91 protein-coding genes, 1 tRNA gene, 3 rRNA genes and 1 pseudogene (2 of these 96 only partly in view) are annotated in these 107,500 nt (G+C 62.4%); 36 read left to right on the forward strand and 60 right to left on the reverse strand.

Annotated elements, in window-relative coordinates; all coding sequences use genetic code 11:
* From ACZ1JV_RS00690 to ACZ1JV_RS00700, 3 genes are all read right to left on the reverse strand, one after another.
* Window positions 1–40: ribosomal RNA gene (locus ACZ1JV_RS00690) — 16S ribosomal RNA — on the reverse strand; it reaches 1,449 nt to the left of the window's first position.
* Window positions 41–603: 563 nt separating this feature from the next.
* Complete coding sequence (locus ACZ1JV_RS00695; protein ID WP_465149174.1) at window positions 604–1,968, reverse strand: sensor histidine kinase; 1,365 nt, start codon at window positions 1,966–1,968, stop codon at window positions 604–606.
* Window positions 1,969–1,978: 10 nt separating this feature from the next.
* Entirely contained in the window at window positions 1,979–2,644 is a 666-nt protein-coding gene (locus ACZ1JV_RS00700) for a response regulator transcription factor (RefSeq protein WP_465149175.1), read from the reverse strand.
* A 246-nt stretch (window positions 2,645–2,890) separates the two neighbouring features.
* On the opposite strand from ACZ1JV_RS00700, the gene ACZ1JV_RS00705 reads away from it, so the two are divergent.
* The 6 genes from ACZ1JV_RS00705 to ACZ1JV_RS00730 all read left to right on the forward strand — a co-directional run bounded on the left by ACZ1JV_RS00705 (window position 2,891) and on the right by ACZ1JV_RS00730 (window position 11,388).
* Complete coding sequence (locus ACZ1JV_RS00705) at window positions 2,891–5,293, forward strand: TonB-dependent receptor (RefSeq protein WP_465149176.1); 2,403 nt, start codon at window positions 2,891–2,893, stop codon at window positions 5,291–5,293.
* A gap of 74 nt (window positions 5,294–5,367) precedes the next feature.
* A complete protein-coding gene (locus ACZ1JV_RS00710; protein ID WP_465149177.1) occupies window positions 5,368–6,576 on the forward strand; it encodes a PepSY domain-containing protein in 1,209 nt (402 codons plus the stop codon).
* 5 nt (window positions 6,577–6,581) lie between these two features.
* Window positions 6,582–7,043 carry a nuclear transport factor 2 family protein gene (locus tag ACZ1JV_RS00715; RefSeq protein ID WP_465149178.1) on the forward strand — a complete coding sequence of 154 codons (462 nt, stop codon included), beginning with the start codon at window positions 6,582–6,584 and terminating at the stop codon, window positions 7,041–7,043.
* Window positions 7,044–7,066: 23 nt separating this feature from the next.
* Window positions 7,067–8,263, forward strand: coding sequence for a lactonase family protein (locus tag ACZ1JV_RS00720; RefSeq protein ID WP_465149179.1), 1,197 nt, complete (start codon window positions 7,067–7,069; stop codon window positions 8,261–8,263).
* The gene (locus ACZ1JV_RS00725; RefSeq protein ID WP_465149180.1) at window positions 8,260–9,840 is read left to right on the forward strand and encodes a tannase/feruloyl esterase family alpha/beta hydrolase; all 1,581 of its coding nucleotides are present in this window, start codon (window positions 8,260–8,262) and stop codon (window positions 9,838–9,840) included. Before ACZ1JV_RS00720 ends, ACZ1JV_RS00725 begins: the two co-directional genes overlap by 4 nt.
* 327 nt (window positions 9,841–10,167) lie before the next feature.
* Window positions 10,168–11,388, forward strand: coding sequence for a PepSY-associated TM helix domain-containing protein (locus ACZ1JV_RS00730; protein ID WP_465149181.1), 1,221 nt, complete (start codon window positions 10,168–10,170; stop codon window positions 11,386–11,388).
* A 440-nt stretch (window positions 11,389–11,828) separates the two neighbouring features.
* Here the strand turns inward: ACZ1JV_RS00730 and ACZ1JV_RS00735 are convergent, their stop codons facing one another.
* The 4 genes from ACZ1JV_RS00735 to ACZ1JV_RS00750 form a co-directional block, all read right to left on the reverse strand.
* Complete coding sequence (locus ACZ1JV_RS00735) at window positions 11,829–13,169, reverse strand: sensor histidine kinase (RefSeq protein ID WP_465149182.1); 1,341 nt, start codon at window positions 13,167–13,169, stop codon at window positions 11,829–11,831.
* Window positions 13,166–13,831 (reverse strand): response regulator transcription factor, encoded by a 666-nt coding sequence (locus tag ACZ1JV_RS00740; protein ID WP_465149183.1) that lies wholly within the window; start codon window positions 13,829–13,831, stop codon window positions 13,166–13,168. Before ACZ1JV_RS00740 ends, ACZ1JV_RS00735 begins: the two co-directional genes overlap by 4 nt.
* A gap of 86 nt (window positions 13,832–13,917) precedes the next feature.
* On the reverse strand, window positions 13,918–15,267 hold the full coding sequence (locus ACZ1JV_RS00745) for an alpha/beta hydrolase family protein (RefSeq protein WP_465149184.1): 1,350 nt from the start codon (window positions 15,265–15,267) through the stop codon (window positions 13,918–13,920).
* A gap of 189 nt (window positions 15,268–15,456) precedes the next feature.
* Complete coding sequence (locus ACZ1JV_RS00750; protein ID WP_465149185.1) at window positions 15,457–17,811, reverse strand: GH92 family glycosyl hydrolase; 2,355 nt, start codon at window positions 17,809–17,811, stop codon at window positions 15,457–15,459.
* Window positions 17,812–17,944: 133 nt separating this feature from the next.
* Here ACZ1JV_RS00750 and ACZ1JV_RS00755 point away from each other — a divergent pair, with 133 nt between their 5' ends.
* The 3 genes from ACZ1JV_RS00755 to ACZ1JV_RS00765 all read left to right on the forward strand — a co-directional run bounded on the left by ACZ1JV_RS00755 (window position 17,945) and on the right by ACZ1JV_RS00765 (window position 20,991).
* Window positions 17,945–18,832: a LysR family transcriptional regulator gene (locus tag ACZ1JV_RS00755; RefSeq protein WP_465149186.1), complete on the forward strand. Its 888-nt coding sequence runs from the start codon at window positions 17,945–17,947 to the stop codon at window positions 18,830–18,832.
* Between the two features lie 133 nt (window positions 18,833–18,965).
* Window positions 18,966–19,985 carry a DUF1611 domain-containing protein gene (locus ACZ1JV_RS00760; RefSeq protein WP_465149187.1) on the forward strand — a complete coding sequence of 340 codons (1,020 nt, stop codon included), beginning with the start codon at window positions 18,966–18,968 and terminating at the stop codon, window positions 19,983–19,985.
* Window position 19,986: 1 nt separating this feature from the next.
* The gene (locus ACZ1JV_RS00765; RefSeq protein WP_465149188.1) at window positions 19,987–20,991 is read left to right on the forward strand and encodes an enolase C-terminal domain-like protein; all 1,005 of its coding nucleotides are present in this window, start codon (window positions 19,987–19,989) and stop codon (window positions 20,989–20,991) included.
* 56 nt (window positions 20,992–21,047) lie between these two features.
* On the opposite strand, the gene ACZ1JV_RS00770 is transcribed toward ACZ1JV_RS00765, so the two are convergent.
* Window positions 21,048–21,323, reverse strand: a complete 276-nt coding sequence (locus ACZ1JV_RS00770; protein ID WP_465149189.1) for a hypothetical protein — start codon at window positions 21,321–21,323, stop codon at window positions 21,048–21,050.
* Window positions 21,320–21,625 (reverse strand): DUF3325 domain-containing protein, encoded by a 306-nt coding sequence (locus ACZ1JV_RS00775; RefSeq protein ID WP_465149190.1) that lies wholly within the window; start codon window positions 21,623–21,625, stop codon window positions 21,320–21,322. Before ACZ1JV_RS00775 ends, ACZ1JV_RS00770 begins: the two co-directional genes overlap by 4 nt.
* Window positions 21,626–21,675: 50 nt before the next feature.
* On the opposite strand from ACZ1JV_RS00775, the gene ACZ1JV_RS00780 reads away from it, so the two are divergent.
* Together ACZ1JV_RS00780 and ACZ1JV_RS00785 are read left to right on the forward strand one after the other, a co-directional pair.
* Complete coding sequence (locus tag ACZ1JV_RS00780; protein ID WP_465149191.1) at window positions 21,676–22,020, forward strand: hypothetical protein; 345 nt, start codon at window positions 21,676–21,678, stop codon at window positions 22,018–22,020.
* Between the two features lie 556 nt (window positions 22,021–22,576).
* Complete coding sequence (locus ACZ1JV_RS00785; protein WP_465149192.1) at window positions 22,577–23,011, forward strand: hypothetical protein; 435 nt, start codon at window positions 22,577–22,579, stop codon at window positions 23,009–23,011.
* Between the two features lie 12 nt (window positions 23,012–23,023).
* Here the strand turns inward: ACZ1JV_RS00785 and ACZ1JV_RS00790 are convergent, their stop codons facing one another.
* From ACZ1JV_RS00790 to ACZ1JV_RS00810, 5 genes are all read right to left on the reverse strand, one after another.
* The gene (locus ACZ1JV_RS00790; RefSeq protein ID WP_465149193.1) at window positions 23,024–23,983 is read right to left on the reverse strand and encodes a hypothetical protein; all 960 of its coding nucleotides are present in this window, start codon (window positions 23,981–23,983) and stop codon (window positions 23,024–23,026) included.
* Window positions 23,980–26,589 (reverse strand): fimbria/pilus outer membrane usher protein, encoded by a 2,610-nt coding sequence (locus tag ACZ1JV_RS00795; RefSeq protein ID WP_465149194.1) that lies wholly within the window; start codon window positions 26,587–26,589, stop codon window positions 23,980–23,982. The genes ACZ1JV_RS00790 and ACZ1JV_RS00795 overlap by 4 nt, the downstream gene beginning before the upstream one ends.
* 4 nt (window positions 26,590–26,593) lie before the next feature.
* On the reverse strand, window positions 26,594–27,382 hold the full coding sequence (locus ACZ1JV_RS00800) for a fimbrial biogenesis chaperone (protein WP_465149195.1): 789 nt from the start codon (window positions 27,380–27,382) through the stop codon (window positions 26,594–26,596).
* A gap of 58 nt (window positions 27,383–27,440) precedes the next feature.
* Window positions 27,441–28,055 (reverse strand): hypothetical protein, encoded by a 615-nt coding sequence (locus ACZ1JV_RS00805; RefSeq protein ID WP_465149196.1) that lies wholly within the window; start codon window positions 28,053–28,055, stop codon window positions 27,441–27,443.
* Window positions 28,056–28,206: 151 nt separating this feature from the next.
* Window positions 28,207–28,800, reverse strand: a complete 594-nt coding sequence (locus ACZ1JV_RS00810) for a hypothetical protein (protein WP_465149197.1) — start codon at window positions 28,798–28,800, stop codon at window positions 28,207–28,209.
* Window positions 28,801–29,328: 528 nt separating this feature from the next.
* Here ACZ1JV_RS00810 and ACZ1JV_RS00815 point away from each other — a divergent pair.
* Window positions 29,329–30,702 (forward strand): MFS transporter, encoded by a 1,374-nt coding sequence (locus tag ACZ1JV_RS00815; protein ID WP_465149198.1) that lies wholly within the window; start codon window positions 29,329–29,331, stop codon window positions 30,700–30,702.
* On the opposite strand, the gene ACZ1JV_RS00820 is transcribed toward ACZ1JV_RS00815, so the two are convergent.
* Genes ACZ1JV_RS00820 through ACZ1JV_RS00830 form a run of 3 tightly spaced genes read right to left on the reverse strand, consistent with a single transcriptional unit; the run spans window position 30,671 to window position 35,353 of the window.
* Window positions 30,671–31,654, reverse strand: a complete 984-nt coding sequence (locus ACZ1JV_RS00820) for a phospholipase C/P1 nuclease family protein (RefSeq protein ID WP_465149199.1) — start codon at window positions 31,652–31,654, stop codon at window positions 30,671–30,673. The two genes, ACZ1JV_RS00815 and ACZ1JV_RS00820, sit on opposite strands and share 32 nt — an antisense overlap.
* A gap of 19 nt (window positions 31,655–31,673) precedes the next feature.
* A complete protein-coding gene (locus ACZ1JV_RS00825; RefSeq protein ID WP_465149200.1) occupies window positions 31,674–32,855 on the reverse strand; it encodes an ElyC/SanA/YdcF family protein in 1,182 nt (393 codons plus the stop codon).
* Complete coding sequence (locus ACZ1JV_RS00830; RefSeq protein WP_465149201.1) at window positions 32,855–35,353, reverse strand: TonB-dependent receptor; 2,499 nt, start codon at window positions 35,351–35,353, stop codon at window positions 32,855–32,857. Before ACZ1JV_RS00830 ends, ACZ1JV_RS00825 begins: the two co-directional genes overlap by 1 nt.
* Before the next feature lie 146 nt (window positions 35,354–35,499).
* On the opposite strand from ACZ1JV_RS00830, the gene ACZ1JV_RS00835 reads away from it, so the two are divergent.
* Window positions 35,500–36,612 carry an ROK family protein gene (locus ACZ1JV_RS00835; RefSeq protein WP_465149202.1) on the forward strand — a complete coding sequence of 371 codons (1,113 nt, stop codon included), beginning with the start codon at window positions 35,500–35,502 and terminating at the stop codon, window positions 36,610–36,612.
* Window positions 36,613–36,628: 16 nt separating this feature from the next.
* On the opposite strand, the gene ACZ1JV_RS00840 is transcribed toward ACZ1JV_RS00835, so the two are convergent.
* A complete protein-coding gene (locus ACZ1JV_RS00840) occupies window positions 36,629–38,230 on the reverse strand; it encodes an inorganic phosphate transporter (RefSeq protein WP_465149748.1) in 1,602 nt (533 codons plus the stop codon).
* A gap of 255 nt (window positions 38,231–38,485) precedes the next feature.
* Here ACZ1JV_RS00840 and ACZ1JV_RS00845 point away from each other — a divergent pair, with 255 nt between their 5' ends.
* On the forward strand, window positions 38,486–39,178 hold the full coding sequence (locus tag ACZ1JV_RS00845) for a pentapeptide repeat-containing protein (RefSeq protein ID WP_465149203.1): 693 nt from the start codon (window positions 38,486–38,488) through the stop codon (window positions 39,176–39,178).
* A 22-nt stretch (window positions 39,179–39,200) separates the two neighbouring features.
* Here the strand turns inward: ACZ1JV_RS00845 and ACZ1JV_RS00850 are convergent, their stop codons facing one another.
* Together ACZ1JV_RS00850 and ACZ1JV_RS00855 are read right to left on the reverse strand one after the other, a co-directional pair.
* Window positions 39,201–39,851, reverse strand: a complete 651-nt coding sequence (locus tag ACZ1JV_RS00850) for a hypothetical protein (protein WP_465149204.1) — start codon at window positions 39,849–39,851, stop codon at window positions 39,201–39,203.
* Window positions 39,852–40,042: 191 nt separating this feature from the next.
* Window positions 40,043–40,912: a LytTR family DNA-binding domain-containing protein gene (locus tag ACZ1JV_RS00855; protein ID WP_465149205.1), complete on the reverse strand. Its 870-nt coding sequence runs from the start codon at window positions 40,910–40,912 to the stop codon at window positions 40,043–40,045.
* A gap of 254 nt (window positions 40,913–41,166) precedes the next feature.
* Between ACZ1JV_RS00855 and ACZ1JV_RS00860 the strand changes: the two genes are divergently transcribed.
* Entirely contained in the window at window positions 41,167–42,243 is a 1,077-nt protein-coding gene (locus ACZ1JV_RS00860; protein WP_465149206.1) for a DUF2252 family protein, read from the forward strand.
* A gap of 215 nt (window positions 42,244–42,458) precedes the next feature.
* Window positions 42,459–43,052 (forward strand): hypothetical protein, encoded by a 594-nt coding sequence (locus tag ACZ1JV_RS00865; protein ID WP_465149207.1) that lies wholly within the window; start codon window positions 42,459–42,461, stop codon window positions 43,050–43,052.
* A gap of 173 nt (window positions 43,053–43,225) precedes the next feature.
* Here ACZ1JV_RS00865 and ACZ1JV_RS00870 read toward each other — a convergent pair whose 3' ends face one another.
* Entirely contained in the window at window positions 43,226–44,818 is a 1,593-nt protein-coding gene (locus ACZ1JV_RS00870; RefSeq protein ID WP_465149208.1) for an EAL domain-containing protein, read from the reverse strand.
* Between the two features lie 65 nt (window positions 44,819–44,883).
* Window positions 44,884–46,719 carry a GGDEF domain-containing protein gene (locus tag ACZ1JV_RS00875; protein ID WP_465149209.1) on the reverse strand — a complete coding sequence of 612 codons (1,836 nt, stop codon included), beginning with the start codon at window positions 46,717–46,719 and terminating at the stop codon, window positions 44,884–44,886.
* Between the two features lie 232 nt (window positions 46,720–46,951).
* On the opposite strand from ACZ1JV_RS00875, the gene paoA reads away from it, so the two are divergent.
* Genes paoA through paoC form a run of 3 tightly spaced genes read left to right on the forward strand, consistent with a single transcriptional unit; the run spans window position 46,952 to window position 50,751 of the window.
* Complete coding sequence (gene paoA / locus ACZ1JV_RS00880) at window positions 46,952–47,608, forward strand: aldehyde dehydrogenase iron-sulfur subunit PaoA (RefSeq protein WP_465149210.1); 657 nt, start codon at window positions 46,952–46,954, stop codon at window positions 47,606–47,608.
* Complete coding sequence (locus ACZ1JV_RS00885; RefSeq protein ID WP_465149211.1) at window positions 47,605–48,555, forward strand: FAD binding domain-containing protein; 951 nt, start codon at window positions 47,605–47,607, stop codon at window positions 48,553–48,555. The genes paoA and ACZ1JV_RS00885 overlap by 4 nt, the downstream gene beginning before the upstream one ends.
* 6 nt (window positions 48,556–48,561) lie before the next feature.
* Complete coding sequence (paoC, locus tag ACZ1JV_RS00890) at window positions 48,562–50,751, forward strand: aldehyde oxidoreductase molybdenum-binding subunit PaoC (RefSeq protein ID WP_465149212.1); 2,190 nt, start codon at window positions 48,562–48,564, stop codon at window positions 50,749–50,751.
* 61 nt (window positions 50,752–50,812) lie between these two features.
* On the opposite strand, the gene ACZ1JV_RS00895 is transcribed toward paoC, so the two are convergent.
* Window positions 50,813–51,913 carry an NAD(P)/FAD-dependent oxidoreductase gene (locus tag ACZ1JV_RS00895; RefSeq protein WP_465149213.1) on the reverse strand — a complete coding sequence of 367 codons (1,101 nt, stop codon included), beginning with the start codon at window positions 51,911–51,913 and terminating at the stop codon, window positions 50,813–50,815.
* 256 nt (window positions 51,914–52,169) lie between these two features.
* Between ACZ1JV_RS00895 and ACZ1JV_RS00900 the strand changes: the two genes are divergently transcribed.
* Both ACZ1JV_RS00900 and ACZ1JV_RS00905 read left to right on the forward strand, forming a co-directional pair.
* Window positions 52,170–53,099 carry an alpha/beta fold hydrolase gene (locus tag ACZ1JV_RS00900; RefSeq protein WP_465149214.1) on the forward strand — a complete coding sequence of 310 codons (930 nt, stop codon included), beginning with the start codon at window positions 52,170–52,172 and terminating at the stop codon, window positions 53,097–53,099.
* 108 nt (window positions 53,100–53,207) lie between these two features.
* A complete protein-coding gene (locus tag ACZ1JV_RS00905; protein ID WP_465149215.1) occupies window positions 53,208–53,945 on the forward strand; it encodes a hypothetical protein in 738 nt (245 codons plus the stop codon).
* A gap of 175 nt (window positions 53,946–54,120) precedes the next feature.
* Here the strand turns inward: ACZ1JV_RS00905 and ACZ1JV_RS00910 are convergent, their stop codons facing one another.
* Both ACZ1JV_RS00910 and ACZ1JV_RS00915 read right to left on the reverse strand, forming a co-directional pair.
* Window positions 54,121–54,378: a hypothetical protein gene (locus ACZ1JV_RS00910; protein ID WP_465139214.1), complete on the reverse strand. Its 258-nt coding sequence runs from the start codon at window positions 54,376–54,378 to the stop codon at window positions 54,121–54,123.
* A gap of 53 nt (window positions 54,379–54,431) precedes the next feature.
* The gene (locus ACZ1JV_RS00915; protein WP_465149216.1) at window positions 54,432–56,132 is read right to left on the reverse strand and encodes a thiamine pyrophosphate-binding protein; all 1,701 of its coding nucleotides are present in this window, start codon (window positions 56,130–56,132) and stop codon (window positions 54,432–54,434) included.
* A gap of 320 nt (window positions 56,133–56,452) precedes the next feature.
* On the opposite strand from ACZ1JV_RS00915, the gene ACZ1JV_RS00920 reads away from it, so the two are divergent.
* Window positions 56,453–57,652 (forward strand): mechanosensitive ion channel family protein, encoded by a 1,200-nt coding sequence (locus ACZ1JV_RS00920; RefSeq protein WP_465149217.1) that lies wholly within the window; start codon window positions 56,453–56,455, stop codon window positions 57,650–57,652.
* 81 nt (window positions 57,653–57,733) lie between these two features.
* Here the strand turns inward: ACZ1JV_RS00920 and ACZ1JV_RS00925 are convergent, their stop codons facing one another.
* From ACZ1JV_RS00925 to ACZ1JV_RS00940, 4 genes are all read right to left on the reverse strand, one after another.
* On the reverse strand, window positions 57,734–58,693 hold the full coding sequence (locus ACZ1JV_RS00925) for a response regulator (protein WP_465149218.1): 960 nt from the start codon (window positions 58,691–58,693) through the stop codon (window positions 57,734–57,736).
* Entirely contained in the window at window positions 58,677–60,203 is a 1,527-nt protein-coding gene (locus ACZ1JV_RS00930; protein WP_465149219.1) for an ATP-binding response regulator, read from the reverse strand. Before ACZ1JV_RS00930 ends, ACZ1JV_RS00925 begins: the two co-directional genes overlap by 17 nt.
* Window positions 60,204–60,395: 192 nt before the next feature.
* Window positions 60,396–60,737: a 2Fe-2S iron-sulfur cluster-binding protein gene (locus tag ACZ1JV_RS00935; RefSeq protein ID WP_465149220.1), complete on the reverse strand. Its 342-nt coding sequence runs from the start codon at window positions 60,735–60,737 to the stop codon at window positions 60,396–60,398.
* Window positions 60,738–61,190: 453 nt separating this feature from the next.
* A complete protein-coding gene (locus ACZ1JV_RS00940; RefSeq protein ID WP_465149221.1) occupies window positions 61,191–63,665 on the reverse strand; it encodes a TonB-dependent receptor in 2,475 nt (824 codons plus the stop codon).
* 324 nt (window positions 63,666–63,989) lie between these two features.
* Here ACZ1JV_RS00940 and ACZ1JV_RS00945 point away from each other — a divergent pair, with 324 nt between their 5' ends.
* Window positions 63,990–64,982: a sterol desaturase family protein gene (locus tag ACZ1JV_RS00945; RefSeq protein WP_465149222.1), complete on the forward strand. Its 993-nt coding sequence runs from the start codon at window positions 63,990–63,992 to the stop codon at window positions 64,980–64,982.
* 99 nt (window positions 64,983–65,081) lie between these two features.
* Window positions 65,082–65,777 (forward strand): hypothetical protein, encoded by a 696-nt coding sequence (locus ACZ1JV_RS00950; RefSeq protein ID WP_465149223.1) that lies wholly within the window; start codon window positions 65,082–65,084, stop codon window positions 65,775–65,777.
* Between the two features lie 61 nt (window positions 65,778–65,838).
* Here the strand turns inward: ACZ1JV_RS00950 and ACZ1JV_RS00955 are convergent, their stop codons facing one another.
* Both ACZ1JV_RS00955 and ACZ1JV_RS00960 read right to left on the reverse strand, forming a co-directional pair.
* A complete protein-coding gene (locus ACZ1JV_RS00955) occupies window positions 65,839–66,792 on the reverse strand; it encodes an MBL fold metallo-hydrolase (protein WP_465149224.1) in 954 nt (317 codons plus the stop codon).
* Window positions 66,792–67,853: an NHL repeat-containing protein gene (locus tag ACZ1JV_RS00960; protein ID WP_465149225.1), complete on the reverse strand. Its 1,062-nt coding sequence runs from the start codon at window positions 67,851–67,853 to the stop codon at window positions 66,792–66,794. The genes ACZ1JV_RS00955 and ACZ1JV_RS00960 overlap by 1 nt, the downstream gene beginning before the upstream one ends.
* 295 nt (window positions 67,854–68,148) lie before the next feature.
* On the opposite strand from ACZ1JV_RS00960, the gene ACZ1JV_RS00965 reads away from it, so the two are divergent.
* Entirely contained in the window at window positions 68,149–68,475 is a 327-nt protein-coding gene (locus ACZ1JV_RS00965) for a UrcA family protein (protein WP_465149226.1), read from the forward strand.
* Window positions 68,476–68,794: 319 nt separating this feature from the next.
* Here ACZ1JV_RS00965 and ACZ1JV_RS00970 read toward each other — a convergent pair whose 3' ends face one another.
* From ACZ1JV_RS00970 to ACZ1JV_RS00985, 4 genes are read right to left on the reverse strand one after another with little or no spacing between them, the layout of a single operon-like run.
* Window positions 68,795–69,922: an ABC transporter permease gene (locus tag ACZ1JV_RS00970; RefSeq protein WP_465149749.1), complete on the reverse strand. Its 1,128-nt coding sequence runs from the start codon at window positions 69,920–69,922 to the stop codon at window positions 68,795–68,797.
* Window positions 69,923–69,935: 13 nt separating this feature from the next.
* Window positions 69,936–72,674, reverse strand: a complete 2,739-nt coding sequence (gene rbbA, locus ACZ1JV_RS00975) for a ribosome-associated ATPase/putative transporter RbbA (RefSeq protein WP_465149227.1) — start codon at window positions 72,672–72,674, stop codon at window positions 69,936–69,938.
* A gap of 16 nt (window positions 72,675–72,690) precedes the next feature.
* Complete coding sequence (locus ACZ1JV_RS00980; protein WP_465149228.1) at window positions 72,691–73,791, reverse strand: HlyD family secretion protein; 1,101 nt, start codon at window positions 73,789–73,791, stop codon at window positions 72,691–72,693.
* Window positions 73,788–75,173, reverse strand: a complete 1,386-nt coding sequence (locus tag ACZ1JV_RS00985; protein ID WP_465149229.1) for an efflux transporter outer membrane subunit — start codon at window positions 75,171–75,173, stop codon at window positions 73,788–73,790. Before ACZ1JV_RS00985 ends, ACZ1JV_RS00980 begins: the two co-directional genes overlap by 4 nt.
* Window positions 75,174–75,809: 636 nt before the next feature.
* On the opposite strand from ACZ1JV_RS00985, the gene ACZ1JV_RS00990 reads away from it, so the two are divergent.
* Both ACZ1JV_RS00990 and ACZ1JV_RS00995 read left to right on the forward strand, forming a co-directional pair.
* On the forward strand, window positions 75,810–77,045 hold the full coding sequence (locus tag ACZ1JV_RS00990) for a glycosyltransferase family 4 protein (protein WP_465149230.1): 1,236 nt from the start codon (window positions 75,810–75,812) through the stop codon (window positions 77,043–77,045).
* 168 nt (window positions 77,046–77,213) lie between these two features.
* The gene (locus tag ACZ1JV_RS00995; RefSeq protein ID WP_465149231.1) at window positions 77,214–78,020 is read left to right on the forward strand and encodes a glycine zipper 2TM domain-containing protein; all 807 of its coding nucleotides are present in this window, start codon (window positions 77,214–77,216) and stop codon (window positions 78,018–78,020) included.
* A gap of 61 nt (window positions 78,021–78,081) precedes the next feature.
* Here ACZ1JV_RS00995 and ACZ1JV_RS01000 read toward each other — a convergent pair whose 3' ends face one another.
* The 3 genes from ACZ1JV_RS01000 to ACZ1JV_RS01010 are packed head-to-tail and all read right to left on the reverse strand — an operon-like array spanning window position 78,082 to window position 79,365.
* Window positions 78,082–78,642, reverse strand: coding sequence for an RNA polymerase sigma factor (locus ACZ1JV_RS01000; RefSeq protein WP_465149232.1), 561 nt, complete (start codon window positions 78,640–78,642; stop codon window positions 78,082–78,084).
* A gap of 6 nt (window positions 78,643–78,648) precedes the next feature.
* Window positions 78,649–79,086 (reverse strand): Spy/CpxP family protein refolding chaperone, encoded by a 438-nt coding sequence (locus ACZ1JV_RS01005; RefSeq protein WP_465149233.1) that lies wholly within the window; start codon window positions 79,084–79,086, stop codon window positions 78,649–78,651.
* A 3-nt stretch (window positions 79,087–79,089) separates the two neighbouring features.
* Window positions 79,090–79,365 (reverse strand): hypothetical protein, encoded by a 276-nt coding sequence (locus ACZ1JV_RS01010; protein ID WP_465139195.1) that lies wholly within the window; start codon window positions 79,363–79,365, stop codon window positions 79,090–79,092.
* 192 nt (window positions 79,366–79,557) lie between these two features.
* On the opposite strand from ACZ1JV_RS01010, the gene copC reads away from it, so the two are divergent.
* Complete coding sequence (gene copC / locus ACZ1JV_RS01015) at window positions 79,558–79,941, forward strand: copper homeostasis periplasmic binding protein CopC (protein ID WP_465149234.1); 384 nt, start codon at window positions 79,558–79,560, stop codon at window positions 79,939–79,941.
* 1 nt (window position 79,942) lies between these two features.
* Here copC and speD read toward each other — a convergent pair whose 3' ends face one another.
* Genes speD through ACZ1JV_RS01030 form a run of 3 tightly spaced genes read right to left on the reverse strand, consistent with a single transcriptional unit; the run spans window position 79,943 to window position 83,478 of the window.
* Complete coding sequence (gene speD, locus ACZ1JV_RS01020) at window positions 79,943–80,338, reverse strand: adenosylmethionine decarboxylase (RefSeq protein WP_465149235.1); 396 nt, start codon at window positions 80,336–80,338, stop codon at window positions 79,943–79,945.
* Window position 80,339: 1 nt separating this feature from the next.
* The gene (locus tag ACZ1JV_RS01025) at window positions 80,340–81,953 is read right to left on the reverse strand and encodes an FAD-dependent oxidoreductase (RefSeq protein WP_465149236.1); all 1,614 of its coding nucleotides are present in this window, start codon (window positions 81,951–81,953) and stop codon (window positions 80,340–80,342) included.
* Window positions 81,943–83,478, reverse strand: a complete 1,536-nt coding sequence (locus ACZ1JV_RS01030) for a polyamine aminopropyltransferase (RefSeq protein ID WP_465149750.1) — start codon at window positions 83,476–83,478, stop codon at window positions 81,943–81,945. The genes ACZ1JV_RS01025 and ACZ1JV_RS01030 overlap by 11 nt, the downstream gene beginning before the upstream one ends.
* A 34-nt stretch (window positions 83,479–83,512) precedes the next feature.
* On the opposite strand from ACZ1JV_RS01030, the pseudogene ACZ1JV_RS01035 reads away from it, so the two are divergent.
* Window positions 83,513–83,841: pseudogene (locus tag ACZ1JV_RS01035) on the forward strand (transposase domain-containing protein); the annotation flags it as partial.
* A 383-nt stretch (window positions 83,842–84,224) separates the two neighbouring features.
* Here ACZ1JV_RS01035 and ACZ1JV_RS01040 read toward each other — a convergent pair.
* The 7 genes from ACZ1JV_RS01040 to ACZ1JV_RS01070 all read right to left on the reverse strand — a co-directional run bounded on the left by ACZ1JV_RS01040 (window position 84,225) and on the right by ACZ1JV_RS01070 (window position 92,004).
* Window positions 84,225–85,238: an acyltransferase family protein gene (locus ACZ1JV_RS01040; RefSeq protein WP_465149751.1), complete on the reverse strand. Its 1,014-nt coding sequence runs from the start codon at window positions 85,236–85,238 to the stop codon at window positions 84,225–84,227.
* Window positions 85,239–85,367: 129 nt separating this feature from the next.
* Window positions 85,368–86,633: a glycosyltransferase family 87 protein gene (locus ACZ1JV_RS01045; protein WP_465149237.1), complete on the reverse strand. Its 1,266-nt coding sequence runs from the start codon at window positions 86,631–86,633 to the stop codon at window positions 85,368–85,370.
* Window positions 86,634–86,884: 251 nt separating this feature from the next.
* Window positions 86,885–88,147: a glycosyltransferase family 87 protein gene (locus ACZ1JV_RS01050; RefSeq protein ID WP_465149238.1), complete on the reverse strand. Its 1,263-nt coding sequence runs from the start codon at window positions 88,145–88,147 to the stop codon at window positions 86,885–86,887.
* Complete coding sequence (locus ACZ1JV_RS01055; protein WP_465149752.1) at window positions 88,147–88,875, reverse strand: SDR family oxidoreductase; 729 nt, start codon at window positions 88,873–88,875, stop codon at window positions 88,147–88,149. Before ACZ1JV_RS01055 ends, ACZ1JV_RS01050 begins: the two co-directional genes overlap by 1 nt.
* Before the next feature lie 2 nt (window positions 88,876–88,877).
* Window positions 88,878–90,188, reverse strand: coding sequence for an FAD-binding oxidoreductase (locus tag ACZ1JV_RS01060; RefSeq protein ID WP_465149239.1), 1,311 nt, complete (start codon window positions 90,186–90,188; stop codon window positions 88,878–88,880).
* The gene (locus ACZ1JV_RS01065) at window positions 90,182–90,631 is read right to left on the reverse strand and encodes a GtrA family protein (RefSeq protein WP_465149240.1); all 450 of its coding nucleotides are present in this window, start codon (window positions 90,629–90,631) and stop codon (window positions 90,182–90,184) included. The genes ACZ1JV_RS01060 and ACZ1JV_RS01065 overlap by 7 nt, the downstream gene beginning before the upstream one ends.
* A complete protein-coding gene (locus tag ACZ1JV_RS01070; protein ID WP_465149241.1) occupies window positions 90,628–92,004 on the reverse strand; it encodes a UbiA family prenyltransferase in 1,377 nt (458 codons plus the stop codon). Before ACZ1JV_RS01070 ends, ACZ1JV_RS01065 begins: the two co-directional genes overlap by 4 nt.
* Window positions 92,005–92,522: 518 nt before the next feature.
* Between ACZ1JV_RS01070 and ACZ1JV_RS01075 the strand changes: the two genes are divergently transcribed.
* Genes ACZ1JV_RS01075 through ACZ1JV_RS01090 form a run of 4 tightly spaced genes read left to right on the forward strand, consistent with a single transcriptional unit; the run spans window position 92,523 to window position 94,705 of the window.
* Window positions 92,523–93,401 carry a 2-hydroxyacid dehydrogenase gene (locus ACZ1JV_RS01075; protein WP_465149242.1) on the forward strand — a complete coding sequence of 293 codons (879 nt, stop codon included), beginning with the start codon at window positions 92,523–92,525 and terminating at the stop codon, window positions 93,399–93,401.
* Window positions 93,402–93,405: 4 nt separating this feature from the next.
* Window positions 93,406–94,161 (forward strand): SDR family oxidoreductase, encoded by a 756-nt coding sequence (locus ACZ1JV_RS01080; protein WP_465149243.1) that lies wholly within the window; start codon window positions 93,406–93,408, stop codon window positions 94,159–94,161.
* Window positions 94,162–94,196: 35 nt separating this feature from the next.
* Window positions 94,197–94,355, forward strand: a complete 159-nt coding sequence (locus tag ACZ1JV_RS01085; protein ID WP_465149244.1) for a shikimate kinase — start codon at window positions 94,197–94,199, stop codon at window positions 94,353–94,355.
* Between the two features lie 41 nt (window positions 94,356–94,396).
* On the forward strand, window positions 94,397–94,705 hold the full coding sequence (locus ACZ1JV_RS01090; protein ID WP_465149245.1) for a hypothetical protein: 309 nt from the start codon (window positions 94,397–94,399) through the stop codon (window positions 94,703–94,705).
* Window positions 94,706–94,985: 280 nt separating this feature from the next.
* Here the strand turns inward: ACZ1JV_RS01090 and ACZ1JV_RS01095 are convergent, their stop codons facing one another.
* From ACZ1JV_RS01095 to ACZ1JV_RS01110, 4 genes are all read right to left on the reverse strand, one after another.
* Window positions 94,986–96,188, reverse strand: coding sequence for an IS256 family transposase (locus tag ACZ1JV_RS01095; protein ID WP_465149753.1), 1,203 nt, complete (start codon window positions 96,186–96,188; stop codon window positions 94,986–94,988).
* Window positions 96,189–96,390: 202 nt separating this feature from the next.
* Window positions 96,391–97,077, reverse strand: coding sequence for a polyamine aminopropyltransferase (locus tag ACZ1JV_RS01100; protein WP_465149754.1), 687 nt, complete (start codon window positions 97,075–97,077; stop codon window positions 96,391–96,393).
* A gap of 70 nt (window positions 97,078–97,147) precedes the next feature.
* Window positions 97,148–97,462, reverse strand: a complete 315-nt coding sequence (locus ACZ1JV_RS01105; protein WP_465149246.1) for a DUF6481 family protein — start codon at window positions 97,460–97,462, stop codon at window positions 97,148–97,150.
* Window positions 97,463–97,602: 140 nt separating this feature from the next.
* Window positions 97,603–97,890 carry a hypothetical protein gene (locus ACZ1JV_RS01110; RefSeq protein WP_465149247.1) on the reverse strand — a complete coding sequence of 96 codons (288 nt, stop codon included), beginning with the start codon at window positions 97,888–97,890 and terminating at the stop codon, window positions 97,603–97,605.
* 443 nt (window positions 97,891–98,333) lie between these two features.
* On the opposite strand from ACZ1JV_RS01110, the gene ACZ1JV_RS01115 reads away from it, so the two are divergent.
* Together ACZ1JV_RS01115 and ACZ1JV_RS01120 are read left to right on the forward strand one after the other, a co-directional pair.
* Entirely contained in the window at window positions 98,334–98,741 is a 408-nt protein-coding gene (locus ACZ1JV_RS01115) for a hypothetical protein (RefSeq protein WP_465149248.1), read from the forward strand.
* Window positions 98,742–98,994: 253 nt separating this feature from the next.
* Window positions 98,995–99,903 carry an alpha/beta hydrolase gene (locus tag ACZ1JV_RS01120; protein WP_465149755.1) on the forward strand — a complete coding sequence of 303 codons (909 nt, stop codon included), beginning with the start codon at window positions 98,995–98,997 and terminating at the stop codon, window positions 99,901–99,903.
* 121 nt (window positions 99,904–100,024) lie between these two features.
* On the opposite strand, the gene ACZ1JV_RS01125 is transcribed toward ACZ1JV_RS01120, so the two are convergent.
* The 5 genes from ACZ1JV_RS01125 to ACZ1JV_RS01145 form a co-directional block, all read right to left on the reverse strand.
* Window positions 100,025–100,759, reverse strand: a complete 735-nt coding sequence (locus ACZ1JV_RS01125; RefSeq protein WP_465149249.1) for an SDR family oxidoreductase — start codon at window positions 100,757–100,759, stop codon at window positions 100,025–100,027.
* Between the two features lie 33 nt (window positions 100,760–100,792).
* Entirely contained in the window at window positions 100,793–101,764 is a 972-nt protein-coding gene (locus tag ACZ1JV_RS01130; RefSeq protein ID WP_465149250.1) for a quinone oxidoreductase family protein, read from the reverse strand.
* Between the two features lie 61 nt (window positions 101,765–101,825).
* The gene (locus ACZ1JV_RS01135; RefSeq protein WP_465149251.1) at window positions 101,826–102,452 is read right to left on the reverse strand and encodes a TetR/AcrR family transcriptional regulator; all 627 of its coding nucleotides are present in this window, start codon (window positions 102,450–102,452) and stop codon (window positions 101,826–101,828) included.
* A 311-nt stretch (window positions 102,453–102,763) separates the two neighbouring features.
* Window positions 102,764–103,795: a methionine synthase gene (locus tag ACZ1JV_RS01140; protein WP_465149252.1), complete on the reverse strand. Its 1,032-nt coding sequence runs from the start codon at window positions 103,793–103,795 to the stop codon at window positions 102,764–102,766.
* A gap of 29 nt (window positions 103,796–103,824) precedes the next feature.
* The gene (locus ACZ1JV_RS01145) at window positions 103,825–104,811 is read right to left on the reverse strand and encodes a DUF1852 domain-containing protein (RefSeq protein ID WP_465149253.1); all 987 of its coding nucleotides are present in this window, start codon (window positions 104,809–104,811) and stop codon (window positions 103,825–103,827) included.
* A 120-nt stretch (window positions 104,812–104,931) separates the two neighbouring features.
* Here ACZ1JV_RS01145 and ACZ1JV_RS01150 point away from each other — a divergent pair, with 120 nt between their 5' ends.
* Window positions 104,932–106,134: an IS256 family transposase gene (locus ACZ1JV_RS01150; RefSeq protein WP_465149753.1), complete on the forward strand. Its 1,203-nt coding sequence runs from the start codon at window positions 104,932–104,934 to the stop codon at window positions 106,132–106,134.
* 149 nt (window positions 106,135–106,283) lie between these two features.
* Here the strand turns inward: ACZ1JV_RS01150 and ACZ1JV_RS01155 are convergent.
* From ACZ1JV_RS01155 to ACZ1JV_RS01165, 3 genes are all read right to left on the reverse strand, one after another.
* A tRNA-Met gene (locus ACZ1JV_RS01155) sits at window positions 106,284–106,360 on the reverse strand.
* Between the two features lie 205 nt (window positions 106,361–106,565).
* Window positions 106,566–106,680 (reverse strand): 5S ribosomal RNA (gene rrf / locus ACZ1JV_RS01160).
* A gap of 138 nt (window positions 106,681–106,818) precedes the next feature.
* Window positions 106,819–107,500 (reverse strand): 23S ribosomal RNA (locus ACZ1JV_RS01165); it runs 2,111 nt beyond the window's last position.

Genomic DNA, 107,500 nt, shown 5'->3' on the forward strand with positions numbered 1-107,500 from the left:
GCCAGCGTTCGTTCTGAGCCAGGATCAAACTCTCAAGTTTGTGTCACAACCATCAAGGCACACTCCTAAGAGCATCAACCTCAGATGATCGAACTTCGGGAGCCGATACCTGCACATGTAAAACGTATGGTTACGTAAGGACATGTAACAAGCGTCGGCTTGCTTTAAACTGGTACCCGCGGCCCGAAGATCCGCAGGACCAGGCGCCGTCGCCCACATGTCCCTTCATCAAAAACCTACAATGTCAAAGATCCGGAGCCTCTTGCAAAGCTCCCGCCGACGAAAAACCCGGACAAACAGCCTTCCTCGATTTCTATCTCGAGGAGCATGTTGCCCGTCTATGTTGGCGACCTTAGCAAACCGTCTGGTCCGCTGCGGTGAGAGGCCCTCTAAGCGCCCCGTTTGATTCGGTCAAACCCCTTTTTCAAAAAAACGACATGATCACAAAAATCGGCCGTTCTCCGTCGGTTTCAACCGCACCGGACCCGAAGATGGGAACTCGAATGCACTGAATCAAGGGAGAACACCGCCGCAAACCGTCACGGTCGGCCGCCCGTTCGCCGTCAAATCGGGAATCATCGCCCTTTGCTCAACTCGCCAAGCTCAAAAATGCCGGATGATTTGCGAGCCGGCCGATAACGCCAGGACGGGAAGCTCTATGTCGACCGCCAGCCCGCCCAACGCCGTCGAACGGCGCAAGCCGATCCTGCCACTGTACAGTTCGGTCAGTTCCTTGGCGATCGCCAGTCCGAAGCCATACCCGTGAATGGTTTCGTCAAGTCGGCGTCCGGGCAGCAACACGTCCTGCATGGCATGATCGGGAATGCCGGCACCGTCATCCTCAACGACGATGCGCAAATTGCGTCCCTCACCGTTTTCACATGAGACGCGCACGAATGCCTTGGCATGGCGAAAGGCGTTTTCCAGCAGATTCCCCAGAATCTCGCCGAAGTCTTCAGGATCCACCGCCAACTCACATTGCGGGGGAAGGTCATTTTGCGCGCTGACGGATTTTTCGAGATGCAGATTGCCCAAAACCTGCACGAGATCGGTCGCAATCTGCCAGGCATCGCATTTCAGTCGATTACCTCCGCCGATCGCGGCACTCCGCGCACGGCGGAGGTGATGGGCAACACGATTGTCTATCGAGGCCAACAGCTGGCGGGCTTCCACACTTGTGTCGCCATCGTTCGTCATCATGAAAGTCAGCGTGGCGAGTGGTGTCTTGATGCCGTGAGCAAGGTTCGCAAGATGTAGCCGCGCATGGTGCAGGCTGGTCGCGTTTTGCTGAATCAGCGCATTCATTTCCGACACGAGCGGGCGCAACTCACCGGGCTGGTTGTTCGACAGACGATCGAGCGTACCATCCCGGACCTGTGCAAGATCGTCGCGCAGGCGTCTGACCGGCTTGAGGCCGAAATGAAGCTGCAGAAGCGCCGTCAGCGCGAGTATCACCGCCAGCAGTACCAATGCCGAGATCGTGGGTATCAGGGCGTGGCGGATTGGGGCCTTGATTAGCGAATCCGGAGCAATGACGGTGACGATCACGGGTTTGTCAGGCGTCCCGCTTCGGCGCTGGCGCAGATGCACCCTTGTGCCGTCCGCTTTCCAGCCGCGCCCGCTGTAGGCTCCGTGCTCCACCTGAATGGTACCGTCCGCATAGGCAGATTGCGCCGACCGCGGGCCTTCGTGCCAGTGACCGGCAACCGTCCGGACATCCCAGCCCCAGCCGGCGTCCGGCCGATCGTAGTCGGGCAGAAACAGTATTCGGTCGCGATGCAATCGTCCCTCGGGATCGACGGCGCGCTCGATCCCGCCAAGCTGGGCATCCATCTTGTCGTTGAGGCTGGCGGTGATGACGATGTCGAGCACGCCCTTGTTCGCCTGCCACGACACCGTCAGCGCAACCATGCCCGCCACCACGGCAATAACGATCTGTCGGGCATGGATTGAGAGCGGCAGCTTCATGCCCAGAAGCTCATGACGGCGATCCCAGTAACCGATAGCCATAGCCGCGAATGGGCTCGATAACATGGGGCGCGATCTTGCGCCGCAAGCGGCTCATGATCACTTCCAGCGAGCCGGCCTCCGCATCTTCGTCATAACCGTAGACACTGGCCATCAAGTGATTGCGGCTTACGGCCACGCCCTTGCGGGTGATGAGCGCTGTCAACAGCCTGAGTTCGAATGCGGTGAGCTTCAGCGGCTGTCCTTCCATTTCGACACCGCCGGTCAGCCCGTCGTAGGCGAGCGTTCCGCACACGATTCTGGCGCTGTTATGCGAACCGGAGCGGCGGATGAGCGCGCGCAGCCGCAACAGTGCTTCCTCAGGATGGAACGGCTTCACCAGATAGTCGTCCGCCCCCGCCTTGAATCCGGCGATGCGGTCCAGCCAGGTGTCCCGCGCCGTCAGGATGAGGACCGGCAGGTCTCGCTGGTTCTGCCGCCATGCTTGAAGAATGCTCATCCCGTCGAGCGAGGGCAGCCCGAGATCAAGGACGGCAGCGGCGTATTCGTGTGTCAGGCCAAGGTGGAGCGCGTCCTCCCCATCGCTCACCAGATCGATGACGAAGCCCTCCCCCGTCAGGAAACGTTGCAGCTTGTCCGAAAGCTGCGCGTCGTCCTCCACCAGCAACAGGCGCAAAGTCGTCCTCTCCTTCGTCGTGTTCTTGAGCGCCCTGTGCCAAGCGCCGGTACCGGCCAGCTTAGAACTTATCGCTCACCCCGCGACATTCAAATCGTGTTCGGTGCGAGATAATGCCCCCACCCGTTCGTCTTCGGTTTAGGTTGCTGACCTAGGCCCCTCAACGACCGGCCGCGAAGCCGGAAAGAAACAGAAGAAACGCCGAGCCGGCTCGAAGCTGGCAGGTATTTGGAGGGGAAGCAGGGCATGAGTATTTCCAGATATATGCTGCCGGGCACAAGCGCACTGGCGATCGCCGTGGCAGCGTCGCCTGCCTTGGCGCAGGAGCAGGAGCAGGAACCGGCAGCGGCAGCCGAGGCATCCGGCCCGCAGGAAATCATCGTCACCGCCATGAAGCGTTCCTCTACCGCGCTGAAGACGCCGGCAGCGCTCTCCGTGTTGTCGGGCGACGCGTTGAAGGAACAGGGCGTCAACAGCGCCGCGGACCTTCAGAACGTGGTGCCCAACGTCGCCATCTCGACCGGGCGCGACGGGTTGCAAGTGGCGATCCGCGGCGTTTCCTCCACCGATACGTCGAGCAAGGGTTCGCAGGACATCGCCTTCAATATCGACGGCATGTACGTCGGCCGCGGCTATGCCCGCTCAGGCGCATTCTTCGATATCAGCCGCGTCGAAGTGCTGCGCGGACCGCAGGGCACGCTCTATGGCCGCAGTTCGACCGGCGGCGCGGTCAACGTGATCACCAACGCGCCGAAGCTGGGCGAGATGGAGGGCTACGCCCGCCTCGAATACGGCAACTTCGATGCCAAGCGCGGCGAAGCGGCGCTCAATATCCCGCTCAGCGACATTGCTGCCGTGCGCGTATCCGGCACGTTCAACGATCGTGACGGCTATTCGAAGCCGATGGACACCACCATCGACTACAACGGTCAGACGTATACGTTCGACAAGTCGCAGGCGCGTGCCCGCAACGACCAGAAGGATGCGGCGGGCCGCGTCTCGCTGCTGGTTTCGCCCAGCGATGCCCTCGAAGCGCGGCTGACGGCAACCTTCGGGCATCAGGGCGGCGCGGGCAGCACTTATGCGCTGGAAAGCCAGCTTCAGGCGCATAACGACAGGGGCGTCGACGCACTGCGCACTTTGACCAATCCGGTGCCGGCCTACCTCGATGCGAGTTTCCAGATGTACGATGCCAGCATCAGGGCCAAGGCTGGCGGCATCCAGTTCGATCTGCTGGGGTCGTATCAGAACTTCCGCTTCGAACAGCAGGGCACGCAGACCAACGATGTGGCGGCCAACGCCAACTCGAAAGTGGAGCCGACATTCTCCGACACGGCGTTCGGCCCCGCCTTCCAGTTCTATCTTCAGCGCAGCCGCTCGGTAACGAAGCAGTTGGAACTGCGCGCGTCCAACGCCGAACCCGGTTTCATCGATTACGTGGTGGGCGCCAATTACTATCAGGAAAAGAACGACGAAAGCGGCCTGACCTGGAACGCCCAGATCGACGCGCCGCTCGATCAGTCGCAATACTATTATTACGCCGGGCCGGTGAACACGACGACGCAGAAGTCCTATGGCGTATTCGGGCAGGCGACGGTGAACGTTACCGACCGGATCGGCCTGGTGGCCGGCGGCCGCTATACCGAGAACAAGCTGGACCGCGTCGGCACATTCACGCTGCCGTTCAATTTCGACGCCGGCTTCCCGCCGCCGCCCTATCCCGACGATCAGGGCAACGCGATCTGCACCTACCCAAACGACTGCGTGGGCGGGCCGAACAACGGGTCCGAGAAGGACCACAAGTTCACCTGGCGCCTTGGCGCGAACTTCCAGATGACGCCCAGCGATCTGATCTACGCTTCGGTGTCCACCGGGTTCAAGCCGGGCGGCTTCAACGATTACGACCAGAGCACGGGCGGGATCGGCATCTACAAGCCGGCTTATCTCACCGCTTACGAAATCGGCTACAAGGGCCGGCCGCTGGCGGGCCTGACGCTGTCTTCATCGGCGTTCTATTACGATTATTCGGATTATCAGGTGAACAGCATCGCGCTGTTCCCCAATGGCCAGCAGGCGCTGTTCACCGAGACGGTGCCTGTCGAAATCTATGGCTGGGAGAACGAGGCGAGCTATGCCATCGCCCCGCAGACGACGATTTCGGCCACATTCTCGCTGCTGCACAGCCAGTACAAGGACTATGTCGCCGGCGTGAACCGCTTTGTGGGCAACGGGATCGATTTCTCCGGCGATCCGGTGGACCTTGCCCCCAGCGTCTTCGCCACCGCCGCCATAGACCATGCCTTCGACGTGGGCAGCAACGCCAAGCTGAAGCTGCACGCGGCGATCAAGTACAGCGGATCCTACTACCTCAGCGATTTCGGGGACGGGGTGCGCTACAAGCAACCTGACTACACCCGAAGCGACGCGAACGTGACCTACGAGGTCGATGGCGGGCGCTATTCGGTCCAGGTCTTCGTCGAAAACATCGAGAACAAGGTGCAGCGCACCAGCTTCGTCACCGGATCCTACTTCGGCGGCCTTTACGGCGGTGTCGGCAATCATGCGCCGGGGCCGATGCCGGACAACTACCTGGCATTCTACACCACCACGCCGCGTTTCTACGGCGTGCGACTGGCCTACAAGTTCTGATCGCTCCCATGGCCCCGCCGCTCAACCTCCCGAGGGGCGGGGCCACCCCTTCGTGCTTTCGCAAGCAGGATAAGATGCTCAAGCTCAAGTCCATCCACCGGTTCGTGACCGTCTTCTTCGCGCTGCTGCTGCTGTTCCTGGGTGTGACCGGGACGCTGATGCAGGGGCTCGACCTGTACAAGCTGATCGGCAAGGCGCCCGCCAGCGATCTCGACGTGCAGGCGATCCGCGAAAGCTTCGACGGCCCCGGCGATTTCCAGGTCCGCCAAACGCGGGACTATCTGGCCAAGGCGCTGCCCGCGAACTTCGACTATGCCGCCAATCTCACCAAAGGTCTGGCGGACCTACGCACGGCGGCGGGCGATGTGCCGCTGGTCTATGCCGAATTCCGCATGATCGGCGACAGCCCGGTCGCGCGCTTTGGCGAGGGGCGCGGCCATATCACCATCGATCTTGCCAGCGGCCGCATCCTCGACCGCACTTCGGCGGACAAGATCGATCAGGCGCCCGAAGGATCGACGCGCAATTTCTTCAAGCACCTCCACCGCATGACGACCTTCGGCGACTGGGCGCTGGTGCTGAACCTGCTGGCCCCGATCGCGCTGGGCACGCTGATCGTCACCGGCCTGCTGATCTATTTCCGCCTGCTCGGCGCCCGCCGGCGCATGAAGCGGGATGGCCTGTTCTGGAAAGGCGGAGACCAGTGGCGGCAGATCCACCGCTGGACCTCGATCGTCATGGCCGTGCCGCTGATGGTCGTGACGTTCAGCGGCATGTGGCTGGCGATCGAGAGCGCCGGTCTTGCCATCAAGATCCGCGAACTTGGCCCGCAGATGGGCGATCCGCTGCGTCCCGGCGCGCTGACCCCGCTGGACGACAAGCGCCTGCCCGGCATGCTGGTGGTCACACTGGCCGCTGCAGAGCGTGAGATGGCCGGCCATCCGGTAAAGGTCGTGCGCCTGCGCGACTACGCCGGGTATCATCAGGGTGTGGTGGTGACCGGCGGCGAGAACTCGCGCCAGCTGGTCTACAACGCCCAGACCGGCAAGGCGATGGCGCTGACCGAGCCGGGCTACCCCCCGGTGCCCTTCCCGTTCGGATGGCAGGCGCATGAAACCGCCAAATTGCTCCATCGCGGCGACATCGCCGGCATGCCGGGCCGCTGGCTCGATCTGCTGGCGGGTTTCGCGCTCGTCTATTTCTCTCTCTCCGGCCTCGTCATGTACGTCGAACTCTGGCGCAAGCGCGCCAAGGGCGGACGGCGCGGCCTGTTCTGGAAGTGATGCCCATGACCCGACATGCCATTCGCACGCTGCTGCTGTCCGCTCTCATCAGCGGAGCCATCCCTTCGGTTCCAGCCCTCGCCGCACCCGCTCACGCGCAAGCCAGCCATGACGAAGCCTCGCTGATCGCGGCCGAGGACGCCTTCTTCGCGGCGCAGATCAAGCACGACTTCGCGGCGGTGGAGGCCAGTCTTGGCGAGGAACTGGTCTATTGCCACGCGAACGGCCGGCGCGAGACCCGCGCGGACCATATGGCTGCGCTGCGCAATGGCAATCTTGACTATCGCCGCATCGAACCCAGTGACCGGGTGGTCCACGTCTACGGCAATGTCGGCACCAGCCGCGCCAACCTGACCATTCAGGTGGGCGAGCGCGTCCTGCGTTCCAGCGTGCTGGGCGTCTACGTCTGGCGCGATGGCCGCTGGCAGCTCGTCTCGTGGCAGACGACGCCGGTTCCGGATGCCTGACCGCCAGCGGATGTGAATTGAGGATGATCCCCAAGACCATGCGAACGATCGATCTTGCCGCATCGCGGCGTAGCCTGCTGGGCGGACTGGTGGCAGGCGGACTGGCAATGACCGGCGCCGGCCGCGCGCTCGCCGCGGACAGCGCTTCGCCCAGGATGCTCGTCTATTTCGGCATGCACGGAAACCAGATCCACGCAGCCCGTTTCGATAGCCGCCTCGGCAAATTGACGATGATCGGCCCCGTTGCCGACCAGTCCGCACCGACATGGGCCGTGCGCCATCCGAGCGCCGACATGCTCTATTACGTCCGTGAAGACGGCAACGACGGCTCCGACAGCGGCGGCGTGGTCGCCTATAGCATCGACCGCGCAAGCGGCGGCCTGCGCCGCATGGGCGAAACCATCGCGCAAGGGGGCGGCACTACGCATCTCCATCTCGACGCCCCATCTATGACCATCGTCGCCGCCAATTTCGGCGGCAGCACGGTCTCGACGATTCCGATCCGCGCAGACGGCAGCCTCGCGCCCGTCTCGTCCGTACTGGTCGAACACGGGTCCGGGCCGATGAAGCGGCAGAGCTATTCGCATCCGCACGGCGTCGCGATCGACCCCACGGGCAATTTCGCGCTCGTGCCCGATCTGGGTGCGGATCGCATTTTCGTCCATGCGTTCGACCGGAATGCGCGGGCCTTGCGATACGACCGGCCGGACCGCGATCTCCACTATCGCGCCGCGCCGGGTAGCGGACCCCGGCATGTCCTGTTCCATCCGGGTGGTCGCCTGATGTTCGCGCTGACCGAACTGAGCGGCGAATTGCTGACCTTCCGCTGGAACGGCCAGAGCGGCGAACTTACGCTGATCGATGCGCGCTCCACCTCCACGCCCGGGTTTTCGGGAGAGAAGAGCGCCTCCGAACTGGCGATCAGTGCCGACGGCAGCAAACTCTACCTCACCGATCGCGGCGAGAACACGGTCGTCGTCCACGCCATCGATCCCCAGACCGGCAAGTTGACGCTGCTCCAGCGCACCTCCTGCCTCGGCGAATTTCCGTGGCATTTCGCGATCGATCCGTCAGGGTCGTGGATGCTGGTCGCCAACGAGCGCTCGAACCGGGTCGAAGTCTTCGCGATCGACCGTGCGACCGGCCGGGTGACGCCGACACGCGGCGGGATCGACATGACCAAACCCGTCCATGTGCTGTTTGCAGGAGAGATCGCATGAGCAGGTTCACCACGCTGACTCTCTCCGCCATTCCGGCACTGCTCGCTTTTGCGACGCCGGCATGGGCACAGGCCCCGTCGATGACGCCTTGTGCCGCACTGGCCAAAACGCTGACGGTTCCGGCAGCGGACGTTCGCGCCACTGTGGTGGAGCAAGGCAGGCTCGATCTGCCGACTTCCGACTGGGAACGCGCGCCCGGCATGAATATCGCCGGGCTGCCGACCTTGCCGGAAAACGCACAGTTCTGCCGGGTTTCCTTCGTGATGAAGCCCGCGGCAGGCTCTGCCATCCGTACTGAAGTCTGGCTGCCGGCCAAAGGATGGAACGGCAAGTTTCTGGGCCTTGGCAACTTCGGCTGGGGCGGATCGATCCCTTACGGCACGATGCGGACGGGACTTGCCCAGGGCTATGCCGTCGCCGCCAACGACACGGGCCATGACGAGAGCATGGGCCACGGCGGCCGCTTCGCACTTGGCCAACCGGACAAACTGGAAGACTATGCTGGCCGCGCCAACCATCTGATGACCGAACAGGCCAAGCTGCTGGTCCAGCGCTTTTTCGGCCGCGCGGCCAGCCACGCCTATTTCATCGGTTGCTCGCTCGGTGGATTGCAGGCGCTGATCGAGGCGCAGCGCTATCCCGAAGATTACGGCGGCATCATTGCCGGCGCGCCGCCAAACCCGCTGGCCAACTTCAACGCGGCGCAGATGTGGCCGCAATGGCTGCTTGCGCAGGATCCCAAACGCTATATCCCGGCCGAAGGCTATGCGATGGTGACACGCGCGGCGATCGCGGCTTGCGCGGGCCCGGTGGGCAAGGCGCAGGGCTATATCGAGAACCCGGCCGCCTGCGGCTTTCGCCCGCGCCAGCTGCTGTGCAAGCCGGGCGCCTCGGCCGATTGCCTGACCGCGCAGCAAGTCGAATTTCTCGACCTGATCTATCGCGGCCCGGTCGATCCGGCGAATGGGAAGCTGATCTTTCCCGGACCGGCACTGGGTTCCGAAAGCCAGCTGGCGATGTTTGCGGGCGGCAAGGAATTCACCAATGCCGCCGACTTCTTCCGCTATGCCGCGTTCCAGTCGGCCGAATGGTCGCCGCTCAAGATGGACTGGTCGAAAGACGTGGCGGCCGCCGGTGCGGCCACCGGCGGCAAGTTCGAAGTCACGCCCGACCTGAACCCGTTTCTGCGGCGCGGCGGCAAGCTGCTGCTCTACATCGGCTGGAACGACTATCACCACCCCGGCGAGCTGATGGGCTGGCATGATGCCGTATTGGCCAGTGCAAAAGCGGCGGGGATCGATGCACAAGGCGCGCTGCGCCTCTTCGCCCTGCCCGGCATGGACCATTGCCAGGGCGGACCCGGTTGCGACACGTTCGACAAGCTGGGCGTGATGGACGGCTGGGCCAGCGGCGGCGGCGCTCCTGCATCGTTCGTCGCCCGCAAGTTTGCCGATGGCAAACTGATGCGGAGCCAACTGGTTTGCGCCTATCCCCGCGTGGCGCGCTATTCCGGCAGCGGATCGATGGACAGCGAGGGAAACTTTGCCTGCCGCTACCCCGGCGATCCGCAGGACTGACGGAGCCTGTGCCGCTCGACTTTGCGCAAGGGACCACGCCATGTTGCGCGGACTTGGTCACCTATTTGACTGCCCCCACCTATTTGACTGCCCCGACAATGCCGTTCAGATTCGGTTGGGCTGTTTCCATCAGGTTCGGCTCAACAAACGATAGACCCGGCATTCACGGGGCATCAGGAGGGCCGATTGGAGAGGAACACCGGTTCCGGCGCAAGCGCCGAACCCATCGCGGCAAAAGCGTGGACGCCGTCCGCTCCCCCAACTGCCGCCCCCCCAACTGCCAAGACGAAACGCCCGCCGCAAAAGCGCAAGGCCGGGGGCGACGCCATGCGGATGATCCACCGTATCTCCGCCATCCTGTCGGTCGCGATCATGCTGTACATCGGCGTGACCGGCACGTGGATGCAGCTTCTCGACATGCGCGCGATCTATACGCAGGCTGGCCCGCTCGATCCCACCATGCGCTCGATCCGGGAGGGGCTTGGCGGTGAGCCCAATTACGCCGTCAAGCGGACCGAGGATTTCTTCTCAGGCCCCCTTCCCGCCGACCTCGATTACGACGCGGCCATGGGCACCGTGCTCTCCGGCTATCACCGGCAATATCCGACCGGCGAAGTGCGCTACGTCGAACTCGCCCGGCGAGACGGCACTCTGGTCGGCAAAGTCGGCGATGCCGGCGGCGCACTCCATTTCTATGCCCTGGACAGCGGCGATCCGCTGGGCTCGATCACCCGTCTGGAGCCCGATCATCCGCCGCTCAACTTGCGCGAAACGATCAAGCAGTGGCATCGGATGTGGGTGCTGGGGCCCAATGTGGGCACCTTCGTGGATCTTGCCTGCGGCCTGGTGCTCTGGCTGCTGATCGTAACCGGCCTCGTATTCTACTGGCGGCTCTACAAGCTGCGCCGCAAGATCGGGAAGACGCAGCCGTTCTGGAGCGCGGGCGGGCAGATGCGTACCTGGCACCGCGCCATCGCCGTTGCCGCGTCGATCTTCATCGTGATGATGGCCGGCAGCGGCACCCTGATCGCATTCGAAAGTGCCTTCGCCTCGTTCAACTTCCTGCGGCCCGGCCCGGTGCCCGGCATGTCGGTGGCGCAATGGGGCATGAATGGAGACATGTCGAAGCGGCTGGGCGATCGCGAAGTCGAACGGATGACCGAGGCCACGCTGGCTGCCTTTGCAAGCGATCAGCCCGGCGTTGCTCTGCGCCGGGTGCGGGTGCGCCAGTTCGCGAAGATGGCGCAAGGCGTGGTGATCACCGACGAAGCCGAACCGCGCCAACTGGTCTACAACGTCGCCACCGGCAAGCGCGCCAGTCTCTCGGAGCCCGAATACCCGTTCTCCGGCTTTCCCTTCGGCGTGCAAATGCACGAGGACATCAAACGCTTCCACCGCGGCGACCTGCTGGGCATGCCCGGCCGGTGGATGAACCTTCTCTCCGGCTTCGCCTTGCTGTTCCTTTCGGTTTCGGGAATCGTCATGTACCTCGACATGTGGCGCAAGCGCCGCGCCGGGGGCCGGACCGCATTCCTCTGGAAGCGGTAGGGCCGATGCGCGCTTCTGCTATCGGCCCGGCCCCTGGCCTCCTCACCGTGCTGGCGCTCGTACCTGTCGAGGCATTCGCACAGGCGCGCGTACCGGCAGCGGCCGATCCGGCGATGTTTATTCGAAATGCGTTCCGGGCGCAGACCGCCGCAACGCCCGGCAGCGCCCGACGCGGCAGATTTCCTGCATTGTCTTCACGTTGGCGGCTCGGGCGCCTGTCCGCTGAGCGAAAATGCTCTGACCTTTTGATCCCGCATTTTCCGAGCTGTTGACCGTGAACGGTCAACTCGAAAATGCTCTAGCGGGCCCTATCCCTTGTCATGTCAACCTCTCCCGTTATGTTCGCCGCATGGCCCCGGATCGATCGGTTTTCTCGCCGCCTCGATCCTTGTGGTCGTGATTATCGGGTCTACCCAAACCGAACCTGAATCATTGTCCCCTCACGATCGGCGCGGAAGCTGCAAAATCGCGCAAAGTCCGCCCAGTTGTGCGGAGCGCGCCAGTTCCAGACTGCCGCCGTAGAGTTCGGCCAGTTCGCGCACGATGGCGAGGCCGAAGCCAAAGCCCTGGCCCGTCTCGTCCAGCCGAATTCCGGGGGTGAGCGCCACGGGAACGTCGTGCGGGGCGATACCGGGTCCATCGTCCTCCACCGCAACGCGTGCCGTCGTGCCCTGTGCCTCGATCGAGAGCACGACGATCGATCCGGCAAGGCGGCAGGCATTGTCCAGCAGGTTGCCCAGCATTTCATCAAGGTCCTCCGGGTCGACCGGTACTTCGCAGCTTTCCGGTGCCTCCACGCGGACTTCCAGCCCCCGCGCACCGTGAAGGCGGCCCATCGTAAAAGCCAGGTCCCGCCCGACCGGGACGAGATCGGCACGGGCCCGATCGCCCACACCGGCGGCCGCCACCCGCGCGCGCCGCAAGTGATGGACGATGCGCTTGTCGAGCTGGGCGACGAGCGCGCGGCTGGTCATTCCGGCCCCTTCCGTTTCCAGTTCCAGCGCCAGGGTTGCCAGCGGCGCTTTCAATCCATGCGCCAGATTGGCGACATGCAGGCGCGTCTGGCGCAGTTGCTCCCCATTCTGGGCGACCAGCGCGTTGACTTCGCTCACCAGCGGCAGAAGCTCGCGCGGCTGCTCATCCTCGGGCAGCCGGTCGAGGTCGCCGTCCCGCACGCGCGCCACGTCGCGCTGCAAGGTACGCACCGGGCGCAGGCCGAAATGGACCAGAAGCAATGTCGAAGCCGCAAGAAACAGCGCCAGAATCGCAAGCGATCCGATGACGAGGCGCAGGCCTTCGGCTTCCGGCCCAAGGATCAGTTCGTCCGGCGCGGCAATCATGATCGTGGCACGCACTGTGCCGTTCGGCCCGGCTAGATCGACCGGCTTGAGACGAACGTGAAGCGGATGGCCTTCAGGGCTTTTCGCGTGCGCGCTGTAGATCCCGTCCTCGTACTGATTGAGCCCGGGAAACAGCGAAACCTCGCGGATCGGTGTGCCGCCGCCCTCGTCATGACCGGGGGCGGTGAAAGACCAGCCCCAGGCCGTGTGCGGCTTGTAGAGTTCGGGAACGAAGTGCAGTTTTCCGCTCTGCAACGTGCCATCCGGACCGATCGCCCGGCGCAGCATCATCACTTGCGCGTCCAGCATGTCGTTGACGTTCTCGCTGACGACGTGGCTAACCCAGAACTTGAACAGATAACCGCAGGCCGCCAGCGTCAGCAATGCCGACAGCACGGCGATCACGCCGATCCGCGCGTGGAGCGACTGGCGCCCCATCATGCGCCGATTTCTACCAGCCGATAGCCATGGCCGCGCACGGTTTCGATCATCTGCGCGCCGATCTTGCGCCGCAATCGGCCGATGATCACTTCCACCGAATTGGATTCGACATCGTTGTGATACTCGTAGACATGCTCGAACAGCGCCGCGCGAGAGACAACGACGCCTTTGCGCAGGATCAGCGCGCAGAGGATGCGCCATTCGAACGCCGTCAGCTTCAGCGGCTCACCGCCGAGCGTGAAACTGCCCAATTGCGTATCATGCGTCAGCGGTCCGCAGCGCACGACCGTTGACGCATGGCCCGCGGAACGGCGGATCAGCGCGCGAAGACGCAGGACGACTTCGTGCGCGATGAAGGGCTTGGTCAGATAATCGTCGGCACCCGCCTTGAAGCCGGCCACCTTGTCGGTCCAGGTGTCGCGCGCGGTCAGGATCAGCACCGGGAAACCGCGCCCCGCCGCCCGCCATTCCTCCAGCACGCGCAGGCCTTCCATGCCCGGCAGCCCAAGGTCGAGCACGGCGGCGTCATAGCTTTCGGTATCGCCCAGATGCGCGGCGTCTTCGCCGTTTTCGGCCATGTCGACCGCGAAGTTTTCCGCCCGCAACACATCGGCCAGCCGATTGGACAGGGCCAGGTCATCCTCAGCCAGCAGAACGCGCACTGGTCATTCTCCCGATCGTCTTGTTATGCGGCAAAGCCTGCCCGATCGGATCGGGCAGGCGCAAGTGCCTTGCACGTCGCGGGCGATCAGAAGCGCCCCGGTCTGGAAAGCCAGGCATCGACATAATCGAACGCCGTCTTCACCGTATCGCCATATTGGCCCGGCGTTTTCTCACACTCCTTGCAGACCGCGAAGTTGTGCGAGGCGCCTTCGATGAAGGCGATGGACTTGTCGGCACTGGCCGACCGGTCATAGATTTTCTCCGCGGCCATATATTCGTAACTGCCGGTCATCCCCATCGTCAGCAGCGGAACGTGGATGTTCGAGACGTTCGCGGGTGTGAAGGCGTAGCTGGAGCCCCAGTCGATGCCGGTGAGGTCATCGGCGCCGTAGCCGTATTCGGGGGTAGTGCGCACCGCATACGTCGAAAGGAAATTGCGCACCGTCGTCCGCAGCGCACCGCGATCGTAGGAACCGCGCGCCGGAGCGGCTCCGCGGGCGGGGCGCAGCGAATGGACGATCTGGTTCGTTACCGAACCGTCCTTGTGGACCAGCGGATGGGCCGCGCGGGTATGCGCCATCAGGCTTATGTCCTGCGGGAACAGCTTGTTGAAGAAGCCGAGGAAATTGCCGCCCGGCACGGTGAAGGGCTCGTCATCGGTATAGATGCCCTTCCCCGCGTCGATCAGGGCGACGCGTTCCTGCGCCGCCGCGATCAGGCGGTTCATCCGCGCGCCCTGCGCTTGCTGGAACCGGCGGACGAAATCCGCTCCATAGTGCGATCCCTTGGGATCGAAGCCGTTCGCCGGATTGAACAGGTCGAGCGTGGGATCGACCTTCTTCGGATCGTTTTCATCGACAATGGCCGGGTCAAGGCTCAGCAGCACCATGCCCGCCTGTCCCCAATTGGCATCCATCAGCAGCAGCCCGTCCGCGCGCGGCAGACCGGCAAGCGTATCCGGGCATTTCGACAGACGATCCGGCTGCTGGCAGATGGCCGGTCCGTTCTCGGCGATCATCTGGTAGGCGGTCATCACCGTGCCTCCGCCCGAATGGCCCAGCAGCACGACCTTGCGGACGCCCGGCAGAGCCTTCAGATAGGCAACGCCCTTGCCCGCTTCTCGCAGGATTTCATCCAGCATGCCTTCGTCATAGGCTTCCGCCTTGTTGGTCTTGTTGTTGGCGCAAAGCACGCGGTAGCCGCGCTTGGACAGCTCGGTGCAGGGCGTGAACTGCAGGTAATCGCCATTGGCATGCATCACGAACACGGCCGTTGCACTCTTGGGCCCCGGTTTGGCGGGTTCGTAGAGCATCGCAGGCACGCCGGGCTCCAGCGAAACGAAGGTGGTCTTGATCGCCTGCGCTTCGTCAGTACCCGCAAAGCCTGCCAACGCCGCGATCATGGCCGCGCAGGCCCCCAGTTTCTTCCAGTACATCGACTATCCCGTCCATTATCGCGCAATTCACGCCATGTGGCTGCGGACCTATCCCCGCTAGCCAAACCGAAAATGAACATGGGAAAGCAAGATGCGCGTGCCGGGCGTCGAAGCCTCTTCAAGGTAGCCGTTTACGGCCGGCACACGGGCAAATTGGGGGCCAGCATACGCCGTTCGGTTCTGCCGCGATCAGCGCGCCGACATCGAATAGGGCCTTTTTGCCGCGCCCGTACCCCATGCCTTGTCCGGCGCTGCCTGCATCGTGAAACGCAGCGTACCGCCAGCGCGGATTTCCGCATCGGAGATCCAGGCGCGTTCGAGCGGGCGACCGTTCAACTCCACTTTGCCGACATAGGGGTTCGCATCGGAGAGGTTCTCGGCATCCACGGTGAAGGTCTTCCCGTTCGGCAGTACGATCGCCGCGTGGCGCACGAAGGGGCGGCCGATCACATATTGGTTGGAGCCCGGCGTAACCGGGTAGAAACCAAGCCCGGTGAAGACCAGCCAGGCCGACATCTGTCCAAGATCGTCATTGCCCGAAAGTCCGTCCGGCGTCGGCTTGTACTGGCTCTCGACGATCTGCTTCAGCCGTTCCTGCGTGCGCCAGGGGGCGCCGGCGTGGACATAGAGATAGGCAACGTGGTGGCTGGGCTCGTTGCCATGGATATACTGGCCGATCAGCCCCGAAATATCCTCGGCATGGCTGTAGTCCAGCTTCGAATTGTCGAAGTCGAACATCGCATCCAGCCGCGCGACGACCTTGCGATCGCCGCCCAGCATCCGGAAAAGGCCGGCCTGATCCTGCGGCACGAACCAGCTGTATTGCCAGGCGTTGCCTTCGGTATAGTCGGAGCCGTAATTGATCGCCGTGGGATCGAACGGCGTGCGGAACGATCCGTCGCTCTTGCGCGCGCGCAGCCAGCCGCTCTTGGCGTCGAACGAGTTGCGCCAGTATCCGGCCCGCTTGTCGAAACGGGCAGCCAGATCGTTGCGGCCCATCGCCTGTGCCATGCGGGCGATCGTCCAGTCGTCATAGGCGTATTCTACCGTCTTCGAGGCCGCCTCCGGCTCCTTGTCGATCGGCACGTAGCCGCGCGCCATGTACTCGCCCAGACCGCCGTAGGGCGCGTAGTCCGCGCTGGCCACCATCGCGTCGAGCGCCTTGGCCGCGTCGAACCCCCTGAAACCCTTCAGATAGGCATCGGCGATCACCGGCACCGCATGATAGCCGATCATGGTCCAGGTCTCGCGCCCGGCGAACTGCCAGACCGGCAGGATGCCCCATGGGCTATGCTCGCGACTGGCGACCAGCGAGTTGACGATGTCCGACGTGGTGCTTTCGGGCTGGACCAGCGTGAGCAAGGGATGCTCCGCACGGAAGGTGTCCCAGAGCGAGAAGGTGGAGCGGAATGTGAAGCCCTGCGCCATGTGCACCTGATCGTCAGGGCCGCGATAGCGACCGTCCGCGTCGCTCCAGACGCTGGGCGCAAGCAGGCTGTGATAGAGCGCGGTGTAGAGGTTGGTGCGCATCTCCGGCGTGGCATCGATCTTCAGGCGATCCAGCGCTTGCCGCCATTGCCCTTCGGTGCGGCGGCGCACTGTGTCGAAATCGGCCCCTTCGGCATTCAGATTGGCAATCGCCCCCTGCTCGTCCACGCCGGAAAGCGCCACGCGGACCTCCAGCGGCCGATCGAGCGCGCCAAAGTCCAGCCGCGCCTCCAGCGCCTTACCCAGCTTTTCGGCCAGCGCATCGGCGCCACGCCCCGGCAGCGCCTGAGGGGCACGGAAGCCCTTGTAAGCCACATTCTGATCGCGATCGACGAACGCGTGGTCCCTCAGCGGCGCGGAAAAGCGCATGGCGAAGAACAGCTTGCGCCCCGGCGCCCAGCCCCGCGTCTCGCGAAAGCCGGTGATCGTGCCATCTTCATGCAGATGCAGGCCGGACCACAGCACTTTGCCCGGATAGTCGTAAAGGCTGCTGCGCAGGTCCAGCACCAGATGCGCCTCAGCCCCCTTGGGGAACGTGTAGCGGTGGATACCGACGCGGGTGCCGGCGGTCAGTTCGGCGCGCACGCCGCTGTCGGCCAGCGTCACCGCGTAGTATCCGGCGCTGGCGACTTCGCTGTCGTGGGAGAAGCGCTGGCGATAGCCGGAACCCGGCTGGCCGGCGCTGCCCGGATCCAACCGTACTTCATTCGCCGTGCCGATTGCAGGCATGACCAGAACGTCACCCAGGTCCGAGTGCCCGGCGCCCGAAAAGTGGGTATGGCTGAACCCCTGAATGGTGCTGTCGTGATAGCTGTATCCCGCCGCATGGGCATAGCAATCGCGCACCTGGCAGGTCGTGTCCGTATCGGGGGAGAGCTGCACCATGCCGAAGGGTGCGCTGGCACCGGGAAAGGTGTGGCCTTCCGGGCCGGTGCCGATCATCGGATCCACCCAGTGCAGTGGATCATCAGGCAGCGGAGCGCCTTCCGGCGCGGCGGCAAGCGGTTGAACGGCAAGGAAACAGGTTAAGGCGGCGACCGCAGATGACAGCTTCATGGCGGCAGAATAGACAGAGCGCCCCCAACTGTTCAACTGCTGCCCGCAAGCAGATTTCACGTTTGAACAATGCCGGGGGGGGCCGAACCATTTTGTTTCAAACCTCGATCGTGACGCTTAAACCGGCGTCACGATGAACCTGCGCCATATCGAAGTCTTCCACGCGGTCTACACCACCGGATCGGTCAGCGCGGCGGCGCGGCTGCTGCATGTTTCGCAGCCGGCGGTCACCAGTCTGCTGCGCCATGCCGAAAGCACGCTGGGCTTTCCGTTGTTCGAACGTTCGCGCGGCCGACTGGTCCCCACCGCCGATGCCCACGAGCTTTACGAGCAGGCCGACGCCATTCAGGACAAAGTCCGCCAGATACGCGATACCGCGCGCAACATGCGCCACGGGCGCGGCACGATCCTGCGGATTTCCACCCTGCCCGCGCTGGGCATGGAATTGCTTCCCCAGGCGCTGGCCACCTATCTTTCGAACCATCCCGGCGTCTCGATCGAACTGCACACGATCCACCATGACGACATGGCCGCCAAGCTGCGAGAGCGAGAGACGGACATGGTGATCTGCTACTCCCCCCCGCGCGACGCGCTGCTGGCAAGCACGCCCATCGGCGCCGGCGAGATGGTCGCCTATTTCCGGGAGGCCGACTTTCCCGGCGCCGCTGAGCGTCTGCCGCTCTCCGCCCTGGCCGACCGCCCGTTCATCGCCACGTCCGAAAGCGGCCCGCAGGGACGCGCCGTGGCAGCGGAGCTTGCCCGGCAGGGGATCGAACCCGATCCGGTGGGCGCCTCCCGAACGTTCTTCGTTGCCGCTGCGATGGCGCGGGCGGGGCTGGGGGCCACTATCGTCGACCTACATACGGCCCTGGCCATGCGCGCGCCGGGAATGGCGCTGCGCCCGCTCGATCCGCCGCAGCCCTACACAATTCACGCCGCCTATCTGGAAGCGCGGCCGCCCTCCCAACTGGCATTCGACTTTCTGGACCATCTGCGTGGCCGCCTTTCCGAGCCGGTCTGAAAATTCACGGCTCGCAAATTCCGGGGCGAACTCTCCCCATAAGCAAACCTTATGAAGAGCCCCCACATCGCGATGATTCAAAGCAGATCGATCATGCTACCGCACTGTCATTGGCAGACGGAAAGCGAGTTTCATGATCCCTGGTCCCTTCCTCCTCTACATCGGCGACAAGCGTAACCCTCTCGACATCAAGACCTCACGCGGGCTGGCCACTTTCCGGCGGGAAGATTGCATCGGCGAACTGCGCGATGCGGATAATCCGCTGACGCTGGGCCTTCCCCGCATGGACGTGGCGCAGGCCGCCGCGAAAGGTGCGCGGGCGCTGGTGCTGGGGATCGCCACAAGCGGCGGACGGCTGGAGGAGGCGATGATACCCCACGTCCTCGCCGCGCTGGATGCCGGGCTTCATGTCGTTTCGGGGCTGCACCAGCACCTTTCCAGCGATCCGCGCATTCGCGAAAGGGCTGACGCGCTGGGCCGCCAGTTGATCGACGTGCGCGCCGCCCCGGCGGACCTGAAAGTCGGCACCGGCGCCCCGCGCCCCGGTCGCCGGATCCTGACCGTCGGCACCGACTGTGCGGTCGGGAAGATGTACACCTCGCTCCACCTTGCCGACGCCTTGCGGGCCCGCCGCATCCCCGCCCGTTTCCGCGCCACCGGCCAGACCGGAGTGCTGATCGCGGGCGAAGGCTTGGTGATCGACAGCGTCATCGCGGACTTCATCTCGGGCGCGGCCGAAGCGCTCTCTCCCGCGCGCGAAGACGATCTGTGGGACGTGATCGAGGGTCAGGGGTCGCTGTTCAATCCCTCCTTCGCGGGTGTCTCGCTCGGCCTGCTGCATGGCGCGCAGCCGCAGGCCCTGGTTATGTGCCACGATCCGTCGCGCCCGCACATGCGCGGCCTGCCGCATATGCCGGTCCCCGATGTGGCCGCCTGTATCGAGGAAAACCTGCGCTGCGCGCGCCTCACCAGCCCGGATGCCGAATTTGTCGGCGTCTCGATCAACGGATCGGGTCTGGAACCCGCCGCAGCCGAGGACTTGCGCGGACGGATCGCCGAAGAGACCGGCCTGCCCTGTGTCGATCCGGTTGTGACCGGCATGGACGCGGTGGTCGACCGGCTGATCACGCGCTTCGTCGTCGCCGCCCACTGACGTGCGCCGCCTTTCCGCCCGGATCGCGCACCATCGCCTCGCGCAGCCTTTCGCCATCGCGCGGGGCACGCGCGAAGCGATCGATCTGGTCCGCGTTACCATCGCGCAGGACGGGCATGAGGGCCACGGCGAAGCCGCACCCAACGCCCGTTATCGGGAATTCGCCCCCGACGTCCTCGCCCGGATCGAGGCGATGGCCCCGCTGATCGCATCCGGCATCGGGCGCGAAGAATTGCTGGCCGCGATGCCGCCCGGCGCGGCGCGCAATGCCATCGATTGCGCGCTATGGGATCTGGAGGCCAAGCTGTCCGGCCTGTCGGTCGCCGAACGGCTGGGTGCCATGCCTGAAAAGCTGGTCACCGCCGTAACCGTGGGCATCGCCGCGCCCGCCGCCATGGCCGAACGCGCCCGCGCGCTGGTTCTGGCCCACGGCACCGATGGCCCGGCGCCCTTGCTCAAGATCAAGCTGGATGCGCACGATGTCGAGGAGCGCGTGGCCGCGGTGCGCGCCGCCGCACCGGGCGCCGTGCTGATTGCCGACGCGAACGAAAGTTGGGACAAGGCGCTGCTGGAACGCGTCCTGCCCGCGCTGGCGGCGGCGCGGGTCGAACTGCTCGAGCAGCCGCTGCCGGCGGGTGCCGACGATACGCTGGAGAACTTTCGCTCCCCCGTGCCACTATCCGCCGACGAATCCGCCCATGTTGCCGGCGATATACCGCGCCTTCGCCGCCGGTACGCCTATGTCACCGTGAAGCTGGACAAATCGGGCGGCCTGACCGGGGCGCTGGCTCTGGCCCAGGCTGCGCGGGACGCAGGCATGGGCGTGATGACCGGTTGCATGCTCTGCTCGTCGCTCTCTGTCGCTGCCGCCTGGCCGCTGGCAGCGCAGAGCCGCTTCGTCGATCTGGATGGCCCGTTGTGGCTGGAAAGCGACGTTCCGGGCGGATGCCGTGTCGCGGACGGCATGCTGCGAGCACCCTCGGCGCTGGGTTGGGGGCAACCCTGAATTCAGGATCGACACCGCGATCCCCGATGCGCCGGCGATACCGGTGCGGACACCCTTTAGGAAATCGCGGGCAGGAACGCTGCCGCGGCAATCGGGATCGCGCTCATGGCAAGCCAGAACCAGGCCCGCCCCGGCTTCGGGACGTGGAAGACGGCAATGCAAATGCCTACGAACAGTGCGAAGGAGGCCATAGTTGCACCCAAGGTGGCCTCCACCGGATCGATGCCCGCCGCTATCAGCAGGCGAGACAATGCGATCGTCGACAGCGCCGTAACGGCGTAAGCGCCAAGCGTGCCCGCAGCAACGCGGGAAAGCACGGAGAGTCGGGTCATCGCGGCGTCCTTCCAAATCGATTGAGAAGACGCGTGCGATTGCAATTGACCAAAACGATCAGTGCGGCCGCCATCGACCACGATCCGCAGGCCAGCACCAGCCCATAGCCGTATCCATGGTCCAGACATGCCACAAGGGCACTGACAGCGAGGAGAGCCAGACCCCCGGCCCGGCCGGACCTGGCCTTTTCCACCGGCAGCTTTCGGCCCAGCCAATCCTGATGATGGCGCGGCATTGCCAGCATCAGGGCTGCGAACCCGCCGCAAGACATTAGCAAGACAAGCGCATCGACCATGCTCATGGGAGAACCTCCGCTGCTTGCGCCGTGCGGCGCGGCGGGCGTTTGGGCTGATGGACCGCAATCTTGCGGGCTGCGAGAGCGAATGCGAAGGCGACGCTCAAGGCCATCAGATCGAACGCGACATAGACCCAGTCGCGCGACATGAGGCTCGCCAGCAATCCACGCTCCGTCGTCAATTGGCTTGCCAATGGCACCCCGATCCACAGCATGGCGCAGGCGCCCATCGCCTCGGCCCAACCGGCGCGCGTGGGGCGCGCGATGCCCCAGACGAAAACGCCGCCCCATACCGCGAACAGAGTATTGATTTCCCAATCCGCGCGGTGATCCAGCCCCTCCGGCAGCAGACGGTTGGCCAGGAAAAATGCGGCTGCGATTGCGTCGCATCACTCAAATGATCTGACGCGGTTGCCGCCCTTTCGCAACGCCGGCCGTGGGAGGCTGGCCATAAGATTAGGGCTCTATCACTTGTCACTGCAAAGTCGCGGCAATCACGCCCAAGAACTCGTGCGCCTGTATCCAAGATTGCCAGGCATTGTTTTCTATCACGGCCGGCGACCCGGTGCGGGAGGACGGCGGGACGGCGGCCCCCAAACGCCCGACCGCCGCTTGACGTGCGAGTACGGCTTCTGCCCGGTCAGCAACGCACATTCCGGCGTCGCCAGTTCGTAATCAAATAAGGCGGGAACCGGATCACATCTTTCGCGTTGCTGCCGCAAATCGATGCGTCGGCGGACATTGAAGATGGCCGTTGGACCAATGGGCCTCGGGCAATGGCCTGTCGATTGCCGCACCGCCTTGACGGGGGCCATCAGCGGCAATTCGAACAATCGGCGCGATCGTTCGTGAAGGATCATTCGTGGAAGCGAGCGAATAACTAACACGCTTTAACCATGCCGTTTAACCGCACTTTAGCCGGCATGCGCCATTGGGTACTTCGACAGGAGGATTGTTATGTCCAGGTCTGGAATGAAGTTCGGCACGGCGGCGGCGGTATTGCTGCTGGGATGCGCAACGTCTGCCAATGCCTATGATGGCGCGTCGATCTCGATTGTCGGACGGGTTCCAACCGTCTGCCAGGTCAGCCTTGCATCGTCACCCGTGCAAACCATCCAGCCGGGAACGAATGACCTCGGCGTCATGCGCGAACTCTGCAACGATCTTTCGGGCTACACCGTCACGCTTTACCATCCGGCCGGCCTGATCGACGCATGGGTGGATGTGGGCGGCGTGCGCGTTCCCATTTCACCGGGCGAAACGCACACGGTGATCGTCGACAAGCGCACCCCGGCCTTCCGCGAAACGCCCTTGCGCCTGGTGCTGAACCAGACGCCGGACACCGCGCTGAACCTCAGCCTTGAAGCGGAGCCGAAAGGCGCGGTCTACTAAGACCGCGCTTACTTACTGGCGGGTGGGCGCACAGCCATCCCCGCCCGAAAGCCCGAGGCGCGGCGAAAAGGTCAGCGTCACCACGTCCGCGTATTGACCGGCGGGCAGGCGCTGCAAGTCACGCGCTGCCAGTTCCACCTGCACACCATGGCTGCGCCCACCCGGCGCCGGGGTCTGGCTGCAGGCGATCGTCGATTGGCGGTTCACCGGAAAGCCCGAGACCTTCAGGGCATAGGGCAGCGCAGCGTCATCGTTGTCGAAACGCTTCATCGCGCCGCGTTCCTCATCCACGCGGATTTCGTAAGGCACCGTCGATTGTGCCGTGACCGTCAGCCCGCGCGTCACATTGCCGCTGGAACCGTCGATGTCGCCGAAATCGATCCGTCCGCGCTGATTGCCGGCCGATCCCACGAAAGTTGAAATCCGCTCCGGCACGGTCACATCCACCGCGACCTGACTGCCAAGCTGCATGCCCCGATCGATCTCGTCCCGCCCGGCCATGCAGGCGAAGCGGACTTCGAGCGGCTGGTAGTAACGCCCGGCGACGATGCCCTGCCCCGCCGGAATCTGGATCCGGAAGCTTTCGTTGACATTGTCCCCCGTCGCGCCCGCGCCGAATTCCACCAGCGCGCCGTTGGTCGCGTTCGGCTGCTCGGCACCGGAAACCAGAATGGTGCGGCCACCGTCGCGGACCCAGCGGATATCGTAGCGAACCGAATCGTTGCGGCCCAGCGCGGAGCCGCGATTGATCGTGCCGGGGTTGGCCAGGACGACGCGGACCGCGGTGATACGCGGATCAAGCCTGCGGACGTGGATGGTGAAGCTGCGTTCCACTTCCGATCGGTTGAACGGATCGTAGTCCATGCTCAGTTCGCTGCTGGATGCGCGGAAATCCGCGCAGGCTGCCTGGGCCGCCTGCGGCAGGGCCAGCGCAAGAATGCCGCAGGACAGAAGAGTGGCGGCGATCCTCATGGTGTTCCCTCCGGCTTCAGCGCGCCGCCGCGTTGCAGGGCGGCACTGGTTGTCGTCACGTCGATCATATAGACGAGCGTACCCTCGTCGGTTGGCATTTCGATGCGCCACTTGCCCGCGCGAAGTCCCTGAACGGCAAAGCGGCCGGACCGGTTGGTGAACATGTCCACGGCCTTGTTCTCGGCGGATTTGTGCTCGGCGGATTTGTGTTCAGGCGCGGCAACTTCGATCGCACGGCCGCCGACCAGCGCAAGCGGCGTTCCGTCCGGCTTCAGCAGTTGGCCGGTGTAAGTCACGAAATAGTCCGAACCGATCTCGATCAGCGAGCCGGACCGATACGGCGGCTTCAGCTGGATAATGCCGGAACCGATGTCATAGCCGGCCGGCGCCTTCGGTACGTCATACGTCATCAGGCGCGGCGAATAGGCGGTAAGCTGCGGCATCACTGCGCCGCCGAAGGTGCCGGATTTCGCGATATATTCGTCGTCACGCGGATCGAGATAGACCGCCTTGCCTTCCAGCGAGCTATGCGGCTTCACAATCGCGAAGCTGTCGTAGATCGGCCGCGACAGCGCAACGCTGCCCCCGGCATAGGCCAGCGACAATGCCGTTCGCACCGACGTGCGCTGATCGATGATCGACCCGCTGTTGGAGAACGACGTGTAATGGGCCGCACCCAGTTCGGCGCGATTGGTCAGCACGTTCACCGCCGCATTGAGGCCGACAGAATCGTCTACGCGATCGAGATTGGCCGATGCGTTGTACGATCCCACGCCCGTCCCGCTGGAACGCTGGTAGCTCAGCCGCGCACGGTCGTTCCGGGTGTCGAAATCGGCATTCGCGCTGGAATTCCGGTCGAAGCGATAGATCAGCGAGACGCGGGCGCCGGGGCCGGTGCCTCTGTCGTTACGCTCGTAATAGCCTTCCGCCGTCAGCAACAATCGCTGGTTCGGGCGCCAGCCATATGTGAGGCGGCCGGTGGACTGGTCCTTCTTGGCGCCGCGGCCGACCGAGTAGTAACCGTCCACGCTGAAATAGTGGTCCGCGCCCAGCGATTGCGAATAGGTTGCGCCGATTTCCACCGAGTAGGGATTGCTGGCGGTAAGATTGTCCGGCAGCGAGAAGTCCTTGCTCGTCGCCTGGAGCGATGCCGTCAGCGACCGGGCATTGCCGCCCTTCCCCACGCGCGAGAATTCGTAGCCGACATTGATCGCATAGCCGTTGCCGGCCGTGGTGTTATGCGATCCCGCCGCGTTCAGCGACCAGGTGCCGATCGGCGATGCCCAAACGACTTCGGCACCGCCAACGCCGCCGCGGCTCTGGGCCTGGAAGTTGCCGCCCAGCGTCAGTTCGTCGGTCAGGCCATGGCGATAGAAGCCGGAGGCGATCGGATCGTTGGAATAGTGCCGGCCGCTGGTGCGGAACGGCGCCTTCACGCCGGCATAGACGCCGAATTCGCTGAGCCCGGCAGCCAGCAGAGTCCGGTCGAAATTGATCGAGAACGAGATGACGTTTTCACGGCCGCTGTCGTCCCGCACGAGCAGCTGCACGTTGTTCGACCCTTGCGCGAAGGGGAAATCGCCAATGTCATAAGTGCCGGGGTTCAGCCGGGTGGTCTGCACCGTCTGGCCGTTGACGATGGTCTCTACCGTGGATGCCCGCGTCAGCGTGAACGACCGCTGGCCGCGCGGTTGGATGTTGCGCTGCGGATCGAGATCCGCATAGACGCGCGACATCGACAGGCCCGCCATCGGACTGGTGCCGGAAAAGCCGCGCGCCACCGGCTCCAGATCGCCGGCCGTGTAGCGCGCCGTATGACGCTCGTCGTCATAGACCAGGCGGGTGCCTTCGCGGCGGAAACTGTCCTGAATGCTGCCTTCGTTTTCGAGCACGAAGCCCTTCACCCGTACCGCGCTGTCATAGACGATGTTGGGTGTCTGAAAGCCCGTGTCGGCGCCTTTGTAGACGTAGTCGCTATTGATGAAGGCGGTGACGTAGGCGGAAACGTCCTCGGCCGGCTGGATCGGGCCGGAAACCTGCGAGTATCCCCCCATGACCTGGATCGACTGCCGCTGGCGCAGCGTCGGATCCACCGAGAGCAGCAGGCCCAGGGTGGAGGGATCATAGACCAGGTTGATCCCGAAGCGCGGCAAGTCGGCGGTCGAGACGACCGTCTTGTCCGCCAGTGCGTCGGAAACGCGGGCCAGATTGGCATCGGAAAGGACGCTGCGCAGCAATTCCAGCAGGTCCGGAACTTCGACCAGGATGCGGTCGTCGGCCGTCAGCGTGTAGGACACTTCGCCCAAGACGAAGCCGCCATCCGAAACCGGCCCGCCCATCGGGATGTCGCGCCCGGTGGTGTTGATGCGCTGGGCGCCGAAAGTCGGTGTGGGTGCCGTCTTGCGCGCGGCGTTGGCGTCTGGATCGGCATCCGGCGTGCCGGTGCCCGTGCCCATCGGCGTGACCGCAACGGTGCCGCTGCCCAGCGCCGTGCCGGCCATCAGCCCGGCGGGCGAAGCCGCATAGGCGGGCGGGCAAGGCGCCATCGAGCCGAGCGGGGCCAGCCCCGCCAGACCTAGCAGGAAAAGAGAAATCCGCTGCGGCACCGCGTCATTTTCCGGCCGGCGTGAGTTCGATGGACAGCGTGCCCGCGGCATCCGGCAGCTCGACATTCATCGGCAGCACCCGGCTCGCCTTGGCGGGCACCAGGCCGAGGCCCATGGTCTCGCGGATTTCCTCCGGCTCGAAGGTCTTGCGGAAGGCTTCCGAACCGTCACCGCGACGCTCGATCAGAGTCATGCGGTTATTGGCGACATAGCCGTAAGTCGTGCCTTCATTGGCGATGGTGACGATCGGCTGGGGCTTTCCGCTGGGATCGGTGCCGATCTTCGCTTCCACCAGTTTCAGCGAAGCCGCATCCTCGGCCGAGCCGACGCTGACCAGCACTTTGAAGCGATGGAGCACCTGAATGGTGTTCTGGCTGCCCGCCATGGCGACCGGCAACTGGGCGATAGTCACGTAAAAGTGCTGGCTTTCGCCGGCCTTGGGCTCGCCGATCCACTGGACGCGGAAGGCCTGCGATTGATTTCCGCCCAGCGTCGCCTGGCTGGGGAAAACAAGAATATCGTCGGTTTCCTGGTCCTCCGCCTCGCGCAGTTCACCGTCGACGACGCGAACGGGATGCACGGTGACTTCGACCGGAACCGGGTCCGGGAAGGTGTTCTGCAAGGTGACGATGGCCGAAGTCCTGCGCCCTGCGGTCTGCAGGTCCACCACGACCGGTTGCACGTTCAGTGCAAAGGAAGGTGCGGTGCTCGCCAGCAGTCCCCCGAACAGCGTCAGGGCAGTCAGCAGCGGGCGCGCGCCATGGCGCGTGTAGCGTGAAGTCATCTTGCTCATCTGAAAATGCCTGGACCGGAAAGGATGGAGGCGGGCCGAGGCCCGCCTCCGGATAAAATCAGGCAGCCGGGGTCAGTTCGATCGAAACGTAACCGCTGTAGTTGCCAGCAGCCATCCGACGATCGGTGAGCGAGCTCCAGTTGGTAGCCGTACGGTCCGAGCCGTTGGTCGAAGCGACGGCGGCACCTTCGCTGCTCGCCTTGGCGAACAGGACGTGGGTCGAAGCTTCGCTCAGGCTGTCGTGGCCGCCGAAACGCTGGGCGACGGTCGAACCGGTCGGGGTCGAGGTCGAGTCAAGGGCCAGGCCGTTGATCGAGGTGTCGAGGTTGTAACGGATGAACTGGGCGAAGTCGCCTTGGGCCAGGCTGTTGCCGGTCGCGCCGTCGAGGGCGAGAACAGCGCGCTGAACCTTAACGGTGCTGCCGCCGTTGTTGCAGAACGCGACGACGTTGGCGGCGTTCAGCTTCTGGGCGATCTCTTCGGTCACGGTCGAGCGGACCTTGGCGTTGGCGTCGGTCAGGTCTTCGAGCGAGATCGACGAGGTCTGCGACGAGATGCCGCACTTGCTGTTGACCTTGGCGTTGATGTTGATCTGGGCGGTGGTGGCAGCCTGGGCCGAACCGGCAACGGCGAAAAGAGCAACCGCGCTGGCGGCGAGGATCGAACGCTTCATAATTCAACTCCTTAGACAAGTTTGGCGCAGAACGACGCCGGAGAAATCAAGACCGCTTTCGCGGGCCATGCGTTTCATCGGATGCCGGACGGCTGCCGATGGCTGAACGGTGCGCCGACCCCGCGCCCCGCCCTTCAGATGGTGGGTGCGTTTATGCGCGTGGCCCAACCACCAGAATTAGAGTGTCTTTGTAGTGCCCTGCTGCCAGCCGCGGCTCGGCGGCGGCCTGCGAGGGCCAATCGATGGTGATCACGGCATTGCGGCCGACGCTGATGCCGGCGCCGGACTTCAGCCCGCGCCCGGGAACCAGGCTGGCGAAAGCGCAGCGGCCGCCCTCTTCCATTTCGTCGGACGTGCAACGCGCGCTGCGCACCACGCCCTTGTCCGTTTCAAGCGCCACCGAGACGCGGTAGCGCTTGCTGAAAGCGTACCCCGAACCGTCGTCCGCGTTATCGACGTTGAGCAGCGCCCCGCTTTGCGAGGTGACGCCCAGAGCATAAGGGGTGTTGCAGTCGAGACCGACCGCCAGAGAGAAATTCGCGGCGCTTTCCAGATCGCGCGGCGCGGCGACGGCATCGGGGCCGGCGGCAGCGAAGCCGCAACGTTCCTTGATGCGCGCGGTGACGTCGATCGCGACCGAGTCGGTGTGTGCCTGGGCCGAAACGACCGTCAGCATCACCCCCGTCAGGACACTACCGCTGCCAACGATAGCGCGCGAAATCCACCGGAATGGAACGGAAATCATTAAGCCCCCACTTAATGCCTACTGACGCAATCAGCCCCCTGCCGATCGAATCTGCGGCGTTTTTGCCGTGAACCGGGGCTTAGAAAGGGTTCACGGATCAGGCAAATGCAAATTGTTAGTTAACAACTAGATTGTCCATTTTGGGACATGTTGATTCCAAATGCTTACTTATCTTCTGCGCGTCACTTGCCGGTGATTGCCGAAACGACCTTCGTCGAATCCCCTGTTTTCCGGGCGCAAATCGCTCTCGCAGACGATTTCTTCCCACTGTCCTGAATGCGCTGGCGTGGCCTGCTTCGGCGCGCACCGGCGATGCCGTGATCTAGGTCACGCTCACGGCCATCCTTGTCGCGCGATGGGTGGTCGCAAGCAGGCCACGCTTGCGCGTTCGCCTTGGCTTTCCCGCAGTACGTTATGCGGCGATTCGGCTGTCCGCGAACTGAAACAGTCCTGCCCTACGGGCGTTGGATGATGTCGACTTCGCCTCCAACCGCCAGGCCGCACAATGCATTTCCCGGATGGCGCGGCGTGAAAACCCGTTTGGGCGCGGAAACCCGTTTGATTGCCTATTCCTCCGGGAATTTCGGCAAGAACATCGTCTTTGCCGGCGCGGACCTGACGTTCCTTTATCTCCTGACCGACCTGTTCGGCTTTTCCGGCACGACCTCCGGCTTGCTTATGCTGGTGGCGCTGGCAGGCGATCTGGTTTTCGATCTGCTGGCGGCGATGCTGGTGATCCGCTTGCGCCGCTCGGGCCGTGGGTATCGCTGGCTGATCGTCGCAGGCTCGGTGCCCGGCGGCCTTGCCTTCGCGCTGCTGTTCGCGATGCCGGCGATGGGTATCGAGCAAGCATGGATACTCGCTTTCGCGCTGCTGGTGTTTCGCGGCGCCTATGCCTTGATCGACGTGCCGCACAATGCGCTGATGACGCGGATTACCGCCGACAGCCGGGCGCGCGGCAGGGTTTCCGGCTATCGGTTCTTCTTCAGTTCGGCCAGTGCGCTGACGGTTGCCGCGATTCTGACGCCCACCGTGCAATCGGCCGTTCACGCGCACGATCTGCCCCGCCTGGCGTTGACCGGCGCGATAGCCGGTTGCCTGTTCGCGCTGACGATGATCGCCTGCGGGCTTGCGAGCGACCAGCGCAGCAGCGCACCCGACACAGCGATGCCGCAGGATCGCGACGGGATCGACGTGCCGCTGCGCGATCGGCTGGTGCTGGCAATGGCGGCCATCGGCGTGATCACCGGGTTCGCCATGCCCGCATTCGACAGGATGTTGCTCTATTTGGGGACTTACGTGATCGAACGGCCGGAATTGATCACATCTCTCCTGCTGGCGAAGACGCTGGGGCAATTCCTGGGCGTCGCCCTATGGACGCCGCTGGCCGCGCGGATCGACAAGGGCCGCGTACTGGCGGCGGGCTATGCCGTTACGTTCGTCGGCTTCGCGCTGTTCGCCCTGGTGATGGACCGGCCGGACCTGCTGCCGGCCTGCGCCCTGCTGATGGGCTTCGGCCTGAGCTGTGTATTCATGCTGCCCTGGGGCCTTCTGGCTGACGCCGTGGACTTCGTGGCCTTGCGCCATGGTCGCAGGTTCGAGACGGGCCTTTTCGCGTTCTATCTGGTCGTCGCGAAAGCCGGCGCAGCGGGATCGTCCGTCGTGATCGGCCTTGCGCTAGGGTGGCTGGGCTACCTGCCCGGCGCGGAGCAGTCCGCCACCGTCAAGGCCGGAATGATCGCGCTTGGCCTGGGTGTGCCGATGCTGGGAAGTCTTGCCGCCGTGGCCCTGCTGTCGCGCATGAGGATGGGCCACGAGCGGCACGAGCGTGTGCTCGCGGCGCTCGCAGCCCATCGTGCGACCCGATGGTTCAGCCCGGCGCGGAGCCGGTCTCGGGATTGAACCTGGGATTGGCGAAGTCGAGCGGCGCGGGAACCACTTTCGCGGGCGGAGTGGCGCTCTGGGCCCAGGCGCGGCAGATCATGTCGCGCAGCATGGCGGCGCCGCTGCTGGTCTGGGTGTAGACCAGTTCGCGCGTGTCATGGTCCGCGAAGTTGGTGAAGTGGTCGCGCTTTTCCAGCTTGTAGACCTGCTCCATCTTGTCGCCCGCCGTGTCCAGATACGTCAGGACGGCGTCGAACATGTCGCCCTCGCGGTGGCCCGGCGCGCCGATACGCGGGGCGATATCGGCAACCGTCAGCTTCATGCCGTCCACGAACCCGCTTTCGAACCGGCCGTGGATCGTGCGATCGCGCGTGTAGTCATGCGGGTTGTCACCGCGCCAACCGTCGCTGTTGACCGAATCGTGCAGCGGTTGCGCGCCGTCGCCGATGTAGTGGCCCAGGCGGATCACCTGAAATGCGCAGTGCTGTTCGGGCACCGAAGCGTCGCCACCTTCCGCATTGGCCTTGCGGACATAGCGCATGCAGGTGATCAGGCGCTGATAGGCTTCCATCGCCGCATAAGGCAGCGTGCCGGTCCACCGCACATTGGTGCGTGCGGCAGTGGCGGGATCGCTATCCTTGATCGTCTCGTAATGCTTGTAGAGCGCAAGGACGAACTCATAGCGCGAAAGCGGGATCGGCTTCAGGAACGTGAACTGTTCGCGAAACCAGCCGTGGTTCGGGTCTTCCTCGATCTTCGAGAAATTCTCGTCATCCCCGCGCCAGCTGTCCGGCAGGGAGGCGGAGGCGCCGATATAATCCTCGTACTTGCGCAGGAAGACCGGGCCATCGGCAGGGATCGCCTCGATCGCAGCACGGTCTATCACGGCATGGGCAGTGCCGCCCCAGGCATGGGCGGCGGAAGGTTGCAGGGCGAGTGCGCCAAGAGCGGCGATCACGGGAAAACGCATCGTCGGATGGCCTTTCCTATCAGGGATCCAGCGGATCACGCGGGTCAAGCCGCGCCGACTTGGAGGAAGGACGAAATTCAAGCTCGGTCGGAGACAGGCGGCGACCCACTTGCCCCGGTTGATAGCCAAGTTCGTCCAGATTGCGCTGCGCGAAAAGTGGAGCTTCGATGTAGGCGCTCTGGGCCGGATTGCAGACGATCAGCGTATCCCGGTCTAGCGGCGCGCCCATCGCCATCAGGCGGCGGGTGGCGTTGCGCAAGTTGGTGGTGGTGTGGCGGGCATAGGGCTCGATCACGATGGCATCGGCGGGAATGCCATAGCGTTCGATCAGGCCGCGCCGCAGCTCCTCCGCCTCGGCAAAGCGCGTGGCGCGCGGGTGCGCGCGGCCGCCGGTCACGATGATGAAGGGGATGTCCCCCGCCGCGAAACGGTTCGCCGCCAACCGGATATGCAGCTTGCTCAGGGGGCTGAGCGACATTTCGGGCACTTCCGGGCCGACGCCGGTGACGATCATCGCCGAATAGCGATAGCGCTTCCAGTCGATGGTCTTCGCGCGCGCCATGGCCGGCGCATTGAGGCCGTCGTTGATGGGTTCGTAACCGATGGCGTCGGTGCGGTCGTTGGCATCCAGCAGCGCCAGCGCGAACTCGACGCTGGGATCGAGCATTTGCGCCGATCCCCCGCGCGGTGTGCGGGCCAGCGCCAGCGCAGCCATCGTGCGGTTCTTCGCTTCCTCGCTATCGGGCGCAAGGCCCGAACCGTCGATCTGCGGGTACCGCGGGGCCAGGCCCAGCGCATATGTGCGGATCACGGTGTTGATGCCGTCGATCTCACGGTCAAGCCCTGCAAGGTTGCCGTCATCGGCCTTGCGGGTGGTAACGAGGCCGGCTGCCGCCGTGCCCAGCGTCGCTTTTTCGGCGTCGCTCCAGACCAGTGCCTGCGCGGCGCAGAGTGCATCCTCGCCGCAAGCCGCTTCCCGTGCACGGCGGGCTTCCAGCAGCGTGGCGACGTCATAGCGCGCCTTCAGCGCCGCCACCGCGCGGGCATCGCTGCCCACTTCGCCCAGCATCGGAAACAGATGATCGGACAGCCGTTCCACCTTGCGGTCGCGAACCGCCCCGGCCGAAGCCGGAACGGTCGAAACCGGAAGCATGGCCGCCATGAGGAGGCTGGCGGCTAGACCTCGCGAACGCAGTGCCATCACCACGCCTTGCTCACCACAAGACGGAAGTTCCGGCCGAAGATCGGGCGGCCGTAGATCGCCTCTGCACTGCCCTGCCCGCTGAGCGAGTCGGTGCGGGTGTTGCCTTCGGTCAACCCGTGCGCGTTGAACAGGTTGTCACCCACCACCTGCATCTGCCAGGTGCCGCGCGTCAGCGTGAAGCCCGCGCCCACCGTGCCATAGGCCGGCAGCGCGGTGTCGTTGTAGAGATCGACGTAGCGCTTGCCCATGTAGGTGTAGCGTCCGTAGATCGACACGTCCGTGCCGGCGGTCGTGAAGTTGAAGCTGGGGCGGATATTGCCGTAGACCTTCGGTTCGCGAACGATCTGGTTGCCTTCCACCTGCTCCGGATCGGCGCCCGTCGCGCTCTGGAAGCTCTTGTACTTGGGATCGCTGATGGTCAGCGCGCCGTTCAGCGTGAACCACGGCGTGACCGACCAGGCACCGTCGAACTCCACGCCCTTCACTTGCGCTTCGCCCACGAACGGCACGTTCACATCGTTGCGGCCCGTGGTCGGATCGTAAGCAAGGAACGAGGCGTTGAGCGGGTCGAAGTTGGTGTAGAAGCCCGTCACGTACAGGTACGAACGGCCCGAGGCGAGCTTGAGGCCCACTTCGTACTGATCGGCAATCGTGGTGAGGATCGTCGGGTTGATGCTCATCACCGTCTGCACGTTCGGCGGCGTTTCAAGGTGCGACGCGCGGCCGTAGATGCCGATGTGGTTGTTGAAATCGTAGTTGGCACCGACGGTCCAGTTGGTGACGTTGGGCTTCAGCTTCTGGGTGACGATCGCGCCCGTAAAGCCGCGCGTGGTATCGTCGGCCAGCGTGGTGGCGTCGCCCAGGTTCACCTGCTCGGTCAGCGCCGCCCAGCCCTTGTAGCTGTAGCGTTCGTGGCGGATGCCGGCATCGATGCGCAGGCCCGGCACGATTTCCCAGGTGTCGTTCGCATAGATCGCGAACATCTTGGCGTCGGAATCGCCCTGGTTCAGCGTGGCGGCATAGTTCAGCACGCCATTGTCGGTGACCGAACCGATGGCGGTGCCGGCGGCGTTATAGGCCACGAGGTCCAGCGTGCGCGGCTTGCCCGCCACTTCGATCAGGTAGTTCTGGTACAGCGTCTTGCTGTCTTCGCCATAGGCGCTGGCATAAAGGCCCAGCTTGATGTCGTGGCTGCCGATGCCAGTGTCGAACTTCTTGGCGACCGACAGATTGCCCTGCGCCGAGTAGAACTTCGAGTGGATGTCGCGGTACTGGCCCTGCATGACAAGGCCAGAGGCGGCATTGGGATCGTAGACGGTGTTGGTGCCGGCCAGCACGTAGCCAAGGTGATCGACGGCGCCGAAAGCGGTGGTCGCGCGCGCCAGATAGCTGCTGGCGAACGTATCGGCATCGGCCGGGTTGGTGGTGGAATAGAACGCCGTGAAGTCCAGCTTGCCCTGCGTGTACCCGGCCTTGGCCGAGACCAGCCAGCCGTCGAAATCGGCATCGTACTGCGCGCCGAAGTTCACCATCTGCATGTGGCGGCCATCGGACAGATCGCTGTTGCGGCTCTGGATCACACCCGCGCCGTCACGGTACTTCAGGTTGACGTTGCGGAACGCCGGAGAGTTCATCGTGCCGGTGAAATAGTCGATGTACTTGTCCAGGCTGACGCTGGGATCGCGCGGGTCGGCGGTCGGAATCGGCAGGTAGAAGACGTTGTGATCGTTGACGTAGTTCAGGCTCAGCTTGATCGAGCCATTCTCAAGGTCATGCTTGATGTTGGCGCGGATCTGGCCGCCCTTGTCGTTGGGGAAGCCGTTGTCGCGATAACCGTCGTGATACCGCATGAAGCCGCCCACGGCATAATAGGTGTTCTTGCCCAGCGGACCGGCCTGATAGGCGTCAAAGCGGTAGAGGCCGGTGTCGCCCAGCGTCACTTGCGCCTTGCCGCGCGCCACGTCGCTGCCGGTGACGGTGATGGCGTTGATGATCGCGCCCGAATAGCTGGCATAAACCGGCGCCGGGCCGCCGCGCACCACTTCCAGGCGGTCGGTCATCAGGTCCGGCTTGATCAGGGCGTCACCGCGGAAGAACACGCCGTCGTTCTCATGGAACAGCGGCAGGCCGTCCTGCTGGAAGCTGACGAAACCGCCGTCGCTGGGCAACCCGCGAATGCGGTAGATGTTCTGCACTTCGCCGCCGGTGATTTCGGTCTGGAAGCCGGGAAGCTGGCCGATCAGGTCCGCGAAGTTGACCGGCGCGATCTTCGCCATATCGTCCTGAGAGATCGTGTTGATCGCATAGGACACGTCGAAGCGGCGCTGCGCACGGGTCGACCCGGTTACGATGATGTCGCCGGACGTCGCTTCACCTGCCGGCGCACCCGCACCGCTGTCGGCAGCGGCGGCTTCATCCGCGGCATAGGCGGGCGTCGCAAGGACGGTGCAGATGGCGGTAAGCGCCGTGCCGGCGGCAAGAACGGTCTTGAACATGATGCCCCTCGATTCGAAAATTCGAAAGCCGCCCGAAGCGGCGACGAGGGGGCACTTGACGGCTCAAGGTGACATTTTTAAATATTTCACAGAAAATAATTAATATCTGCGACCAGCCGATTTCGGCGCATCGGAATCCTTCCAAAATGCAGCTTCCCCTGATCGATAAGGACCAGCGACGGATAATCCGCGAACTGCGCAAGGCCGGGCCCCTGTCGCGCTCCGCGCTGGGGATGCGCCTGGAAATGAGCGGTGCGGCGCTGACCAAGCTGTCACGCTCGCTCATGGCGCTTGGCATTCTGGAAGAGATGACCGGGGCAGAGGCGCAGGCGCGCGGCCGGCCGGCTGTCCCGCTGCGCATCGCACCGGGCGGCGGCTATGCCGTGGGTGCCACCGCGCACAAGGGACTGCTGGATATCGCGCTGCTCGATCTGGCCGGCGGGGTGATCGCCACCCATCGCGAAACGATACCGCCGATCACGCCGCAAGAATTTGCCGCCAAGCTGCGCGGCATCACCCATGGGCTGGTGGACCGGCACAACCTGCTGGGCCAGCGCATGCTGGGCCTTGGCGTGGCCGTGCCGGGCCCTGCCATGTCCATCGAAGGCGAGCGCTGGAGCGTGGTCGACGCGCTGCCCGAATGGCGCGACGTGCCCTTGCGAGAGATCATGGCGCGCGAACTGGGCTGGCCGCTCTGGCTGGAGAACGACGCCAATGCCGCCGCCCTGGCCGAATATTACGTGGACGGACTGCTGCAGGACTTTTCGACCGTGGTGGTCGTGCTGCTGGGCTATGGCATCGGCGCGGGGGTGATCGTCGACGGCCGGCTGGTGCGCGGGCAGTTCGGCGTGGCGGGCGAAGTGGGCTGCCTGTTCCCGATGGAGCATCCCCGCCCCAGCCCGCTGGACCTGCTCACCAATTTACGCGCCGCCGGCTGCGCGGTGACATCGGTGGGAGAAATCGATCCCGAAGCGGCGGACCAGCGCGATACGATCGAGGCGTGGATGGACCGGGCGGCAGGCCAGCTCGAATTGATCTGCAACACCGCCTTCGCCTGGCTGGACCCGGGCGCGATCGTGCTGGCCGGCCCGCTGCCGCCGGCGATCCTGCGGGGGTTGGGCGAAAGGCTTGACCGCGCGAACCTTGTAACAACGTTCGGCGTGCGAAGGCCGCCGGTCCGCGTCTCAGGCCTGCGCGGCTCACCCATCACGCTGGGCGCCGCGCTGCTGCCTATCCACGCCCTGTCAGCTGACGACTGACAGGGCATGACCAGATTCAGATAGCCATGCGGAACAGCCAGTAGAGCAGCGCCGCCAGCGCGATCGAGGCCGGCAGCGTCAACACCCAGGCGACGGCCAGATTGCGGATCGTGGACATCTGCAGGCCGGATCGGTTTGCCGCCATCGTGCCGGCCACACCGGATGAAAGCACATGGGTCGTCGAAACCGGCAGGCCCAGCGTATCCGCGCCCATAATCGTGCCCATCGCGACCAGTTCCGCCGCGGCGCCTTGCGCATACGTAAGGTGCGATTTGCCGATCTTCTCACCCACAGTGATGACGATCCGCCGCCATCCGATCATCGTGCCAAGGCCCAAAGCCAGCGCGACCGCAACCTTCACCCAGGTGGGGATGAAGCGCGTGCCCTTGTCCAGCGAGTCCTTGACGCGCGACAAGGCGGCTGTGTCCGCCTCCGAAAGCCCGGCGGCCTTCTCCTTTTCCAGACGCTTGATCGCTTCGGATGCCAGATACATGTCGTTACGCACGTTCTTGACCGCTTCGGCCGGGACCCTGGCCAGCGATCCGTACTGGCGCACCTGATCGTCGATATCGATGACCAGTTCGGCCACGGCGTGCTTGGTGTCAGGCCCGAATTGCTTGTCGGCAATGAAGCGCGTCACGGTGGCGCGCGCGGCCTGCGGAGACATCGGCTCGACCGGGGGCTGCAGCACGGAGACGGCGGCAATGGCGTTCACATGGAACTGCTCGGTATATTGCGCAGGCACGGCGCGGTTCAGCGCATAAGCGGTGGGAACGGTGCCGATCAGGATCAACATGATCAGGCCCATCCCCTTCTGGCCATCGTTCGATCCGTGCGCGAAGCTGACGCCGGTGCAAGTGAAGATCAGCAGCGCGCGAATCCACAATGGCGGCGGCACACCCGGCTCCGGCTCACGGTAGAGCGCGGGATGGCGCACCAGCAGCTTCATCGCCAGAAACAGCAGGGCCGCCAGCACGAAGCCGATCAGCGGCGAGAACAGCAGCGCCTGCCCGATCTCCGCCGCTTTCGACCAGTCAACGCCGGCGGTGCCGGACTTGCCCTCCATGAAGGCATTGGCGATGCCGACGCCGATGATTGATCCGATCAGCGTGTGTGAACTGGAAGACGGAATCCCCAGCCACCAGGTCGCCAGATTCCAGATGATCGCCGCGATCAGCAAGGCGAACACCATGGCGAAGCCCGCCTGAGAGCCCACTTTCAGGATCAGTTCCACGGGCAGTAGGGATACGATGCCGAAAGCCACTGCACCGCTGGACATCAGCACGCCCAGAAAGTTGAAGAAGCCGGACCACACCACCGCCGTCGTCGCCGGCATGGCATTGGTGTAGATCACCGTGGCCACCGCATTGGCGGTATCGTGGAAGCCGTTCACGAATTCGAACCCCAACGCGATCAGCAGGGCGATGAACAGCAGGATGAACGGCAGCAGCGCCGTAGGGTGCACATGCGCCGCCTGCGCATCGCGAAACACGCTGGACGCAACGTAGAGGATGGAGGCGAGGATCGCCGCCGAAAACCCGATCACACCAGCCTTGCCGAGCCCTTTTTGAAGATCGGGACGCGTGCTGGACGGGTTCGGCAAATCGGGATGGGCCATGCCGATGGTATTGTGCATTCGTGCCTCCGGCCGCGCCCGGACGGCCTCCTTCTGCATACGACGGTTTCATGCGGAAAGGGCGCGGCCGGGACGCATCGAGATATGATGCCGGCATGTCTGGAACCGATTCACTGCCGTCTTGTGACAGGCGCGTCATATTCCCGGAATGATACCTAGGGTCAGGGCCCAGGGACATTACCCCGGATCTTGGCAGCAGCGGCTTGCCGCGCAGCCAGCGGGCCGCATAATGGCGCAATGAACGATTCAGCAAAAATCCATCCCGGGCTGGCGGACCGCGCCGTGGGGCGCGACGATCTGCTTTCGGCCTGGGCGGCAGGTGTGCGAACGCTGACGGACTGCGATCTGGACGAAGGCGACTTTTCCGGGCTCGATCTGGAGGATATCGTGCTGGAACGATGCGCCCTGCGCGGCGCCCGCTTCGATGGGGCAACGTTGGCCAGCGCGCGGTTTCTGGGCTGCCGGGGGAGCGAAGCCTCGTTCGTCGGCGCCGACCTTGGCAGCGCGCTGATCAGCGGCGGCGATTTCAACAACGCCTCGTTCCGCCGCGCGCGGCTGGTCTCCGCTCGTTTCGAACGGTGCAAGTTGACCGGGGCGGACCTGACCGATGCCTCCACGATCGGCATCGCGCTGGAGGAAACGCTGCTATCCTACGCCCGCCTGCCCGGCATTTCCTTGAAGAAAGCGGTTCTCAAACGGGTGGATCTGTCGGAATCCGATCTGCAAAAGGCCGATTTTCGCATGGCGGTGTTCGAAGACAGTTCTCTGCGCAATGCAACGCTTGCCGGCTCCCGCTTCGAACAGGCGGACCTGCGCGGCGCAGACCTGGGCGGCATCGAACTGATGGACGCCCGGCTGTTCCGCGGCGCCACCATCTCACGGGTGCAGGCGGCCGAACTGCTTTCCCAGCTCGGCTTGAACGTCCTCTAGGCGTTCAAATTCCGTTCGGCCGTCATTTCTTGCCGAGCGCCTTGGGCGTCTGCGCGCGAACTTCGGTCAACAGCACGCCAAGGTACTGCTCGGCCTCTGCTGCGTTGCGTTCCGGATAGGCCGCCGTCATCCGGCCGCTCCAATGACCGTAGTCCACCGTCGTCAGACTGAAGCGCCAGGGCTGGTTATCGCGGATGCCGCTGAAAGTGCCGCGATAAGCGTCCAGCTTGGGATCGTTCGGGATCTTCACCGGGCCTTCGGAAACGATCGTCGGCGCGGAGAAATGCGACATCGCCGCCTGCCGCATGATCAGGTAATGGTCGCGCGCCGACATTTCATCGATCTGCACCACGGCGAAACGCACCACCACGTTCTCCTTGGTGCCACGCAGCGGGTGGGCATAGCTGATGGCGACGTACTGGCCGCTGGGATCGTTGGCCTGTTCCTTCAGCCGCTCGAACCCCTTGAAATTGGCGGGGAAGCGCAGGCCACTGGCGACATGGATCAGCGTCGTCCCATCGGGCGCGAGCGCGAAGCCTTCCGGAACGGCGCTGGATGCCGGACTTGACGCGGAAGATGGGGCAGCGGGCGCCTGGCCCGAAGGTTCAGCCACCGCCGGGGCGGCAAGCAGGAAGCCGAGCAACGCAATCGAAACATGGCTTGAACGGGACATCACGCATTCCTGTGATTGAGAAACATGAGGACGATGGATTGACGCGATCGGTTTGCGGCCCGGAATGAATGATCGTGCGTTCTGTTCTCTTGATGCGACAATACGATAGAATGCGTGCGCGTCTATCCGTTTTCGCAGCGCGAATAGTCGCTTCGTCTCATCCCGGTCCGTGTATTGGGCAGCGCGGTTCTTCAGGACAGTTCGGGAAGGAAGCCGATCCGTTCAAGCCGTGGCACCGAATCCCGTGCGACCGGGGCGACGGCGCCGTTGGCGAGCCGTATCGTGCGATTGCGTCCATCCGCCGTCACTTCGGCTATGCCGTCGCGAGCCACCCACCAGCTGCGGTGCACCTGCTCGCCCGGCATGCCATCCATTTCCGCGACAGCATCACGCAAGCGTATCAGCACCATTTCGCTGCCGGCCCTGCCGTGAACGCGGACGTAGTGATCCTCGCTCTGAAGCGCGATCACCGGCTCGCTGAAACCCGGGGCGAGCCGGCGGAGCAGACGCGGCCCCGGCGTATCGCCGGGTGACGTATCGGCAGGCTTCGTATCGGCGGGGCTAGCATCTCCATCGCGCTCAGGCATCGATCGCCCGGTGCTCTGCGGTGAACCTGACCGTTCCGCCGCATGCTCGGGCCTGCCGCCACTCCCCAGAGCATCGCGCAACTGTTCATCCGCCCGCTGCGCCCAATACGTCACGGCCAGCACGGCAATCGCGCTCAGCACCGAGAACGGCAGGATTCCGGCAAATCCGTCCAGCGAGTGAAAGTAGGCGCTGGCGCTCCATGTCCACAACAGCGCCAACGGAAAGCTGGACAGCAGCACGCCCCAAAAGACCAAGAGCCGGCGGGGTAGCGAGGTGGCATCGGCAATGGCGGTCCAAAGCATGATGGACGGGCGGACCAATACATAGGCCCCCATCAATTGCATCCACCAGCGCCAGGACCGCGCGGCAAAATCGCCGTTGAAATAGGTCCCGAACGGGCCAAGAAAGCCAATGATCGCCGCGAACACGACCATGGCCCAAAGCTCGATCAGGATTCGGCGCAGCCACGTCACAAGAACTTCTCCCGGTTCACGACGCGCCAGCCGGAATTGCAATAGCTTCCCGTGTCTTGATGACGCCTTGCCCCTCTTAGCGAAAATGCAGGTTCCGGCCAATCGCCACCCCGGAATTCACTCCATCGCGGGGCCATAGCGCGCAGCGACGAGGGATCGTGCAGTTCGGCATAGGCCGGCCGGAGCGGATGGACGTCCGCCGCTTCGCCCTTCATGATCGCCGTCAATCGGCGCAGCGACAGGGACGATAGCGCATGAAAGACTTCGCGACATCGATGGCCGATTTCGAAGCGGACATGAAGAGCCGTCTCGGGCCGGAGTTCTATGCCCCGGACATCGCGAAGAAACATCGGAAGATGGCGCGCAATCCGTTCCTTTTCCTGCGCGGCACCTGCTGGCGCTGGGCGCAGGCCGCACCCTCGATCTGCCCCCAGTTGATGGACGCACCGCCCGCCCCGTCCGTGGGCGACGCCCATGCCGGCAACTTCGGGCTGTGGCGCGATGCGGAAGCCCGGCTCGTATGGGGCGTCAACGACTTCGACGAAGCCGCGCGGCTTCCCTATGCGCTGGATCTGGTGCGCCTTTGCGCCAGCGTCCTGCTCGCCGACGATGACGCCGACGCCGACGATACGGCTATGCCGATCCTTGAGGGCTACCGCCGGGGGCTGGACGATCCCGCCGCTTTCGTGCTGGAACGCGATCATCTCTGGCTGCGCAATGCCTTTGCCGCGTCGGACGACAAGCGGCAGGCGTTCTGGGCCGATCTTGCGGCAGCTGGGGAAGATGCGCCCACCGCAGACATGAAGGCTGCCATAGTGACGGCTCTGCCGGAACCCGTGCCATCGGTCGTCTATTCGCGCCGTTCGGCCGGAACCGGCAGTCTTGGGCGGGCGCGTTTCGCCGCTTTCGGGTCCTATCGCGGTGGGCCGATCGCGGTTGAGGCCAAGGCGCTGATGCCGTCATGCTGGGTGGCGGCGGGCAACGACGGGACGGCGCCGGAGCTGGCGGCGGAACTGGCCGAAAGCCGGTGGCGGTCCCCCGATCCGTTCCTGAGCTATCGGCAGCGCCACGTCGTCCGCCGATTGGCGCCCAATAGCCGGAAAATCGACATGGCCGAGCCGAACGCTGCCCTTCGCGCAAAACTGCTGGGGGCCATGGGACATGAATTGGCCAACATCCATTCGGGCCTTGAACCCGTCCGCCAGCCGGTTCTCGACGATCTGGATCGCCGCCCGGAACACTGGCTGGCCACAGCCGCCAAAGCGGTGGCGAAATGGACGGGGAGCGAGTTCGAAGCCTTTCGCGCAGCCTCTCCCAAGGCTGATTGCTGAGGCTGGTGTCCCAAGGAGCTTCGTCACGACATTGCAGACCAAGGCCGCGTGGAGCGCGCTGAATGGCGGAATATGCGGGAAAGCAGAAATCCGAGGTTCCGCCAGCAATGCCCGTGAAATGATAGAAATTTCGCCGCTAGCGCATGAACGAAGGTAACAACCAATTCACTCTCTTAAGCGATGTTCTCATTTAGAGCCGACAGAGAGTGGGATTGGTGAAAAACATTATATGCTTGGTGTGCGCGTTTGCGACTTTCGCGTGCAGCGACAACACCTCGGCACCCCACCGAGTAGAAAATTTGCTTGAACGTCAAGTACAAGCTGACGGGCTAATCCATATCCAAACCTCAGGATCCTTTAAAATAAAGCCCTACACCGCGTTCTGCACCTTTAGACCCGGCATTGGAATTGACGGCGATCAGCTGGCAAACATTCTTTTTGAACATGGCCAATCTTCTTATATCGGCGGGGAAGTTCGCACAAATTACACCATCGATGCAGAGCCCAAAGAAAAGTGTTCAATTTCGTCGCTACGCAAACCAATATTTATCCGCGGCCTGGTAGACAAGAATGTCCACGGTGAAGCTTACAAAGTCGCGATAGTAATTTGGCAAGGTGACGCGATATGGAGTGGCTCCGTAGAGCGCTCATTTCAAAATCTTCATCCGATCGCAGAGGCCCTTGTCAACATTGAACCGTACGTCCCAGGACCGACGAAAGAAGCGAGAGTAGATGCAAGCGTGAATGCTGATAGCAAGGAAATTTCGAAGGCTTTCCTTACGCACTTATCAAAGGGTGCTTGGCACTAGCGGTTGTAGCCTTCTGGGCGATAGCGCTGTCAGCGACAGCTTTGCTGGGGAATCCGGAAGGCAGGCTTCGGATTAGAGGCTCCGATCCGCACCCTCTACTCGGCGCCTGAATTTGCCCACGCGGCCCAAGAGTCCGTTTGAAAAATACCCCCGCTGGCATTTTCCAAACGGCTCTAAGGCGCGGCGCCCGTTGGCTCCATGGTCCTCGGCGCAAAGAAAGAGGCTTCACGCCCGCGGTTCTTGTCCTCGAAAAACCTGACGAACTCCAGCGGCGCGAGCGCCTTGGCATAGAGCCAGCCCTGCACGAACTCGACACCCGCGTCCCGCAAATAGGCTTCCTGTTCCTTTGTCTCCACGCCTTCGGCAATGATGCGCAGATCCAGCCCGTGCGCCATTTCGATCACGTGCGGAATGACCACGCTAGTGGCCGCCGCCTTGCCGATCGCTTCCACGAAGGTCTTGTCGATCTTCAGCGTATCGAGCGGAAGCCGCTCCAGCAGCGAAAGGCTGGAATAGCCGGTTCCAAAATCGTCGATGGCCACCAGATGGCCCCGCGCCCGCGCCTTGTCCACCGTCCGCCGCGCGGCGGAGGCGTTCATGAAGCCGCGTTCGGTCGCCTCCAGCCAGATCTGCCGCGGCGCGACGCCGGACGCGGCCATCGCCCGATCCAGCACCGGCAGGAACCGGCCGCTCTGCATGTCGCTGGACGATATGTTGATGGCGATGTGCGCACTGCGTTCGCGGCGCAGCATCGGTGCAAGATCGCTCAGCACGGTTTCGATCATGAGATCGGTCAGTTTGTCGATCACCCCGTGGTACTCGGCAAACGGGATGAAGAAATCGGGGTGTACCGCACTGCCATCCGGCCGCTGCCAGCGCAGCAATGCTTCGGCCCCCACGCACAGCCCGGTCGATAGTTCGATGATGGGCTGGTAGAAAACCCGAAACTCGCGCTTGCGGATGCTGATCGCCAGTTCGCGCTCCAACGACAGGCGCTGGTGCGATACCCAAAAAATCAGCCCCAGCAGCAACGCCGAAACGACCAGGCCGACCGGGATGAGCATCCACACTTCGCGATCGACCCGGTCCTCCACCAGCGAACGGTCCGTGATTGCAAAGGCACGCAGCATCGTGTTGCGTTTGGAGGAGGCGACATGCGCATCGGACCGATCGAACATGCCGCCCGCGGCCATCCGACGCGCAACTGCAGGATCGATCTTCCCATTCACGGCAATCAGGCGGCCATCCAGCGTCGCCAGGCCCAGCGTCATATCCGTGTCGGTAAGAACGTCGACAAGACGATCCGGGCTGATCAGGGTCGCGTAGTCCCCCCGCGAAATCTCCAGCATGTGGGCTGCACCGGTAACGGTGGGATGCGCGTTCAGGCGCAGGCCGAACCCGTCCGGCAGAATGATCTCCGGCTTTTGCTTGCGGATATCGACGTTCCCCGGAACCGGCCCCCAGCCGGTGCAGGCAAGCTTGCCGTCGATGAAATAGCCGATCTCGTCGACCGCGCCGGACTGAATGGTCAGCAGGCGCATCCGGGCGATATGGGCGGGCGAGCAATCGTGCCAGTTTTCGTGCTGCAACTTGGCCATGATCGCGCGCGCCCTGCCGAAACTGTGATCGGCACGCTTCAGCGTCCAGTCGCTGTATTCCTGCAGGTGTGCCTGCTCCGCCCTTTGCGCGCGAATACGCCCAAAGCCCGCAATCGCGACAAGCGGAATGAGTGCAGCCAGAACAGCCAGGAGACCTGCAATGATCACGATCCTAAACCGTTGCATAGCCGCCACTATGTCAGAATTGCCGAACCTTACTAAATGGAGTTTTGTTAGCTATTTCCAGTGACCCGATGCATCGCGGCAATCGGACTTGCCGCTGACGGACGATCTGCGGCAATGACCACGCGGTCCCTCCCTTCCTCCTTGGCACGAAGCAGCGCGGCATCGGCGCTGGCGATAAGGCTGCGAACGCCGCCCTGGACCGGATAGATGGCCACACCCATCGAAACGGTCACCGGGCCAAGCGGTTGCCCGTGATAGGCGAGTTTCAGGCGCGCCAATCGTTCGCGGATCGTCTCCGCCCGTGTAACGGCCTGCGTTTCGTCGAAGCCCGGCATCAACATCAGGAATTCCTCCCCACCGTAACGGTAGACGAGATCCCGATCCTGCACCACGCTGGCAAACACCCCGGCAACCGAGCGGATCACCAGATCGCCGGCATCGTGCCCGAAGGTATCGTTCAACGCCTTGAAATGATCGATGTCCAGCATCATGCAGCCCAGCATCGTTCCCGAGGTATCGGCCTCGGTGGTCAGGCGCGCCAGGGTCTCGTCAAGCTCGTGACGATTCCGCAACCCCGTCAAGGGATCGAACAAAGCCTTGGCGCGAAGCGCCTGGCGCAAGTTGAGATTGGCAAGCGCCAGGCCGATCGTTTCGGACATCAGCTCTATATAGGCGATCATCGCCTCGTCCGGTTCGTGCGCGGGGTCCAGATTCTGAAGGACCAGCAGGCCTATGGTTTCGCTTTGCGCGGCAAGCGGCACGCAGATCGTCGCGCTCACGGCTTCGGGCGCGACATGCCGGCACGGCACGTCGGTCAGCTTGCTGCCGGGATAATGGATCTGCCCTCTCCGGAGGGCCCAGCAATCGTCCGGGCCGAAGGCGACCTCTCCCCCAAGCGGACCCTGCCATTCGGCCGCGCAGGCCATGCTGGACCGCTGCGCGTCCAGCACGAAGAGTCGCCCGCCCAGCGTTGGCGCGATCTTGGGCGCAAAAAGGCGGACGATATCCAGCAAGTCATCTACGGATTCGCACCCCTGCAATCGCTGCGCCATGCGCGCGAGCAATTCGCGCACCGCCCAGTCCGCATCGCGTTGCCGTTCCAGTTTCTGCCGCTCCAGCCCATTCTCGCGGAAGATGCGAATGGCCTGGCCCATGTCGCCGATCTCGTCCACATGGGCGACCGGCGGCGGTTCCACCTCATAGTCCTGCTCCGCCAGCCGGTTCACCACGTCGCTCAGCCGCACGACGGGTTTCAGGATGCGCCGCTTCAGGATGAAGGCCAGCACGAACAGGAACAGCGCGGCCGTGATCCCCACCATGATCTCGGAAACGGTGCGCAGCCGCTGCGACGCGACACCCGCCTCATCCACCGCCTGATCCGACCGCTGATCGAGCAGATACCGGAAGCGCTCCATCTGGAAATGCGCGCGTTCAAGCTCCCGCTCGTATTCCGGGCCGAACACGATCCGGCGCGCCCCCTCCGCATCGCCCTTCTGCATGGCGGCAATGGCGGCGTGCTGCTCATCCTCCAGGCTGGCGGCCTGAACCAGCGCATCCTTCAGCGAGTGAAGCTCCTGCTCGCCCGCGCCCTGATCGCGCAGCCGGGCGATGCGCTGTTCCACGGAGCCGATTGCCTGCTCGGTCCGCGCGTAGACGATTTCATGGCTGGGATCGCCCGAAACCGCGAAAAGGCGCGCCTGATCGGTAAGCTCCGAAAGGTCGTTCTCGATCTGGGTGGTCAGTTCGTCGAAGCGGTTTCGCTGCTGCACGGCATCGCGTTCGACGCGATCCGCGTTGGACGCCAGGATCATCGTGACGCCGGCCGCGAGGGTAAGGCCAACCGTTGCCGCATAGGCCCAGTTGGTGATGGTCGCGATGCGCAAGTTCCGCCTCTCCTAAACGCCCGTCGTCTTGTTTCGATAGCCGCTGCCTTGCGCAAATGCGAGGTGAGATGCCTCCGCCGCGGCGGCAACCCGCTATTCATGAGGATAACTCATGATTGCAATGTAGAGGGCACAGTTGAACTGCGTGCGGATTCATGCGTTATCTGCGACAATATCTACGCGCAGGCGATACCTGCGGAACAACGGCCAGACAGAAACAGAGGGCGACGCGATGGAAATCGGCGGAGAATTGAACGTGTCGCGCCGCGGCGTGCTGGCGGCGGGCGCTGCTTCGGCTGCGATGGCGACGTCGCCCGGCGCGGTTGGCGCTTCGCTGTCGCCCGCCAGCCCGAGCGCTCCGCCGACCATGCCGGTCAACTTCAAGGTCAACGGCAAACAGGTCCGCCTCACGCTGGATACGCGCACCACCCTGCTCGATGCGCTGCGCGAGCATCTGCGCCTTACAGGCACCAAGAAAGGGTGCGACCATGGCCAGTGCGGCGCCTGCACGGTTATCGTAAACGGCAACCGCATCAACTCCTGCCTCAGCCTGGCGATCCAGCACGAGGGCGACGAGGTGACCACGATCGAGGGCCTCGGCACGCCGGAACACCTCCACCCGATGCAGGCGGCCTTCATCCGGCATGACGGCTATCAGTGCGGATACTGCACGCCGGGCCAGATCTGTTCGGCGGTATCGGTGCTCAAGGAAATCGCACGGGGCGTGCCCAGTCATGTGCAGGACGACATCGTTGCCCATGCCGCCCCCACCAACATGGAACTGCGCGAGCGCATGAGCGGCAACATCTGCCGCTGCGGCGCCTATTCCAACATTGCCGAGGCCATTGCCGAGGTTGCCGGCATCGGAACCGGGGAGAAGCAGGCATGAGGGCTTTCACGTATGAACGCGCCAGCAGTCCGGCACAGGCAGCCGCGGCCGTGGCGGCGCGCCCGGGCGCACGCTTCTTGGCCGGCGGCACCAATCTGCTGGACCTGATGAAGCTGGAGATCGAGACGCCGACGCACCTTGTCGACGTGCAGGACCTCGACCTCGATCGTATCGAGGAAACCAAAGAGGGCGGGCTGCGGATCGGCGCGCTGGTCAGCAACACGGTGCTTGCGTCCGACCCGCGCGTGCGGCGCGATTACGGGGTGCTGACGCGCGCGATCGTTGCCGGGGCAAGCGGCCAGTTGCGCAACAAGGCGACCACCGCGGGCAACCTGATGCAACGTACCCGCTGCCCCTATTTCTACGACACCAACATGCCCTGCAACAAGCGCCGCCCCGGTTCGGGATGCGGCGCGATCGAAGGCTTTTCACGCCAGCTTGCGGTGATCGGCAGTTCGGACGCATGCATCGCCACATATCCCGGCGACATGGCTGTGGCGCTGCGCGTGCTGGATGCCACGGTGGAGACAATCAAGCCGGACGGCACGGCCCGCACCATCCCCATCGCGGAGTTCCACCGCCTTCCCGCCAAGGAACCCCAGCGGGACAATGTGCTGACGCCTGGTGAACTGATCACGTCCGTCACCCTGCCCAAGCCCCTTGGCGGCACGCATGCCTACCACAAGGTGCGCGACCGTGCCTCCTACGCCTTCGCCCTGGTGTCGGTGGCGGCGGTGATCGCCCCGGACGGATCCGGCCGCGTCGCGTTCGGCGGCGTGGCCGCGCGCCCCTGGCGGGTGGAGGCTGCCGAAGCGAAAATGCCGCAAGGCGCGCGCGCCGTGGCGGCCGAAGTCTTCGCCGATGCCCGACCCACTGCACAAAACCGGTTCAAGGTCACCCTGGCGGAACGCACCCTGGCCGGCGTGATCGACGAAGCGAAAGGCTGATCCGTCATGAAATTCGACGCTGCCGCAGGCGAAAATCTTTTCGACCGCTCCAAGGTCGTCGGCCAGTCAACCCCGCGCATTGATGGCCCGCTGAAAACCACCGGCACGGCGCCCTATGCCTATGAACGGCATGATGTGGCGGAGAATCAGGCCTATGGCTACATCGTCGGCGCCGCCATCGCCAAGGGCCGCATCGTCGCCATGGACACGTCGCACGCCCGCGCCGCGCCGGGCGTTCTGGCAGTGGTTGCCGCGCCCGAGACCAAGCCCGTGGGCAAGGGCATATCGAACAACGCCCCGCTGTTCGGCGGCAGCGAGATATCGCATTACCACCAGGCCGTGGCCTGTGTAGTGGCCGAAACGTTCGAGCAGGCGCGCGCTGCCGCCGCGCTTATCCGCACGCAATACCAGCATGCGCAAGGCAGCTTCGATCTGGCCAGCGCCGCGCCCACCGCGCCGCTGGCGAAGGGTGACGGCGACAAGCCCGACAAGGAAACGCTGGGCGACTTCGAAAGCGCGTTCGCCGCAGCCCCGGTCACCCTGGACGCCCGCTACACCACGTCCGACGAAAGCCATGCGATGATGGAGCCACATGCCACCATCGCCGCCTGGCAGGGCGATCAGTTGACGCTGTGGACCTCGAACCAGATGATCGCCTGGGCCAAGCGCAGCATCGCGACCATCCTCGACATCGACGCGGCCAAGGTGCGCATCGTTTCGCCTTATATCGGCGGCGGTTTCGGCGGGAAGCTGTTCGTCCGCGCCGATGCCGTGCTGGCGGCGCTGGGCGCCCGTGCCGCCGGTCGACCGGTCAAGGTGGCGCTGCAGCGCCCGCTGATGGCGAACAACACCACGCATCGCCATGCCACGATCCAGCGCTTGCGCCTCGGCGCCGGTCGCGACGGCCTGATCACCGCCATCGCGCACGAGAACTGGTCGGGCAATCTGAATGGCGAGGATGGCGAGAACGGCACCCAGCAAACGCCCAAACTTTACGCCGGTGCCAACCGGCTCGTCGCCAACTACATTGCCACGCTGGACTTGCCCGAAGGCAATGCCATGCGCGCGCCGGGCGAAGCGCCGGGCCACCTCGCGCTGGAGGTGGCGATGGACGAACTGGCCGAAAAGCTGGGCATGGATCCGATCGAATTGCGCATCCGCAACGAACCGGAAGTCGTTCCCGGCGGCTCCGGCAAGCGCTTTTCGGACCGCAACCTGGTGCGCTGTCTGAAGGAAGGGGCGGAACGCTTCGGCTGGTCCCGCCGCAACCCGCGCCCTGGGCAAGTGCGCGAAGGCAAGTGGCTGATCGGTATGGGCGTTGCCGCTGGCTATCGCGGCGCCCCCACCATGCAATCGGGCGCCCGGGTCCGGCTGGACGCTGCAGGCCGGCTGACGGTAGAAACCGACATGACCGATATCGGCACCGGGTCCTACACGATCATCGCGCAGACCGCCGCCGAAGTCATGGGCCTGCCGCTCGACAAGGTGACAGTGACGCTGGGCGATTCCGCATCCCCTGCCTCTTCGGGGTCGGGCGGGCAATGGGGCGCGGCCAGTTCGACGGCCGGCGTCTACGCCGCCTGCGTCAACTTGCGCCGGACGATCGGGCAAAAGCTGGGTTTCGATGGAGATGCCGCGCTTTTTGCGGGCGGGCGGATCATGGCGGGCAATCGCGCATTTGCTTTGTCGGACGCCGGCGAAGTCTCGGCCGAAGACACGATCACGTTCGGCGCGTTCAAGCGTGACTACGACGTAGGCACCTATGCCGGCCATTTCTGCGAAGTGGCGGTCAACGCCTATACCGGCGAATGCCGCATCCGCCGGATGCTTGCGGTGTGCGACGCAGGCCGCATCCTCAATCCGCTGTCCGCGCGCAGCCAGGTCATCGGCGCGATGGTCATGGCCGCAGGGGCGGCGCTGATGGAGGAACTGGCGGTGGACAAGCGGTTCGGCTTCTTCGTGAATCACGATCTTGCCGGATACGAAGTGCCTGTCCATGCCGACATCCCGCACCAGGAAGTGATCTTTCTGGACACGCTGGACCCGATCGTTTCGCCCATGAAGGCCAAGGGCGTGGGCGAGCTGGGAATCTGCGGGCCGGGCGCCGCCGTCGCCAACGCGCTCTACAACGCCACCGGCGCGCGGGTGCGCGATTATCCGATCACCCTGGACAAATATCTGGACCGGCTGGCGTAGCGGCGCATGATCGGGCGCCGGTCGCAGACCGGCGCCGTTAGGCCAACACGGATCGGCGCATTCAGGCAGGCGCCCCCAGCATGGCCGTCACCCGTGCGGCGATGGCCATGGAGGACGTAAGCCCGGGCGATTCAATGCCGAACAGGTTGACCAGCCCGTGCAGCCCGTGAACGTCCTCGCCTTGCAGCACGAAGTCTGCCGCCGCCATGCCGGGGCCGGAAAGCTTGGGCCGGATGCCGGCATAGGCAGGCTGTAGCCGGTCCTCTTCCGCACCCGCCCAGATCCGCCGCGCCGCCGCCAAAAATTCGCCCTTGAGCGCCGGGTCCACCGTATAGTCGATTTCGTCGACCCAATGGATATCCGGCCCGAAGCGCGCCTGCCCGCCAAGGTCCAGAGTGAAATGCGTGCCAAGGCTGGCCGGCCCGGGAACGGGATAAATCAGCCGCGTGAACGGCACCCGGCCGCTATAGGTGAAATAACAGCCCTTGGCGAAAAACAGCGGCGGCACCAGCCCGGGGTCGAGCGCATCGATCCCACGGGCGAGCGTCTGGGCACCAAGCCCCGCGGCATTGACGAGGATCGGCGCGCGCACGCGCGTTTCACCCACGGCGACCTCCCACCCGGACGCGGTTCGTACGATGGCGCCAACCGGCGCATCGCACACCAGCATCGCGCCGTGGGCCTCCGCCTCGCCCAGCAGCGCCAGCATCAATCCGTGCTGGTCGACTATCCCGCTGGAGGGCGAATGGATCGCGCCAAGGCACGCCAGTTCCGGCTCCATCGCACGGACCTGGGCCGGATCGAGCCGAACCAGATCGTCCACCCCGGCAGCGGCGCCGCGTGCCATCACCGTGTCGAGCGCCGCGAGTTCCGCCTCGGCGGTCGCGATGATCAGCTTGCCGCAGCGCCGATGGTCCACACCGCGCTTTTCGCAGAAATCGTAAAGGAGGTGCTTGCCCTCCACACAAAGCTGCGCCTTCAGCGATCCGTCTGCGTAGTAAAGGCCTGCGTGGATGACCCCGCTGTTGCGCGACGATGTGATCGTTCCGAACTGCCGTTCGCGTTCAAGCACCAATACTTCGTGCCCGGCGATCGCCAGTGCCCGCGCCACGGCAAGCCCCACAACCCCCGCCCCGATCACGATCGCGCCCGTATCTTCCATGCCCATCACAGTACCCTGTGATCCGATCCGGTCGAGCCAATTCTTGCCCCCCTTGGCTATCCCGTTTTGCAACCGAAGGTTGAGATCGATCCCCGATGACAAGCCCCAAGTCATGGATATTTCAACAGAGATTGCATCATGATGGAAAAGATGTCAGTCGTTGTTATGTGCATGGCCCAGCCGACATGGACGCAAGAGACACGACCACCGGGCCAAGATCAGCGACAGTACAGGGACACATTCAAGGGGGAACAGAATGAAACGCGCGACCATCGCTACGCTTGCCGTTTTTCTCTCGCTTTGCGCCATATTGCCGGCTGCGGCGCAGGACTTCGTGTTCCCCGCCGGATTTCGAACGGAAGAGATCGCCACCAACGGCACCACGCTGCACGTGCGGGTGGGTGGGTCGGGCCCGGCCGTGCTACTGATCCACGGCTATGGCGATACCGGCGACATGTGGCAGCCGCTGGCGGCCGCGCTGATGCGCGATCACACGGTTATCGTTCCGGATCTGCGCGGCCTGGGCCTGTCGGCAACGGCCACCGCCGGCTTCACCAAGAAGAACCAGGCCGAAGACATGGCGGGCGTGCTCGACAGGCTTGGTGTCAAAAAGGCCGATGTGGTGGGCCACGATATCGGCAACATGGTGGCCTTCGCCTTCGCGGAAGCGCATCCCGATCGCACGTCGCGCCTGGTCATGATGGACGCGCCCGTGCCCGGAGTGGGCCCTTGGGACGAGATTCTGAAAAACCCTCTGCTCTGGCACTTTCGCTTCGGCGGACCTGACATGGAACGGCTCGTTGCCGGCCGCGAGCGTATCTATCTGGACCGTTTCTGGAACGATTTCGCAGCAAGCCGCACCGCCTTTCCCGAAAGCGCGCGCGTTCATTACGCGAAGCTCTATGCCGCCCCCGGGCGCATGCACGCCGGCTTTTCGCAGTTCGCGGCTTTCGATCAGGACGTGATCGACAACCGCGCCTCCGTCGCGCGCGGTCCTTTGCCGATGCCGGTGCTGGCGATCGGCGGCGGCCACTCGCTGGGCTCCACGATGGCAGCCATCATGCGCACCGCCGCCGGCAATGTGACGGAACTGGTCGTCCCCGATTCCGGTCACTGGTTGATGGAAGAACAGCCCAAGCAGACGGTCGATGCCATCTCGACATTCCTGCGCAAGAACCCGGCCTGACAATATCGAACAAGCTGCACCGATTAATCTATTTTCATCGGCGCAGCCACGAATTGTTAAGAAGCGCGACCTAGCCCTCCGCCAATAAGTGCGACAGTAGGGGGCGAGATGATAAAGCGGACGGTGGCTGTGGCGGCAGTTGTACTTGGCGGCGCTTATATGTTGGGGGCGCTTGGCCCCAGCAGTTATTCGCGGGACGTAGGGCGGCCCGAAAGCGAAGTCATGGCCGCGCTGGCGGATCTGGACATTACCGCGCAGCCCGGCGCACCGGGAAGCACGGCGGAACAGGCAGGTGGCGTTCGGCCGACTTTCCGGCTGGAAAGGGCGGCCGACCACATGACATGGTACGTCATGAGCGGCGACAAGGTGGCCACCGCGATGACCGCGCATTTCGAACCGTTCGACAATGGCCGGCAAACCCACGTCACCACCAGTGTAGAGCGTGGCGACGCGCCCGACGATTTCGTCTCCCCGGCCTTTCGCTCACGCGGGCTGACCATGGGGCTGTTCGGAATGGCGCTGGAGGATGAACTGAACAAGCTGGTCCAGCCCCATTCCTACAATGTGGCGACGTGCGACCAGATCATCGCCGACTTCCAGCGAGCGAACGAAGCAGCAGGGATCGAGCGGCCCCATGATCTGTCACAAGCGGTCAGCGGAACGGCAAAGGCGATCATGCGGATGCAGGCTGTCGAGGCGGAGTTGCGGCGCAACGGATGCCCTGTCAACGGCAACGGGCGGGATTTCAGGCCGGCACAATCGTCGATGGGCGGCAGTTCTCAATCGATGACCGATGACGGTGCGAACGGGGGCGGCTGGGGGCCGACGACGACCGCCGCAAATTAGGCCATAAGCTCATAAACGCAGGCCATAGCCGCCGGCAAAAAGCGAAAATTCGCGGCACCGGTCCGCTCCGCCAGCCTCCCGGGGCAGGAACGGCCTCCGGGTGGTGGCGACGGGAAGCGGGAGGCGGGTGGGGCCACCTCAAGAACTGCCCTCTCGCGCATTCTCGAACGGCAACTCATTCGTCTTCGTAATCGTCGTCCTCGAAATCCTCCGGCAGATCGTCGCCTTCATATTCCCCGCTGAGGAACTGCAGCGGATCGAGGTCCAGATGGGTCACGACCTCTCGCCGCGTGGCGAGGACGGACACTTCCTCGCCATCTTCCATTTCGATGATGGTAACCTGATCGTCACGCCCATCGGCAAGATCGACAACCTCGACCGAATTGATCTCTACCTCATCGCCATCGGGCGTTTCGAACATGTATTTCGGCATCGTTCGCTCCTGCTTTACTAGTTAACAGCGGCCCGCGGTTTCGCACGGCGCGCTCAGGTCTGCGGATGGCGTATGCCGCGCCAGGCCTCGCGGACTTTGGCTATGCCGAAACGCAGAACCTGGGCCGGGTCTATATGCGGCATCGTCGGCAACTCGTCCGGATCGACGATTGCGTGAAGGATGGCTGGGCCGGGTGCGGCCAGGAACTGGGCGACCGTCTGATCGAGCAGCGCGGGATCGCGAACCGTGAACCCCTGCGCGCCGCATGCCCGGGCAAATGCGGCAAAGTCCAAGTTCGGAAATGTCGTGCCTTTGGCCGCCGGCAGAGAGGCCGCCTCCATCTCGAGATGCACCAGCCCCCATTCGGCATTGTCATAGACCACGATCTTGACCGGCAATTGATGCTCGACGCTGGTCATGAATTCGCCGAGCAGCATCGTCATGCCCCCGTCGCCGACGTGCGCGATTACCTGCCTTGAGCGGTCCAGCAATTGCGCACCGTTGGCGAGACCCAGCCCCGTGCCGACAGCCGCATTGTTGAACGACCCGGTGTTGCGCTGTCTGCCGCTCTGGCGCCACCAGTTTGCCGCCCAGAGCGTCACTTCGCCGGTATCGGTGACGATGATCGCATCATCGGCGGCGTGATCGCTGATCGCGCGCGCCAGCGCCGGTGGGTGAAGCTTGCCCGGGGTGCGTGCGACGTCGGCACGCTTGTCCAGCATCGCGTTCCATTCGTCCCGCGAGGTCTGTGCCTTTTCGAGGAATGCCCTGTCGGTGCGGGCGGGAAGTTGCTCCAGCAACATCGACAATGCGGGGCGCACGGAGCCGACGATGCCCAGCGCCACCGGCGCGCGCCTCCCCAGCGCCAAAGCACGCTCATCGATCTGGATGACACGGCCGTGCGTGGGCAGGAATTCGGAATAGGGGTAATCGGTTCCCAGCATGAACAGCAGATCCGCGCCGTTGATGGCGTCCACCCCGGCCCTGGAACCGATCAGCCCCACCCCGCCGATCCAGTTGGGATGATCGAAGGGCAGAATGTCCTTTCCCCGGAACGTATGCATGAGGGGCGCTTGCAGCCGATCGGCGAGTTGTTCCAGTTCCGGGCCTGCGCCGTGACAGCCATGCCCGCAAAAGACGGCGACGGTCTTCGCCTCGCCGATCATCCGCGCGGCTTCGGCGATGTCGACCCGGTCCGGCGCAATTTCCGGCCGGGGCCGTAGCACGGCCAAGCTCGCCACATCGCTTGCCGCCTTTGCAGCGAACACGTCCGGAGGAACGTTGATATGCGCCACGCCCCGTTCGGCATAGGCGGCGGCGATGGCCTCGCGAATGACCGCGGGGGCTTGCTCCGGCGCGCCGATCACCTGACTGTAAACCGCCACATCCCGAAATAGCAGGGCCGGATCGTCTTCCTGCAGATAATCGGTTCCCCGCTTCTCTGCGGGCACGCCGCCGGTGATCGCAAGGACGGGCGCATGATCCTTGCGCGCTTCATACAGTCCGGCGACGAGGTGATTGCCGCCGGGGCCGGTCGTTCCGCAGCATACACCCAGGCGCCCGGTCAATTTCGCCTGCCCGGTGGCCGCGAGCGCGCCCCCTTCTTCATGACGCACCCCGATCCAATCGATCCCATCCGCAGCGTCCAGGGCATGGGTGAAAGGGTTCAGGGCATCGCCCACCACGCCAAACACATGGCGAACGCCCAGTTGCGCAAGAGTATCGACCAGCAATTCGGCAACGGTTCGCGACATGGAGAAACCTCTTTCGTGGCGTTTACGGCGTGGAAACGCGCTATCGCGCCATACGCTCCCTCACTCTGCCGCTTCTTGTCCCGGATCTCCGATAAGCCCGCCGATCCACGGCGATCGCGGCCTGTCGGGCGATGCACGCGGAACCTTGCCGGGGGCCCGATCGTTGTAAAGCCAGCGGAATCACGAAGATCGACACGTAGCGGCGATCTTGCCAAGAAGCTTGAAGTCCGGCGCCATGAGCGCCTGACCCCTCATCATGATCGCGCGCGGTGCGATCCACCCCAGGTCGATAGCCTCAAGCACAGGATGACGAACACCCGATGAGCGTTGGCACTACCCCACCCTCCTCGCCGCAGACCAATGCCGAACTGGAGCTGCAGGCGCATGAGCTATGGGCCGGCAGTTTGGCCTGGGTTCACACTTATTGGCTGCAGATCATCATTTCAGCCGCGATTGCCGCAAGCATCGTGGCGGGTCTTTACGCCTTGCGCCGTCTGGGCGGGCGCCTCTGCCGCCCGAACCGGGGGCGCGGCGAGTGGCAGACGATCGTCGGCAGGGTGATTACCAAGACCACCAATTATTTCATCATCATGGTCGCCGTCCGCGCGGTGGACGGTTATGCCCAGACACCTGCTGCGGTGGACCGGGTGATCATCTTTCTGTTCACCGTCGCGGCCGTCCTCCAGGGTGCGATCTGGGCCCGCGAATGCATTCTTGGCCTGATCGAACACAAGACCTCTGCCGATCACTTTCGCGGAGAGGCGATCATCAATGCCATGGGGCTAATCCGTCTGCTTGTCAGCGTCGTGGTTTTCGCCGTTGCCGCAGTGGTCCTGCTGGACAACATCGGCGTAAACGTAACGGGTCTGGTCGCGGGTCTTGGCGTCGGCGGCATTGCCATCGGCCTGGCCGCTCAGGGGATATTCGCCGATCTGTTCGCGGCGCTGGCCATCATCTTCGATCGTCCCTTCAACAAGGGCGACCAGATCAGCTTCGACAACAGCTCGGGAACGATCGAGGCAATCGGGCTCAAATCCACACGAATTCGGGCCTATACCGGCGAATTGCGGATCATCGCCAACAAGAACCTGCTCGACAAGGAAATCCTGAACGTCAGTGGCAGGGACCACATCCGCCTCCCGTTCACGATCGGCGTGGCCTACGAAACGCCGCCCGACACCTTGGCGCGCGTACCTGCGATCCTTGCAGAACTTGCCGAGGCCGCAGGCGGCAAGGCCGCGCGCGCCGGATTTGAAAGCTTCGGCCCCAGTTCGCTGGACTTCAGCCTGCTCGTCGACGTTCCCGGCAAGGATTGGGGAATCGCCCACCCGCTGCGCGATCGGCTGATGGTTTCAATCATCCGCAGGTTTGCGCAGGAAGGCATCACGATCCCTTATCCGACGCAAACGTCCTACACCGCTGCGCCGGACGGCCACCTGGTGCTGCCCTATCCGGACGACCGACCACAAGAGGCCACGAGCACGCAAGACCGTCCGCGCCAAGGGCTCTCTGCCAGATGATGTGGGCCGATGAGTGGATAGGCAGACTAGCCGGTGGGGCTAGCCTACCCGGTCCGTTTGCTAGCTCGGGCCGTTCGTCCGTTACACGAACGCGCCGCCGGAACCGTCTAGCGAGTTTGCCAATGTCGTGACCGCGATCGCCGTGGCCGAAGCGCGATTTTCAACGCCCATCTTCTCGAAAATCTGTTCCAGGTGCTTGTTGACCGTCCGCGGGCTTATGGCCAGAATCTCGCTCACTTCCCGGTTCTGCTTGCCGCGGCTGATCCACAGCAGAACTTCGGATTCCCGCGATGTCAGGCCCAATCGGGTTGCCAATATGCGCTGCTCTTCTCCTTCGCGGCGCTCGGCAAGACGGAACAGCCAATGATTGGCGGAAGTGCGCCGCAAAAACGTCATCTCCAGCGTGCTCTCCCCGCTTTTGACCGAGATGCAGGTCCCCGGCGCGGCGTCGCTGCCCTGAAACTGCTGGACCGCCACACGGAACGGGGCCGGCAAAGCCCGGGGGGTTGCCCTCCACTCCGGAAACAACCGCTCCATCATCTCGCGTGCCATGGGCGTCAGCCAATGCGGAGCGCCCGAGGGATCGATCGACAGAGCAGGGCGGCCGCTGGTATCCAGTGCCACCTGACTGGCATGGGCTACGCGCGCGTTCGACAGGTGAATGCGGATGCGCGCGAGCAATTCCTCGACGACGATCGGCTTTCTGACGTAGTCGATGGCGCCCGAATTGAGTGCCCGCACCACATCGTCGGTCTCGGTCAATCCGGTCATGAAGATGATCGGCAAATGCTGAAACGCCGTATTGGCCTTGATCCGGCGGGTCGTCTCAAACCCGTCCATCTTCGGCATCAAGGCATCCATCAGGATCAGATCGGGTGTCACATGCTGCAGCGCGTTGATGGCAGCCAGACCGTCCTTCGCGACCAGCACCGTCATGTGTGCAAGGGACAGCGTAGTCGTCAGAAACCGCAACGATTCAGGCGTATCGTCAACGACGAGAATCGTCGGCTTTCTATCGTCGCGATCATCCCGGTCCGGCATTTTCGATCTTCTCGATGATGGAGCCGAAGTCGAAATTCGTCAGGCTCTCCCGCAATGTCGCGGCGAACCAGGAGGCAGCCGGGATTGCCTGCTCCAGTTCGGCAAGCTGTTTCTCGAACCGCAGCACATGTCCGATCTGTGCGGATCGCCTAAGCCGGTCCAGATAAGGGCGCGCTTCGAGCGGAACAGGCGCGGTGCCCTGTGCATCGCTTGGCGGCGGAACAGGCGCGGCATAGTTCCACTGCAGCCCCAATTGCTGCTGCAGCGTTGCGAACAGGGCCTTGAAGGCAATCGGCTTGCCGACGAACGCATCGTAGGCATCGCCCTCCCCTCCATCGGGATCTGCATATATCGCGTTGGCAGAAACCATGACGATCTTCAGCGCCGCGTCGTGGGCGCGGCGCAACCTTCTTGCGGTTTCCCAGCCATCGATACCTGGCATCTCGACGTCGAGTAGCACGATGTCCGGAGAGCATCGCTTGACCAGATCGAGCCCCTCCTCGCCGGTTCTAGCGACATGGACGACGAAGCCCACCGATTCCAGCAAGGACTTCGTTGCGGCACGTTGCTCGGGGTCGTCCTCGACGATCACAACGCTGCGCTTCGGTCCCTGATAGCTGTCGATGAGCCGCGATGCCGCCTCGTCCCCGGCAGGGGTGGTTGGTGACAACATCAGCTTCAATCGGAAACGACTGCCCTGCCCCGGCGTGCTCGTCGCGGTAATGTCCCCGCCCAGCACTTGGGCGAGCACGCGGGTGATGGTCAATCCAAGCCCTATTCCGGGCTGCGCCTGAACGCTGCTCGAATTGCCTCTTTCGAATGCCTCGAACACCCGCTCCATGTCGGCGGGCTCTATGCCGATGCCGGTATCGACCACATCGATGGTCGCAACTTCGTTGCGGTAGGAAACCACGACGTCGATGCTGCCGGCCTCGGTGTATTTGATCGCATTGGAAACAAGGTTAATCAGCACCTGCTTGAGGCGCTTTTCATCCGTCTTGACCAACGCGGGAAGATTATTGCCGACACTCAACGTCAAATCGAGCCCCTTGGCGATCGCCTGGGCCCGGAACATGGAAATGATCTGCCCCAGCAGGGCCCGTATGCCGATCACACCCGATCTGATCTTCAGGACACCGCTCTCGATCCGGGAGATTTCGAGGAGGCTTTCCGCCAGATTGGTAAGGTGATCCACCGACCGCCGGATCGCGGCACCGGCCTCCGCGCCGGTTACCGCATCGCCGCGTTCCAACAGCTGAGCGTAACCGTAAATTGCGTTCAACGGCGACCGGATTTCGTGGCTGACGGCCACAAGATATCGGGATTTGGCCTCATTGGCCGCTTCGGCAGCCGCCTTGGCGCGCTGGAGTTCCGCGATGGGCAGTTCCGCAGGTCCCGCAAGCGTCGGCGAGATATCCGCGCCAACCTTCCGATCCCGAGACTCGTCCGGAATTGATTGGCCGTCCGGATGGCGGCGACTGTCGCCTGACCTCACCATCAACAAACTCATAGCTGCCTGATCAATTCGATATCGCGGCGCCCGCGGGCGGGGCGCGGAATCCCGGCGGCCGCCCTTCTGGAAGCCAGGGCCCTCATGATGGAACCCTGGGGCAGCGACACGTCTCTGCGGCTTGCCACTTCGAACAGGATTCCAATCGTTTGCATGCCCATGGCTTCCTCCTGAATCAGTCCCGCGCCGGGTTCACTCCTGCGGCGCGATAACGAGGCGCAGTCCGCTGAGTTCGTTCGAAACCCGGACCTGACACGACAGGCGGGAACCGTCCGCCCGATGGGGCGAATCTTCCAGCAACTGGAATTCGTCTTCGGACATCGGCGGCAGCAAGGACACGAAGCCGGGATCGACATGGACGTGGCAGCTTGCGCAGGAACAGCAGCCACCGCAAAACGCTGGAATATCGTCGATCCCGGCATTGCGGATGATTTCCATGAGGGAACTTCCGGCCTCACCCTCAATCTTGCGATCGTTGCCCGCTAGATCGGTGACCACAAACTGTACCGTGTCCTGCTGCAAATTCACTGTCATGGCTACGTTTCTCCAATTATTGGCGACCTGACCCCGGAGCGATATTCCGGGGGGAAGAATTCTCGGCTCCTACGCGCTCCTCCTTGCAGCATCGTCCTGTTGATGAAGGGGAGGCAGAAGCACCTGCGTCGTGACAAACTCCGCCACGATCCTATCGAGCTGACAGAAAAGCTGGCTCGGCAGTCTCATGCTGAGACGCGCAAGGCTGGCGGGCGACGCGTTTTTCACGTCATGGATACTGAATATTATTACCTTTCATGTCAATGGTAATACTCGCCTTGCACCGATTTGATACGGCGCCGCGCGGCGATCCTGACGCGGCTCAGCTGCCGCGAAGGCGGGAGTTCCTGTTCGCATGACGCAAAACGCCGCCCGGTCACGAGACCGGACGGCGTCAAGAGCGTTTTCCCGCCTATCCGGCGACGCGAATGGGCTGCGGGAATGTGCTGCGGTTCAGAAACGGCCGCGCAGTTCTGCGCCGATGGTACGAGGCTGGATCACCCCGTAGCCATAAGAGCGGATCAGCACGCCGTCATTGGAGCGCGCCAGCGTGTAATCGTTGGACACGCTGGTGACCGCATACTTGTCGAAGATATTGTCGGCAAAGAGCGACAGTTCCAGATCGGCCGTCTTGTAGGTGATCGAGGCGCGACTGGTGGAGTAACCCGGAATCACCTCGCCATAGCCGCGCAGGCCGGTGGTGGAATAGGTGTTGCTGCGGGCAGCGGTGCTCCACATCAGGTCCAGTTCCGAATCGTCGTCAAGCGGCAGCACATAGCTCGCAGTGATCGATCCGGCATGTTTCGACGTGCCGGGCAGCCGATCCCCGGCAAAGGCATCGCCCGCGCCCGGAACATCGAAGCCGTTGCTGAGGCCGCCGATCAGGCCCGGCGCATCCTTGGTCAGCTTGGCGTCGAGGTAGGTGTAGTTACCCGAGAGATTGAACCGGCCAAGCGCCAACGCCAGCGTGGCCTCCACACCGCGGCTGCGCGCGCCGCCCGCGTTGGCGGTGATGCCAACTGCACCGTTCGCCGTCTGGCTGGCCAGCTGCAGGTTGGTCCAGTCGATGTTGTAGACGTCCACCGTGCCCTGCAACATCTTGTCGAACAGGTTGAAGCGGATTCCGGCTTCATAGTTCTTGGTTTCGTCGGGCCCGTAAGACAGTTCGTTCGGAAGCGCGCAGACGTTCTGGCCGGCGGGCAACGGGACGATACAGGGCGCCACGCGGTTGACGCCGCCGATGCGGTAGCCGGTGGAATATGTGGCATAGGCGAACAGTTCGGGGCTGAATTCGTAAGACGCATTCAGCTTGTAGACGAAACCGTCGTCCTTGGTCGAACCGCTGCGAATGCGCGAAGGATCGAACTGGATCAGCGGATAAGGCGTGCGGCGGCGCCCGCCGGAGGTGAGCGGCGTGTCGGTCGCGCCCGAGATATAGGACTTGTACTTGTAGTAGCGCAGACCGCCGGTGACCTGCAGTTTGGACGTGATGTGCCAGGTCGCTTCGCCGAAGCCGGCGGCTTCCTTGGTGTAAGTGTCTGTGAAGGAGATATATTCCAGGCCGTCCGGACGGTAGATGCCGGCCCATTCGGGATAGCCCGGCAGGCGCTCAGCGCTGAACGTGTAAGCCTTGTAGTGGTTGTAGAAGCCGCCGATCAGCCAGTCGATCGGTCCGCCGTGGGTGGAGACAAGGCGCAGTTCCTGGTTGAATTGCTTGGGATCGCTGTCCGACGTGGTCGTGCCCGCAAAGCTCGGGAACAGTTCGTAATCGTAGTCCAGATCGAGCAGCAGGTCGGCGATGTCGCTCTGGCTATAAAGGTGCTGCTTGGAATAGGCGGTGGCGGAAACGAGCTGGGCGATATCGCCGATATCGGCCTCGATTTCGGCGGCGAACATCTCCGTCTTGCGGGTTGCCGGCTGCGGAACGCGGGCGCCGTTTTCGTATTTGCCGGTGCCAAGGACACCGCGGCAGTCGGCATAGACGCATTCGCCGTCCGGGAAAGGGACGCCGTTCGGATTCAGCGTATATGTCGCGCCATAGCCGCCATTGGTCTGGGTGCCGTGGGTCTTGGTCTGCTGGCGGATGTAGCTGAAAGTGGGGCGCAGCCAGCCGAAGTCGAAGCCCAGCTGCGCGCGGACGGAGTAGGTGTTCTCGTCATTGAGATCCTTGCCGCGATAGAGGTTGGCCGCCACCGCCGCGGGATCGTTGAAATCGGGCTGCGGCAACGAGACGCCCAGCTGGCGCACCAGATAGGGCGAATCCATGAAGCCAGGATCGCGGAAGTAACCGCCGGTGACGCGCAATGCGACCTTGTCGGTTACGATCGGCACGTTGACGGTGCCATCGAACACCGTTCCCACGCCGCTGGAGTGCGCGACGTCATAGATGCGGCTATGTGCTTCCACCTCGAACTTGCTGAAATTCGGGCGGTTGGGAATGTAGCGGATCGCGCCGGCCAGCGTGCCAAGGCCATAGAGCGTGCCCTGCGGCCCAAGCAGCGTTTCCACGCGGTTGATGTCGAGGAACTTGAAATCGACGTAGAGCGGAATTTCACCGAGATAGACGCCCACCGCGGTGCTGCGGTTGGAACCGCCCGGCCCGCTGGAGGTAATGCCGCGCATGATGATGTTGTTGGCGGTGCGCGGGCCGGTGTCGGGAACCGTCAGGCCGGGCGTGTAGAGGCCGATATCGCCGATGTCGTCCAGCCGCTTGGCTTCCAGCGATCCCTGGTCGATAGCGGAAATGTTGATCGGTGCGGTCTGCAACGAGACGGTACGCCGCGTCGCGGTAACCTCGATCTCGTTGAGGCCCTGCCCCTGGTCCGTTTCGGCATCAGGCTGCTGCTGTGCCAGTGCAGGCGTGGCGATGACGCCCGCCAGGAAGGTTGCCGAAAGCAGCCGAAGCTGCGTCCGCTTACGCTTTGTCATATTTGCCCCCTATGTGCTGACCCCGGCGACGCGGGCTCATGACCGCCGATGCGGGTGCGCACGCTTTGCGGCTGCACCGGCCCCTGTTACATCGGCATCGTCAGGCTATGGGCCGCACGGGCCGGGTAATATGTGTTGTTTGACGTAGTTCCCTGAAACCGGAACCGTTCACGGGGGAAATCCGCCCGCTTCCTGCCGGCAGGAGGCCATACCGCCGCGCGGAAAGCGCAGTGTACGTCAAACGACGTAAGGCGGTGATCTGCACCCTGGGTTACGCTGTGCGGAGAGATTCCCGAACTGCCAACATTCTACTCAGGGGTTGCCATGAGCCAAACCGTCGCGGCCGAAAGGCCATCCTACATGGTCAGCGCCCCCATTACCCGAGGGCTCGAAAATCTCGGCCGGGTAGAAGGCGGCCCGTTCAAGCAGCTGTTCTTCACCCATTTTCAGCCGGCATTCCTGCTGATCGTGATCGCATTCTATTATTATGCGCCGGAAGCATGGATCAAACCGTCGGTCACGCTGTGGATCGGCTACGGCGTCAAGGTCATGATGCTGTCGATGGAGTGGATCTCACCCCGCTACAAAAGCTGGCAACACACCTGGAAAGAGCTGGCCTGCGACACCTTCTATGTCGCCATGGGCGCGATGTTCGTGCGGGTGGTGTTCGGACCGATCAACAGCGACGCCATCATCACCTGGTTCCAGGACACGTTCGACCTTGCCAAGTTCGCCTGGTTCATGGGGCTGCCGCTGCTGGTTCAGGCTTTCGCGATCTCGTTCATCGGCGACTATTTCCAGTACTGGATGCATCGCGGGATGCACAACTGGTACCCGCTGTGGATCACGCATGCCCCGCACCACTTCGTCACGCAGCTGAACGTTCAGAAGGGGTCCGTCGGCAATCCGATCGAGATCTTCCTGATCGGCCTTGGCATTGGCGGTCTGTTCGATTTCCTGCCGCGCGCTGCACTGCTGGCGGGGGCTTTCGGCATGGCGGTCAGCAGCTACCAGCACTGCAACATCCGCTTCAACACGCCGAAGTGGTGGTTCAAGATCTTCAATTCCACCGAGCACCACAGCCTGCATCACGCGCAGGACTATGAGGCCACCCGCAGCAATTATTCGGGCACCTGGATCTTCATCGACCGGATGCACGGCACCTGCCTGGATGGAGAGGCGGAACTGTTGGGCCAGGAAGGTGGCCGCCGGATGTCGATCTGGGAGACGATGCATTACACCCTCTCCGAACCGTACAAGCTGCTCAGGCAGAAGTGGGCGGCGCGCGGGCAGATGACGGCCGTCCCGGCGGAGTGATCACAACCGCGCCCGGATGAACGAAGCCGGCAACCGGCCCTGCAACCGGCGGAACCGACAATAGCGAATTCGCTCGCGCGGCATGCGAAGGAACCTTTCGTGAAGCTATCTTACATCGACTGGATCTGGCGGATGCGTGGCAGCCTGCCGATCCCGCCAACCGAAACCGCCGCAAACGCCTTCGGCAAGCTCGAAGAAATGTTCGAGGAAAAGGGCACGACCTATCGCATCGATGGTGACACACTGATTTTCAGCAAGAAGGACGCGCTTCCTCAGGATAAGATGTCCGCGTTCGACGGCGGCACGTTGCGCGTTTCCAATGGCGTGCTGCGCTACAGCATTACCAGCCGGGCGCTGCTGGCATGTTTTCTGGCGCCGCTTTTCTTCTATGCGCTGGGTTATGTCGGCGTTTCCCTGGACCAGTGGCGCAATCCGCCCGAAGTCGCCAAGGCCAAGGCCGAAGCGGCCAAGAAGCGGTCCCTGGTAAAGGCTGAGGACGTGCCGATGAATCCGGTCGACAAGTTCCTTGGCGCGCCCACGCCGGAAAAGAAGAAAGACGGCGAGGAAATCGGCAAGCGCAACCGCAAGCCGTCGATGACCACCGCCTATACCTACATGGGCATCTTCTTTGCGCTGTGGATTGCCGGACGCATCCTCGAACACCGGCTCATCCACCTCCGGTTCCGCAAGCGCTTGGCGGGTGAAGACGCGGCCCGGGTTGAACCAGCCAAATCGGCGCGTTCCGCACAGGACAGCGGATACTCTATGACCAATGCCGCGCAGACTGCAGGGTAAAGCATGAAGCTCGACGCGCGCGGCACGTCGAGCTTCTTTACCGCCCCAAGTCAGCCGAGGATCATCGGGCGGGTCGGGGTGGAAGCGGATAGACGATGAAATCCGCGTGCCGATCGATCGTCTTCGCTGCGCCGTCGCTGGCGAGTGCCTGCTGAAGCTCACCGATGACGGCCGGCGAAAGCGGCAGGGCATGTTCCGATGGATGGCTCGCAGCCCGCATCGGATAGTCCTGCTGCGGGGAATCGGTCATTTCGATATGCGCGCCCAGCAAGGCACGGATGCGATGCGTTTCGGCGAAGGCAGCAAGCCGATCTGCGCTGGCGCGAAACTCGGCAAAGTGCTCTGCGGGAATATACAGGCGCCCGGGATAGAGCATGTCTCCCGAAAACAGCAACTGCGTCTTTGCATCGTAGACCATGATGTGCGCGGGTTCGTGGCCCGGCGTCGGGACGATCTCCAGCATGCGCCCGCCCAGATCATAACGGCCGATGCCGTTGGGCCAGTCGGCAATGCCGAAGAAATCCGCGACCTGATTTGGCGCAAGGCCGATGAGCGTCGTATCGGGTCGATCGGCAAATTCGGCGTCGCCGGCATGGTGGTCGCCGTGGCCATGCGAGTGCGCGACTATGAGCTGGATCGGGCGGCCGCCATGCCGCTGGCGCCACGCCGCTATCAGGCGATCGACGGTGGGCCGAATTCGCAGCCCGCCCGCCCCCGTGTCCAGCAACAGCGCGCGATCGTGGCCGAACAGCAGGTAAAGAAACGGCGCCTCGAAATTCGTGCGGACCGACTGGCGGATCACGGCGGTGTCCGCGTCGATCATCTGCACTTGTGTCTCAGGTTCGCTGGCCGTCGTTCCATCGATCCACGGCGCGAAATGCGGCGGTTTGAAGGATTGCGGTGCTGCCCCCACAAGAAGTGCGGCGGCGGCCGGCAGGAACGCGGCGCGCAAAGCTCTGCGGCCACGCGGCGAAAGGAATGGGCCGGTGCCGCTGGCCGATGCCCGCGCGGCCATCACTTCGCATCCCTTTCGGCCGAACAGTCTGCGGGCAGCTTCGCCAACGGAATGCGCGAGACGGTGCCCGAGCGCAGATTGGTGAGCCACACCGCGCCATGGCCGACTCCCAATGAATCGCCACCTTCGCCCTTCCACTGACACAGTGGCATGCCGCTGCGGGCGTCGATTGCGCTAAGCGGCGTTTTCATCATAGTGGTCCAGACCCGCCCTTTAAAAAAAGCAACGTCCCCGCCATGGCCCGGGGTATCGAGCGCCTGCGCAGGCGCGGCTTCGCGGCGCCTCGCGTCGATCCTGCTCAGCGTGCCGTCCCCCTGGTTCAAGGTCCACACCGCCCCGGCACCTGCTGCCGTGAAACGCGGGTTCGGACCCACCGGTATGTTGGCGATGACCGTATTCGTTCCGGGATCGACCACGGAGACATCCTGCCCGTCCACATGGGTCACCCAGATCAGCCCTTTGTTGAACACCGGATTGTAGGACCCGGCAGGCACCTGAATGACATGAACGACCGCTCCGGTCTTCGGATCGATGCGTGCCAGAGACCCTTTCCTGTCGGTAACGAGCCAGAGGCTTCCCGCGCCGATGGCCAGGCTGCCTTCACCGGCCGGCGGGCCTACGGTAAACACGGCGCTCAATTGCCGCGTCTTCTGGTCCACTTTGGCCAGTTGCGGCGTCGGCCCGCACAGCGGGATCCAGATACTGCGGCGATCGGCGGACAGCCCGGCGCAAGGACGCCCTGGCAGAGCGATGCTGACGACCGCATTCGTCCTGGGATCGATCTCGTGCACGGCATTCGGCCCCGTACTGCCGACCCAGACCTTGTCGGCGGTGATCGTCACCCAATCGGCGGTGGTGCCGACTTTGATCGTCGCATCGATAACAAGATCCGACATCGCATGGACGGCGGGGCGCGATACGACGCCCGGTGCATGAACGTCGGCCGCCGATTGCGTCGGGGCCGCTTGGGCGGCACCGGCCGCGCACCCCAGCGGCACAACGAGGAGAAGGCCCCGGCCGATCGAGTTCGTCAGGTAACGGCAAATACGGGACCTGCTCAAGACATTCGCTCCTTTGTCGTTTTGTCCGGCGAGTGCGGGGAGACAGTCTACGCACGTGGATCCGCCGCACTCGCCGGACTTGGCCGAGTGAGCGGGGCGCCATGCGCGATCGTGATGCCGGGTGTCGGGCAGCCTATCGCATCGCTCCATACGGTGTTTGACGTAGCACCCTCTATCGGCGCCCGATCAGGCCCCCGGCCGCCCTGTACCGGCGCGGCGTTGCCATCCCGCGCCCGAAAGTTTATGTGTTAACCAAGGCCGCCACAGATCGGCCGGAAAAACGCCGGAGATGAACATGCTGAAGGCAACCTTGGCGGTTTTGGCCGCCTGTGCGATCGCCCCTGCCCTGCACGCCGCCGAACCCGTAAATCCGCTGGTCAAGAGCAGCGTCATGATGAACCTAAGCGGATTGGACCTGACCACGGTTGATGGTCAGCGCCGGCTCGCCATTCGGATGGGTCAAGCGGCGCGCGAAGTTTGCGGATCGCGGCTTTCGACGATCCATCTTGCACTCGAAGCGCAAAGCCGGGAATGCCAGGCCGAGGTCAAGGCCGATATCCGGTCGCGGATTGAGCAGCAAACCGCGATGTCGGAGCCCCTCCCCTCGTCACAATCCAGATAACCGTGCCGAAAGGCGCCGTTGGCCTTCGCTCATCGCGATCGAATTGCTGCCGGCTAAAAAACGGAGGTTCGGGCGATAAACCCGAACCCCCGTAGTCTTGTCTGGGTGGGAATATCCAAAAATGTGGCAGGCAATCCGTCCGGCTTCGTGAGGGCGAAGCGCGGTGAACGACCTATCCGGGAAACTCCACTGCGATCATGTTAGCGATCCTGCCACCCGGCACTCTACGTCAAACACCTTATGGTTCGATCATCGGCGCGGCCTAGGACGGCGCGTTTCGCCGCGGCCCGCACATGGCGGGTATAGGAAACCCAGATACTCAGGCCATCGCGCTGATCGTCGAGCGGAACCGGGCCAGCGCGATTGCGAAGAACACCACGCCGATCCCGACAGTCGCGGCGAACTGCGGCCAGACGACGTCGAAGCCTGCCCCCCGGAAGAGTATCGCCTGCCCCAGTTCCACGAAGTGCGTGGTCGGCGCGAAAAGCATCACATCCTGCACCAGCTTCGGCATGGATTCGCGCGGTGTGCTGCCGCCGGAAAGCATCTGGAGCGGCAGCAGCACCAGGATCATCAACATGCCGAACTGGGGCATGTTGCGGGCGATGGTGGCAAGGAAAATGCCCATCGATGTGGTCGAGAACAGTACCAGCCCCGCGCCTGCAAAGAACAGCGGCAGCGATCCGGCAATGGGAACGTGCATCAGCGCCCGTACCACCAGGTTCACCGAAAGCGCCGAAGCCAGCAGCACCACCAGCGCCATCGACCAGACTTTCGACATCATGATCTCGAACGGCGTCACCGGCATCACCAGCAAGTGCTCGATCGTGCCGTGCTCCCGCTCGCGGATCAGCGCGGCGCCGGTCAGGATGATGGAAAGCATCGCGATCTGGTTGATGATCTGCGCCAAGGCGCCGAACCATGACTTGTTGAGCGTGGGATTGAACCGTGCGCGAATGGCAAGGTCCACTTGCGGCACAGTGTTCGCACGGTAGCGGTTGACGAATTCGTTCACCTCACCGTTGACGATCTGCTGGATATAGCCGCTGCCGGTGAAGGCCTGGCTCATGCGGGTGGCATCGGTGTTGAGCTGGATTTCCGCGCCTCTCCCCGCCAGCACATCTCGCTGGAAACCGTGGGGAATGTGCAGCACGAACGTGAAATCGCCTGCGTCCATGCCGGGATCGATCTGCTGCGGCACGATCATCCTGGGCACCACGAACTGCGGCGGATAGAACGAGGCGACGATGCGCTGGGAGAGCGGGGAATCGTCCTCATCCACAATGGCGATGGCGGCGTTGTGCAGCGTTTCCGGCGTGGAATTGGCCGATGTGTAGACCGATACGGTGAACGTGAAGACGATCAGCACCAGCATGATCGGATCGCGCCACAGGCTCCACAGCTCCTTCACGCCCAGCCGGTAGATATTGGAAATCTTGGAAAACAGGGGGGCCAGCATGTCAGGTCTCCTGCTTCTTGAGGAGCATGATGGCGACGCCGACGATCGCCGGCGCCGATATCGCGAGCGGCAGGAACGATCCGGCAAGGTCCGAAAAACCCAGAGCCTTGGCAAAGACGCCGCGGCTGATCGTGAACATGTGGCTGGCCGGATAGATTTCGCCCATGAACCGCGCGCCGCCCTCCATCGAAGAGACCGGATCGGTCATGCCGCCAAAGGTCGTCGCCGGAATCATCGTGCCGATCATCGCCAGGAACATCGCCGCGATCTGGCTGCGCGTCAGGGCGGAGGCGAGCAGGCCCATGCCGGTGGCCGAGATGCAATAGATCGTCGCCGCCAGTAGCAGCGTGGGGAAGCTGCCTTTCACCGGCACCCCGAAGATGAAGATGGCCATCAGCACCATCAGCAGGAAGTTGATGAGCGCCAGCCCCACGTATGGCGCCTGCTTGCCCAGCATGAATTCGCTGCGGGTAACGGGGGTGACGTAGAGGTTGATGATCGATCCGATCTCCTTCTCCCGCACTACCGCCAGCGCCGTCAGCATGGCGGGCAGCATCAGCAGCAGCAACGGGATGACCAGGGGCACCATCGCCGGCAGGCTCTGCACGTCCGGGTTGTAGAGAAAGCGGTTTTCCAGAGAGAAGACGCCGCTGGTCGATCCCATGCGGCTGCGCACCTGCTCGGTCAGCCAGTGCTGGTGCAGGCCCTGGATATAGCCCTGCACCGTTTCCGCCCGGCCAGGATTGGCGCCGTCGAACCAGACGCCCACGGTCACGTCGCGCCCCGCGCGGACGTCTCGCCCGAAACCCGGCGGAATCTCGATACCCAGCGCCAGTTCGCCATTCTGCAGCCGCCGCTCCAGATCGTCGTAATCGCGGATCGGCGCGTGTTCCTTGAAGTAGTCCGAGCCCGAGATATCCAGCGCGTAGTTCTGGCTCAGCAGGCTGCCATCGCGGTCCATCACGGCGTAGGACAGTTCGTTGATATCGGTGGTCATGCCGAAGCCGATCACCAGCATCAGGATCAGCGACCCCGCCAGCGCCAGCGTGGCGCGCACCGGATCGCGCTGCAATTCCAGCGTTTCGCGCCAGGCATACGTCAGGCAGCGCTGCAGGCTGAAGGCGCCGCCGGTATCGGGATGCGATAGTTCCGCTGACAGCGCCGGCGCGCCTTCCTGCGGGCTGCGCGTGTCGCCGCCTGCCTCCACCAGATAGCCGATGAACGCCTCTTCCAGATCTTTCGCGCCGCGCTTGTCGATCAGGCGCTGCGGCGTATCGCTGTCCAGCACTTTGCCCGCATGCATCATCGACATGCGATCGCAGCGCATCGCCTCGTTCATGAAGTGGGTGGAGATGAAGATCGTCACCTTGTCTCGCCGGGACAGTTCCACGAGCAATCGCCAGAAGGAATCGCGCGCCACCGGATCGACGCCCGATGTCGGCTCGTCCAGGATCAATAGGTCCGGCTTGTGGACCATGGCGACGGCAAGGCTGAGGCGCTGGCGCATGCCCAGCGGCAGGCTTTCGGGCAGTTCCTCCAGCACATGAGTCAGGTCGAACCGCTCCACCATTTCGGTGACGCGCGCGGGAATTTCGGCGGCGGGCACATGGAACAGGCGGGCGTGGAGTTCCAGATTCTGCCGCACCGTCAGTTCGCCATAAAGCGAAAAGGCCTGGCTCATGTAGCCGACGCGTCGGCGGGTGGAGATATCGCTGGAATCGACCTCGTTGCCGAACAGCCAGGCCTTGCCCTCGCTGGCAGGCAGCAGGCCGGTGAGCATCTTCATCGTCGTGGATTTGCCGCAGCCGTTGGAGCCCAGAAAGCCGAAAATCTCGCCCCGGCGGATGCGGAAGCTGACGTGATCGACCGCGGTGAAATCGCCGAACCGCATGGTCAAGCCTTGCGCCTCGATGGCGATATCGTTCTCGTCCGCCTCCAGCGGCGGGATCACCACCGCGCTGTGCCCGCGCGTCTTCTCCTCGGGCAACAGCGCGATGAAAGCCTCTTCCAGCGAAGTGGTACCGGTTCGGTCGAAGATTTCCTGCGGCGTGCCGGTATCCAGCACATTGCCGTCGTCCATCGCCACCAGCCAGTCGAAGCGCTGCGCCTCGTCCATATAGGCGGTGGCGACGATCACGCTCATCTGCGCCTGCGTCTTGCGGATATCGGTGATGAGGTCCCAGAACTGGGCACGGGCCAGTGGATCGACGCCGGTGGTCGGTTCGTCAAGGATCAGCAGGTCCGGATCGTGGATCAGTGCGCAGCACAGGCCCAGCTTCTGCTTCATACCTCCCGAAAGCTTGCCGGCGGGGCGCGCCAGGAACGGATCGAGCCCTGTCGCCCGCGTCAATTCGTCGATCCGGCGACGGCGCTCCGGCCCGTCATGCCCGAACAGGCGGCCGAAGAACTGGAGATTCTCTTCCACCGAAAGCGTGGGATAGAGGTTCTTGCCCAGCCCCTGCGGCATGTAGGCGATGCGCGGGCAGACATCGAGCCGGTGCTTGCGATCGCGCATGTCGCCGCCCAGCACCCGCACCTCGCCCTCCTGCACCACCCGTGCACCGGACACGAGCGAGAGCAGGCTGGACTTGCCGACGCCGTCCGGCCCGATCATGCCGATCATCAGCCCGGCGGGAATGTCCAGATCGATGCCGCGCAGCGCCTCCGTCTTGCCATAGCGCGTCCAAACGCCCCTGACACGGACGACCGGTTCGGTGGAAATGCCCGGTGGCGCGGACATGCTTACGCCCCCTCGCTCACTTCGCCGTACTCTGGCCCTTCTGCGGCGCCAGCGCGCCACGGAGTTGCAGCGAGGCCGGCCATTCCGCCCTGGAATCGATCTTCACATAGGCCATGCCGGGCAGGCCGGTCTTCACCAGGCTCATGTAACGGCGCAGCAGTGCGGGATCGATCCGGGCGCGCACGCGGAACATCATCTTCTCGCGCTCGCTCTGGGTTTCCACGGTCTTCGGCGTGAACTGGGCGACATCGGCCACGAAGCTGATCCGCGCCGGGATCGGGTTGTCGGGCAAGGCATCCAGCACGATCCGCGCCTCACTGCCGATACCCAACCGTCCGGCGGCGGTGGCGGGCAGGAAGAAGGTCATCGTCACGTCCGTCAGATCGACCAGACTGACCACGCGGCCACCCCCGCTGACCACCTCACCCGGCTGGGCGATGCGGAACTGCACGCGGCCGTCGCGCGGGGAGCGCAAGGTGGCATCGTTGATATCGGCCTCGATCCGCTGGATCGTCGCGCGCGTGGCTTCCACGCGGGACGAGGAGCCGATCACCTGATTGCGCGCATTGGTCACGGCCACTTCGGCGGAGGCGACTTGCGCCCTTGCGGCCTCCACGGCAGCCGAGGCGCCCTCCACTTGCGCGGCATCGTCATCGCGCTCCTGCGCCGAAGTCGCCCCTTCGCGCGACAAGGTATCGGACCGGCCGAGCCGCTTGCGCGAGGCGTTGAGTTCGGCCAGCCGCTGGCGCACCACGGCATCGGCCGCCGCCTTTTCCGCCTGCCGCTGCGCCACTTGCGTCTGCGAGACCAGCACGGTGTTCTGCGCCTCCGCCAGTTGCGCCTCCGCCTCGGTTTTCTGGGCGGTGAGCACGTCCACGTCCATGTGGGCGATCACATCGCCGGCCTTCACCGTCTGCCCTTCATCCACCACGATATCGCGGATGCGCCCGGCGGACTTGCTGGCGATATCGATCTCGGTCGCCTCCAGCCGGCCGTTGCCGCCCACGATGCCTTCCGGCAGGCCCGATGGCGTCAGCAGCTTGTAGAGTGCGAAAGCCGCCGCGATCACGGCCGCGAGGATCAGCCCCCTGACGATCCAGGTCTTGTTCATCGTCACTGCCCCTCTTGGCTGGCCGGCGTTGCGGCGGGCGTCTCGAACGGCCGGTTGGCGGGAAAGCCGCCGCCCAGCGCGGAATAGAGCGAGACCACGCTCGCCAGTTCGGCGCGGCGCAATTGCACCAGCGCCTGTTCGGCATCGAAAAGATCGCGCTGCGCATCCAGCACTTCCAGATAGGTCGAGCGGCCGTTGTCGAAGCGCAACTGCGCCAGCCGCGCGCGTTCGCGCTGCGCTTCCACCAGCCCGCGCGTGGTGACGATCTGTTTGGCCAGTTGCTGGCGCCGCACCAGCGCGTCGGACACGTCGCGGAAGGCGGACTGAATGGTCTTTTCGTAAGTGGCCACCGCCTGATCGCGGCGCGCCTCGGCCACGTCCAGATTGCCTTTCAGCCGCCCCGCGTTGAAGATCGGCATGACGATCTGCGGCGCGAAGTTCCACGCCTGACTGCCGCCTGTGAACAATCCCGCCAGGTCCGAGCTGGAGGTGCCGAAAGCGCCGGTCAGGCTGATATTGGGAAAGAACGCCGCCCGCGCCGCGCCGATATTGGCGTTGGCCGCGCGCAACTGGTGTTCGGCCGAGACGATATCCGGCCGGTTCACCAGCAATTCGGACGGCAGGCCGGTCGGCAGCGTGAAATCGGGAAAATCACCGGTCAGCCCCAGCGATCCCGGCGCGATCTCCACCGGCGCGCCAACCAGCAGCGCCAGCGCATTGCGGTTGACGCCCCGCTCCTGCTCCAGCGCGTCCAGCGTGGTCTGTGCCTGCGCCAGCAGCACTTGCGACTGCGCCATGTCCAGCTTGTTGCCCGATCCCACCTCATAACGGCGGCGCATGATCCGCAAGGTTTCCTCACGCGTGGTGATCGACTGGCGGGCGAGTTCGGCGCGTTCCTCGTACTCGCGTTCCAGCAGGTACCCCAGCGCCACTTGCGAGACGAGATCGGTGGCAACGGCGCGGCGCGACTCCTCACTGGCGAGGTACTGTTCGCGCGCAGCGTCGCGCAGATTGCGCAGGCGGCCCCAGAAATCGATTTCCCAACTGGCGCTGAGCTGCGCGGTAACCTGCTTTAGATCGGCGTACTGATCGGTGCCCGCCACCAGCGTGCGCCCGCGCGTGCCGCTGCCCACGGCGTCGAGCTGGGGATAGAGCGCAGCCCCTTCGATCCGCCAGGCTCCGCGCGCCTCGGCCACGCGCGCGGATGCCAGGCGGATATCGCGATTGTTGGCCAGGGCCTGCCCGATCAGCGCCTGCAATTGCGGTTCACGGAAGAAGGCATGCCAATCGAGCGCAGCGATGGATCGTCCCTCTGCATTGCCTGGAAAGCGTTCCGGCACCGGCAATGGCGGCTGTGCGTAAGGCGGCGCGAAAGAACATGCGGACAAGCCAATGCAAAGCGCCAATTGCACCACCGCGGCCCGCGCAGGCTGCAGCCTGTTGGGGACGGTCCGGGAAATGCCCTGGAAGATATATTCGTTCGGCACTGCTGAATACGCGTCGCGCGAATTTCCGCACAGTCCCCGAGGTGCCCGCAAGTTAAAAAGCACCAGAATCCCCTTTTTGCGCTGCATGCAAGACAACGCCGAAAACGACGCTTATGGGATCTGAGAAATGACGCGAACCATTACCGGAATGGTCTTGAACAGACCGTCATCGCTCTGGATTGCATGGCATTTATAGGAGTAAGCGGATCGCACCGTCAATCGATACTTCGCATCGACACAATAGCGGGACGCATCCCGTCGCACCAACTTGCACCGCCCCTGAGACAATTGGCGGCCATTTGTCCAGCCGCTCATTTGAATGCGCCGTTCGCTCCCGCGCGAAGGATTTTATCGCCGCCTTGGCCCGTACGGGATGCCGAGAGGGGACTACCATGGATAAAGCGGAGTAACTCTCTTGGCGGCAACGAATAATCGGCCCGTTCGGGTGTAAATAGGGCATTCGGCCGAGCAATGCTGAGTGCGGATCGCACGAAAACGTGCGGCCGACCTGGAAGCTAGGGGAGGTTCCGAACGACAATGGCAATGACGTACCCATCGCAAGGCATTCAGAATGCGGCCACAAAACCCGGGGCCCAACCTGCCTTTCCGGAACGCAAGCGGGTTGCCCTGGTGCTCTCCGGATTGACCGCTGGTGGGGCTGAACGTGTTGCGAACATCATTGCCGATGTACTCGATCGGCGTGGCTGGCAGATCAGCGTGATCTGCTTCGCGGAATCGGATAGCCCGTCATACTACCGCTACCCCGCCAATGTGGATGTCGTGCGGCTCGACCTTCCGCCGCGGCGGCAGTCGGCCCTGGCGAGCAAGGTCTCGGCAATCCGGCGCACCTTGCGACTTCGCCGGGCGCTGGATGCGGCGTCGCCCGATGTCGTGGTCAGCTTCCTGACGCGCACCAACGTTCTCACGCTTCTCGCCGGATTGGGCAAGAAAACCCCCATCATCGTGTCGGAGCGCAACAATCCCAAAGAACAATCGGTGGGCCCCGTCTGGTCCTGGTTGCGAACGCGGCTCTATCCGCGCGCCTTCGGGCTTGTGACCATGACCAAAGGCGCGATGGAGTGCTTCCCCCCGGCCATGCGCCCGCGCCAGTGGGTCATTCCCAATCCCGTGCTGTGTTTCGAACGCCACAACACCGCAGCGCCAAACGGCAAGTCTATCGCCGCCGTTGGCCGCCTCGTGCACCAAAAGGGCTTCGACCTGCTGCTCCACGCCTTTGCCGAGATCGCCGGCGAGTATCCGGAATGGAATCTGGTCATCTGGGGGAAAGGCCCGGAGCGGGCGAAACTGGAAGACATGGCGGATCGACTGGGCCTGCACGGCCGCGTGCGTTTTGCCGGGGTCAGCGAACGTCCGGGCGGATGGGTCGATCACACCGATATCTTCGTGATGAGTTCGCGCTACGAAGGTTGGGGCAATGCCTTGGCCGAGGCGTTGGCCGCCGGCATTCCGTCGATCTCCTTCGATTGCCAGTGGGGCCCGGGGGAGTTGATCGACCAGAACGTCAATGGATTGCTGGTTCCGCCCGAAGACATCGAAGCGCTCGCCCGGAATATGCGGGAATTGATGCGCGATCCGGAATTGCGCCGGCGCCTTGCCGACAATGCCAGAGCGATCGCGGAATCGTTTTCCGCCAGCAGTGTGGTCGATGCCTGGGAAAAGGTCATGGTGGAAGCGCTGGACGCCGGCACCAGCGAGATGTCCCGCCGCGTCGCTCCCATCAGCCGGATCAACAGCGCGATTCCGGGGATTTAGGGCCCATTGAGGCAACGTCTCGGCGCGAGCATTGCGACGAGAACGGGCGCCGCAACGGCAGCCGCGACATTTCGTTACATTTTAGAACATTCCATCGCATCTCCCGTCAGCGGCAGTTCACACTGGAAATGACACATTCGGTGTTAGAAACTCGACGGGACAAGTGACATGGCTGGCAGTCTGCAAAAAGCGGGAGCATACGTGATGATGGCGGTGGTTGCGGTTGCGACGCCGCTTGCCGCCGCTTCGGCGCAGGACTACCCGCCGCCCGAAGCGCCGGAGGCCTATCCCCCGCCTCCCGGCTCTCCCTATCAGGGCCAATATCAGGATCAGTATCAGGGCGATTACGGCCAGCCTTATGCGCCGTCTGCACCGCCGCCGCCGGATAGCTACGCCGCGGTCGCCCCGCGCGGATACGACGGATCTCAGCCGCCGCCACCGCCGCCGGGCTACCAGCCGGACCCGGCCTATGCGCAGCAGATTGACCAGGATCGCTACTACGAAGCCCATGCAGAGGATTGGGCGCAGCGCTATTGCATACGTTCCGGCAGCAATGCCGGCTCCGGCGCCTTGATCGGCGGCCTGCTGGGAGCGTTGCTGGGATCAAGCGTGGCCGGCAGGCATGATCGCGGCGCGGGCGCCGTGGTGGGCGGCGCCATGGGCGCAGTGGGCGGCGCGGCCGTCGGCAGCGCCAGCGGCGGTGACACCAGCCCGGGCTGCCCGCCCGGATATGTCGTGCGCGCGCAGGCCCCCGCCTTCTATTACGAAGGCTACGGCGCCCCCTATTACTATGCCGCACCGGCCTGGTATCGCCCCTGGATCTTCATCGACAACCGGTGGACCTACCGGCCCTATCCCTATCGCACGTGGTATTACGGCCACTATGGCTACGGCCGTCCGGGATACGGCTATCCCAGAGGCTACCGGGGCTATCGCGGCGGGTATCACGGCCCTTACGGTTACCATCGCCGCTGAGCGAAATCGCAGCGGTGCCGATTGGCGTGAAGGTGCGGTGGATGCCGCACTTTCACGCTGATCACTCTCGCGCCGTCAGGTAAGACAATTTCTGCCGAGCGCGATAGATGCGGGTTTCCACGGACTTGCGGCTGATACCAAGGATCGCGGCGGCCGCTTCCTGAGTCAGTCCCTCCAGCACACACAACAGCAACGGTTCCTTCAGAGCGGCGGGCAGCGCGGCAATCCCGGCGTGGATCCGCGCGACCTCATCGCGCGAGGCAAGCGCCTGTTCGGGATTCTGCCCCTCGTCGGCGACATGACCGGCATGCTCCATCGGCAGCGCGAAGGCGAAGAAGCGGCGCACTTTGCGGCGCCTTGCCCAATCGTGGCATTTGTTGAGCGCAATGCGCAGGATCCAGGCCCGGAACGGTCGCGCCGGATCATAGCGGCGCAGCGCGAGGAAGGCGGCGACGAAGCTTTCCTGCGTCACGTCCAGAGCGTCCGCCTCGTTGCCGAGGTGACCCCGAACCATGCGGAATACGGCATCGCGATGGCCGTCCATCAGCGCGATGAAACCCGCCTGGCGCCCGGCAAGCGCCGCCGCGACCGCTGAGGCCTCATCCAGTTCCGGCGCGGCCACGCCCGTTCAGTCCTGCGGCTTGGTCAGGGCCTCGGCGACGGCCTTGTCGAAGCGCGCGGTCTGGTCGGGCCGCAGCACCGCGCGCATCGCGAAGAGGTGTTGCAAGGTCGCCTTCTGCAATTCGCCCATCGCCACGTGCGACCGGTCGACCGCCTTTTCCACGTCGGGGCCATAGGCATGTTCATGGTCGATGGCCCGGGCCAGATCGGCATTGGCGGCGCGCAATTCGCCTTCAAGCTGAGTACGGCGCGCGGCGAAGCCCTGCTCCAGCGCGTCGATCCGCTGCCGCTGCCCGGCATCGAGATCGAGTTCGCCGTGCAGCAGGGTGTGGATCCGGCTTTCCTCGGGCCTGTCCGCCCGCAATTTCTGCCCGACCCAAAGTGCACCTAGAGCGACCAGAAAGGCCGCGAGGGCGACCAGAACGTACCCGCGCAGATTCCGCATGGATCAGGACGCCAACAAGTGCGACGGCGCCGCCGCCGGCAGGCCGAACAGCGTTTCGGTATCGGCATGGTCCCGCTGGAACGCCGACGCCGGAAGCGCCAGACCGCCCCCCAGCCCGACGACCGCCGCCACGCCGCAAGCCAGTGCCAGCCCGCGCCGACCCACCATGCGATCGCGCCCGGCGGCCAGCCCCGACAGGACCGCATCGTCGATCGCGCCAAGCGATGCGGGCAGCGGTTCGCCGCGCAGCAATGCGAACATTTCGTCCACTTCGTTCATCGGCTCATTCCCGTCTGCCTGACCATTACGGCCGTCTCGCCTGCCCATACGCATAGGCCTGCCCGCATCCCTCAGCCCCACCCACGCAAAAAAATCGCGGGGCGCACAAGGGATGCCGTGCCGCCCTGCGTATGGGTTCCTGCAAGTCCGGGCAAGCTGGTTCACCCGGATCACGAAACCGGAGTTTCTCCCATGCGCCGCCTTACCCCCGCCCTGCTTGCCCCCACCCTCCTTGCATTCGCCGCCCTGCCTTCGGCTGCGTTTGCCCAGCCGGGGCTGGTCAGCGCCACGCCCGCCGCCAATTCGGCAGTGACCAAGCCCACCTCCATCGCGCTGACCTTCTCCGAAGACCTTGTGGCCCCGCTTTCGGGCATCGATCTGGTGATGACGGCCATGCCCGGCATGGCGGACCACAAGCCGATGCCGATCAAGGGCATCGCCGCCAAGGCCAGCGGCAAGACCCTGACCATCGCCCTGCCGCGCCCGCTGCCGACCGGCACCTACCAGCTGACGTGGCACGCTGCCGCCGCCGACCAGCAACGCGTAGAGGGCAGCTATAGCTTCACCGTCCGCTGACTCACGGGACCCGTTCTGCGTGAGCCCCCGACTCGCGCGGAACCGGCAGCTCGAACCGGGTGATCGCCTGCTGGCGGCGGATAGTGCCGTGCAGCAGTCTGCGGATCACTGCCAGCCCCGCCTCGGCATCCGCCTCCACGCCGCAGACGAAGAGGTCGACCGCCGCCATGCCGTGTTCCGGCCAGGTGTGGATCGAGATGTGCGATTCGGCGAGCAAAGCCACGCCCGTTACGCCCAGGCCCGGCCCGAAGTGGTGCAACCGCACTTCCAGCAAGGTCGCCCGCGCGGCCGTGGCGGCCTCGCGCAGCGCGCGGTCGATCAGGGCGATATCGCCAAGGCCCTGACAGCCTTCGATATCGGCGATCAGATGCAGGCTGTTGTCGGGTGTGTGGCTCATATCAGAGCAGGCTTTCGGTAAGGTGATCGAGGTGGGCAAGAACCGCTTCCGCCGCCGCGACGCCGCGATAGTGCGCTTCCTCGAAGAGCGACAAGCCGCTCATGTCGGAATGGGCGAAGACGACCGGCGGCTTTGCGGCCAACGCGGAAGTGCGCGCCGGATCGGTTAGGAAACCCGCCGTCGGGCGGATCATCGCGTGGCCCCAGCGCCAGACGTCGATGCGCTCTATCGCGCCGTCCAGATCGGGGTTCATCGCCAGCAGATCGTCGCGCACTATGGCCTGCCATGCGCGCAGCGGGCGCGTCATCAGGATCTTGCGCGCTTCTGCTGGGCTCTCTTTCGACAGCGGCAGATACCATGTCAGCACGGTCGGTCCGCCGTCGTTGGCCTCGCTCTGATGCGTGGCGACCACGTAGCCGAGCGCTTCGCTGGCGGTCGAGACATTGTCCCACGCCAGCGAGACGCCCTTGCCTTCGGGATGGCGCCCCACGGTGACATTGGCGACCACCCACGGCGCATAGGACATCGCCCCTTCGGCCGCGAATTGCGGGGCGACGCGCGCGGCGACGAAATGCGGCATGGCCATGATCACCGCCTTCGCGCGCAGGCGGCGGCTGCGGCGCGCGGTGTGATCGAATACGTCGACCAGCGCGCCGTCTCCATCACGTTCGACATGGAATACACTGTGCGCCGGCCGCAGGTGCGCGCGCAGGCGCTGCGCCATCAGGCCGACGAGGCGGCCGTTTCCTTCCGGCCATGTCAGTTCGCGGTCGCCATCACCATGGGTCGCCCAGCCCCGGCGTCCGGCGAAATAGTGGATGCCCGCCCATGCCGAGACATGTTCCGGCTCGCTGCCGTAATCGTCCCGGCAGCAATAGCGCAGATAGGCACGCAGCACCGGCGAAGTGAATCCTTCGCCATCGAGCCACTTGGCAAAGCTCATGCCGTCCAGCGCGCGGAAGGCCGGATCGGTGCTGGAATAGGCCATCGGAACCGCGAAGGCGGGCTGGCCATCCTTGCCCACGGCCTTGCGATAGGCGTCCATCCGGCGATCAAACGCCGCGCGCTGATCCCGGTCGGCGGCGGTCACGCCGGATGTGGGGTAAAGCCCCTCCTGCCAGCGCCCACGCCACAGCAGCCGCTCCTCCAGATCGGCGCAAAGCTGATAGGGATCGTAAACCGGCACCCCGTCCTGCTCGCCCGTCATCATGCCGAACTGGCGCAGCATGTGGCGCAGCGCCGTCGCCTCGCGATTGGGCACCGGCAGATAGTGCGCGCCCAGCGGATAGGCGCTCACCGCATTACGGCCAGACCGCGCATTGCCGCCGGTGTGGTCTTCCAGTTCGAACAGGGCGAAGCGATCGAACCCGGCTTCGGCCAGTCGCCAGCCTGCCGCAAGGCCCGCCGCGCCGCCGCCGGCGATCAGGACGTCGATCTCCTCCACCGGTCCGTCAGGCGAGGGAAAGCGGCGGTCGCGCAGCAAGTGGCCGCGCTGCCAGTCGGCTCCGCTGAGTTCGCCCGCGAAAGCCGTTTCGCCGCAACCGCCCAGCATCGCCGCGCCGGCCGCAAGCGTACCGCCGGCCAATAGCTGCCGCCGGGTCGGCTCAGCCTTCATACTTGCCCCATTCCTCGGCAAAGCTGCGCACGAGGGCCTGGTTGTCCAGCCGGTTCACCGGCGTCGGGCGGCGGGCCATGTCGGGCGGAAAGTCGAACATCGCGCGTTCGCTCGACGCGGTCAGGAACCGCAAGCCATGCGGCAGGCGCACCGCGTCGGTCAGCGGGCGATGCGCCGCCAGCGTGAAGCCCCATTCGCCGAAGCTGGGCACATAGGCGTGATATCCGCGCGAGAAGAGCCCGGCCGCTTCCAGCGTGCTCGCCACCGTCCAGTAGGAACGCGGGGCGATCAGCGGCGAGGTGCTCTGCACCGTCATCACCCCTTCGGGCGCGAGCAGGCGCGACACTTCGCGATAGAAGCTTTCGGTGTAGAGCTTGCCCAGCGAGAACTCGGTGGGATCGGGAAAATCGACGATCACCGCGTCGTACTGCCCCCGCGCCTCGCGCACCCAGCGGAAGGCGTCGGCATTGTGCACGGTGATGCGCGGCGAAGAGAGCGATTGGTTGTTCAGCGCGGCCAGCTGCGGCGTATCGCGGAACAGATGCGTCATTTCCGGATCGAGATCGACCAGCGTGACATGGCGCACGCGCGCATCGCGCAGCACTTCACGCGCGGCAAGGCCGTCGCCGCCACCCAGGATCAGCACTTGCGCCGGGTCGGCAACGCGGCCCAGCACCGGCCAGACCAGCGCCTCGTGATAGCGATACTCGTCGCGGGTGGAGAACTGGAGATTGCCATTGAGATAGAGGCGCAAGTCCTCGCCCCGCCGGGTGATGACGATGCGCTGGTACGGCGTGGAGCGGGCGTGGATCACCGGCTCTGCATAGAACGCCACTTCGGACCAGCGCTGCATCCGGTCGGCCATGGCGAGGCCCACCAGCAGACTGGCCGCAACCACCAGCGCCGCCGCCATGTCCGCACCGATCCGGCGCTGGCGGCGCAGAGCGAACAGCAGCGCCAGCGCGACCGCCACGTTGGCAAGGCCGAAGACGAAGCCGGTGCGGATCATGCCCAGCCACGGCACCAGCACCAGCGGGAACAGCAGCGATGCGATCAGCGCGCCGACATAGTCGTAAGTCAGCACGTTGGAGACCAGTTCGCGGAAGGCGAAGCGGTGGCGCAGGATGCGGATCAGCAGCGGGATTTCCAGCCCGACCAACACGCCGATCGCCAAGACCAGCGCATAGAGCACCACGCGGAAATCGCCCACCAGCGGGAACAGCATGAACAGCCCCGCCGCCGACCAGCCGCCCAGCGCCGCGATCATCACTTCCACCCGCACAAAGACGCCGATCTCGTCGCCCCGAACGTGGCGCGAAAGCCAGCTGCCCACGCCCATCGCGAAAAGGTAGGACCCGATCACGGTGGAGAACTGGGTGACGCTGTCGCCCAGCAGGTAGCTTGCCAGCGTGCCCGCCAGCAATTCGTAGATCAGCCCGCAAGTCGCAACGACCAGCACCGAAACCAGCAGGATGACCGCGAGCGAGGCGGGGGCCTTGTCGTCACCCCCCGTGACGTCGTCAATCCCCGTGCCCTCACTACTCGCGGCATCGGCCTGATCACCGCTGGCCGAGGCGCTGCGTTATGCGGTCAAGCTGAAGCCGCAATTGCTCGCTTACACCGACGACGGCAGGTTAGAGATAGACAACAATCCGGCAGAGAATGCGCTCCGGGGCATCTGCCTCGGCCGCAAAAATTGGCTTTTTGCAGGTGCCGACTGTGGTGGTGAACGTGCCGCGACCATGTATTCCCTGCTTGAGACAGCGAAGCTTAACGGCGTCAATCCGCAGGAATGGCTAGCCGATGTACTCGACCGGATCGGCAAGGGGCATCCGATCAATGGGATCGACGAGCTGCTGCCTTGGACTGGACCACCCCGCAGGCGTGAACGCGCATTTTGGGTGGGAAGCGGTCGTTGCTTTCAATTCAGTCGCTCACCATAATCAGCGCATGCAAATCAAAATCATGGCTGATTACGACTGCGCGCCACTCTGGTGGGACCATGCGTCAAGAGTGGGAAACATCAATCCTGAAGACCTTGGTCTAAGCCCGCAACTAGTCACCGAACTATGGGATTGGGCAGCCACGTTCGATGCAATTTTGAACCGAGACGATCCGGCGCAATCGCGCTTTGCGGCTGACGCAGACGAGCAGGATTTCAATCAGCGGGGCCGAATCTTGGCCCGACGAGTGGCTTCGGAGCTAGCGAGTTATAGAGTGCGCTACTGGCTCGACGCATAAGTCTGATACAGGTGGTTTAGCGGAGGTCCATCAGCGCCGAGCCCGAATGCCGCAACACGCGGGAGGCCGTACGCTTACCGGTAGCCGGGCTTCATTGCGCCTCGCACGGTACAATGTGCTTCTACATACAAGAAGTAACAGTCCGCCTCCCACAAGTGATCCGAGAATTTGGTAAGGCCATGGCAACCCCACGTACTTCATCGATAAAATCACAGGGCCATGTATTGCATAAAGAGGGAACGAAAATTCTCCCGCGACCCGTGCCAAGCGGCAGTTACGCGCATTCTGCAACCCTCCGGCAATGAGCAGAGGACAACCGATCATAACAAACAAATAATCTGCAACTGGCGGATATCCATTCCATATTGTCCCGGCAATGAAAAACGCTGGCATCGTTCCAAACGTCACGATCGGGCCGATCTTCCCGGGAGCTAGATCCCTCCACTTTCTATAAAGAATAATTCCGACGCAATATGGCACGACCATTCTTAGAAAAACTACGATCAAATTGCCGCTGCTTGGTATTACGTTAAGGCCCTGACCTCTTGTGGCCACGACCAGCGCGGCGGCCAAAGCGAGTGTCAAAACCCCGAGAATTCGGGTCGAAATTCGCGAAAAAACCGCCGCGTGGCAAACATTCGCCAAGAGTTCATAAGCGATTGACCATGCAGGTGGATTAAGCATGTACGGACCTTGGCTTCCATCGACGGGCAATAGAAGCAGGCACGCAATCACAATGCGCCAAGGGTGCTCCGCCTCGACTGCAAACACCCAAGGTAGCCCGACCAGACTAGCGAGAAGAATGGGCGGATATAGCCGGGATAATCGGGCGGCGACGAATCTAGACGCACCATCTTTGATGGTGGCGATTTCGCCCTCATAGCGGCGGGCCATTACGTAGCCACTAAGAACAAAGAAAAAATCGACAGCTAAATAGGCATTGGTTCGAACGCCGCCGAACACATGGCACAAGAAAACTGCGCATGCAGCAATTCCTCGAAGCCCGTCAAAGCCATCAATTCGATTATCCGCCATCGCACACATATGGCAGCTTCGAGTTATATTTTCGTTAAATGGCAGCAATATTTCGCCTGAATGCGATCGGCATTGCCCTCTTTGAACGGAGCTACTGGGATCAATCGCCGCCCAACTTCTTTTTGGAAAGCCGAATTTTCAGGCCACGCTGACCAATGATTGAAGGGCGGGAATCGTTGTGGCAGCTCCGTTATCGAGGTCAAGCAAGATGCTCCGCACAATTTGCCACCCTACTAACAGAACGGGCGCCAAATAAAGAATGCCCACCAGTGTCACGAAGCTGGTGTTCCGGATGGCCCAGATGCTGGGCTCGATAGAGATCGACAACAGTATCGCACAAATGATCATCGGCCAATCCCACCGTCGAGCGACTAGAACCGGCGTAATGATGAGCAGATAATCCCCCCAAGCCAGCGGTGCACAAAGAATTGCAAGCCAAATGCCGAAAGCGAGTGCATTGAGGCAGTTGGGTCGTGTTCGCCAAGCATACCCCACTCCCGCGATGCAGACCAATAGGACAACTGGTATGGCAATCATGCTGAGACCGGCGCGGCGCAGAAAGCCATTGAGCGAAATTTCGTGAGCAAAAACCACCCCATGATTGTCGCGTGCGACAGCAGAAAGCCACTGGCTATAAACTTGCGGGCCGTAAAGCAGCGCTGGAAGCAAGCTAAGCCCAATAGCAACCAGCGCGGCGATGACGGCCGGACGATGATGGCCGGAAACGAGCAATACCACGCCGCAGAGTGCGAAGTTAGGCTTGATAGCAACGAGAACGCCGAGCAGCATGCCTGCCAAGTTTACTCGGCTGGACTGCAAACACACCCAAATGCTGAGACCAAGAACGAGTAACAGCGTGTAGATTTGCCCCATATTGATCCCACCGAGGCCGAACGATGTGAGTAGCCAAATCAATTGTATCCGCGATAGACCGAGGCGACGGTCCAAAATAAGCACGCAGGCAAGATGTAGGACGCCACAAATCGCCGCCCAAATTGCTGCGGCCAGAGTGACCGGCAATAGTGCAAATATCTGGAACAGTGGCAATGCAGCTGGAGGGTTCATATTTACTTCGTGGACGAAGGACGGGAATTCCGGAGTGAAGACCATTGGATAGTTGAGGTAAGGATTCAGCCCTATGTTAGCCGCCCTACCAGATTCCCAGAATGAGCCAAATATCACCGCAGCATGAGGAGACAAAAATTTAATGCCGGTAAACGCTATAATTGATATGACGAAGTAGGTTGTAGATCCAATCAACACGCGCCGCTGTGTCAGCCAGGAAATCCGTTGCTCTAAATTTTCTCTTCTCATCATAAGAATTTTGGTCCTAAGCACTTTACTTAGAGCGGGAATGGTGTGCGGAATTGATGGGCATGGAAATGACAAGCCCATTCCCGCCATCAGAGCGATGGTGAACCAGGCTGATGGCCCCTACAAGTGGCGACACGTCATATGTCGCGTCCCAACCTTGCAAAACTGCACGCGCATTGTGCATGGTAATATAAGCGTCATCGAGCGGAAAACCGTCGTTCCAGCCTATGGTCAACGTTGCAAGCGACCCTGCATACAATGCAATCCGCAACAAGTACGAGGTGTCGAATTCAGCCGGTCGCTCCGATCGTTGAGTCACTACCTGTTGCGCGATTTCAGATTTATGCATCAGAGGCGTCCAGCCTGTTACAGGCAACATAGGGGACTCGGTCTATCGACCGACTAAGAACGCGCGCAGTCCAGTAGCATAAGGCAAGAAGCGCTGGCGCGATTAAAGCAATGCCGACATTGTCAGACGTAATCTGCACCCCAGTATCCGATGACAAGGCAGTCATGACTGTTCTCCAAACCAATCCGAAACCACAGACAAACCAGCTCAACAACAACAGTAGGAAAAGTTCTCGTCCGGTAGCTCGTTCTACGAGGTTCGGAAGTACGAACGCCAACCCTACTCCAAGAATTGTCAGATCGTAATCGTATGCATAGGGGCTTACGAACAAACTAGCGATACAGGTGAATGCAGAGAGGCTTCGGCTATCAATCCTCTGAAAATAGAAGCGTCCCAATAGCCCGAGAGCGATAAACGCACCAACAAGCTGAAGCGCCATTGCGCCAAGCGCACTGAAGCCGAATGTATATGCCGAAGCGTAAATTGAGCTCATGCGAAAGAGCGGATAGTAGCCGTTAGCAAGAAAGCCGCTCGCCTCTTGCACAGCATTGCGAAAGTCGGACCAAATCCCGATGCCATAAACGCATGTGGAAACACCAAGAAGTGCAAGTACAACCGTGGCGGCGACAAACAGCACTTGCCACCGCTTCTGCAGTAGCGCAATCAGCCCCACCCCAACCCCCAAATGTGGCTTAATGATCATCAGGCCTAGCGGCAGCCCGGCTATTGGCCGCTTGCTTTCGAATGTCATAAGGCACAGGCCGATCAATCCAGCCATCAGGAAGCCGTTTTGGCCCGTACGCAAGTTGAGAACGATCGCAGGCAAAATGCCAATCATCGTCAACAGGCACCATTTACCGGCTATCCGTCGCAGAACCCAGATATAAAATGCGAAACTGGCGAGAGCGAACGCGGCAAAAGCTATACCGATGGGTAGGTGCGCAAGACCTTGCACGAGCAGCGTGAATGGGGGCGGGTAGGTCCATGGCATGAAGCTTTGGGCGCCTGATATTGTGTATTGCGCCTCCAGCATAGTTTGCATGTGATAGGTATCGCCCGCCCTTCCCCCTCCGGCCATTCTACCCGCGATATAAAAGGCGTCGAAGTCTGTCAGGACCTTATACTGACTCAACAATTTTGGCGCTTGAAATCGCACAGCCGATACAGCTACAAGGACAATACCGACCGCAGCTAAGCCGATACGAAGGATTAAGCTTTCGGATATCTCGACAATAGCGTTAAAACTGGACCTCATTACATCTGAGTCCGCTTGAATAGACGCTCAGGTATTGCACAAATGACACCCATAATTAGCCGCCATGCCGGTTTTACGTAGATGACGTCACGCTTATGAGAGATCGCATTAAATATTGCGTCGGCAACCCGATTCGGAGTCGTCGTGAGGCGGGCTGGGAGATCCATTCCCTCAGTCATGCGGGTCTCCACAAACCCAGGAATGACTGTAAGGACCTGCACATTCCCCTTTGATAATCGATTGCGCAAGCCAGACAGGAACGCAGTGTAACCGGCTTTCGCGGAACCATAAATGTAATTGCTGGCTCGCCCTCTGTCGCCCGCCACCGAACTGATGCCCACAAGTGTGCCACTACTGCGTGCGGCGAAGCGTTCTGCTAGCAAGCCCGTGATGAGGGCTGGTCCTTCAAAATTGCTGCGCATTACAACACTTGCCAAGTCCATGTCGCGTTGCGAGGTGGATTGATCGCCCAACAGGCCAACCGCACAAATCGCAACTTGCGGGAGTTCAGGAAGACTATCCAAGAACTGCTCAAACATGTCCGTCGCCAGGATGTCGATTTCGTGAGTCGTAGCCTGAATGTTGTAGCGGATTTTTAAATCTGCAGCGGCATCCGACAGATCGTTAGCATTTCGAGCTCCAAGCTGCACATTATACCCTGCTGCGGCAAAACGGTGCGCAGTGGCCAACCCAATATCCGAGCGGGCACCGACAATCAAAACAGACATAGTCACAGTTTCAACCTTTCCGCGAGGCTAGAACGAAATACGTCGAGCCCGCGCTGCTGTCGCAGCGCAATAAATTCGTGAACCCTGGGATCAGATGTGCGCAGCGTAGACGGACTCATGCGCGCATCCTTTGCCAGATAGAAGCGACCGCCATGCTCAATGGTGATTGCATCCAACTTTTCCATCAAAGCGAGTGAGGTGGCAGCAATGGGAAAATCGAGCGCCAACGAGTAGCCATCGAGGGGGAACGAAATCCGTCCCTCCTCACCTCCCATTCGCTTAAGCACTGCAAGGAAAGACCCTTGACCGCTGTCACTTATCGCGCCGAGCAACTCCCTCAAGCCCTTGGAAGCACTTTCGTAGGGTAATACGCATTGAAACTGCGCGAAGCCACGGCGGCCATAGATGCGGTTCCACTCAAGTAGGGAATCGAGCGGGTAGAAAAACTCGTCCCAACTCGCAAGCGACTGGCCTCTGGTAGCGCGCGCTCGACGATAGTAGAGCGCGTTGAACGCGCGCACCGTAAACGAATTCAGCAGAGACTGAGGCGCATCAACAGGCAGTCTACGGAGCGGGCGAGGCGCTGCATATTCGCTCCGTGCGCCAATTTCGTGTTGTTTCGCGTGTTCACCCAGAGTCACGGAAGAGCGCCCAAGTCCAGCGCCACGGTGCAGGCAATCGATCCAAGCAACGGAGTATGTGGCGTCGGCATGCTCTTCAAACAGAGCCATCGCTGTTTGGAGATTCGAAGCAGGCAGCGTGCGCTGGTGAATCCATCCAGTTTCTACAGGTCGAAGCCGCAGGCACAGCCGCAAAACGATACCTGTCAGCCCCATCCCGCCGATAGTCCAATCGAATAGTTCTGCATTTTCCTTCTTACTGCAGCGACGCACCTCACCATCTGGGCCAAGCAAATCGATCCAATCAATGCACCGGCGAAAGCTTCCGTCCTTGTGATGATTTTTGCCATGAACGTCGGCGGCGATCATGCCTCCTAACGTTACGAATTTCGTTCCTGGAGTTACAAAGGGAAACCATCCGTGCGGCAAGAATGTGGCAATCACGTCGGCGAGGACTACGCCGGCTTCAGCCACTAAGGATCCACTTTGAGGATCAAATGACAAAAAGCGATTGAACCGAGTCATGTCGATGGTCGCTATCTGACTCATGGCACAATCGCCGTAACCTCGACCATTCCCCCTCGCGACCAGGGAATTTCCCAACGCCAGTTGCTGCAGCTCCGATTCAGTGCGCGGTGTTTTTACGACGCAGTCTTCCTGAGGAAAACGTCCCCAGCCGCCTAACATCACCATGTCACACTCCGGACGACTTCCCCGTCGTTCACAAAGACAAACCGACGATCCAGTCGATACTTAACAACGTAGCCAATTGTCAGGCCGAAGGTTGCTCCAATTTCGCGCGCAACCTGGGTATGCCAAACAAGCCAGCACAAAGATTCTGCACCCCAGAAAATCGCCGTTGTTACCCCACCCATCATGACATAGAGAAACAATTGCTTGCTCTGCGCGTCGACGCCTTTGGTCTTGTCATAAAAAATCCAGCGCTTATCGAGGATAAATTTTACAACCAATCCAACGACTGTACCGATCAACACTGCAGCGCAATAGTTCCAATAATTAGCGGTCATTGGCGTGTCACGCGTTGCCGCGAGGGTCAATCTTTGGCTGCCCAAGTTCGCTACCGTAGCCACAGTAGCGAAACCGATATAACGCGCCGCCAGTACGCGCGGGGTCATAGAGTCGTTCCAGCAATGGCCAACGCCGCAATGACAAGTCCGCAAAATTGACTAATTCGATCACGCGCAGCGAAGACCAGCGGGTCATCGTGCATCAAACCACGATTAGTCAGAACTGCCATTCGGCTGTTCCAGAAGAGTAAAACCAGACAAATGCCCCACAGCATCTCAGGCCGTCTGTAAAGATGTAGCACGGGCTGCGAGTTCGAATACAAAGCAAGAACCATAACCGAGACCATACCCGAGGCCACGACGATGTTGCTGATTATTGAGAGATCATCAACATGATAGCCCCGTCCATGCGCAGTCACTAATCCCGTCGCTATGCCATCTACGAGCTCTGCTTGACGCTTCACAGCAGCCAACGAAAAGAAAAAGAAAATCGAGAAAGCAAGAAGCCAAACAGAACTGGGAATACCCGTCGCCACACTGCCGGCTAATATGCGCATTGTGTACAATACCGCCAACATACAAATATCAATGACGACTAAACGCTTTAATTTCAGAGAGTAGGCGGTCGTAAAGCTAAAATAGATTGCCAACATCCCCAAAAGTTTTGCGCCAGCTATGGACGCAACCAAACAGCCCGCGATCGCGAGCAGCGGTACCATCAGTGTGCCAACTTTCAAACCCACAGCGCCAGACGCCAGTGGGCGACGACACTTTCGAGGATGGGCACGATCAGCACTAAGATCGAGCAAGTCATTTAGGACGTACGTACTAGACGCGATAAGGCTAAACGATATGAACGCTAGGGCCGAAGCCCACAGGCTCTCAGGCGTGATTTCGTGCGCGGCAAGCGCTGGAACGAAAACCAATAGATTCTTGAGCCACTGATGGGGGCGGATTAACCGAAAGCTCTCCTGCATGGGCAATCCGGAGGAGGTAATTTTTCGACACCTTTGTTCCGGTAATTTTTGCCCGAAGCTAAAGGGCAAACACGGCGGAGAGTCGAAGTTCGAATATCCACCTGGGCCGTACAGTTTCTCTAACCTCTCGTCGCGCAAGGCTCGAGAGTCTGGCAGCGCGTGCACTTCGTCAAAAACCCCAAGGTGATCAGCGATGTACTGCGCAAACTTGCTTCCAGTTTTGGTTAAGAGCGCGGTACTCCCTCCCTGCCTGCGCCAATCCCTTACTGACGCAAGAACATCTTCACGGTATGCCAACCTCCGCGGCGAGGACATCGAAGCCTCGTTAAGCCTGTCCCGCAAAGGCATCCTTGAGCCAAATCTAGTTAAGGCGAGCAGCGACGCCGACCAGCATGCGGAGACACCAAGCCAAAATGCTTCCAGCGCACTTTCGGGCTGCCTGATGATCTCCGCTACATCGACCACCAGAACCTTAGTCGCAGGATTCCAACCGCTGACACTCATTTTCGACACCCCACAAGCGCGCCAATCGGCACTCTCTTGGCGACCATTTCTGGGAACATAAGGTTAATTAAGATATAATGCCGATCGCCGCGTTATTGGGATGCAGCAACTTCGTTAACGACATCCCGCTAACTACCAAGAGAAATTGGTATCGTCGGCGATTCGCGCTGGAGCAAGGTGGATGCTTTGAAATGAAGGACATTCTATCAATCGTGGCGGGCATTTTGTTCGCGTTGATAGTAATATTGCCCTACCCATCCCCTGATTATAATACCACTTACCTAATAGTACTTTGCGGCTCGGTAATTATTTTTAAATTTACTCGATATATTACGCTAAAGCTTTTCACCGATTCCGAACATATAGGATACTAAATTTTCTTTTTCACAATATATCTTCACGTAACTTTCGCATAGCCGATCAATTGTTTTCGCAAATTTCTGCCCATATCGCCCTCTCTAAATCTAATCCATTCAGCTTTAACTACCAATCACTGCTTGCGATAGGGCCATCACTCGGTGGCCCCGGCGAGAAAGACGAGGACACGCTTCCGATTATTCCTCGGAAAATGGTTTCGTCAGTCCCACGCTCCAGAGGTTCGGGCAATAGCGACGGGCGGCCATATCGGCTGTGACAACGCATTGATGGATGCGCTGCCGAACCTGGCGATCATCGCAATCAACGGCGTGGGCTACGATAAAGTCGACCTTGAACATGCGCGTGCGCGGCAAGTAAACGTCACGACGACGCCTGATGTCCTCACCGACGATGTTGCAGACCTTGCGATTGGGCTGATCATCTCGCTCCTTCGCGCGATTCCCAGCGCAGATGCGCACGTGCGACAGGGGCGGTGGCCGATGGGCGAAGCCCCGCTTGCGACCAAGGTATCCGGCAAGCGTTTCGGCGTGGTCGGCCTTGGCCGCATCGGCAGCGCGATTGCCACGCGTCTGGCACCCTTTGGATCCGTGTCGTACACCGACCTTGCCCCCAAGGACCTACCCTTCGACTTCCTCCCCGACATCGCAAGTCTCGCAGAGGCGAGCGACGTGTTGATCCTGGCCAGTTCCGCGAATGCCTCCACCCGCCATCTCGTCGATGCCGACGTACTTTCGGCGCTCGGGCCGCGCGGCGTGCTGGTCAATGTCGCCCGCGGATCGCTGGTCAACGAGCGCGCGCTCGCTGCGGCACTGACCAAAGGGACGATCGCCGGCGCGGCCCTCGACGTCTTTGAAGCTGAGCCCAACGTACCTGAAGCGTTGCGTGCGCTGGGGAACCTTGTCCTCACGCCGCATATCGCAAGCGCAACCAACGAGACGCGCACGGCCATGGCTGATCTTGTACTTGCCAATCTGGGGGCATTCGCCGCAGGCAAAGCCCTGCCAACGCCGGTTTGCTGATCCGATGACCTCCGGCAGGGTTGCACTCATTACGGGTGCAGGCAGCGGCATCGGCCGCACAGTTGCCTGCACGCTGGCAGCACGCGGCTATCGCCTCGTGCTTTCTGGGCGCCGCGCCGAGGCATTGGCGGAAACCCGTCATCAAAGCGGCCTGGCAGAACGGGATGCGCTTTGCTTCACTGCCGATGTCACACAGCCCAAAGCGGTGAACGACCTGTTCTCGGGTGCTGCTGCGCGTTTCGGCCGAGTGGACCTTCTATTCAATAACGCCGGCGTTTTGGCTCCCAACGTGCCACTCGCAGACCTTGACCTGGAGGATTGGAACAGGGTCATCGCAACCAATCTGACCGGCGCCTTTCTTTGCCTGCAAGCGGCATTTCGGGTGATGCGCGATCAAGATCCGATGGGCGGGCGCATCATCAACAACGGATCAATTTCTGCTACGAGCCCTCGTCCCAATTCAATTCCATACACGGCCAGCAAGCATGCGATAACCGGACTTACCAAATCGGCATCGCTTGATGGCAGGCGATACAATATCGCTTGCGGGCAGATCGACATCGGCAATGCAGCAAGTTCGATGGGGGCGCGAATGGAGCTCGGCGCCGAGCAGGCCAATGGCATCGTGATGGCAGAGCCCATCATGTCGCTGTCCCACGTCGGAGAAGCGATCGTCTACATGGACAGCCTGCCACTTGAAGCGAACGTTCAGTTCATGACGCTGATGGCAACTGCCATGCCTTTCATAGGTCGCGGCTAATGCCCGCTCCTCATGCAACCCGCGCGATCGTTGTGATGGGAGTGTCGGGCTGCGGCAAGACGACACTAGGAACCGCTCTCGCGCGGGCGCTCGGGTGGGTGTTCATCGAAGGCGATTCACTGCGTCCACCTGAAAATATAGCAAAGATGTCTGCCGGAATCCCTCTCACCGACACAGACAGGGTCCCTTCATAGACAATGTGGGGAACAGCCTGCTTGCAGCGGATAAGAGAGCAATGGAAGATAGCGATCGAGCGTTGCACGGAGTCATCGCATCCTGTTCCGCTCTCAAACGCATCTACAGGGATCGTATCCGTGAAATCGCACCGGACACGCTTTTCATCCACGCACAACTGAGCCTGGAAGCCCTTGAAGTGCGCCTCGCAAAGCGTGCAGAGCATTTCATGCCGGCGTCACTACTCCAAAGCCAACTTGCCGCATTCGAACCATTGCGGGAAGGCGAAGCGGCAATCGAAATTGACGGCACCCTTGAGCTCGACCAGCAGGTCAGTCGCATCATGAGTTCGCTCAAGCGCCGGGTTTGACAATAATATGTCCCTGATGGGGTGTGGGCCATGGGTCCAAGTTTGCAGCTCCCGGCAGAAGCGGCCATTCGTGCGTGGGGCGCAGAACGACTTGAGCTGGTCGGCAGCCGACGCCGATTGATGTCTGCTACCTCTACGGCCCGGCTCCGAACCGGACGGGCGGTATCTGGGAACGGAAAATCACGGACTGAACGACCGAAAAGGGTCGTTCTCGATCGTGTCCCCAGAGGTGGTGTAGCTTTTCTGGACCACCTTGCTTTTCGGCTTCAGCCTGAGCCGATCATGAGCCAGGTACTGCCGACAGCATGACAATAGGATTGTCGCTGAGCGGGGCCATCGTTTCAAGCGTCATGTAACGTGCGCGCTGGACGGCCCATTCGTCGGACTGTTCCATGAGGATGGCTCCGACGAGACGGGTGATGGCGGCTTCGTTTGGGAAGATCCCAACGACCTCGGTCCGCCGTTTGATTTCGCCATTGAGGCGCTCGATGGGGTTTGTGCTGTGTAGTTTGGCGCGATGCTCGCGCGGGAATGTCATGTAGGCCAACACATCGGGCTCAGCGTCGTCCATCAGCGTGGCTAGCTTGGGCAGTTTGGGCCGCACTTGGTCGGCGATCGAGCGCCACTGCTGGCTCGCAGCTTCTGGGGTTTCCTGGGCGAAGGCGGTGGCGATGAACGCGGAGACCACGCGCCTGCCGCTCTTGCCGGCATGGGCGAGTGCATTGCGCATGAAGTGGACGCGGCAGCGCTGCCAGGTCGCGCACAGCAGCTTGGAGACCGCCGCCTTAATGCCTTCGTGCGCATCGGAGATGACCAGCTTGACGCCACGCAGTCCTCGGCGCGTCAGTTTGCGCAGGAAAGCGGTCCAGAACGGCTCGGCCTCGGAAGGACCGATATCCATACCTAGCACCTCGCGGCGGCCATCGCTGTTGACGCCCACCGCGACGATCACCGCCACCGAGACGATACGCCCGTTCTGCCGCACTTTCACGTAGGTGGCGTCAATCCATAGGTACGGCCAGTCGCCTTCGATTGGGCGTTCGAGGAAGGCACCGACTTTCTCGTCGAGTTCCTCGCAAAGCCGGCTGACCTGGCTTTTCGAGATCCCATCCATACCCAGCGCCTTCACCAGGTCATCTACCGAGCGGGTGGAGATGCCCTGGATATACGCTTCCTGGATCACCGCGGTCAGCGCCCGCTCGGCCATGCGACGGGGTTCGAGGAAGCCGGGGAAGTAGCTTCCCTTCCTGAGCTTGGGGATGCGCAGTTCGACCGTCCCTGCTCGCGTCTGCCAGTCGCGCTCGCGGTAGCCGTTGCGCTGGACCAGCCTCGCCGCAGATTTCTCGCCATGGCCGGCACCGGTCAGGTTGCCGACTTCCATCTCCATCAGCCGCTCGGCGGCAAACGAGATCATCTCGCGCAGAATATCTGCATCCGGGGTCTTCTCTACCAGCGAACGCAAGTGCATCATCGGATCGGTCATCGTGATTCCTTCCGTCAAGTTTGAGCTTCGCAACCCAAACCTACCCGAAAATCACGGTGACCACCTCAGCCTTCAGCTACACCACGTCCTGGGACACGATCTCGTTCTCAGAATAGATGGCTATGTCGGCAGTCCACCATGCGGTTTCAGCATACCGTCAGACCTCCATTGGCTGGACACCGCGTTGTGCTCCAGCCGCCATTTATTGTCCACGTTGAGCAAATATAACGACATGTTCTATCTCACCGCTGTCTACCAGACGGATTGAGCTCGCATGAACGGGAACTACCGCTACCGAAAATCCAATTTCTGAAAGAAGCGCTGCAAACGATGCATCAGGGGTTGCAGACCAGATGGCCAGAATCCCGTTCGGTCTCAGCGCCCGCATTGCTGCCTTCAGACCGGATCGCGAATAGAGCCAATCATTCACCTGTCGGGTAAGCCCTTCTGGACCATTATCTACATCAAGCAGGATGGCATCGTAAGCCGACCTCGCACCAGCGATCAGCACCGCTACGTCTTCATGCACGATGGATGTGCGAGGATCGTCCAGGCAACCGGCGGTCTGAACACGCATCGGCCCTGCGGCCCAGTCCAGTATCTCCGACACGATCTCTGACACAGTCACGGCCGCATCATGCTCGAGCGTGGCAAGGGCCGCGCGCAGCGTAAAACCCATGCCGTAGCCGCCGATAAGCATCTGCAGGTCTGATCTGGGACCAAGGCGCTCACAGGTCATCGTGGCGAGCGCTTCTTCCGAAGCGTAATGATAGCTGTTCATGAGCTCGTTGTCGTCGAGCAGGATGGTGAAATTGCTCCCTTTGCGGACAAGCCGCAGCCGCGCACCGTCAGGCACATGAGCCACGTCGACCAGTTCCTCGCCGGGCAAAAGGTCCGAGAGGAGCGTGCTCACGCGCAAGTGATCCCCGCGCTCGCCGGGCAGGGGGTATTGAAGTACATTATTTTCTGTTGGCCTTGCGAGCGGCGTAACGCGCGTCGCGGGCTGCCTTTCGCTCCGCTTCGGTAGGTTCCGGCGCTGGCCGCTCTGCTTCGATCCGCGCCGCCTTGGCCAAAGCGGCTTGCTCGCGAGCTTCCTTTGCCGCCCGACGTTTTTCGGCCTGCGCCTGTTCACGCGCCTGCGCCTTCGCAATCCGTTCCGCCTGAACCGCCGGGTCAATCGGGGGCTTTGCCTTCAGTTTCGCCAAGACCTTGGCCCGCGCCTCAGCCGCGGCGTTACGCCGAGCTTCGATGCCCGGCTCCTTGTATGCTGCCATTCTCTAAAACCCACTCAATGCTGGAAACAGGAAAGATGGAAGGATCCGCCTTATACGGACCCTTTGGATCAAGTCATTCGCGGATTGGGTCAGGCGATTTGCAGATCCTCTTCGCCGCCCGGGACCCTATCCTTTACCGCCTAGCTCGCTTTCTTCGCTTTGTGATCCAGGATCCTGACCCGCTCCAGCCTTGCCCGATCGACAATCAGCCAGTCCCCGACCGTGGCGCGGTCTTCCGCACCTTCCACTGATGGCAGTGCGGACGGGATCATTCCGGCCAGACCGCTTCCTGCAACCTCTATCCAGCCCCGATGAACAGCCATGACACGCGCCGGGCAAAGTTCATCGCCGCGTTCATCCTCTTTCAGTTGGCTGCCGAAACTCGCTCTCCAACCAAGGTCGCGAAGGGTAGGGTCGGGCATATCCATCAGTAGGGCAGGCTCACTTCGCGCGGTGGATTCTAAGGAACGGTGCGCGTGGAATCGGAACCGCAGGACGACGAAGTCACACGCTACCCAGCCGTCTCCTAGAAGGCTACGCCTACACGCATATTCGGCGGTGCGCCATGCCGTAAGGAAACAAGCCCAGAACTTGAGCCTGCGCTAGATCGGCTCCCGCTGGAACATAAAGACAGAAGCCGGTTGCAAACTCAGGATCGTCCATTCAGAAAGAATGCTGCCCCGGGGAACTTTTCGTTCACGCGTCATGTGGGTCTAACTCGACTGAGCTCGGGCAAGTCGAGGGCCGACTGAATTTCGGACAGTCTGAACTTGGGAACAGAAAGTCGGAGGCTGAGCGGCGGCAAAGGGTCGGGTGCTGAAGTCGACCAAACTTCTTTTCCGGAGACCGAACATGCGCTTATGTTCGAACGATGAACGCTCCACACCCAAGTTTTCACGACGGCTATCTCACTGCAATCCAACTTAACAAAGATGCTGTCGAGGTGACGCTTGAACGTCTCAACGGCGAAGTCTGGCTTATGGCCGCAACCGGCGTGAGTGCGCTCCAAATGGACGATTTTCGTCAAGGAAATATCATCAGCCATGTGGGCGTTCTTTGTGGGGTTGATCCTGGTCTGGAAGCGCTCGAGCGCTTATTCCCGGGCCCCCATCCGGCAGCTGCTGAGGAATATCACAAGGCGCATGCTGACTTGCTTTCCAAGCGGGCGACTGAAGTTGAAAAGCGCAATGCGACGGTAGTTGAAATATCCCCATCGTATGGCGCTGACCTTGTCATGTTCTGCGCCACTGTGCGGTTCAAATGCTTATCGGACGGTTAGATGACTGTCTGCTGCTGAGGAGCCAAAATCGGGCCCTGAATGGCTGGGAAGGGTCGGGGGTTCTCCATATGACGACCCCGCGCGATGGCTGTCACACCCGACCATCAAGCATGGCGCAAGGCACGGACGTATAGAAAATTACTATGGGATTGCAAAATAAGCCTATTTGACCCTTTACGTTTGTAGATGTCATTCACCTTCCCAACAACAGGGGAAATGGTGGATGGCGACTGGCAAATTGGCATATTTTGTTATGGCAACAGCATGCATAGCAGCAGCAGGGAGTGCTGCTGCGCAGCCTGCCGACTATCCTGCACCCGCTCCGGCAAGCGCGCCGGTCGAGACGGGCGCCCTCCCGCTCTATGGCGTCAAGACGCCCGGATCTGCCGCCAACGAGAACTGGGCCCGATACTTCGGCAAGGACTATGCGGTCCGCAATGTCACCCGGCCCACCTTGACCCCAGTTCTTCCCGATCCCGCCAAAGCGACCGGCGTCGCTGTGATCGTGGCGCCCGGCGGCGCTTTCATGGCGCTTTCCATGTCGCACGAGGGCTGGGATGTAGCTCAGGCCCTTGCAGATCGCGGTATTGCCGCGTTCGTTCTGAAGTATCGCCTTCTGCCAACCCCCAAGGACGAAGCCGAAGCCGGGAAATATGTCTGGGCGAAGATGATGGAGGGCATTCCCGATCCGACCAAGCAGCCGGTGCTCACCAATCCGCAGGCCACTGAAGATGGACTTGCCGCGCTGAAGATGGTGCGTGAGAATGCCTCCAAATGGGGCGTCGACCCCGCCCGCGTCGGCATGATCGGTTTTTCGGCAGGCGCGATGACCTCGCTCCAGACCGTCCTTGCCGCGAAGTCGGGCGAACGACCTGCTTTCTTCGGGTACATCTATGGCCCGCAGGCTAAGATCGACGTTCCGGCAGATGCATCGCCGATGTTCGATGCAATCGCTCTCGACGACCCCCTGTTTCCCTCGATGGGCTTTCCGATTGCGCAGGCCTGGCTCGCAGCCAAGCGGCCTGTAGAAATTCATGGCTACCAGCAGGGGAGCCATGGTTTCGGGCTCGGAAAGCCAAACACCACGACAACGCTCGTGCTAGACGAATTCACCGCGTGGCTTTCTATGCAGGGATTCCTGACCAGAACGACAGCCCCCTAAGCAGTGAAGCGCTCGAAAACGGCAAGTCTCTTCACGACCATCCTTTCGGTAGGGCGAGGGAAGGCTCGTCGGTCCGCCACAATTCTTGTCGAGTCCATGGGTAGCTCCGCAGGAACGGCGCTTATAATGAGAAGCCGCCGTCGATGGTGAGGCTTGCCCCCGTAATATAGCGCGCCTCTTCGCTGGCGAGATAGGACACCAACCCAGCGATTTCCTCAGGTTTCGCCACGCGCTTCAGCGGACTCATCTGGGACAGCATGTCGAGGGAGCCTGCGTTGATGTCGGTATCGGTCGGCCCCGGTTGGATATTGTTGACGGTGATCCGGCGCGGCGCCAGATCGAGGGCGACACCCTTGACCATTGCAGCGACCGCCCCCTTGGTCATCTGGTAGACACTCGATCCGGCAAAACCGGTGCGGATCGCGACATTGCTGCCGATCGTGACGATGCTTCCGCCATCGACGACGTGCGGCGTCGCTGCCTGGATCGACAGGTAGACACCGCGAACGTTCACGGCGAGCATGCTGTCCAGTTCATCGAGCGCAACCGTTTCAATTGTGTTCATGCGAAAAAGGCCGGCGTTGACGAGAACGAGGTCGATCTTTTCGAAGCGATCGACGAATTGAGCAACGGCTGCGGTGATCGCGGCGGCATCTGCGCTATCCGCCCGGATTGCCATAACCTCACCGCCTTGCGCGGCAATGGTTTCGGCCAATGCGGCGGCCTGTTCTTCGCTATTGGCGTAGGTGAAGCCAACGGCATAGCCGTCCTGCGCCAGTCGTTTGACGGCGGCAGCGCCGATACCTCGCGATCCTCCGAAGACAAGCGCAGTTTTGCGGGCGGGTCCGATAATCATGACAGGTCCTTTCTTGAGACGATGCTCGGAGAATCAGGGAATCAGCAGCAGCTTGCCGGTGGTTGCGCGGCTTTCCATGTCACGGTGCGCCTGAGCCGCATCAGCCAGCGGATAGACGCCGCCGATCCGCACCTTGAGATCGCCCTGAAGAACCCAATCGAACAGGCGTGCGGCGTGCTCCCGAAGCAGTTCGGGGCTATGAACATGGTCAGAAAAGACCGCATAGCCGAGCTTGATGCTGCGCGGCAGGCTCAGGAGATCGATGGGACCGGGGCCGCCCAGAACGGGGCCGTACCAACAAAAAGTCCCGCTCCGCCGGAGAGAATCGATCGACCCCTGAAAAGTCGTCGGCCCGGAGCCATCGTAAACAACATGCACGCCCTCACCGCCAGTCAGCGTCAGCACTTGCGAGGCAAAATCACCCTCGGCGTCGATAATGACGTGGTCTGCACCTGCTTCCTTGGCGACAGCTACCTTGTCCGCGCTCGATACGCGGCCGATTACGGTTCCTCCACGCAGTTTGATGATCTGGGTCAGTAGCAGGCCGAGCCCGCCTGCCGCCGCATGAACAAGCGCTATCTCGCCTGCCTGCACCCGGTAGAAATCCGTGGCAAAATGGCTGGCCGTAAGCCCCTGCATCATGATGGCGGCTGCGGTTCTGTCGTCTAATTCGTCAGGGATGGTCACTAGGGATTCTGCCGGCAGCACGATTTTCCCGGCATAGCTGCCGGGTGCATAAACCCATGCGACACGCTGGCCGATAGGCAGCGAAACTCCAAGGCCAACTGCTATAATACGGCCTGCGCCTTCCACGCCCAGGACTTTGGGATTGGGCATCTCTGTCCACGCCATGCCCTGGCGAACGCCGATGTCCATGAAATTGACGCCGGCAGCGGCAATCTCGACGAGGACCTCGCCGGGGCCGGGTGTGAGAATGGGCTCCGGAAACTTGGTCAGTTCGAGCATGTCCGCACTTCCCGTCCCTGTCATCACGATCGCTTTCATTTCCGCATCCTTTTATTGAACGATTGGTCCATAACTAGGCAAATAAAAAGAGGTCCAGCGCCTAGCGCAAAGCTCGTAGCGCGAGATCGCCCAGCGCGCGCAAGTCGTCGTCTCCAGCGCCCGCCCGCGCGGCAATCCGTAAACCGGAAAAGCTCATCACTATGAACGAGGCTATCGTGTCGGGAGCCACATCCGGAGCAACATCGCCCTCGCCCTGCGCCCGGGCTATCGTATCGGTCAGGACCATTCGCATGGAATGGTCGGCAGCATCGCGGATGGCGACGAGTTCCGGCCGACTACGGCCGAATTCGCAAATCGAACCGACGCCGAGACAGGCATCCCGAGCATTGTCGATCACCCGATCGACCATCGCTTGGATCCCTTCTATAGCCCGCGGCTTGCTTCGCAGCACGGTGATATGCTCACCTGTTTCATCGGCAACGTAGCGGCGCAGCGCCATCTGGTAGAGCTGCCATTTGTCGCCAAAAGTGTTGTAAAGGCTCTGCCTGCCGATTCCCATGGCGTTGACCAGCATCCCGGTCGACGTTCCTTCGTAGCCATGTTCGCGGAACACCACCATGGCGGCGCTCAGCGCTTTGTCCTGATCAAATTCCCGCGGTCTCGCCATGCCGAGCGAGATAGGAATTGTGGAACGATCAGTCAAGTATGGCGCGATCGATGCAAGCATTGGGCCTCATTCAGATGGACAAAAGAGGTCAGCCTAAACCTCCGAGCGGAAAATTGGCTGCTGAGTTGCCGAGAAGGCTCGGCTGCCGCCCCCCCCAGATTACGATCGAAAATGGCAGCTAGTTCCTATCTGATGCCCGAAAGCCGCCAGTCTCTCTACGGCCAACTCCCGTCATCCGAATGGTCAATGGCGGACCCAACTTAATCAGCCGTTCCCTTCCCACCCGATGATGGGCTGGACCCTCACAGCGCAACTGAATTGCGCCCGCCTCCCAATCTCCACCACAGATCGCGAACGACGGTTTCAGCGGCTTACGGGCCCAGGAACTCCTTTCGGACGATTTCTGCGCCTGCACCCAAGGCATTCAGCTTCCCTCTTGCCACGCGGCGAGACAGGGGAGCCATCCCGCAGTTGGTGGAAGGATAGAGCTTGTCGGCATCCACAAACTGGAGGGCGCGCCGAAGGGTTTCAGCGACTTCCTCCGGAGTCTCGATCGTGTCGGACGCCACATCGATGGCTCCAATCATCACCTTCTTGCCGCGAATGAGTTCGATCAGGTCCATCGGAACGTGGGAATGGTGGCATTCCAGCGAGATGATATCGATCGTGGACTTCTGCAGATTGGGGAAAGTCTGCTCATACTGCCTCCACTCGGACCCGAGCGTCTTCTTCCAGTCCGTATTAGCCTTGATGCCGTAGCCATAGCAGATGTGCACGGCCGTTTCGCACTTTAGCCCTTCGGCGGCCTTCTCCAGGGTTGCGATGCCCCAGTCATTCGCCTCATCGAAGAACACGTTGAACGCCGGCTCGTCGAACTGGATGATGTCGACACCAGCGGCCTCCAGTTCCTTCGCTTCCTGATTGAGGATCTTCGCAAATTCTGAGGCCAGCTTTTCGCGGCTCTTGTAATGGGCGTCGTAAAGCGTGTCGATCATCGTCATCGGGCCTGGCAGCGTCCACTTAATCGGATGATCGGTCTGCGCGCGCAGATATTTCGCATCTTCAACGAAGACCGCCTTTGGGCGAGCGACTGCGCCCACAACCGTCGGCACGCTTGCATCATAGCGGTTGCGAATCCGGACGGTCTCGCGCTTCTCGAAATCGACACCGCTGAGATGCTCGATGAAGGTCGTGACGAAATGCTGGCGCGTCTGTTCACCATCACCGACGATATCAATGCCCGCCTGCCGCTGATCGTCAACCGCCAGACGCAAGGCGTCTTGCTTGCCGGTAACCAGTTCTTCGCCCTCCAGCTTCCATGGCGACCAAAGCGTCTCGGGCTGTGCAAGCCAGGATGGCTTGGGCAAGCTGCCGGCGGTCGATGTGGGTAACAGTCTCTTCATATCGGATAACCTTGTGATTTCTTGACTGATCAAAGGGCGCAATTGTCAGACCATTGCTGGAGAATAGCTTTGTGCGGTTTGATGAATTGTTCTTCGGCGAACTTTCCCTGCTCAATAGCGAGGCGGCTCCGCTCCTCCCGGTCATAGACAATCTGGGTGAGCGAATAGTCCTGATGCTCCAGGCTCGGCTGATAGACCTTACCTGCCGCAGAATTGGCGTTGTAAATCTCGGGACGATAGATCTTCTGGAACGTTTCCATCGTGCTGATGGTGCTAATAAGCTCAAGGTTGGTGTAGTCGCCGAGCAAATCGCCGTTGAAGTAGAACGCCATCGGCGCGGCGCTATCCCGCGGCATGAAATAGCGCACCTTGAGGCCCATTTTGGCAAAGTACCGGTCGGTCGAAGAGAACTCGTCTTGCTGGTATTCGGCGCCCAGGATGGGGTGCTCGTTTTCAGTGCGGCGATAAGTCTTGCTGCTTGAGACGCTCAGGCAAATCACCGGCGGCTTCTTGAAATGCTCGTTGTAGGCATTCGAATTCAGGAAGCTCTTGAAGATCTTGCCGTGCAAGTCGCCGAAATCATCCGGAATGCCGAATGTCGATTTCCCCTTGTTGTGCTCTGGCAGCAGCACACTGAAATCGTAATCCCGCACGTATGAGGAGAAGTTGTTCCCGACGACGCCCTCGCTCCGTTCGCCGGTTGTCTTATCGACAATGCTTGTTTTGAGGATTTCGATCATCGGGAACGCGTCACCGCCGCCGTCGGCATCGACCTTCATTTCAACGGAAATGATCTCCAGGGCGACGGCATAGCGATCGCCTTCGGGATTATCCCAGTGCGCCAGGGCATTGAAGCGATTGTCGATCATGGCCAGGGCTTTGCGCAGGTTTTCCTGACGGCTCTCCCCTCTGGCCAGATTGGCAAAGTTGGTGGTGACGCGCGTATTGTCTGCAGGACGATAATCCTCGTCGAAGCAGATGCTCTTGATACTGAATAGGAAGTCTGGGTTGTTCATGGCTGTGTGTCCTGAATGGGATCGTGTCCCAGGACGTGGTGTAGCTGAAGGCTGAGGTGGTCACCGTGATTTTCGGGTAGGTTTGGGTTGCGAAGCTCAAACTTGACGGAAGGAATCACGATGACCGATCCGATGATGCACTTGCGTTCGCTGGTAGAGAAGACCCCGGATGCAGATATTCTGCGCGAGATGATCTCGTTTGCCGCCGAGCGGCTGATGGAGATGGAAGTCGGCAACCTGACCGGTGCCGGCCATGGCGAGAAATCTGCGGCGAGGCTGGTCCAGCGCAACGGCTACCGCGAGCGCGACTGGCAGACGCGAGCAGGGACGGTCGAACTGCGCATCCCCAAGCTCAGGAAGGGAAGCTACTTCCCCGGCTTCCTCGAACCCCGTCGCATGGCCGAGCGGGCGCTGACCGCGGTGATCCAGGAAGCGTATATCCAGGGCATCTCCACCCGCTCGGTAGATGACCTGGTGAAGGCGCTGGGTATGGATGGGATCTCGAAAAGCCAGGTCAGCCGGCTTTGCGAGGAACTCGACGAGAAAGTCGGTGCCTTCCTCGAACGCCCAATCGAAGGCGACTGGCCGTACCTATGGATTGACGCCACCTACGTGAAAGTGCGGCAGAACGGGCGTATCGTCTCGGTGGCGGTGATCGTCGCGGTGGGCGTCAACAGCGATGGCCGCCGCGAGGTGCTAGGTATGGATATCGGTCCTTCCGAGGCCGAGCCGTTCTGGACCGCTTTCCTGCGCAAACTGACGCGCCGAGGACTGCGTGGCGTCAAGCTGGTCATCTCCGATGCGCACGAAGGCATTAAGGCGGCGGTCTCCAAGCTGCTGTGCGCGACCTGGCAGCGCTGCCGCGTCCACTTCATGCGCAATGCACTCGCCCATGCCGGCAAGAGCGGCAGGCGCGTGGTCTCCGCGTTCATCGCCACCGCCTTCGCCCAGGAAACCCCAGAAGCTGCGAGCCAGCAGTGGCGCTCGATCGCCGACCAAGTGCGGCCCAAACTGCCCAAGCTAGCCACGCTGATGGACGACGCTGAGCCCGATGTGTTGGCCTACATGACATTCCCGCGCGAGCATCGCGCCAAACTACACAGCACAAACCCCATCGAGCGCCTCAATGGCGAAATCAAACGGCGGACCGAGGTCGTTGGGATCTTCCCAAACGAAGCCGCCATCACCCGTCTCGTCGGAGCCATCCTCATGGAACAGTCCGACGAATGGGCCGTCCAGCGCGCACGTTACATGACGCTTGAAACGATGGCCCCGCTCAGCGACAATCCTATTGTCATGCTGTCGGCAGTACCTGGCTCATGATCGGCTCAGGCTGAAGCCGAAAAGCAAGGTGGTCCAGAAAAGCTACACCACCTCTGGGGACACGATCTCCGACAGGAACAAAATCGGCATTGCACACTGCACATATCAACCTGCAAAGCAGCGCTTCATTGGAATGGGTTTTTTGTGATTGGTTGCGGGGGTAGGATTTGAACCTACGACCTTCAGGTTATGAGCCTGACGAGCTACCGGGCTGCTCCACCCCGCGTCACCATTGAGGGCTGAGAGTGTCAGCCCGGAAGCGTTTTTGTGTGTTCATCCGACTGCGTCGGCCTGAACGGCGGGCTGCTCCCCCCCGCGTCAGCGTGTTTTGCGTCTTGTAGAGACGCGAAGAGGGCCTCGAGGGCCCTCTTTGGGGCACTGTGTGCCCTTTGTCATTGTGATGGGTTTTTAATCAGCCCGCCGGCTTCAATGCCTGGCGACGTCCTACTCTTCCGGGGCTTGAGCCACAGTACCATTGGCGCTGACAGGTTTCACGGCCGAGTTCGAGATGGGATCGGGTGGGTCACTGACGCTATGGTCACCAAGCAATGGAGACGGCGTGCTGATTTTTTAATCGATGTATCCCGTGCTGCTCTAAGTAAGAGCTTGATATCTGGCTGGATGATCGTCCGATCATCAGTGAGGTGCTGCTTGGTAGCAGGGTTGTCATTGATGGTGGGATTCATCAAGCATGAACAGAGTTATTAGGACCGGTTAGCTCCATGCGTTACCGCACTTCCACACCCGGCCTATCAACGTGATGGTCTATCACGACTCGAAGATACCTAATCTTGAGGGAGGCTTCCCGCTTAGATGCTTTCAGCGGTTATCCCGTCCATGCATAGCTACCCTGCTGCGCGGCTGGCGCCACGACAGGTACACCAGAGGCATGTTCAACCCGGTCCTCTCGTACTAGGGTCAACTCCTCTCAAGTATCGACGCCCACGGCAGATAGGGACCAAACTGTCTCGCGACGTTCTGAACCCAGCTCACGTACCACTTTAATTGGCGAACAGCCAAACCCTTGGGACCTGCTCCAGCCCCAGGATGTGATGAGCCGACATCGAGGTGCCAAACGATTCCGTCGATATGAGCTCTTGGGAATCATCAGCCTGTTATCCCCGGCGTACCTTTTATCCGTTGAGCGATGGCCCTTCCACGAGGGACCACCGGATCACTATGACCGACTTTCGTCTCTGCTCGATTCGTCAATCTCGCAGTCAGGCAGGCTTATGCCATTGCACTCTTGCAGCCGGTTTCCAACCGGCCTGAGCCTACCATCGCGCGCCTCCGTTACTCTTTAGGAGGCGACCGCCCCAGTCAAACTACCCGCCACAGAGGGTCCCTGCACCGGATAACGGTGCGA

Source organism: Novosphingobium sp. BL-S-19 (assembly GCF_055521675.1).

Bases quoted from the DNA above. Each gene is read 5' to 3' on its own strand.
- ACZ1JV_RS01135 (WP_465149251.1), bottom strand. From the start codon at position 102,452: ATGCTTGCATCGATCGCGCCATACTTGACTGATCGTTCCACAATTCCT.
- ACZ1JV_RS00820 (WP_465149199.1), bottom strand. From the start codon at position 31,654: ATGCGTTTTCCCGTGATCGCCGCTCTTGGCGCACTCGCCCTGCAACCT.
- ACZ1JV_RS01120 (WP_465149755.1), top strand. From the start codon at position 98,995: ATGGCAACAGCATGCATAGCAGCAGCAGGGAGTGCTGCTGCGCAGCCT.
- ACZ1JV_RS00915 (WP_465149216.1), bottom strand. From the start codon at position 56,132: ATGTCGCGAACCGTTGCCGAATTGCTGGTCGATACTCTTGCGCAACTG.
- ACZ1JV_RS00930 (WP_465149219.1), bottom strand. From the start codon at position 60,203: ATGAGTTTGTTGATGGTGAGGTCAGGCGACAGTCGCCGCCATCCGGAC.
- ACZ1JV_RS00945 (WP_465149222.1), top strand. From the start codon at position 63,990: ATGAGCCAAACCGTCGCGGCCGAAAGGCCATCCTACATGGTCAGCGCC.
- speD (WP_465149235.1), bottom strand. From the start codon at position 80,338: ATGAGCCACACACCCGACAACAGCCTGCATCTGATCGCCGATATCGAA.
- ACZ1JV_RS00825 (WP_465149200.1), bottom strand. From the start codon at position 32,855: ATGGCACTGCGTTCGCGAGGTCTAGCCGCCAGCCTCCTCATGGCGGCC.
- ACZ1JV_RS00995 (WP_465149231.1), top strand. From the start codon at position 77,214: ATGGCTGGCAGTCTGCAAAAAGCGGGAGCATACGTGATGATGGCGGTG.
- ACZ1JV_RS01080 (WP_465149243.1), top strand. From the start codon at position 93,406: ATGACCTCCGGCAGGGTTGCACTCATTACGGGTGCAGGCAGCGGCATC.
- ACZ1JV_RS00745 (WP_465149184.1), bottom strand. From the start codon at position 15,267: ATGTACTGGAAGAAACTGGGGGCCTGCGCGGCCATGATCGCGGCGTTG.
- ACZ1JV_RS00920 (WP_465149217.1), top strand. From the start codon at position 56,453: ATGAGCGTTGGCACTACCCCACCCTCCTCGCCGCAGACCAATGCCGAA.
- ACZ1JV_RS00775 (WP_465149190.1), bottom strand. From the start codon at position 21,625: ATGAGCATGGTCGATGCGCTTGTCTTGCTAATGTCTTGCGGCGGGTTC.
- ACZ1JV_RS01040 (WP_465149751.1), bottom strand. From the start codon at position 85,238: ATGTGTGCGATGGCGGATAATCGAATTGATGGCTTTGACGGGCTTCGA.
- ACZ1JV_RS00785 (WP_465149192.1), top strand. From the start codon at position 22,577: ATGTCCAGGTCTGGAATGAAGTTCGGCACGGCGGCGGCGGTATTGCTG.
- ACZ1JV_RS00830 (WP_465149201.1), bottom strand. From the start codon at position 35,353: ATGTTCAAGACCGTTCTTGCCGCCGGCACGGCGCTTACCGCCATCTGC.
- ACZ1JV_RS00905 (WP_465149215.1), top strand. From the start codon at position 53,208: ATGATAAAGCGGACGGTGGCTGTGGCGGCAGTTGTACTTGGCGGCGCT.
- ACZ1JV_RS00730 (WP_465149181.1), top strand. From the start codon at position 10,168: ATGCGGATGATCCACCGTATCTCCGCCATCCTGTCGGTCGCGATCATG.
- ACZ1JV_RS00760 (WP_465149187.1), top strand. From the start codon at position 18,966: ATGATCCCTGGTCCCTTCCTCCTCTACATCGGCGACAAGCGTAACCCT.
- ACZ1JV_RS00805 (WP_465149196.1), bottom strand. From the start codon at position 28,055: ATGAAGCGTTCGATCCTCGCCGCCAGCGCGGTTGCTCTTTTCGCCGTT.
- ACZ1JV_RS01095 (WP_465149753.1), bottom strand. From the start codon at position 96,188: ATGACCGATCCGATGATGCACTTGCGTTCGCTGGTAGAGAAGACCCCG.
- ACZ1JV_RS00790 (WP_465149193.1), bottom strand. From the start codon at position 23,983: ATGAGGATCGCCGCCACTCTTCTGTCCTGCGGCATTCTTGCGCTGGCC.
- ACZ1JV_RS01110 (WP_465149247.1), bottom strand. From the start codon at position 97,890: ATGGATATGCCCGACCCTACCCTTCGCGACCTTGGTTGGAGAGCGAGT.
- ACZ1JV_RS00990 (WP_465149230.1), top strand. From the start codon at position 75,810: ATGGCAATGACGTACCCATCGCAAGGCATTCAGAATGCGGCCACAAAA.
- ACZ1JV_RS00755 (WP_465149186.1), top strand. From the start codon at position 17,945: ATGAACCTGCGCCATATCGAAGTCTTCCACGCGGTCTACACCACCGGA.
- ACZ1JV_RS01130 (WP_465149250.1), bottom strand. From the start codon at position 101,764: ATGAAAGCGATCGTGATGACAGGGACGGGAAGTGCGGACATGCTCGAA.
- ACZ1JV_RS00695 (WP_465149174.1), bottom strand. From the start codon at position 1,968: ATGAAGCTGCCGCTCTCAATCCATGCCCGACAGATCGTTATTGCCGTG.
- ACZ1JV_RS00720 (WP_465149179.1), top strand. From the start codon at position 7,067: ATGATCCCCAAGACCATGCGAACGATCGATCTTGCCGCATCGCGGCGT.
- ACZ1JV_RS01010 (WP_465139195.1), bottom strand. From the start codon at position 79,365: ATGAACGAAGTGGACGAAATGTTCGCATTGCTGCGCGGCGAACCGCTG.
- ACZ1JV_RS00750 (WP_465149185.1), bottom strand. From the start codon at position 17,811: ATGAAGCTGTCATCTGCGGTCGCCGCCTTAACCTGTTTCCTTGCCGTT.
- ACZ1JV_RS00810 (WP_465149197.1), bottom strand. From the start codon at position 28,800: ATGATTTCCGTTCCATTCCGGTGGATTTCGCGCGCTATCGTTGGCAGC.
- ACZ1JV_RS01085 (WP_465149244.1), top strand. From the start codon at position 94,197: ATGGGAGTGTCGGGCTGCGGCAAGACGACACTAGGAACCGCTCTCGCG.
- ACZ1JV_RS01140 (WP_465149252.1), bottom strand. From the start codon at position 103,795: ATGAAGAGACTGTTACCCACATCGACCGCCGGCAGCTTGCCCAAGCCA.
- ACZ1JV_RS00900 (WP_465149214.1), top strand. From the start codon at position 52,170: ATGAAACGCGCGACCATCGCTACGCTTGCCGTTTTTCTCTCGCTTTGC.
- ACZ1JV_RS00800 (WP_465149195.1), bottom strand. From the start codon at position 27,382: ATGAGCAAGATGACTTCACGCTACACGCGCCATGGCGCGCGCCCGCTG.
- ACZ1JV_RS00940 (WP_465149221.1), bottom strand. From the start codon at position 63,665: ATGACAAAGCGTAAGCGGACGCAGCTTCGGCTGCTTTCGGCAACCTTC.
- ACZ1JV_RS00885 (WP_465149211.1), top strand. From the start codon at position 47,605: ATGAGGGCTTTCACGTATGAACGCGCCAGCAGTCCGGCACAGGCAGCC.
- paoC (WP_465149212.1), top strand. From the start codon at position 48,562: ATGAAATTCGACGCTGCCGCAGGCGAAAATCTTTTCGACCGCTCCAAG.
- ACZ1JV_RS01125 (WP_465149249.1), bottom strand. From the start codon at position 100,759: ATGATTATCGGACCCGCCCGCAAAACTGCGCTTGTCTTCGGAGGATCG.
- ACZ1JV_RS01115 (WP_465149248.1), top strand. From the start codon at position 98,334: ATGAACGCTCCACACCCAAGTTTTCACGACGGCTATCTCACTGCAATC.
- ACZ1JV_RS00935 (WP_465149220.1), bottom strand. From the start codon at position 60,737: ATGACAGTGAATTTGCAGCAGGACACGGTACAGTTTGTGGTCACCGAT.
- ACZ1JV_RS00780 (WP_465149191.1), top strand. From the start codon at position 21,676: ATGGACCGCAATCTTGCGGGCTGCGAGAGCGAATGCGAAGGCGACGCT.
- ACZ1JV_RS01090 (WP_465149245.1), top strand. From the start codon at position 94,397: ATGGAAGATAGCGATCGAGCGTTGCACGGAGTCATCGCATCCTGTTCC.
- ACZ1JV_RS00705 (WP_465149176.1), top strand. From the start codon at position 2,891: ATGAGTATTTCCAGATATATGCTGCCGGGCACAAGCGCACTGGCGATC.
- ACZ1JV_RS00850 (WP_465149204.1), bottom strand. From the start codon at position 39,851: ATGTCCCGTTCAAGCCATGTTTCGATTGCGTTGCTCGGCTTCCTGCTT.
- ACZ1JV_RS00910 (WP_465139214.1), bottom strand. From the start codon at position 54,378: ATGCCGAAATACATGTTCGAAACGCCCGATGGCGATGAGGTAGAGATC.
- ACZ1JV_RS00710 (WP_465149177.1), top strand. From the start codon at position 5,368: ATGCTCAAGCTCAAGTCCATCCACCGGTTCGTGACCGTCTTCTTCGCG.
- ACZ1JV_RS00965 (WP_465149226.1), top strand. From the start codon at position 68,149: ATGCTGAAGGCAACCTTGGCGGTTTTGGCCGCCTGTGCGATCGCCCCT.
- ACZ1JV_RS01050 (WP_465149238.1), bottom strand. From the start codon at position 88,147: ATGAGGTCCAGTTTTAACGCTATTGTCGAGATATCCGAAAGCTTAATC.
- ACZ1JV_RS01025 (WP_465149236.1), bottom strand. From the start codon at position 81,953: ATGAAGGCTGAGCCGACCCGGCGGCAGCTATTGGCCGGCGGTACGCTT.
- ACZ1JV_RS00895 (WP_465149213.1), bottom strand. From the start codon at position 51,913: ATGGAAGATACGGGCGCGATCGTGATCGGGGCGGGGGTTGTGGGGCTT.
- ACZ1JV_RS00735 (WP_465149182.1), bottom strand. From the start codon at position 13,169: ATGATGGGGCGCCAGTCGCTCCACGCGCGGATCGGCGTGATCGCCGTG.
- rbbA (WP_465149227.1), bottom strand. From the start codon at position 72,674: ATGTCCGCGCCACCGGGCATTTCCACCGAACCGGTCGTCCGTGTCAGG.
- ACZ1JV_RS00770 (WP_465149189.1), bottom strand. From the start codon at position 21,323: ATGACCCGACTCTCCGTGCTTTCCCGCGTTGCTGCGGGCACGCTTGGC.
- ACZ1JV_RS01045 (WP_465149237.1), bottom strand. From the start codon at position 86,633: ATGGCGGGAATGGGCTTGTCATTTCCATGCCCATCAATTCCGCACACC.
- ACZ1JV_RS00860 (WP_465149206.1), top strand. From the start codon at position 41,167: ATGAAAGACTTCGCGACATCGATGGCCGATTTCGAAGCGGACATGAAG.
- ACZ1JV_RS01065 (WP_465149240.1), bottom strand. From the start codon at position 90,631: ATGACCCCGCGCGTACTGGCGGCGCGTTATATCGGTTTCGCTACTGTG.
- paoA (WP_465149210.1), top strand. From the start codon at position 46,952: ATGGAAATCGGCGGAGAATTGAACGTGTCGCGCCGCGGCGTGCTGGCG.
- ACZ1JV_RS00955 (WP_465149224.1), bottom strand. From the start codon at position 66,792: ATGGCCGCGCGGGCATCGGCCAGCGGCACCGGCCCATTCCTTTCGCCG.
- ACZ1JV_RS01055 (WP_465149752.1), bottom strand. From the start codon at position 88,875: ATGTCTGTTTTGATTGTCGGTGCCCGCTCGGATATTGGGTTGGCCACT.
- ACZ1JV_RS00925 (WP_465149218.1), bottom strand. From the start codon at position 58,693: ATGCCGGACCGGGATGATCGCGACGATAGAAAGCCGACGATTCTCGTC.
- ACZ1JV_RS00725 (WP_465149180.1), top strand. From the start codon at position 8,260: ATGAGCAGGTTCACCACGCTGACTCTCTCCGCCATTCCGGCACTGCTC.
- ACZ1JV_RS00840 (WP_465149748.1), bottom strand. From the start codon at position 38,230: ATGGCCCATCCCGATTTGCCGAACCCGTCCAGCACGCGTCCCGATCTT.
- ACZ1JV_RS01150 (WP_465149753.1), top strand. From the start codon at position 104,932: ATGACCGATCCGATGATGCACTTGCGTTCGCTGGTAGAGAAGACCCCG.
- ACZ1JV_RS00835 (WP_465149202.1), top strand. From the start codon at position 35,500: ATGCAGCTTCCCCTGATCGATAAGGACCAGCGACGGATAATCCGCGAA.
- ACZ1JV_RS01005 (WP_465149233.1), bottom strand. From the start codon at position 79,086: ATGCGGAATCTGCGCGGGTACGTTCTGGTCGCCCTCGCGGCCTTTCTG.
- ACZ1JV_RS00715 (WP_465149178.1), top strand. From the start codon at position 6,582: ATGACCCGACATGCCATTCGCACGCTGCTGCTGTCCGCTCTCATCAGC.
- ACZ1JV_RS01070 (WP_465149241.1), bottom strand. From the start codon at position 92,004: ATGAGTGTCAGCGGTTGGAATCCTGCGACTAAGGTTCTGGTGGTCGAT.
- ACZ1JV_RS00845 (WP_465149203.1), top strand. From the start codon at position 38,486: ATGAACGATTCAGCAAAAATCCATCCCGGGCTGGCGGACCGCGCCGTG.
- ACZ1JV_RS01105 (WP_465149246.1), bottom strand. From the start codon at position 97,462: ATGGCAGCATACAAGGAGCCGGGCATCGAAGCTCGGCGTAACGCCGCG.
- ACZ1JV_RS01145 (WP_465149253.1), bottom strand. From the start codon at position 104,811: ATGAACAACCCAGACTTCCTATTCAGTATCAAGAGCATCTGCTTCGAC.
- ACZ1JV_RS01060 (WP_465149239.1), bottom strand. From the start codon at position 90,188: ATGGTGATGTTAGGCGGCTGGGGACGTTTTCCTCAGGAAGACTGCGTC.
- copC (WP_465149234.1), top strand. From the start codon at position 79,558: ATGCGCCGCCTTACCCCCGCCCTGCTTGCCCCCACCCTCCTTGCATTC.